The organism is Nocardia sp. NPDC003482 (assembly GCF_053588115.1).
Window position 1 is genome coordinate 1 of the sequence record NZ_JBSFPI010000022.1, and the last position, 113084, is coordinate 113084.

Consider the following 113084-nt stretch of genomic DNA (forward strand, 5'->3'; position numbering starts at 1 on the left):
CAGCCGCAGTCGCAACGCGTCGGCCCCCGACCGGGCCCGCCGCCCCGGCCGTGCTGCGCGCGTGCGCCGCGCTCGAGCTGGTGCAGGCGTGCGCGCTCATCCACGACGACATCATCGACTCCTCCCGCACCCGGCGCGGATTCCCCACCGTGCACGTCGATTTCGAGCGTCGCCACCGCGACCGCGAATGGGGCGGCGACCCGGCGCATTTCGGCATCAGCGTCGGCATCCTCGTCGGTGATCTCGCGCTGGCCTGGGCCGACGACATGATCGCCGCGGCCGGGCTCGATCCGGCGGCCTTCGCCCGCCTCGCCCCGGTGTGGGCGGCCATGCGCACCGAGGTGCTGGGCGGGCAGCTGCTCGACATCCACGGGGAGGCGGGCGCCGACGATTCGGTGGCGGCCGCGCTGCGGATCAACCGCTACAAGACCGCCGCCTACACCATCGAACGGCCGCTGCACCTGGGCGCGGCGCTGGCCGACGCCGACGCCGGGCTGATCGCCGCCTACCGCGAGTTCGGCACCGACATCGGCATCGCCTTCCAGCTGCGCGACGATCTGCTGGGCGTGTTCGGCGATCCCGAGGTCACCGGCAAACCCTCCGGCGACGACCTGCGCGAGGGCAAGCGCACGGTCCTGATCGCCGAGGCGCTGCGCCGCGCCGACGCCACCGACCCGACCGCGGCCAAACTGCTGCGCGACTGCCTCGGCACCGAGCTGACCGCCGAGGAGGTGACGGGCCTGCGCGCGATGATCACCGATCTCGGCGCGGTCGACGAGGTGGAGCGCCGGATCGAGGATCTCACCGATCGCGGCCTGGACGCGCTCGAGCGCAGTTCGGCCACTCCCGAGGCCAAGCGCCGCCTGCACGCCATGGCGGTGTCGGCGACCAAGCGCGTCTCCTGATCCGGGAGTCCGCGAACAGATGAAATCCGTTGCGGGACCGACGGATCGGGTGATCGTCGTCGGGGCCGGACTGTCGGGGCTGTCGGCCGCGCTGTATCTGACCGGCGCGGGCCGGACCGTCACCGTGCTGGAGCGGGCCGATCATCCGGGCGGGCGGGTCGGGTTCTATCGCGGCCCGGACTACGAGATCGATTGCGGCGCGACGATTCTCACGCTGCCGAACCTGGTGGACGAGGCGCTGGCCGCGGTCGGGTCCGGCACGCGTGCCGCGGGGCTGCGCATCCACCGGCTCGCCCCGGCCTACCACGCCCGCTTCGCCGACGGGTCGCATATCGAGGTGTTCGCCGAGGCCGACCGGATGGCCGCGGAGGTGGCCCGCGCGTGCGGGGCGGCCGAGGTGAATCGTCATGCGGCGCTGCGGGATTGGCTCGCGCGCCTCTATTCGGCCGCCTATCCGCACTTCATGGACACCAACTTCGATTCACCCCTGGATCTGGTCCGCCTGCCCGACAAGCGCGCGGCCCTCGCGGAACTGGTGCGGCTGGGCGCGTTCGGCCGCCTCGGCCCGCGCGTGCACCGCGCCCTCGGCGATCCGCGGCTGGCCCGGCTGTACTCGTTCCAGGCGCTGTTCGCCGGGCTCGCCCCGGCCGAGGCGCTGTCGGTGTACGGGTCGATCGCGCACATGGACACCACGCTGGGGGTGTACTTCCCCGAGGGCGGGATGCGGGCCGTCACGGCCGCGCTGGCCCGTGCATTCGTCGCCGCGGGCGGGCGGCTGGAGCTGGGCGTCGAGGCGGCGGGCCTCGACTACGCCGACGGCCGGGCGCGGCGGGTGCGCTGCGCGGACGGGCGGAGCTTCGACTGCGACGCGGTGGTCCTCACCGCCGACCTCGGCTCGCTCGCGCGCTTCGGCCTCGCGCCGCGCCGCCTGCGCGCCTCGCCGTCGGCGGTCGTGGCGCACGGCACGATCCCCGCCGACGTGGCCGCCGTCTGGCCGGGGTCCGCGCACCACACCATCGACTTCGGCGCGGCGTGGGATCGCACGTTCACCGAGATGATCCGGCACGGGCGGCTCATGAGCGATCCGTCGCTGCTGCTCACCCGCCCCGCGCTCACCGATCCCGGCCTGCTGATCGAACGGCCCACCGGCGCGCACGAACCGCTGTCGGTGCTGGCGCCGTGCCCGAATCTCGATGCGGCGCCGCTGGATTGGGATCGGCTCGGCCCGGCCTATCTGCGCGAGCTGCTGGCGACGCTCGAGGCGCGCGGATATCAGGGCATCGCCGACCATTTCGCCGTCGACCACCTCGACACGCCGCACACCTGGCGGGACCGGGGCATGATGGCGGGGACACCGTTCTCGGCGGCGCATCTGTTCCGCCAGACCGGCCCCTTCCGCACCCGCAATCTGCCGCGCACCGCCACCAATGTCGTCCTGGCGGGTTGTGGCACCACGCCGGGAGTCGGTGTACCGACTACGCTGCTGTCGGGAAAGCTGGCCGCCCAGCGCATCACGGGCGACCCGCGGCCCACCGGAACGCTCCCCGGGCGAACCGGCGCGCTGATGTCCTCGGCGGACTACTAAACTGTCCGGCGACCTACCAACCGCGGTCTCGACCGCACCGACTGTCCGGGGGGAAAACGACGACCTATGCCGACCCCCGAGACGGATACCGCCACCGCGGCCCCGATGGTGACCCCCGAGTCGCTCGGCGCCACGCCGATGGCCCACACCCCCACCTGGTGGACGCGCACCGGGGACTTCCTGCGCAGTCCCGAGGGACACGCCGCGCTGCTCGGTTTCTGGGGCGCGCTGGGCATCACCTTCGGCGGGCTCGGCGCGGGCGCGGTCCGGCGTAACGACCCGCTGCTGGAACAGGTGCACCTGTCCTGGCTGCGGTTCGGGCACGGGTACGCGCTGGCGACCATCGTGGTGTGGCTGGGCGTGCTGGCGATGATCGTGGCATGGGTCCGCTTGGGGCGCATCACGATCGGCACCGGCGGGCACGCGGGCACCGTGACGCTCAACGAGTTGCGGGCGATCGTGGGCATCTGGATCTTCCCGCTGTTGTTCGCGGTGCCGATGTTCAGCCAGGACGTCTACTCGTATCTGGCGCAGGGCTCGCTGCTGCGCGACGGCTACGACCCCTATCGGGTCAGTCCGGTGCAGGGGTTGCATTCGGGCGTGCTGCTGGACAACGTGAGCCGGGTCTGGCTCGACACCACCGCGCCCTACGGGCCGATCTTCCTGCTGCTGGGCCGCGCGATCACGATGGTCACCCGCGACAACGTGGTGGCCGGGACGATCGCCATGCGGCTGGTCATGCTGCCGGGCCTGGCGCTGATGATGTGGGCGATCCCGCACCTGACCAAACACCTCGGCGGTAAGCCGACGGTCGCGCTGTGGCTGGCGGTGCTCAACCCGCTGGTGCTGATCCACCTCATCGGCGGCGTGCACAACGAGATGCTGATGGTCGGGCTGATGGCGGCGGGCATCGCGCTGGTGCTCGAGCATCGGCACGTGGCCGGGATCGTGGTGATCGCGATCGGCGTGGCCATCAAGGCGACCGCGGGCGTGGCGCTGCCGTTCCTGGTGTGGATCTGGATGATTCACGAACGCGAGCGGCGGGCCGCCGAGAACGAGGGTCCCCTGCCGCATCCGATCCGGACGTTCGTCAAGATCGGCGGGCTCGGGGTGGCGGTGTTCGCCGTCGTGTTCGCGGTGGCCTCGGCGACCGCGGGGGTGGGCATCGGCTGGCTGACCGCGCTGTCGGGCTCGAAGAAGATCATCAACTGGCTGTCGCTGCCGACCGTGCTGGGGTACGTGGTGACGTGGCTGTCGCCGTTGCGGTTCGAGACCGTGCTGCCGATCACCCGGATGCTGTGCGCGGTCGCGCTGGTGGCGATCCTGGCGTGGACGTGGTGGCGGTTCAAGCACACCGAGCGGCAGGCGGTGCTGGGCATTCTCATCGCGTTCGTGGCGATCGTGATCCTCTCGCCCGCGGCGCTGCCCTGGTACTACTCGTGGCCGCTGGCGCTGGCGGCGGGTTTCGCGCTGTCCACGCCGACGCTCATGGTGCTGGTCGGGTTGTGTACCTGGCTGATGCTGGTGTTCCAGCCGGACGGGTCGATCGGGCTCTACAACTTCTGGCACGTCGCGGCGGCCACGTTCGTCGCGGTGGTGGCGGCGCTGTCGCTGCGCACCGTGGACCCGCTGCGGCTGCGGGCCGAGAAATCCGGGCGGTGACCGAAACCGGTGCGCTCGCGGCCTATCGGCACTGCGAGCGGATCGCGGCCGCGCACGGGCGCACCTACTTCCTGGCGGCCCGGCTGCTGTCCCCCGAGCGGCGGCGGGCCGTGCACGCGCTGTACGCCTTCGCCCGCGAGGTGGACGACATCGTCGACGGCGGCGCGAAAGACGCTGCGGCGCAACTGGATCGGATCGAGCGGCGGTTACTGGACCGGCTCGACGCGGGCGATCCCGGCGATCCGGGTGAGCCCGTGCTGTTCGCGGTGACGGACACGATCCTGCGATACGGCATCGCGCCCGGCCACTTTCGCGTGTTCCTCGACTCGATGCGCATGGACGTCCCCGGTTCCCCACTGTTCCGCAACCGCTACCCCACCATGGCCGACCTCCGCGGGTACATGCGCGGTTCGGCCGCCGCCATCGGCCTGCAACTCCTCCCCGTCCTCGGCACGACCGTCCCCCTCGCCGAGGCCGAACCCCCCGCCGCCGCCCTCGGGGAAGCCTTCCAGCTCACCAACTTCCTCCGCGACATCGCCGAAGACCTCGACCGCGACCGCGTCTACCTCCCCGCCGACGACTGGACCGCCTTCGGCGTCGACCCCGCCCTCCTCACCCACTGCCGCCGCACCGGCCGCACCGACCCCCGAGTCCGCCGCGCCCTGTCCCACTTCATCGCCCTCACCCGCGACCTCTACCGCGCCGCCCTCCCCGGCATCGACCTCCTCCACCCCCGAGTCCGCCCCGCCATCCGCACCGCGTCCGCCCTCTACGCCGAAATCCTCGACGAGATCGAACGCTCCGACTACACCGTCTTCACCCACCGAGCCGTCGTCCCCAACCACCGCCGACTATGGGTCGCCGCAAGGGAATTCGCGGCCGATCCCCGTCGTCCCGGCCTGGGGGCCGTGACGACGGGGAACAGGTAGGGGCTTCCCCGAGCTCCTCTCCTGTCCCCGAGCGAAGCGAGGGGTCAGAACGGGTCCGCGGCCGCGCGGCGGAGGACCTCGCGGGCCAAGGGGCCGTGGATGGCGTCGATCGGGCGGCCGGGGAGGGTGTCGTCAGGGGTGTAGATCCACTCGAGGATTTCCTCGTCGGTGTATTTGGCGTCGCGCATGACGGTGATCAGGCCGGTGAGGTGTTTGGCGACGGCGCCGGTGGGATCGAAGAACTCCGTGGGGATGCCGGGGATGCCCTGGCGGCGGACCGCGAGGATCTGGTGGTCGCGCAGCATCTGATGGACCTTGGTCACCGGGATGCCGAGTTGGTCGGCCACGTCCGGTAGCGGCAGCAGGGTCACCGATTCCGGAAGAACATCGTCGCTGCATGGAAATGCGCTCACCCCGACAACGGTAGTAGGTGGCGCCGGGCCCGTCGTGAGACACCCTGGCCGTATCCGCCTATACCATCGGGTGAGCCGTCACCGGGACGGCGTTCGCTTGTCGCGGCCGAAGCGAGAGGTGAGAGCTTTGTGAAAGTCGGAGGACATCAGTTGATCGGCCAGATGCTCGACGGGCGCTACCGCATCGACGCACCGATCGCGCGTGGCGGCATGTCGATGGTGTTTCGGGGGGTGGACACCCGGCTGGACCGGCCGGTCGCCATCAAGGTGATGGATCCGAAATTCGCGGGAGATCCGCAATTTCTGACCCGATTCGAATTCGAGGCCCGCTCGGTCGCCAAACTCAAACACCCGTCGCTGGTCGCGGTCTACGACCAGGGCATCGACGGCGAATACCCGTTCCTGATCATGGAACTGGTCGAGGGCGGCACCCTGCGCGAGCTGCTGCGCGAACGCGGCCCGATGCCCCCGCACGCCGTGCGCGCGGTCGCCGAACCGGTGCTGAAGGCGATCGGCGTGGCGCACCGCGCCGGGCTGATCCATCGCGACATCAAACCCGAGAACGTGCTCATCTCCGATTCCGGCGAGGTCAAGATCGCCGATTTCGGCCTGGTCCGCGCGGTCGCGGGCTCGAATATGACCTCGGCGAGCGTGATCCTCGGCACCGCCCACTACCTGTCCCCCGAACAGGTCACCGACGGCACCGCCGACGAGCGCAGCGACGTCTACTCCTTCGGCGTCCTGATCTTCGAAATGCTCACCGGCAGAACGCCTTTCACCGGCGACAACTCGCTGTCCATCGCCTATCAGCGGGTCGAGAAGGATGTCCCCGCCCCGAGCCGCTTCATCGCCGGGGTGCCGCCGGAGTTCGACGAGCTGGTCGCCCGCGCCACCGCGCGCGAACCCGCGCACCGCTTCGCCGACGCCGACGAGATGGCCGCCGAACTGCGCCGCATCGCCACCGCCCTGCGGCTGCCCGACTACCGCGTGCCCGCGCCGAAGGAGTCGGCCGAACACCAGTCGGCCCGCCATCGCGTCGTCGCCGCCCCGGCCCCCACCCCGCGCCCGGTGCCCGACGACGCGACCGTGAAGATCCCCGAACAGCGCCCGCCCACACCGCAGCCCACCCGGATGATGACCGCCCACCAGCACCTGCCGGTCACCGGCGGCCACACCGCCCTCGCCGAACCCCCGCCCCCGCCGCCGCGCACCGGCTACGGCGACAGGCGCGGCAATTCCCGTGTGCGCGTGCTCATCTGGACCGGCATCGTGGTCGCGCTGGCCCTGCTGCTCGGCATCGGCGGCTGGTGGCTCGGCGTGGCGCGCTATTCGGCGGTGCCGCCCATCGCGGGCCTGGACACCGCCAAGGCCACCACGGCGTTGCAGGACGCCGGATTCGCCACCACGGTCCGCAACCGCGCCTCCGACATCATTCCCGTCGGGGGCGTGGTCGGCACCGATCCGGCGGCGGGCACCCGCGCGCTGAAGGGTTCGACGGTCGCGATCCTGATCTCCAGCGGCAAACCGCAGGTGCCGCAGTTCCAGCCGGGGCAGGACGTCAAGACCGTCGAACAGGCCATCCGCGACGCCGGACTGCGGCCCGTCGACGGCGGCGAGATCGCCGACACCGCGCCCAAAGGCTCTGTGGCGCAACTGGATCCGGCCCCCGGCACGGTCCTGCCCACCAACGCCTCGGTGAAGGTGGTGCGCAGCAAGGGTTCCCAGCCGATCAAGGTGCCCGACGTGCGCGGCAAGACCGTGGACGAGGCCCGCGCGGCCCTGCAGAAGGTCGGCCTGGTGGTGGGCGACACCCGCGGCGAATTCGATCCGAAGATCAAGTCCGGCCAGGTGATCGGCACCGATCCGGCCGCCAACCAGAGCGCGCTGTCGGGTCAGACCGTCGCGCTGATCGTCTCCGACGCGATCGAGATCCCCGACGTGACCGGGATGACCGCCGCGTCCGCCCGCGCCCAGCTCGAGGGCATGGGTTTGAAGGTGGTGTTGAACAACGTCTTCAGTACCGACCGCGGCACCGTGCGCGTGCAGACCCCGTTCGCCGGGTCGCAGGTCGAACCCGGCGCGACCGTCACGCTGACGGTGCTGCCGTTCTGACTCCCCCGAGGCCCACGTTCGCGCCGGCCAGCAACTCGGCCTCGCTGATCCCCAACCGGGACGTGACGAGGTCGAGCGCCTGCTGTAGCACCGACTGCGAGCTGCCGCCGACGACCTGGGACTGCTCGGTGCGGGCGAGCCCGCGCAACACCCGTATCCGGCAGCGCCAGGCGATTCCGGCGACGTCGACCTGCGGTCGTTCGATGACGACCGAGACGGGCACGCCGTCGCGTTCGAACTCGTAGGACGCCAGCGGCGTCACCTCGCGGTCGGGGGCCACCCGCGCTGCCCCGAGCCTGGTCGTCTTCTTCATCCCGCCTCCTGAACCCGTTCCCGCGTAATCCGTTCGTCCCCGACAAAACGGAACACAGCCGAAACTAGTTCAGCAGGCCATGCTTAGCAACTTTTCAGCAAACAATTAACCGAGGCGTCACGCGACCGCGAGCAGCGGGGCGCCCGTCTCCGGATCGTTGATCGCGACCACCGCGTCCGTGCTGAACACCTCGACGGTCGCACCGCCCACGGCCGGGCTGATATTCGTCGTCACCTGCGCGCAGAACGCGGTGGGGTGATATCCCCAGGAGATGTTGAAGATCAGCAACCGGCTGCCGTCGCGCAACACCACCTCCGACGGCATACCGTCACGGTCGCGATCTCGCAGCAAACGCAGAATCGTGCGATCGGCCGGTTCGACGCGCAACGGTCCGGGGCCACGGAAGACGACGTGCACCTCCGCGTCCGTCACCGCAGCATCTCGGCGACGAGGAAGGCCAGTTCCAGCGACTGCTGGGTGTTCAGGCGCGGATCGCAGGCGGTCTCGTAGCGGTTCTCCAGGTCGAGATCGGAGATGTCCTGCGCGCCGCCGAGGCATTCGGTGACGTTCTCGCCGGTGAGCTCGATGTGCAGGCCGCCCGGGTGGGTGCCCAGCGCGTGATGCACCTCGAAGAAGCCCTGCACCTCGTCGACGATGCGGTCGAAGTGGCGGGTCTTGTAGCCGGTGGAGGATTCGTGGGTGTTGCCGTGCATGGGGTCGCACTGCCAGATGACCTGATGGCCGGTGGCCTGCACCTTCTCCACGATCGGGGGCAGCACGTCGCGAACCTTGTTGTTGCCCATGCGCGCGACGAGGGTCAACCGGCCCGGCTCGTTGTTGGGGTCGAGCCGCTCGACGTACTCGACCGCGAGTTCCGGGGTGGTGGACGGGCCGATCTTGAGGCCGATCGGATTGGCCAGCAGTTCGGCGAGGGCGATGTGCGCGCCGTCGAGCTGGCGGGTGCGCTCGCCGATCCAGAGGAAGTGCGCCGACAGATCGTAGAGCACCGGATCGCCCGCGGCGTTCTCCGACAGCCGCAGCATGGCCCGCTCGTAGTCGAGGACCAGCGCCTCGTGACTGGCGTAGATCTTGGCGGCCTGCAGGCTCGGGTCCTGCACCCGGCAGGCGGTCATGAATCGCAGGCCGCGGTCGATCTCCTCGGCCATCTGCTCGTAGCGGGCCCCGGCCGGGGACTGGGCGACGAAGTCGCGGTTCCAGTCGTGCACCTTGTGCAGATCGGCCATGCCCGCACCGGTCAGCGCGCGCACCAGATTCATCGCCGCGCTGGCGTTGGCGTAGGCGCGGACCAGCCGCGACGGATCGTGTTCGCGCACAGCGGCATCCGCGACGATCGAGTTGATCATGTCACCGCGGTAGGACTTCAGCCCCAGCGCGTCGGTGTCGGCCGAGCGCGGCTTGGCGTACTGGCCCGCGATCCGGGCCACCTTCACCACCGGCAGGCTCGCGCCGTAGGTCAGCACGACCGCCATCTGCAACAGCGTGCGGATGTTGCCGCGGATGTGGGGCTCGGTGTTGTCGGCGAAGGTCTCCGCGCAGTCCCCGCCCTGGATCAGGAACGCCTCCCCCCGCGCCACCTCGGCCAGCCGCTCCCGCAGCTCCTCCACCTCGGCGGGCACACAGATCGGCGGCACGCTCTCCAGCACCGTCCGCATCTTCCCCGCCAGTTCGGCGTCCCACGAGGGCTGCTGCAACGCCGGACGGGACAGGGCGTCGTCCAGACGCCGACGCAGCTCGGCGGGCAACGGAGGCAGTTCCGGCAAGCGATCGATCGGTACGTCGACGGTCCAGTTCACCAGTTCAGAATAATGACCTCGCCGCATGACGCGACACTCGGAGGCGAGGGCGGTGTCTCGGGGGGCTGTCGCGGGTCCGTAGGCTCGCCCTCGACCGCCGCGGTGCCCCGCGCACCGATCCGACCGCGCACGAGGAGTGGACCGATCGCGCTTCGATACTTTTACGACTGCGAATTCGTCGAGGACGGCAAGACGATCGATCTGATCTCGATCGGCGTGGTCTGTGAGGACGGGCGCGAATATTACGCGGTCTCAACGGAATTCGACGCCGGGCGGGCGGGGCCGTGGGTGCGGCGCAACGTGTTGCCGAAGCTGCCCTCGCCCGCGTCGCCGCTGTGGCGCAGCCGCGGCCAAATTCGGGACGAGCTGTATCGGTTTCTCGTGCCGCGGGTGAGTGTGGAACCGGAGTTGTGGGCGTGGGTGGGTGCCTACGATCACGTGGCCCTGTGCCAGCTGTGGGGATCGATGGTGGACCTGCCCGCGGCGATGCCCCGCTACACCAACGAATTGCGGCAGCACTGGGAGATGTCCGGACGACCGCCGCTGCCGCCCGTACCGGCCGACGCCCACGACGCGCTCGCCGACGCCCGCCACAACCTCGCCAAGTTCGAGGCGATCGAGGCGTTCCGGCGGCAGGCGTCCTGAGCCGAGGCAGGCCCCGCATATGAGGGCCGAGACATCCCTGGGCGGTGGCCGACTGGGGCCTAGGCGGCGGCCCAACTGCCCCTAGGCGGTGGCCGACTCCGGGATCCGGTCGGCGTCGGGGCGAGTACCGGCGGGAACGGCCTTCTTCAGGCTGGCGGCGTAGACGTCGACGTACTCCTGGCCCGACATCCGCATGAGCTCGTACATGATCTCGTCGGTGACCGCGCGCTCGACGAAACGGTTGCCGCCCATGCCCTCGTAGCGCGAGAAGTCGATGGGCTTACCGAATTTCACGGTGACGCGGGCCGGACGCCAGCGGAACGGGCCGGGCGGGCAGACGTCGTAGGTGCCGATGAGCGCGACGGGGATGACCGGGACGCCGGTCTCGAGCGCCAGCCGGGCGACGCCCGTCTTGCCCTTGTAGAGGCGGCCGTCGGGCGAACGCGTGCCCTCGGGGTAGAGCCCGACGAGACGGCCCTCGGTCAGCAGCTTGCGCGCGGTCTCGAGTGCGTCCTCGGCCGCCGAGGCGCCGCTGCGGTCGATCGGGTACTGGCCGGTGCCGGAGAAGAAGAACTTCTGTAGCCGACCCTTCAGCCCGGGGGAGGTGAAGTACTCGGCCTTGGCCAGATAGGTGATACGGCGCGGACTCAGCAACGGAGTGAACAGCCAGTCGGTGAACGACAAATGATTGCCGGCGAGTATGGCTGGCCCGTCGCTCGGAATGTTCTCCACCCCTTCGACCTTCGGTCGATTGATCAGATGGATGAATGGTCCGACAAACACGAACTTCAACAGCCAGTAGAACATCGCGTCCTTTCCCCTGTGCGCAAAACCCCGGGACCGGCCTCGTTGCGCGGGCACCACCGTATGTTTCGACTCTACCGCCGGTCTCGGATCGTGACCAATCGCGCATCGGCTTCACATACGAGGTCTCGGCCACATTGTTCACCGTCGCGCGCTCGCCCGCGCCGACCCGCTCCCGGTGCGGCGGCTCGCCGTCCCCTTGCCGCGGCGGCCGTCGGATCGCTCCGGCGCCAACGCCGCTCGGGCCAGTTCCGCCGCGCCGACCATCCCGGCCGCCTCACCCAGCTGGGTGGTCCGGATGCGGGCCAGCGGCCGATGCCGGGCGCCGGTGATCGAGGCCGCGTAGTGCTCGCGCGCCTCGTCGAGGAACAACGCCGCCGAGGAACTCACGCCCCCGGCGATCACGATCAGATCCGGATCGAAGATATCGCTCACGAAGGCCAGGCCCAGCCCGAGCCAGCGGGCGAAGTCGGCCAGCACCCGCAGGGCGACCGGATCGCCGTCCTGCGCCGCGCCCGCCACCCGGCGACCGGTCAGCGAACCCGGATCGCGGAACGCCTCGCGGGCGAGGATGGTCGAGCGCATCGGATCGATGGCCAGCGCCTCGACCGCCGAATCGGCCAGTGCCGTTCCGCTGCAATACCTTTCCCAGCAGCCGCGTTTCCCGCACGGGCAGGCGCGGCCGTTCGGGACGACCTGGAGATGGCCCAATTCCGGTGCCACCCCGTAACTTCCGCGGTACAGCTCGCCGCCCACCAACAGCGCCGCGCCGATCCCGGTGCCGATCGCGACCAGGACGCCGTTGTGCGCCCCGGCGGCCGCACCGAATCGGTACTCGGCCCACATCGCGGCGTTGGCGTCGTGTTCGAGGATCACCGGCAGTCCCAGCCGCTCGCCCAGGCGATGCGCGACGGGCGCGTCCTCCCAGGGCAGATGCGGGGCGAAGCGCACCTTGGTACGGGTCTCGTCGACGAATCCGGCCACGGCCAGTCCGACCGCGTCGATGCGGTGCCGGGTGCGCAGCTCCCGCACCGCCCGCTCGAGTCCGTCCTCGAGCGCCTGCTCGGACTGCGGCGTGGGCGCCTGCACGGTGTCGAGCACCTCGCCCGACCCGTCCACGACCGACGCGCGAATATTGGTGCCGCCCACGTCGATTCCGACCGTCAGCGGCGCCTCCCGGCCGACCCGCGACGTCATCGCTTGATCTGCACGGGAATCGGGACGTACCCCGACCGGCCCTCGGTCCGCGGCTCGGATTCGCCTGTCGGCGAGTCGTTTCCGCGCGCGGCGGCCTGCGCCCGTCCGGCGAAGGCCGCCAACAGGGTCGCGCCGAACGACGGCCTGCGACCCGCCGCGCCCTCGCCCGGCGTCCCGGCGTCGACCGCGGACGCCTCGTCGGCGAATGCCTCGGCGGCCGCCGCACGGCCCGGGGAATCCGAATCGCCACGCGAATCACCCTGCGGCTCAGGCGGTTCCGGCATCATCGGCTCGACCGGCACCCCGGCCAGCGCCTCGCGCAACACGGTGACGACGGCGGTGCCGTGTTCGGCGAGCGCGGCCACGACATCGTGATGCTCCCCGCGCACCAGCGCCGCAACCGCGCACACCGGACACCAACTGCAACTGTCCCATTCGGTGCGGCCCTCGGCGGACGCGGCGCGCAACACCGGTTCGACCCGTTCCAGCACGGCCTCGGCGAGCAGCCGCATCTCCTCGGCGAACTCCGCGAACTGATCCTCGTGCCGGTGCTGATCGGTGGTGGTCATCGGGGCCAGACCTCGGGATCGGGGCGGAAGCGCACGACGAGCTGCTCACCGTCGAGTTCGGCGCCGTCGACCGTGCATCGCCGCAATACCGGCGCCAGCGGCAGCCGCCGCCGAATCCCGTCCGCTCCCACGATCAAATCGTCCTCCACTCGTCCCAGTCGCAGCGTCGCCGGGTCGACCACGGGCAGCCGCATCCGCAGGGCGTACACCGAATGCAGACCCGAACCCGATTCCAGCCGTACGCTCGGCGCATCGCCAAGCATAGGGTCTGCGTCCGGTACTACCCGGTTCCCGCGCGAATCGACCAGCCCGGCGAGGGCGGCCAGCGCGGCGGAGCCCACGGGTTCGGGTCCGGAGTGCGGCACGACCACGATCGGCACGTCGGGCAGGCGGCGGCGCAGATCGGCGAGCACGTCGAGTTGTTCGGCGCGGCGGTCGAGATACCAGCGCACGGCCGGATGTCCGCTGTCCCCGTCGGGCACCGCGGGCAGCACCTTGTTCACCATGACATCGCGCAGCCGCAGCCCGAGCAGCGCCGCGGCCGAACGCACCCGCGCGGATTCGGCGACCGCGACGCGTTCGGCGGCCGTGACCAGATGCGCGGCGGTGCGTTCGGGGTCGGCCAGCAGATCGCGCACCGCGCGGACCGCGCCGACGATCCGCTCGACGGTGGTGGCCAGCACCGCGCGGCGCAGATCCGGTCCGGCGACGCTGAGCGCGCGGGCGTGCGGCGGCCAGACGCGATCGAGATAACCCAGCAGGGTCTCGGGCGCGGTGACGATGCGCAGCATATCGGCCGAGGGCGGGCAGTCCACGACGAGGACGTCCCAGCCGCGCCCGTCGGCGAATCCGGCGATCTCGGTGAGCATCAACAGTTCCTGCACGCCGGGCAGTCCGGTCAGCTCGGCCGGGTCGAGCGCGGCCAGATCGATGCCGTGCTCGTGTCCCGCGCCGCCGAGGACGCGCACGACCTCGCGGAACCGATCCTCCAGCAGCGCCAGCGAATCGATCTCGATGACGTCGAGATTCGTTGCGACCGTGGCGATTCCGGGGACGGTGCCGGGCTCGTGCGGGAAGTGGACACCGAGCGCGTCGCCGAGCGAGTGGGCCTGGTCCACCGACGCGAGCAGCACGCGGCGCCCCGCCCGGGAGTAGGACATCGCCGTCGCACAGGCCAGGGTCGTCTTGCCCACCCCGCCCTTGCCTATGAACAGCTCCAGACGCGTCAGCCTTCGACCCGTTTCTTGAGTTCCTTGAGCGCGGTGTCGGTGATGACCTTCTCCGCCTTGCGCTTGAACATGCCGATCATGGGGATCGTCAGGTCCACGGTGAGTTCGTAGATCACCTGGGTGGTCTCGTCGGGCTGGTCGATCAGTTCGTAGCTGCCGTCCTGCGCCTTCTGCAGATCGCCGCTGACCAGTTGCCAGCTCACCGCCTTACCGTCGGGCCGCCAGGTGTAGGACAGCACATAGGTGTCCTTGACGACGCCCGCGTCCAGCACGAACCGCGCCGTCTTGGCCCGGCCGTCGGGGAATTTGTCGAGCACCTCGACCGACCGCGCGGCCGCGACCCATTCCGGGTACGACTCCAGATCGGCGATGACGGCCATCACCCGATCCGACGGGGCGTCGACGATGATCGACCTCTGGGTCCGATCGGCCATGACTGGGGGCGGTTCCTTTCCGGCTGCGGGACAACGGTTTCCGGCGCGACCTCCGCCGGGGTCAGGGCACGGGCACGGGGGTGACGCCCGCCGGTCGCCCGGCCTCGAGGCGCGCCTTGACCTCGAACGACATCTTCCTCCCGGCGACGCGGCGGGCGCGGTTGGCGGCCGCGAGGGCGCGCGGTGAGAGGTTCGCGGCGGCAAGCGGTTCGGCGTGCAGGAAGTAGTGCATGATCACTCCATCCAGGCACGGTTCCAGCCACACCTCCATCGTGCCGGTCAGCGCTCCGTCGACGGTCCAGCGAATTCCCTTGTCGGCGCGGTCCTCCCGGACCGAGAGCGTGAGATCGGGCCACCAGCGCCGCCAGGCGTCGCGATCGCCCAGCACCGGCGCGACCTCGGCGCCCGGCGCGGCGACGAAGGTCTGATCGGCGACCTGGATCGAAGTCATGATGTGGCCTTCCGCACGCTCATGCCGCAGAGCCTAACTCGAGCGGTGGCCGCCGCTCGATGGCACAGTCCCGTCCAGGAGTTCGCGCATCCGCGCGGCGAGCACGTCCCAGCGCCAGTGCTCGCTCACCCATTCCCGGCCCGTCGCGCCCATACCCGCGGCGGTGTCGGGATCCGACAGCAGGGTGACGAGGGCGTCGGTGATCTGCGGGACCGAGCGGCCGTCCACGACGGTGCCGGTGCGACCCTCCACCACGGTCTCGGGCGCGCCGCCGGAGTTGCCGGCTACCACCGGAACTCCCGTCGCGGACGCCTCGAGGAACACGATGCCCAGGCCCTCGACGTCCAGGCCCGCGCCGCGGGTGCGGCACGGCATGGCGAACACGTCGGCGAGGGTGTGGTGGGCGGCCAGTTCGGCGGCCGGGACGCGGCCGGTGAAGACCACGTCCTTGTCGAGGTCGAGGGCGGTGGCCAGGCCGCGCAGCTTCTCCTCGTAGGGCCCGCCGCCCGCGATGACCAGGACCGCGCCGTCGACCCGCTTGCGGATCGCGAGCATGGCCATGAGCAACATGTCCTGTCCCTTGCGCGGCACCAGCCGCGACAGGCACAGCACGGTCGGGCGCTCGCCCAGCCCGTAGCGGGCCCGCAGTTCCGCGCGCGCCGCCGGATCGGGCCGGAACACGTCGGTGTCGACCCCCGGGGGCAGATACTCGAGTCCCGCGCGCGGCCCGAACGCCGCCGAGAACCGCCGCCGGGTGTACTTGCTGACGTAGGTCACCACATCGGTGTGATTGCCGATGGCGCGCAACGCCTGTCGCGCGACGGGCAGCATCGACCACCCCACCTCGTGCCCGTGCGTGCTCGCGACGATCCGCGCCGCCCCCGCCCGCCGCAGCAGCGGCGACATCAACGCCAGCGGCGCCGCCGCCCCGAACCACACGGTGTCGCACCGCTCGTCGCGCACCAGCTTCGCCGCGCGCCGCGCCACCAGCGGGGTCGGCAGCATCAGTGTCGTGGGATGCCGCACCACCTGGAACTTCTGCTCCGCGTCGAACCGCAGATGGCTGTCCCCCCGCCACCGCGGCGCGTACACCACCAACTCGTCCCCCGGCATCCGCTCCGCCAACGCGTGCAGATACGACTGGATGCCCCCGGGCCGCGGCGGAAAATCATTGGTAACCAGCAGGGTGCGCGCCATGCGCCGAAGTCTATTGCCGCCCTGCCCGTTCCCTCGCCCGCCCTCCCCTCACGAAATGTGGGCCCGCAACCAGTCTCGCCAACGGGCGAGGAATGTGGCGCGGTCGAGGTCGAGGGTGCGGCGGAGGGCGGCGTCGACGGTGGCCGGGGTCTGGGGGCCGGTGGCCAGGTCGTGGTAGAGGGCGACGAGGGTGGGCTCGCCGTACTGGGTGGCGATGAAAGCGTTGGCGGACCAAGCCTGTTCGTAGGCGAGGGCGGCGTTGTTGGTGGCGGTCGGGGTGAAGGCGGGATCGGCCGGGAGGTCGGCGGGCAGGTCGCCGGAGTGGGCACGGGCGGTGAGGGTGGGGGCGAGCTGGTTCAGGGACAGTTGCTCGTCGCGGTGGGCGCAGTATTCGGCGAAGCCCTCGAGCACCCACTGCGGCGAACCGTCCGCGGTCTGGGCGCGGGCGGCGATATGAGTCAGCTCGTGGCGCAACGTGTCTCGCAACCCCTCGGCGCCCAGGCGGCGGCCGGCGTCGGCGGCGAAGACCACCCGCTGCCCGGTCGGGCGGCTGCCGGGCAGGAACGAGTCCGAGACCGACGCCGCCGCGACCTCGGTGGACACCGGCCCGGTCGCATGGGTCAACGCCGCGAATTCGGCGGTCGAGGAGGCGACCGCGACGACCGCGGCCCGGGGCCAGTCCGCGCCCCACAACCGCGTCACCGTGTCGACGGCCGGGCCGATCTCGCGCGCGAGGGTGTCCACGTCCCCGCGCTGATACGGATGCCCGAACACCACCGACAGCTGCCCCTCCTCCCCCGAAACATGTTGGGTGACAACGGGACCGAACGACTCCATGATCCGCCGCACCTCCCCCACCTGCGGATCCAGCGAACTGGCCGGGGCCGAGTACTGCGCGACCGCCGCCTCGGGCCGCGCCTTCGGCAACGCCGACTTCGGAATCAACACCAGTGCTCCGGTGATGGCCGTCAAGGCGATCACCGTGGCGACGGTGGCGACGAATTCGAACCGCCGCCGTGCCGTCAACCAAGTACGGACCCGCTCCAGCGCGTTCATCCTCACCTCGGTCGAGTTACGGCATACCCATCCAATAGCGACGCGCCGAGTGGTACGGAGTCGAGCCCATGGGGGCCACCTGGACCGGGACACCGAAGGTCGAGGCGTGCAGGATCATGCCATTGCCCGCATAGATTCCCACATGCGATGCGTCGGAGTAGAAGAAGACCACATCTCCGGGCTGGAGGTTGTTCTTGTCGACGGGCGTGCCGACTCGCGACTGCGCCTGACTCGTGCGCGGCACGTCGATGCCGACCTGGTGAAACGCCCACTGCACCAGGCCCGAACAGTCGAACTGATCCGGCCCGGTCGCCCCCCACACATACGGATCGCCCACGCGGGTCAGCCCCGCCGCGAGGGCGCTGGTCCCGCTGCCGGGCACCAGCCCGCGCAACAGGGACTCGCGATCGAATCCGGGCGGGAACAACGTCCCCGCCAGCGACGCCTTGTCCCCCGCCGACAGCGTGCCCCACGCCTGGATGACCTGGGCGATGGCCCCTTGCAGATCGGCCCGCTTGCGTTCCAGTTCCGCGCGGATCTGCTCGGCCTTGGCCGAGGCGTCGCGGGCCGCGTCCGCCGCGGTCTTGGCGGTGGTCTGCGCCGCGGTGGCCGCGTCGGTGGCCTTCTTGTACTGCGCGAGCTGGTCCTGGGTCTGGGTGGACAGCACGTCGAGGGTGGAGATCTGATCGAGCAGCTGCTGCGGCGAATCGCTCACCAGCACCGAGAACAGCCGATTGGTCCGCGCCCCTTGATACGCCGCGATCGCGGTGCGGTCGACGGCGGGCTGATACTTGTGCACCTCGGCCTGCGCCGCGTCGACGACCTGGGTGGCGCCCGCGAGTTTCGCGTCCGCGTCGCGGGAGACGGCCTGTTTGGCGTCGAGGTCCTGCTGGGCGGTCAGCGCCTGCTCGTTGAGTTGTTCGGACTGCCGGGACAGGTCGACCAGCCTCTGCACCGCGTCGCTCGCACTGCTCGGGGAGGCCGGATCAGCGGTCGCGCCCCCGTCGGGGATGCCGAACATCAACACGCCCACCGCCAGGGAACCACCCATCAGGCGTCGAGTTCTGTCGTTGCGACGTTGCGCTGCCACTGCCTGCCGTGCCCCGTTCCGAGCCGATATTCCGAGCCGATGCCTCAAGGTCTCGATCAGGTTACGGAACGGCGAGTGTCCGTGTCCAGCAGGGCACGGAATGATCACGACCCGCCGTCCCGTATGCCCGAATCTCAGTAGCGCCGCGCGCCCGCGACCGGCATGGTCGACATGGACGCGATGGCCACCGGCTTACCGGCGGTCGAGGCGTGGATGACATTGCCGTCGCCCACGTAGAGCCCGGAGTGGCTGCCGCCGTAGAACGACACCACGTCACCCGGCTGGAGGTCGTCCAGCGAGACCGGCGTTCCGGCGGCCAACTGGTCGTAGCTGGTGCGCGGCAGTTCCAGGCCGGCCTGCTCGTAGGACCACTTCACCAGGCCCGAGCAGTCGAAGGCGTTGGGGCCGCTGGCGCCGTAGACGTAGGGCGCGCCGAGCTTGGTCATCGCGGCGTCGACCGCGCGCTGACCGACGGTCTGCTCCGGCGCGATCGCGGGCGGGTTGAAGCCCGGGATCTCGAAGCCGGGGGGCAGCGCGATCCCCGGCGGGATCTGGCCCAGAATCTGATCCGGCACGTCGACGGTCCCGACACCCGGAACGGTGACGGGTGCCGCCGAAGCGGGCGCGGCGGGCAGCAGCAAAGCGCTGAGGGTGGCAGCTCCGACGGCCACCGCGGACGCCAGGTGGGCGTTGCGATGCAGCCCCAGCGTCTGTCGCTTGATCGCCATGATGCGGTACTCCTCGTCTGCCCCACGACGCCGCACCCGGTGGTGCGTCGGACTCCGTGAGGTCTCGAAAAGGTTACGAAGACATAACGGGGGGCTGTAAAGCGCCGAGGCCGCGCACAGGGTTTGTTCAGGGATTGTTATGCCCAGGGTTTGCGATAAATGTCACACCAATCACGAACCGATAACAAACCCGTCCTGAGCAGACGCGTCCGCCCACCCCGAGCCCTGTCCAGCAGGCTTGCGCCGCATGGGTTTAGCGGTGTGACAAATGGGAAACCAGCACGTAGCCGAGAGTGTTCAACTGGGGAAGCGACCGATCAGTCTTGATCTGCTCGTGATCTCACCACCCTCTCGGTAGGGCTGCCCCCACCGCACCGCCGCCGCCCGCGACCGGTCCGGTATTGATTCGTAATCCACATCAATGTGACCCTCGCCACACGAGTCCGTTTCGCACCCCTCCGAGCCCGCTGCCGCCACGCCCGCTACTTGTCGGACCCCCGCCCTACGCTGCTCGCCGTGCCCCACACCGCGGCGGCCCAGCTGGCCTTCGACGAGCTCGACACCCCGCTCCACGACATCACTTTCGTCGTGGTCGACCTCGAAACCACAGGTGGCAGCCCCGACGCGGACGCGATAACCGAGATCGGCGCGGTGAAGGTGCGCGGCGGCGAGGTGCTCGGCGAATTCGCCACCCTCGTGGACCCGGGCTGTCCCATTCCGCCGCAGGTCGTGCAGATCACCGGCATCACCACCGCGATGGTCCGCGACGCGCCGCGGATCGAGGCCGTGCTGCCCGGCTTCGTCGAATTCGCCTCCGGCGCGGTGCTCGTCGCGCACAACGCTCGCTTCGATACCGGGTTCCTCAAGGCCGCCGCGGCCCGCTGCGAGATCGCCTGGCCCACATTCCAAGTCGTGTGCACCGTCCAGCTGGCCCGGCGCATCCTCCCCCGCGACGAGACCCCGACCGTGCGGCTCTCGGCGCTGGCCCGGCTGCTCGGCGCCCGGACCATCCCCACCCACCGCGCCCTCGACGACGCCCGCGCGACCGTCGACGTGCTGCACGCGCTCATCGAACGGGTCGGCAATCAGGGCGTGCACAGCCTCACCGAGCTGCTCGACTACCTGCCCGAGGTGACCCGCCGCCAGCGCGCCAAACGCTTCCTCGCCGCCGACCTGCCCACCGGCCCCGGCGTCTACCTGTTCCGCGGACCCGCCGACGAGGTCCTCTACATCGGGACGGCCGTGAATCTCCGCCGCCGCGTGCGTAATTACTTCACCGGCTCCGAAACCCGCCCGCGCATGCGGGAAATGGTGGCCCTGGCGACCCGCGTCGAGCACGTACCCTGCGCGCACGGCCTGGAGGCGGGCGTGCGGGAGCTGCGGCTGCTGGTCGCGCACACCCCGCCCTACAACCGCCGCTCGAAATTCCCCAAGCGCGCGTGGTGGCTGACCCTCACCGACGAGGCGTTCCCCCGCTTCGCCGTCAGCCGCACCCCCACCCCGGACGCGCTGGGCCCCTTCAACTCCCGCGCCGACGCGGCCGAGGTGGGCGCGATCGTGGCCGAATACTGCGGCCTGCGCACCTGCGGCGGCCGCATCCCGCGCACCGGGCGGCACGGCGCGGACTGCCCGCCCGCGGCGGTCGGCGGTTGTCCGGCGGGCGCGTCGGGCACGCTGCTGGACGCCGACGGCTACGCTCCCGCCCCGCACGCCGTGCGCGAGCTGTTCGCGGGCCGCGACGACACGCCCCTGCGCGCCATGCGCGAGCGCGTCGAAACCCTGGCGGCGGCACAGAATTTCGAGGCCGCGGCCCGCCAGCGCGACCGCATGGTGACCGTCGTGCGGGCGCTGCGCCGCACCCAGCGCCTCGCGGCCCTGGCGCGCATCGCCGAATTCGTCGCGGCCCGCTCCGACGGCGCGGGCGGATGGGAGTTCGCGGTCGTCCGCTACGGGCGGCTCGCCGCGGCGGGGACCGCCGTACGCGGCGTCGCCCCGATGGCCGTGGTGGACAAGCTCGTCGCCGCCGCCGAGACCGTCGTCCCGCCGCAACCACCGCCGCCGCTGCGCGGGGCCTCCCCCGAGGAGACCGCCGTCGTCATCCGCTGGCTCGACCAGCCCGGCACCCGCATCGTCCGCACCACCGACGGCTATCACGAACCTCGATTGGGCGCGGGCCCGTGGCTGGCCTGGGTACGCCGCGCCGAAGCCGCGGCCCGTGCGGACACGCCCGCCGCCATAGACTCTCACCCATGATTACCGCGATCGTGTTGATCCACGCCGAGGCCGCCCGCATCCCCGAGACCGCGCAGGCGCTGGCCGATCTCGAGGGCGTGGCCGAGGTGTATTCGTGCGCGGGGGACGTGGATCTGATCGCCGTGGTGCGCGTGCGCGACCACGAGCAGATCGCGGAGGTGGTGACCGGGCGGATCAACAAGACGCCGGGGGTGCTGCGCACCGACACCCACATCGCGTTCAAGTCGTATTCGTCCGCGGAGCTCGAGGCGGGGTTCTCCATCGGGGAGTGACACCGAAAGGCGAAGGCCCCCAGCGAGATTCGCTGGGGGCCTTCGCTTCGCTCAGGCACCGAGAGGGGGAGGCGCGGTTTCTAGTGCCCGTCGCCGTTCTCGTTGCGGCGCTGGACCTCCGCGAGGACCGCGAGCTGCTTGCGCTCCTGCTCGTGCTCGTACTCGACGAGCGCCTCGGCCTGCTGGGGCGGATCGGACCGCAGCAGCGAACCCAGGCCCGGCTTGCCGGCCGCGCCGAGCTTGTTCATCTTCTTCGGCACCGGGGCGCCCTGGTACTCCAACGGGATCGGGTGGCCGTGCGAGTCGACCGGGCCCAGCGGCTGGTGCACCTCGATGTACTCGCCGTGCGGCAGGCGCTTGATCACGCCGGTCTCGATGCCGTGCTCGAGCACCGTGCGGTCGCTGCGCTGCAGGCCCAGGCACATCCGGTAGGCCAGGAAGTAGGCCAGCGGCGGGGCGACCAGCAGCGCGATCCGGAAGAACCAGGTCGTGGCGTTCAGCGAGATGTCGAACTTGTAGGCGACGATGTCGTTGACGCACGCCAGCGTGAGCACCAGATAGAACGCGATGGCCATCGCGCCGATCGCGGTGCGCACCGGCACATCCCGCGGCCGCTGCAACAGGTTGTGGTGCGCGTCGTCACCGGTCAGCCGCTTCTCGATCCACGGGTAGGCGATCAGCACCGTGAACACCAGGCCCATGATCAACGCGACCCAGAACGGCGCGGGCACCGTGTACCGGCCCAGATACAGCTCCCACGGCGGCATCAGGCGCGCCATGCCGTCGGTCCACATCATGTAGAAGTCCGGCTGCGAACCCGCCGACACCTGAGAGGGGTTGTAGGGACCCAGGTTCCAGATCGGGTTGATCTGCAGGATGCCGCCCATGAGCGCGATGATGCCGAGGGTGAACATGAAGAACGCGCCCTGATCCGCGGCGAACACCGGCACGATGCGCGCGCCGATGACGTTGCGCTCGGTGCGACCCGGCCCGGGGAACTGGGTGTGCTTCTGGTACCACACCAGCGCCACGTGCGCGGCGACCAGCGCGAGCATGATGCCCGGGAACAGCAGCACGTGCGCGATGAACAACCGCGGGATGATGATCGTGCCCGGGAAGTCACCGCCGAAGATCAGCCAGTGCATCCAGGTGCCGATCAGCGGGATGCCCATCGTGATACCGCCGAACGCGGCCCGCAAGCCGGTGCCCGAGAGCAGGTCGTCGGGCAGCGAGTAGCCGAAGAAGCCCTCGAACATCGCCAGGATCAGCAGCAGCGAGCCGATCACCCAGTTCGCCTCGCGCGGGCGCCGGAACGCGCCGGTGAAGAAGATGCGGAACAGGTGGATGATGATCGACGCCGCGAACAGCAGTGCGGCCCAATGGTGGACCTGCCGCACGAACAGACCGCCGCGCACCTCGAAGGAGATGTTCAGCGCGGTCTCGTACGCCCGCGACATGGTGACCCCGCGCAGCGGCTGATACGACCCGTTGTAGACGACCTCGGTCATCGACGGATCGAAGTACAGCGTGAGGTACACACCCGACAGGATCAGGATGATGAAGCAGTACAGCGCGATCTCGCCGAGCAGGAACGACCAGTGGGTCGGGAAGACCTTGTTGATCGACCGCTTGACGAACGCCGCCGCCTGATAGCGCTCATCCATTTCGTTGGCCTGTGCGGCCGCTTTACTCGGACTCATGAACGACGCTCCCAGTAGGCCGGGCCGAGGGGCTCGATGAAGTCGTGCTGGGCGACCAGGTAACCCTCGGTGTTGACGGTGATCGGCAGCTGCGGCAGCGCTCGGGCAGCGGGACCGAAGACCGGCTTACCCCACTCTACGGCCGAGAACTGCGACTGGTGGCACGGGCAGAGAATGCGATTGGTCTGCTGCTCGAACAGCGAGGTCGGGCAGCCCAGGTGCGTGCAGATCTTCGAGTAGGCGAAGTAGTCGCCGTAGTTGAAGCTCTCCTGGCCCCGGCGCTTGACCGCCTTCTGCGCGTCCTCGGTGCGCAGGCGAATCAGCATGACCGCGTTGCGGATTCCGCGCAGCGACTGAAGTGTCTCTTCCTCGTTGCCGCGCCACTCCTCCTTCCAGGGGAAGACGGTCTCCATCGCGCCCGCGTCCAGATCCTCCGGCCGGACCAGCACGATGTCCTCCGGGCGGCCGGTGTCCTTGCGCAGGTAGATGGTCTGGCCCGGGTAGTCCGGGGTCCAGCCCGACACCCACAGCGGCGACTTGTCGCCCTTGGCCCACGGGTTCTTGATCATGCCGCCGACGAACACGAACAGCGCGCCGATGCCGAGCACGCCCGCGCCGAGACCCGCGGTGCGGGTGATCAGCTTGCGGCGGCCCAGCGTGGAGGTCTCCAGCGCGTCGGACAGTTCGGCGGCCAGCGTGCGCCGGTTCACCTCGGAGGACTTGCCGTCGTGGCGGTCCTGCACCGACAGCTCGGCGGGGATGAACTTCTTGCGGATGATCACCGCGGCCACGCCGATGGACAGCACCGCGATGCCGAGCAGCAGACCGTAGAGCGGGGTGGTCAGCGAGTAGATGCCCGCGCCCTCCTCGCCCCGGCCCTTGTACTCCCAGGGCCAGAACAGGAACACCGCGATCAGGCCCAGGCCCGACAGCGCGGAGATGGCGAACCACAGCGCGACCTGCCGCTCGGCCCGCTTCTCCGCGCGGGTGCCCGGAATCGGCCAGCGCGGGGCGCGGTAGGCGACATCGACGCCGTCGAGTTCGGTGCCGAGCTTGACCAGCTCGTCCCGCGACATCGCGTCGAGTTCGTCGTCGGTGGGGGTGGCGTTGCCGTGGGGGTCCGCGGGGCGACCCATGTCGTCAGTCTCCTGTCCACTCATGAGCGAGATCCGATCCACATCGCCGTGCCGACCAGAGCCACGATGCCGATCACCCAGACGGCCAGGCCCTCGGTGGCGGGACCGAGTCCGCCCAGGCCCCAACCGCCTTCGGGATGCGATTCGGTGCGGTTCTTGATGTAGGCGACGATGTCGCGCTTCTCCTCCGGCGTCAGCTGGCGGTCGGAGAACTTCGGCATGTTCTGGGGGCCGGTGAGCATCGCGGTGTAGATCTGCTGTTCGCTCGCGGGATCCAGCGAGGGGGCGAACTTGCCCGAGGACAGGGCGCCACCGCGACCGGTGAAGTTGTGACACGACGCGCAGTTCATGCGGAACAGCTCACCACCGCGGGCGGCGTCGGCCCCCGCGATCAGCGACTCCTGGGCGATCTTGCCGTCGGCGTCGCGCACGACCGTCGGGCCGCCGCCGTTGGCCGCGACATACGCGGCCAGGGCGTCGGTCATGTGCTCGTCGAACTTCGGCTCCTTGCGCTGGATCTGCGCGCCGTTGGCGGCCGCGGGCATGCGGCCGGTGGAGACCTGGAAGTAGACGGCCGCCTCGCCGACGCCGATGAGGCTCGGGCCGCGGTCCTGCACACCCTGCAGATTCGCGCCGTGGCAGGTGACACAGGAGGTCTCGTAGAGCTGCTTGCCCTCGCGAATCAGCGCGGACTGGTCCTCGTTCGCCGTGGCGACCTGTGCGTGCGGGGTCAGTGCCGACGCCGCGAGACCGGCTCCCACGAGACCCATCAGCAGCACCAGACCACCCGCGAGCCGGCGTCGCAGCCGCCGCTGCTTGCGGACCTTGGTGGCCTGGTCGTTCTTCGCGCTGCCGACCCCGGGGCTGGTGGGGTCCGGCGCTGACGGGGGAGATGAACTCATCTGTGTCCCTTTTGGAGTAGACGGAACCGACGGTGGCTGCTGTCCTGCTTCAGCGGACGAAGTAGATCGTGGCGAACAACCCGATCCAGACGATGTCGACGAAGTGCCAGTAGTAGGAGACGACGATGGCCGCGGTGGCCTGAGCCGGGGTGAACTTGCTGACCGTCGTCCGGACCAGCAGGAAGATGAAGGCGATCAGACCACCGATGACGTGCAGACCGTGGAAGCCGGTGGTGATGAAGAACACCGAGCCGTAGACGCTGCTCGAGATCGTGGTGCCCTCTTTGTAGAGGTTGTGGTATTCGAACCCCTGGCCGAGCACGAAGAACAGGCCCATCAGGAACGTGATGACGTACCAGCGCCGCAGCCCGAACACGTCGCCCTTCTCCGCCGCGAACACGCCCATCTGGCAGGTGAACGAGGACAGCACGAGCACCGTCGTGACCGGCACGGCGAGATACATGTTCAGCTCGGTCGGCTCCGGCGGCCACGGCCCGCCCGCGTGCGCCTGCGCGCGCGCGACGAAGTACATGGCGAACAGGCCGGCGAAGAACATCAGCTCGCTCGACAGCCAGATGATGGTTCCGACGCTGACCATGTTGGGCCGGTTCAGCGAATGCACACGCTGAGTAATGGCCGATCCTGGGGTCCCTACTGCGGTCGTCACGCCGGTAAGTATGACTCGTCGTAGTACGACAGGCGTAGCCGGGTGCGAAACTCGGCCGTCCGTGTCGGAAACCGCACGGCGAGACGGGGTCTCACCGGCCCATCGGCGTGTCCCCCGAACCCGCCGTTCGTCGCCCCTCCCCGCAGGGCCCGGGGTCGCCACCCGCCGCGAATCCGGCGGGGCGCCCGCCCTTTCCCGCGGGGCCCGCGGTCGCCACCCGCCGCGAATCCGGCGGCAGCGCCCGCCCTCCCCCGCAGGGCCCGCGGTCACCACCCGCCACGAATCCGGCGGCAGCGCGGTCGCATTGGGGCCGCGGCGGATGCGGCCGCTCGCCCCGCCACATTAGGCTGCTAGCCATGAGCGCGCGCAGCTGGCCCGAGATCCTCGGGGCCCTCACCGACGGGGTCGACCTGACGGCGGAGGAGGCCGCGTGGGCCATCGACGAGATCTTCTCCGACAATGCCGGCCCCGCGCAGATCGCCGCGTTCGGCGTGGCCATGAAGATGAAGGGCCCCACCGCGACCGAACTGTCCGGCCTGGCCCAGGGCATGCTCGGCCACGCGCGGCGGGTGACGCTGGACGCGAACGCGGTCGACATCGTCGGCACCGGCGGTGACCGTTCGGGCTCGGTCAACATCTCCACCATGTCCGCGATCGTGGTGGCCTCCGCCGGTGTCCCCGTGGTCAAGCACGGCAACCGCGCGGCCTCCTCCAAGAGCGGCGGCGCCGACGTGCTCGAGGCGCTCGGCGTGCGAATCGCGTTGGGCCCCAAAGCCGTCGAACAGTGCGTCACCGAGGTGGGGATCGGCTTCTGCTTCGCCCCGCTGTTCCATCCGGCGCTGCGTTTCGCCGCCGCCGCCCGCAAGGACATCGGCATCCCGACCGTGTTCAATGTGCTGGGCCCCCTGACCAATCCGGCCCAGCCCCGCGCGGGGCTGATCGGCTGCGCCTTCGCCGACCTGCTCCCCGTCATCGCCGGGGCGTTCGCCGAACGCGGCGTCAACGCCCTCGTCGTCCGCGGCAACGACGGCCTCGACGAGATCACCACCGCCGACACCACCGAGGCATGGGTCGTCACCGGCGGCCACCTCACCCACACCACCATCGACCCCACCCGCCTCGGCCTCGACCGCGTCTCCCCCGAGGCCCTGCGCGGCGGCGAGGCCGAAACCAACGCCGTCATCGCCCGCAACATGCTCGGCGGCGCCCCCGGCCCCGTCCGCGACGCCGTCCTGCTCAACTCCGCCGCCGCCATCACCGCCTGCGAACTCACCCCCGAAACCGCCGACAAGGACCTCCACGACGCCCTCGCCGAAAACCTCGGCCGCGTCGCCCGAGCCGTCGACAGCGGCGCGGCCTCGGCATTGCTGGACCGCTGGGTGCATCTGAGCAATCGGCTCGGGCCGGACTGAGCGACCGCGCGGCCGCTAGACGAGGTACCGCGCCACACTCTCCGACACACAGGCCGGTTTGTCCGCACCCTCGAGTTCGACCGTCACCGTCCGCACGGCCTGCACTCCGCCCGGGATGTCGGTGACCGAATCGAGGACCACCCGCGCCCGAATCCGCCCACCCACCGGAACCGGCGTGATGAACCGAACCTTGTTGAGCCCGTAGTTGATTCCCATCCTCACCCCGCCGACCGACGCCGCCTGCGCGCCCAGAGCGGCGGTCAGCGACAGCGTGAGGAACCCGTGGGCGATGGTCTTCCCGTACGGTCCCTCGGCCGCCCGGTCCGGATCGACGTGGATCCACTGGTGATCCCCTGTCGCCTCGGCGAAGGTGTCGATCCGCTCCTGGTCGATCGTCAGCCAGTCGCTGACCCCGATCTCGGTGCCCACGGCGCCGCGCAGCGCCTCGACGTCCGCGAAATGCGTCATGAGTCCCGAGGTTACGCTCACCCGGTCCGGAATCGCTCCCGTACTTGATCTTCGGTCAGGCCGTAGTCGGCCAGTGCGTAGGTGTGCACGGGTTTGCGGTCGCCGCTGCGGCTCTCCTCGTCGAGGGCGGTCATGGCCACGCGCGCCGCGTCGGTGAACTCGATGCCGAACGCGTTGTAGATGGCGGCGACGGTGCCCAGCGGATCCGCGCGCAGATCGGCGAAGTCGACGTCGAGGAACTGCGCCGGATCGTAACCGCGCCGCGCGGCGGTGAACTCCCGCAACCCGCGCGACCACAGTTCCAGCTGGGTCTCCCCGATCACCTTGCCGGAGAACGTATTCGACCACCCGCGCGTCGCGTGCTCGGACAGGCTGCACGCCGAGGCCAGCACGGTCTCCGGCGCGCGATGGGTCTGGATGACCAGTGCGTCGGGATACACGGCCATGAGCGCGTCGAGCGCGAACAGGTGGCTCGGATTCTTCAGCACCCAGCGCCGCTCGTCCCCGAGCCCGATGAGTTGCAGGTTCTTGCGATGCCGGGCGTAGGCGTCGGTCCAGTCCTGCCGCCGCAGCCACTCCGAATACGTGGGTAGATAGGCCAGCGTCTCATAGGACACCGATTTCACCGTCTGCCGCAGCAGCTGCCAGCACTCCTCCACCTCGGCCGCGTTCATGAAGTGCAACCCCATGAACTCCGGATTCTCGATGTGGTGCTGCGCGAAGCCCGCGTCGATCTGCCGGTAGATCGGATTGTCGGCCCACGTCTCGCGCGGTGGCCGCGGCTGCGGGAACTCGGTCAGCCACATCTCCAGCGCCTGATGCCGCGGATCGGCGGCGAGCAGCCGGTGCAGCGCGGTGGTGCCGGTGCGCGGCAACCCGGTCACGAAGATGGGCCGGGCGATCGCGGTGTCGGCGTAGCCCGGATTCGCCTGCCACGCCGCCTCGCTCAGCGCCCGGGCCACCAGCGCGCCGCGCAGGAAGTAGCGGTTCATCTTCGAGCCCAGTTCGGTGAGGTCGGCGTCGCGGCGATACGACTCGAGCAGCACCTCGAGCGCCTCGAGATAGTCGTCGGCCCCGAAATCGGTGAGCCCGCAGACTTTGGTCGCCGAGGCGTGCAGATCCTCGACGGTCCCCACATCGGTACGTACGGTCATGTCCCTGATTCCTATGCGTGGTATTCGCCGCAGTTCACATCGAGCGTCTGCCCGGAGATGGCGCTGGACCAGTCCGAGGCGAGAAACACCACGGCGCGGGCGATTTCGTCGGGTTCGGGCAGGCGTTTGAGATCCGACCGGGCCGCGGTCTGCTCGTAGACCTGCTCCACGGTGATCCCGTACTTCTCCGCCACCTGGCCGAAGTACCACTTCAGCTGATCGCTCCAGATGTAGCCCGGCGCGACCGTATTCACCCGAATCCCCTTGGGCCCCAGCTCTTTCGCGAGCGTCTGCGACATGGCGAGCAGCGCCGCCTTGGACAGTTTGTAACTGCCGTAGCGCGGCTCGGAGTGCCGGATGGCGGCCGAATTGATCATCACCACAGCACCTCCGGCCTTGGCGAGCTCATCGGTGAACGCCTTGGTCATCCGCAGCCCACCCAACACCGTCAGCTCCAGACTGTCTCGGATCTGCTGAAAGTCGGTGCGCTCCAACGACTTCATCGACGGCACCGCGAACGCGTTGTTCACCAGCGCGTCCACCCGCCCGAACGTCTCGACCGCGCGCGCCACCAGATTCGCCACCGCCGCGTCGTCGGTGATATCGGTCGGCACGCACAGCGCCTGCCCCCCGGCCCCCTCGATCTCGCCCGCGACCTCCCGCAGTCGCGATTCGGTCCGCGCGGCCAGCACCACCTTGGCCCCCGCCGCCGCGGCCTCGGTGCAGATCGAGCGCCCCAACCCCGGCCCCACACCGCTCACGACGACCACTTTGTCGGCGAGGAGACTCATGCCGTGTCCCTTCTCGGCACGAGCTCCGGGCCCTCCGTGGTCACGCTCCGCTGCCGCCTCTGGGCCCTGACCGCTCATGCCAACATCCTTTCCGCGAAACCCCGCTGACGCTCGGCAATCCTTGCCCGCCAGCCGTTCTCATCGATCCGATTGCTCTCGTGGTACGGCAGGTGCGCCGCCACCTCGTCGACCGGCACCACGGTCACCGTCGGCCCCTCGGCCGCCGTGACCGGCCGCGCGACCCGCTGCCAACGGAACTGGAGAATCCCGCGCCGCCGCCCCGTCGTCTCGATCCAATTGGTGATCCCCGGATTTCGCGCCGACACCACCATCCGAATGACCCCGTCCGGATCCACCTGCGCCTGCGCGCTGTTGAGGCTGGTCTGATGATTGACGTAGTCCAGCGAGATGTACCAGCGGCTGCCCAGCTGGAAACCCTGATAGGGCGCATCGGATTTCGGCACCGCGATCACCAGCGCCTGATCTGGCTCCAGCTCGAAATGCCCCACCGACGAGTACTGCGTGCTCAGCCCGCCCGGCGTGAGCCGCGGCTCGGTCAGCGTATTGACCGGCAGATCCAGATAGAACCACTTCGGGAAGTTGAACCAGGTGTGGATGCGCTGCACCAGCATTCGCCCCGCCGCCCGGTACCGCTTGCGCAGCTGCTCGACGCCGGGCTCGGCGGGCGCGGTGCCGATCGTATCGGTCCGCTCGATCCGGATCGTGCCCTTGCGCTCGGTGTTCCAGTCCCCGTACACCTCCCGTACCGCGAGCATCGACGCGCCCTCGCCGAGCACGAAGTAGTCCGGCTCCGGATTCGCCTTCGGCGGCCCGAACCGCAGCCGGTAGTTCCCCTCGGCGTCGACGCGCAACCGCCGATCGTCGAAGGCGTCGTCGCCGTTGGGCACGTCGGTGGCGGTGTAATCGCCCTTCAACACCTGGAAACTCAGATCCACCGTGCTGCCCCGCGTCCCGGTGACCACGTACTCCGCGGTCGGCTCGACATTCGCGTGGTAGTAGAGCGTGTCCGGATTGTCCAGCCCCATCTTCGCGTACGGCCCGGTCGAGCTGACGAAGTACGGGTGGCCGGCGCCGTGCGCGCGGGACAGGTTCAGTACGGCCGCGATACTGCCCGACAGATAGTCGTACCCCTCGGCCAGATCGTGCTCGTCGTGAATGAAATCCGCTGCGGCGATGAGCTTTTCGGCCTCGGCGACGGCGGCCAGGAACGGTTCGGTCAGCGGCTGTTCCGATATCTCCATTGATCTCCCACTTCGTTGTGCGCGAGCTACAGTCCCAGATCCCGGCGCAGGCGCGCGGCGATCTCGGCGGGCGTCCCGTCGGCGGTGCCGATCACCACATCCGGATGTTCGGGCCGCTCGTAGGGCGAGTCGATGCCGGTGAACTGCGGCAGTCGCCCCGCCCGGGCGCGGGCGTAGAGCCCCTTCGGGTCGCGGCGCTCGCACACCTCGAGCGGGGTGTCCACGAACACCTCGTGGAACGGCAGCCCGCGCCCGTCGTGCACCGTGCGCGCCTGCTCCCGCTGCGCGGCGAACGGGCTGATGAGCGACACGATCGCCACCACCCCGGCGTCGGCGAACAGCGCGGCCACCTCGGCCACCCGGCGAATGTTCTCGCGCCGGTCGTCGTCGCCGAAGCCCAGATCCGCGTTCAGCCCGTGCCGCAGATTGTCCCCGTCCAGCAGATACGCCGGCCGCCCCGCGGCCACCAGCTGACGCTCCAATTCGACTGCGACCGTGGACTTTCCGGATCCGGACAACCCCGTCAGCCACACCGTCGCACCCCGATGCGGCCGCCCGGTCCGCTCCACCGACGAGCTGTGCCAGACGACCTCGCTCGCCCCGGTCCGCGCACCGGTGTCGCGGGCCAGGATCATGCCCGCGGCCACTGTCTGATGGGTGGCGTCGTCGACGAGAATGAAGCTCCCGGTGCGGCGATTGTCCCGGTACGGGTCGAACATCAGCGGGGTACGGGAACGCAACGACAACCGCGCGATGTCGTTGAGCGCCAGGCTCTCCGCGCCGACCTCGCGATGCAGCGTGTTCACGTCGAGGCGGTAGTCCAGCTCGGTGACGCGCACGGCGCTGGTCTGCGCGGCGGTGCGGATGGTGTACTCCGCCCCGGGCCGCAGCACGGCGTCGTCGGCGAACCAGCACACCATCGCGTCCAGATCGCGATCCAGATGCGGCCGATTCCCCGGGCGCGCCAACATGTCTCCGCGCCCGACGTCGAGCTCCTCGTCGAGGGTCAGCGAGACCGACATCCCGGTGAACGCCTCGTCCACCTTCGTCCCGCCCGGCCCCCACACCCGGCGCACCCGCGTCGAGCGCCCGGACGGCAGCACCACCACCTCGTCGCCCGGTTTGAAGATGCCGCCCGCCACGGTCCCCGCGTAGGCGCGGTGCCCGTCGGCGCGTATCACGTACTGCACGGGCAGCCGGGCGTCGATGAGATTGCGGTCCGACGCGATGTGCACGTCCTCGAGATGACGCAGCAGCGGCGGCCCCGCGAACCACGTCATCCGCTCCGACGGCTCGACGACATTGTCGCCCAGCAGCGCCGACACCGGCACGAAGCTCAGATCGCCGACCGTCAGTTTGGCCGCGAAATCCGCGAATTCCGTGCGGATCTCGTCGAAGCGTTCGCGCGACCACCCGACCAGATCCATCTTGTTCACGCACACCACCATGTGCGGCACCCCCAGCAGCGCGGCCAGGAAGGCGTGCCGCCGGGTCTGCTCGATCACGCCCTTGCGCGCGTCGACCAGGATCAGCGCGAGATCCGCGGTGGACGCGCCGGTGACCATGTTGCGGGTGTACTGCACGTGCCCGGGAGTGTCGGCGATGACGAACTTGCGCCGCGGCGTGCTGAAGTATCGGTAGGCCACGTCGATGGTGATGCCCTGTTCGCGCTCGGCCCGCAGCCCGTCGGTCACCAGCGCGAGATCCGTTGCGGCGTCGCCCCTTTGGGTGCTGAACCGCTCGATGGCGGCGAGCTGATCGGTGAACAGGTTCTTCGAGTCGTAGAGCAGCCGCCCGATGAGGGTGGACTTGCCGTCGTCCACGCTCCCGGCGGTCGCGAGTCGAAGTAGGTTGCGGCTCATCAGAAGTAGCCCTCCCGCTTGCGGTCCTCCATGCCGGACTCGGAGATCCGGTCGTCGGCGCGGGTCGCCCCGCGTTCGGTCAGCCGGGTGACCGCGGTCTCGGCGATCACCGCCACCGGATCGGCGGCCTCGCTCTCCACGCAGCCGGTGCAGGTGGCGTCGCCGACGGTGCGGAAGCGCACGGTCGTCTCGAACACCTCCTCGTCCGGGCGGGGCGTCACGAAACGGTTGGCGGCCAACAACATTCCGTCGCGACGCACCACCTCGCGACGATGCGCGTAGTACAGCGACGGCAGCTCCACGGCCTCGCGATCGATGTACTCCCAGATGTCGAGTTCGGTCCAGTTCGACAGCGGGAAGACCCGGATGTGCTCGCCCGCGCGGTGCCGCCCGTTGTAGAGATTCCAGATCTCCGGCCGCTGCGCCCGCGGCTCCCACGCTCCGAACTCGTCGCGGAAGCTGAACACCCGTTCCTTGGCGCGGGCCTTCTCCTCGTCCCGGCGCGCCCCGCCGAAGACCGCGTCGAACCTGTTCTCGTTGATCGCCCGCAACAGCGTGGTCGTCTGCAACCGATTGCGGGTCTCGCCCGGCCGCTCGACCACCCGGCCCGCATCGATGTCGTCCTGCACCGAGCCCACCAGCAGCCGCGCGTTCAGCCGCGCCGCGGTCCGATCCCGGAACTCGATCACCTCGTCGAAGTTGTGCCCGGTGTCGATGTGCAGCAAGGGAAACGGCAACGGCGCGGGCCAGAAGGCCTTGCGCGCCAACTCCAGCATCACCGCCGAATCCTTGCCCCCGGAGAACAGCAGCACCGGCCGCTCGAACGTCGCCGCCACCTCTCGGAAGATGTGGACCGACTCGGCCTCCAACGCCCCCAGATGCGAGAGCTCATATCCCGTCCGCACAGCCCTCTCCCACTTGCACTGTCGAATATTCGACGATATCGTTCGATATTGTGACACCGACGATAGGCCGCGCCAGCCACGCCGGTCAAGAACCTGTTCCAGAAAAGGACCCCGCGGCGGCGTCCCCGCCCACCCATCGCGTCGTCCGGGTGATCGAACTACTGGCCCGTCGCCCCACCGAGCACCTGTCGCTGGCCCGTATCGTCCGCGACACCGGCATGTCCCGCGCCACCGCCCACGCCGTGCTCACCCAGCTCACCGCCGACGGCTGGACCGCCCGCGACCCCGCCGGCAACTACACCCTCAGCCTCGGCCTGGTCACCCTCGCCCGCCGCGCCGAATCCGCCTTCCCCCTCCGCCGCCTCGCCCAGGACCCCCTGCGCGAACTCGTTGCGCGCCTTGATGTTCCGGTCTTCCTCGCCGAACGAGACAACGACACCATCCTCATCACCGAGGTCCTCGGCACCCCCTCGGTCCCCTGGATCCGCCCCGGCCGCCGCCTCCCCCTCGCCCCACCCGTGGCCCGCGAATTCGCCGCCTGGGCCCCCGCCGCCACCCGCGAATCCTGGCTCGCCTCATCCGACCCCGCCCACCGCGACCGCCTCCGCGCGGTCCTCACCGCCGTCCGCACCCGCGGCTACTCCGTGGAACGCCTCGCCGACGAATCCGCCCCCATGCTCGAAGCCCTAGCGACCCTCCGCACTTCCCCCGTAACCGACCCCCTCCGCAACCGCCTCAACGCCATGATCGCGGACCTCATCTCGATCGATTACCTCCCCGACGAACTGGGCCCGCAAAACGCGGTAGTCACAGTAGCCGCCCCCATCTTCCTCACCCCGGAAACAGTCTCGGCCACGGTAGTAGCCTGCCCGGACCGCCTCCTGTCGGCCGAGGAGTTACAGAAAATGGGCGAGGCCGTCCGAGAAACAGCCGCCCACATCACGAAATCCGCACTCCCCCAATAGTTCCCTACTCCAGCCACCCACTCCGATTCCGCCACCGAAAGTACTCGTCATCGGCGGCTTGAATCTCCTCCTCGGTCAGCGCGCGCCGGGGTCGACCGCCCTTTGCCGGTTCCCGCCGCCCGATCAGTTCCCGCAACGGCCCGCGCAGACGGGGATCAGCACGCTCCACGACCTGCTCCACCCGGCTCTTCGCATCGGCACGCGCCCGACGATGGCAGTCGCGAATCACGTCCGCGAGTTGCGCACTGTGCCAGCGCATCACCCCGGGCGGGAGCCGCATGTCGGTGATGTCCCCGGTGGCGTCGACCTCGACGAGAACTCCGCGAACCTCGGCGCGGCCCCGCACGGCGCCGAGCACTTCCCGAAAGCCCTCACCACGCTGTTCGATCTCGGCGAGTTCCCGCCGCAGAATCCGCTCCCATTCGCGAAAGTCGACAGTCACGACATGCCCTGATCCGGATCAGTGGAGTAGATGACGTCACCCGGCTCCACCCAGGCGGAGACTTCGCCGGAGAACACCAACGAGAACTTCCCCGCCGCGGGACGATGAAGGTCGAGCGCCTCCAAAGTTCCCCGATGGACCGTCCCGTCCTTCTTGCGCAGCTCCACGTGCTCACCGACCGCGAAGTCACCGACCGCCCGTCCCACGACGAACGGCGTCGGCCGGAAACTCACTGGAAAGATCTCTTCGACATGGAATTCACTCACGGCCTATTCACCCTTCCCGGAAACGAAACGCTGCCAGAATTCCTCGTCGGCCCGATAGGCCTCGCTCTCCAACTCATCGGCCACAGCCGAGCCGATCCGCCCCTGGGCGTACTGTTCGATATGCACCCGTTCGTGGACGAGATTCCGCAACAGCGCCTCTTCGTCGGCAAATGCACTGGGAGCCAAGGCGATATGGCCGGGCCCGGTGCTCGCGCTGGCACCCATCATATCGTAGTACCGAATATCCTCCGCTGAATTCGCCACATCCACCCGCACACCCCGTAGATCGATCCCGGCCCGGCGCGCATATTCCTGAATGGTCTCCTGAGTCATGGGTAGATGATCTCCGCTCTCCATGATCTCTCGGTTGCTGCGTGCCCCCATTCGAGAGAACAGTCGCCCATCTGCCGAAACGGCCTCGCGCCGCGCAAACGGAGTCAGCCTTATCCTGGCAGCCTCGACCCAGTTGCGAACCTTGTCGAACAGCGGTCCGAGCCGTTCCACGAGCGGCTTGACGGCAGTGGCGACGAGGCGCGCCACTCGCGCGGCGAGTTCCCCGATAATCGTCGCGACCCGCCGCGCGCGTATCGCGATTCGCCCCGCCATGGCGGCGTTTCCCACCCATTCCGACAAGGTCACCGTGAATGGCGTGAGAACAGCAAAAGCTACCTCCCCCGCAGCTGTTTCGAGGACGAGCCCCTTCAGCTCTTCGAGTATCTTGTGGTGCGCCTCGTCCAGGTAGTGCGCGTACTCACCGCACGCGTCACCGAGCACCTGACAGACATCGGCCAGTGCCAGCAGATCGGCCTGCCGGTCCGTGCACGTCCGCACGCTGACGTCGATCTCGGGAGACTGCTGGTTTCGAAGCAGTTCCACCGCTTGGGGAGCTTGCATGGCGACGGTCCGGAAATCCCGAGACGCGGTCTGCCAAGCCACTTTCGCGGCTTCGAGTTTGTCCTGATGCCCGTTGGGCCAGGCCCACCCGACCGCGTTCTCGATGATCGACCATCCGAACGGCTCGGGAATACCGTTCCCGGCTGCCGAGGCCGCCGTGTCCGGTAGACACGGATCCGGCGACAGCGCCGGAGGCGGCGGTAGTTCCGTTCCTCGAGGATTGGAGGCCGCCTCGGCGACCTGATGATTATGGGCTCCGACCACGATCAGATCCCGCACCTGCCCACACGCCGTAGCCAGCTTCGACGACGCCGAGACCGCCAACTGCGCCGCCTGATCGTAGGAACTCGCCCACTCCCGCCCCACGCTGTCACTCCCCGCCATCCCCGCGTTCGCCGCCAGAACCGCCACCAACGGAGAATGCGTCGCGATGGCATCGCTCGCCATCTGCCCGAAAACCTCACCGGCGGAGTGGTATTCGCCCGCACGGCAGACGATCAACGGCACCGTCGGCGAGGTCATTGGGGCCACATCCGCGTGTTGGTGTCGACGGCGGCGGAGTAGTTGGCGTGCGCCCGGCGCGCCACCTCGCGCAGTTCGTCGAGGTTCTGCCGCATTTCGGCCGCTCCCGCCAACCACTTGGCGTGCGCCTCGCGCTGCACGTCGGCGGCCCGACTCGACCACGAGAGATGGAGATCGGCGATGTGCTGATCGACCTCCCGAAGCCAGCCGTCGACCTCCGTACCGAATTTGCCCATGGCCGCGATCGCGTCATCGAGCTGTTGCAGGTCCACACGAAAGCTGAAGTCGTCCAACATGTTTCATCCCCGGCCTTGGGTTCCGGTGATCGAATCACGTCCGGCATTGTCCTGCATCTCGTACCGGTTGGCGGCATCGGCCAAACCGGACGCCGACGACTCCAGGGCGGCGACGATCTCGTCCGCCCCGCGCTTCCATTCGATCCACGATTCGTCGTAGACCGAGGCGGCCTTGCCCTGCCATCCGTCGGCCAGCAGTTCCCGACCCACCGTGCGATCGAGCTCTTGCACCCGAGTCTTGATGGTCTGCGCCTTCTCGGCGATGAATCGGGCCGCCGCACGTAGTCGCGCGGGGTCCACCTGAAGTCCGTCGACCATCCACCCCTCCTCACGTCGAGCCCCTCTACGCACTATAAGACGCGCCGGCCCTCCTCTCGGCTCCCCGAAGTCTTGCCTTTACATACGCCCGTACGTATTCTTCCCTCCATGCCCTCCCCCCGCTTCGCCCTCGCCCAAGCCCTCGCCGAAGCCAAGAGCCGCCAAGACATCCCCGCCGCCCTCACCCTCCTCCACCCCGAATTCACCTTGCACACACCACCTTTCGGCACCACCACCCACGGCCGCGCCGCCACCGAGAAGACCCTGGCATCCTTCTTCACCACTTTCCCCGACTATGAGGTCACCCTCGACTCCCACGCCGACAACGGCCACACCCTCGTCTGCTGGGGAACCGCCCGAATGACCATGAGCACAACACGTTTCGGCGTCACTCCCAACGGCCGCCGCGCCGAACTCCCCGTCTTCATCCGGTTCACCTTCGCCGACGACCTGATTGCCGAGGAAGTGTTCTTCTTCGATCTCTCTACCCTCTGCGCCCAGTCGGGCGTCTCGACAAATGCCGTGCGGCACAAGCTGTTCGGCGAACCCGCCCTCGTCTGAGAAGGATCGATGACCCCCGACACCCGCGTCCGCGCCGTCCCCCCGATCACCACCACCCCCTTGTTCGACATCACCGTCGACCTCGAACCCCCCTTGAAATTCGGCCCCGGCCCCCTCGGCCGCCGCACCCTCTACCCCGCCTCGCGCGGCACCTTCCACGGCCCCCGCCTGCGCGGCGAGGTCCTCCCCGGCGGCGGCGACTGGGCCCTCTACCGCGCCGACGGCACCATGTCGCTCGACGTCCGCCTGACCCTCCGCACCGACGACGACCACCTCATCCACATGACCTACGGCGGCCGCTGGGTGATCCCCCCGGACGTCCGCGCCGACCTCGCCGACACCGCAACCCGCCACCACATCGACCCGGCCCGCTACTACTTCCGCACCACGCCCCTCTTCGAGACCGGATCACCGAAGTACGGCTGGCTCAACGACATCGTCTGCGTCGGCTCGGGTTATCTGATCGAGAACGGCATCGCCTACCACGTGGCGCAGTTGACCTGAACCGCACTCGAGGTTCTACCGTCGGACGCGACGAACGGAGGACCCATGCACATTCGCGAAGTGACCATCACCGCAACGGATCTCGACGAGAATCTCACCTTCTACCGCGACGTCCTGAACCTACCCGTCGACACCACCCCCTCCGGGCTCCGCATCACCATCGGCACGAGCCGTCTGGTGATCACCCAGGGCCCGGAGTTCGACGGTGTACACCACCTCGCCTTCGACATCCCCCCGCAAGGTCTCGACCTCGCCTACACCTGGCTCCGCGACCGCCTCGACCCCATTCGGGTCAACGGCGAGGAGATCGTCGACGGCCCGCCCGGCTGGTCCTCCCGCTCGATCTACTTCCGCGGCCCCGACGACATCGTCCTGGAATACATTGCCCGCCAAGCACACTCGCACGAACGCGGCGCGGACGGCCGCACCCCCCGCCTCCTGTCCATCAGCGAGATCGGCATCGGCGTCGCCGACCTCCCCGCGGCGGTGGCGACCCTGGACGAAACCTTCGCCCTCCCCCATTTCCCGCCCCAACTACCGACGTTCGCACCCCTGGGCGACCACGACGGCCTCCTCATCCTGGCCGACACCGACCGCATCTGGTTCGCCACCGAATCCGACCACCCCGCCCGGGGCCCGATCAACGCGATCCTGGATATCGACGGCCGCCACACCAGACTCGCTCTCGACCCCCGAACCGAACTCGTAGCCGCGTAGCGCGAAGGACTCCCTCCACCCACACGGGGTGAACGGACTCGAGGTCGTCCCCCGGGGACGACCTCGATCACTACCTCCGCCCGTACGGCACCCCCGCGTCGGACGCCACAAACTCCTCCCACGTCCGCACCCCGTCCCGCTGCTCCGGACACAAGTCGTACCCCGCCCGTAGTCCGCGAGCCACCCGCCCCCACAACGGAATTCGCACCACTCGCCGCGGCTTGCCCCGACGCGCGCGCCACACCTCGGTCATCTCACCGAACGTCAGCACCTCCGGTCCGCCCATGTCCGGCGCCCGTCCCAGCGGGTCACCGGCGACCAGATCCGCGATCCGCAGTGCCACGTCCTCGGTGGCGACGGGCTGGAAGCGGAAGTCCAGGGGCAGCGGCGCTATCGGCAGCCGTTCCGCCGCGCGCAGCCCGGCGGCGATCAGGTCGTGGAACTGCGTTGCGCGCAGGATCGTATGCGGCACAAGACTTCCCGTGATCAGGTTCTCACAGGCGAGCTTGTTGCGGTAGTAGCGCATGGGGATGCGGTCGATGCCGACGATCGAGACGTACAGCAGGTGCCGGACCGTACCGGAGGCCGCCAGGAGGTTGCGGGTCTGGGCCACATCGGGTTTGCCGACCCGGCGGGTGTCGGAGGCGGCGTGCACGATCAGCTCCGCGCCGTCGACGGCCGCCCGCACCCCCTCGCCGGTGGTCAGGTCCCCCACATGGGTTCCGGCCCCCTCGCGCCGCGACAGCACCCGCACCTCGTGCCCCTGTACCCGCAGCCGCTCGACAATCCGCTTACCGAGGGCGCCGGTGCCCCCGGTCACGAGAACCGTGCTCATACCGTGAGCTAACCGCCCACCGCCCGCGATCACAAGCGACTGATCCGCATGTCACAGTTCGTGCCCGGGACACGACCCGAATCGCCCTGGTAGAAAGGGAGCTTTCGACCGAGGGGGAATCGATGACCATTTCGCGCCGCGACTTCGCGGTCTTCGCAGCGGTGGCCTACGGGACGGCGTGGATCGTCGCCGCGGGCCCGTGGCTCGACGGGCAGGGCCTGACCTCGCCTTGGCTGCCCCCGGGCGCCGCCGTCATGATGCTCGCCCCCACTATCGCCACCCTGGTCGTCTGGCGACTACGCCGAATTCCGCTGCGGGACTTCGTCTCCGGCGTCGGACTCGACCTCGGCCACCGCCCGCGGCGCACCCTGCTGACCGTCCTCGTCGTCTGGCTGACGATGCCCCTGTTCCCCCTCGTCCGCTTCCTCGTCGATACCGGATTCGGCTGGCTCGACCTGGGCGCCCGCTACAGCGCCGAGACCACCTGCGCGATGCTCGTCATGGGCGTGTTCGTGAGCGTGCTGCAAATGGTCCCGCTCGCCCTGGGCGAGGAGATCGGTTGGCGCGGTTGGCTACTGCCGCGCCTGACCGACCGCCTCGGCGTCCCGATCGCGCTGATCACCACCGGAGTGGTCTGGGGGCTGTGGCACGCCCCCCTGACCCTGCTCGGCTACGGCTTCACCGACCTCGGCGCCTGGGCGGCCCTCGCCTACATCCCCTTCTGCGCCATCTTCGGCACGCTACTGGGCTGGTTACGTCTGTGGACCGGCAGTGTCTGGCCATCCACGGTCGCCCACGCGGCCAACAACACCATCGCGTCCGTCCTGGCAACCCTTTTCGTCGCCGACATCCACCAAACCCGCACCCTCCTACTCATCCTCCCGGACCTCACCCTCACCACCATCCTCGGCACAACCCTGTTCCTCACAACCCCCATCCCCCGCCCCATCACCACCAAGCCCCACCCCACCGAACAACCCACCCCCGCCTGACCCGACCGTCGCCCTTTCCCGCCACCCGCACTCCCTCACCGCGGCCGCCGGGCTTCGCCCCTTCACGGCACCCGTACCCACCCACCACAGCCGTCGGATTCACGCCTTCATGTCACCCGTACCCACTCACCGGCCCCGCCGGATTCGCGCTTTCACGACACCCGTTTCCACTCACCACCCCGCCGGGCTCGCCCTTTCACGCCACGCGTACCCACTCACCACGCCACCGGGCTCGCCCTTTCACCTCACCCGAACCCCCTCACCACGGCCGCCGGATTCGCGCTTTCACGCCACCCACACCCTCTCACCACGGTCGCCGCCGGACCGCTGGGTTCGGGGCAGACGAAGGTAACCCGGGTGTGGTTAGCTGTGGGGCCATGAGCACGACGTTGGCCGCCCTGCCGGAGGAATATCTACCCCGCGATACCGCGGATGTCGTTCGCACAGTTCGCGATTCGCGGCCCCAGCCGCTGACCGTGTACGGCGGGGAGCCCACCGCGGAGGACGAGCTCGGTCCACCGGACCGCCGCGTGGTGCTGTCGCTGCGCCGGATGAACCGGGTGCAGGCCGTCGACGCCGACGCTCGCCTGGTCCGCGTGCAGGCCGGGGCGCGGCTGTCCGATATCGACCGCACGCTGGGCGCGCACGGGCTGGGCCTGCCGATCGTCGGTGACCACCGCGAGATCACCGCGGGCGGATTCGCGGCCGTCGGCGGGCTCAGCGGCGCCTCCCACCGCTACGGCATGTTCAGCGACAACGTCGTCTCCCTCGAATACGTCGATCCCGAGGGCAGATTCGGCACCTGCGGGCGCAACCACCACACCGACCGGTTCCGCCGCATCCTCGGCAGCGGCGGCCGCGCCGGGATCATCACCGCGCTCACCCTCGAGGCGGTCGAGGTCGACAAGGACCGCACCTGGCTGACCTCCGACGCGCACCGCTTCCTGGACTTCGACACCTTCGTCGAGCACTCCCTCGCCGAGATCGTCAAGCCCGGCGACGCCATGCTCCAGGTCGGCCGCTGGGTCGATACGGCCCCGCTACGGGTTTCGCGTCCCGTCGGTACGGGTCACGTCCAGCTCGGCACCGTGCGCTTCGGCCAGTGGTCGAGCCTGCACCCGACCACCGCCACCCCGTCGCTGCGGGCGCGCCGCGAACTCGGCGCCCGGGCCCGGAAGTCGTTGGGCGCCATCGCCTCCGCCGCGCGGGGCCCGGCCGGGATGCCGGTCCGCAACGCCGCCGCGGGCGCGCTGATGTTCTCGCCGAAGGTGCTGACCCTGCGCGACGCCGAATACCTCGCCGACACGGTCGTGACATCCTCCGAACGCGGACCGGCCTATCGCGTCGCGGTGTTCGCGCCGCTGTCGACCTACACCTCGGTGTTCCATCAGCTGCACGATCTGCTCACCGACCACCGCGAGCGCAACGGCGCGTTCACCGTGATCTCGGCCCTCACCTACGGCGTACGTTCCCCGTACCTGCACGAATTGTCCGGTGAGGACCACGGATTCATCTCGTTCACCTGCCGCCTGCGCCCCACCGGCACCACCTACTCGGCCCGGTCCGGCATGCCGGAGGTGCTGCGCGAGATCGACGCGGGCATCGACGAGATCTGCCTCGTAGAGCGCGCCCGCCGCTACCACGCCGCCGACTGACCGCCCCGAAAACGCCGAACGCCCGGTCGATTTCGACCGGGCGTTCCTCGTGTACGGGAAGGGCGTCAGTGCGGCTCGGAACCCAGGGTGCTAGAACCAGGGCGTCAGTGCTTCTCCGGACCCGAGCAGTACTCGAACACCAACGTCAGTGCTTCTCCGGACCCAAGTGGTACTCGAACACCAACCCACCCACCGAGGTCAGCACGCAGATCACACCGAGCCCGATCAGCCACGGCTGGAAGAACGCGAAGCCGATCGCGGTGATCGAACCCGAGGCGGCCATCAGGATGGGCCAGAAGCTGCCGGGCGAGAAGAAGCCCAGATCGCCCGCGCCGTCGACGATCTCGGCGTCCTCGTAGTCCTCGGGACGCAGATCCAACCGGCGCGCCACGAACCGGAAGTAGGTGCCGACGATCAGGGTCAGCCCCGCGGTCAGCACGATCGCGGTGGTTCCGGCCCACTCGACGCCGGTACGCGACTGGCCGGTGAAGAAGGCGTAGACGACCGCCACGATGATGAAGAACACCGTGAGCAGCTCGAAGATGCGTGCTTCGACCTTCATGTCAGATCAGTCCTCGCTTGCTCTAGGAGGAGCTTCCGCCGCGGGCGGTGCGCTCGGTCTCGAACGGGTGGGTCGTGGTCGCCACCGGCGATTCGCCGATCGCGGCCAGCGCGTCCGCATTGGTCTTACCCGCCTCGCGCGCCTTCAGGTACTGCTCGAACTTCTCCGGCGACACCGCGCGGACCTCGAAGTTCATCATCGAGTGGAAGGTACCGCACATCTCCGCGCAGCGACCGACGAAGGCGCCCTCCCGCTCGATCTTGGTGATCTGGAAGGTGTTGTCGGAGTGGTTCTCCTTGGGGTTGGGCATGACGTCCCGCTTGAACAGGAACTCCGGCACCCAGAAGGAGTGGATCACGTCGGCGGAGGCGAGCTGGAACTCGACGATCTTGTTGGTCGGCAGCACCAGCACGGGGATCTCGGTGCTCGAACCGACCGTCTCGACCTTGTCGTAGTGCAGGTAGGTGATGTCGTTGGCGGGCTTGCCGTGCACCGGGCCGGGCTGCGGGTGGCCGTCCGCGGTGCGCTCCTTGTACTCCTCGATGATCTTGTCGTCGAGGCCCTGGCGGGTCTGGTCGACACCGTCATACACCTGACCACCGGCGAGCACGGCCTTCTGGTAGCCGAACTTCCAGTTCCACTGGAAGGCGGTCACGTCGACGACCACGTCCGGATTGCCGACCTTCTCGTGCACGTAGTTCTGCACGACCACGGTGAAGTAGAACAGCACCGCGATGATGACGAACGGGATCGCGGTGTAGGTCAGCTCCAACGGCACGTTGTAGCCGGTCTGCCGCGGGAACTCCGGCGAATTCGGCTTCTTGCGATGGAAGGCGACCGTCCAGAAGGTCAACCCCCACACCAGCACACCCACCAGCAGGGCGGCGACGACCGACCAGGTCCACAGTTCCCGCATCTTGGTGGCCTGCGGGGTCACGCCCGTCGGCCAGCCGAACCGAAGCACGGGGTTGTCGATCGAGCAGCCCGAGACGAGCAGCACGGTGATCCCCATGGACACCGCCAGCCCGGCCCGCCGAAGGATGCGGCCCCGGCCGGAGGTAGCGCCTCCGCCGGGTCGTGCCCCTATCGCTTCGCTCGCCTTGTGCGCCACGCTCAACGCCTTCCTGGTCGTCTATCCGACTCGACGCCGCCCGACCTGCGGGCGACGCGGTTTCAGCTCGTTCGGGGCACTCGCGGGCGAACCGGCGCAACGCACGGCGCATCCCCGGAGTTCCCGAGTACTACGCAGCGTAGACCAAACCGGGTGCTGTGTTGTGACCGGGTCGATTTCGACACACCGGGCCCAGCGCGAATCCCGTACCTACGGCATACTCGAAGACCACCGGCCACCGTCCGTCCCCCGATCCCGAAACGAGGTTCCCCCCGCAGTGTGTGGACTGCTCGGATTTCTGACCGCCGACGGCGCGACCGACGATGTCGTCCAGCGGGTCTACGACGCCCTCCACTGCGGTCGGCACCGCGGCCCGGACGAGCGGGGCACGTGGCACGACGGGGACCTGATCCTCGGGTTCAACCGGCTGTCGATCATCGATATCGAGCATTCGCATCAGCCGCTGTTCTGGGGGCCGCCGGACAATCCGCGCCGCTACGTGCTGGCGTTCAACGGGGAGATCTACAACTATCTCGAGCTGCGCGAGCAGTTGCGCGCCGAGCACGACGCGGTGTTCCACACCGAGGGCGACGGTGAGGCCATCGTCGCGGCCTATCACCATTGGGGCACAGCGGCTTTCGCGCGACTGCGCGGGATGTTCGCGTTCGCGTTGTGGGACAGCGAGACTCGGCGGCTGGTGCTCGCGCGCGATCCGTTCGGGATCAAACCGCTGTTCCTGGCGACCGGGCCGCGCGGCACCGCGTGGGCGAGCGAGAAGAAGTCGCTGCTGGAACTGCTTGCGCCGCTGGGCCTTTCGGACGAGCTGGATGTGCGGGCGCTGGAGCACTACACGGTGTTGCAGTACGTGCCGGAGCCGGAATCGCTGCACGCGGACATCCGCCGCCTCGAGTCGGGCTGCTACGCCACGTTGTCGCCGGGTGAGAAGCCTTCCAGCGAACGGTATTTCGAGCCGAAGTTCCGGGTGCGGCCGTTCGCGGCCGGATCCGAGGAGGCGCGCTACCGCGAGATCGCGGCGGTGCTCGAGGATTCCGTCGCCAAGCACATGCGCGCGGACGTGACCGTCGGCTCGTTCCTGTCCGGCGGCATCGACTCGACGGCCATTGCGGCGCTGGCGATTCGGCACAATCCGAATCTGCTGACGTTCACCTCGGCGTTCGAGCGGGAGGGGTATTCGGAGGCCGACGTCGCCGCTGAGACCGCCGAGGCGATCGGGGCCAAGCATTACATTCGCGTGGTCAGTCCCGAGGACTTCGCCAACGCGATTCCCGAAATCGTCTGGTACCTCGACGATCCCGTGGCCGATCCGGCGCTCGTGCCGCTGTACTTCGTGGCCAAGGAGGCGCGCAAGCACGTCAAGGTGGTGCTGTCGGGCGAGGGATCCGACGAGCTGTTCGGCGGGTACACGATCTATCGGGAACCGTTGTCGCTCAAGCCCTTCGAGTATCTGCCGCGCGGCGTGCGCCGGTTGGCGGGCAGGCTGTCGGAGCGGATTCCCGAGGGCACGCGCGGCAAGAGCCTGCTGCATCGCGGATCGCTGCCGCTCGAGGAGCGCTACTACGGCAACGCGCGCAGCTTCTCCGATCAGCAGCTGCGGGCCGTGCTGCGCGACTTCCGCCCCGAGTGGACCCATCAGGACGTCACCGCGCCCATCTACGACCGCTCCCGCGGCTGGGATCCGGTGGCGCGCATGCAACATCTGGACCTGTTCACCTGGCTGCGCGGCGACATCCTGGTCAAGGCCGACAAGATGACCATGGCCAACTCCCTCGAACTGCGGGTCCCCTTCCTCGACCCCGAGGTGTTCCGCGTCGCCGAACAGATCCCGTTCGACCAGAAGATCACCAAGGACACCACCAAGTACGCCCTGCGCCGGGCCCTCGAGACGATCGTCCCCCCGCACGTCCTGCACCGCCCCAAACTCGGCTTCCCCGTCCCCCTCCGCCACTGGCTGCGCGGCCCCGAACTCCACGACTGGGCCGCCACCCAGATAGCCGACTCCCAAACCGACCACCTCCTCGACAAACCGGCGATCAAATCCATGCTCGCCCAACACCGTTCCGGCACCACCGACCACAGCCGCCGCCTCTGGACCCTCCTGGTCTTCATGATCTGGCACGGCATCTTCGTGGAAAACCGCATCAAGCCGGACATCCAGGAACCGACTTACCCGGTCCGGCTGTAGAGGTTCGCCCGGGCACACACCCCCTGCCCGGGCCCCCACCTCCCACGGCTCCGGCACCCCCACCTCCCGTCCCCCGGCGCCCTCACCTCGTGCCCCAGCGCCTTGGCCTCTTGCGCCCAGCACTCTCCTTCTGTGCCCGGCACCCCCACCTCCTGCACCCGGCACCCCCACCTTCTGCACCCGGCACCCCCACCTCCTGCACCCGGCATGGCCTCTCCTCTGCCCCGGCAGGCGCTCACAGCCCCTGCACCCGGCATGGCTTCTGCTCTGCCCCGGCAGGCGCTCACACCCCTCTGCCCCGGCAGGCGCTCCCACCCCCTCTGCCCCGGCAGGAGCTCCACCCCCTGTGCCCCGGCGCGCTTTTCGCCGGGGCCTACGTTCACCTGCAATTCGCCGGGTTGTGACGGACCCTGAACCGGGGGCGGCTTAGCTGAAGGGCATGACCGAGCGGGAATCCGAGGGTGCGGGCAGTTCCGAGCAGACCGTGAGTCGGCGGTGGTTGTTCGGGGCTTCGGGGGTGGCGGCGATCGCGGGGCTGGCGGCGGGGGCCGGGGCCACGGCGTCGCAGCGGAGCGAGCCGAGCGGGCAGGACCATTGGCCTCGGTCGGCGGAGATGCTGATCGGGCCGGATCGGGCTGCGGCGCCGCGGGTTTCGGGGCTGCATCTGCAATTCGGGGCCGACGCGGCACGGGAGGCGGTGGTGTCCTGGCACACGGTCGGATCGGTGACCGATCCGAAGGTTCGGTACGGGACGGCTACGGACGGGTTCGGCACGGTGGTACGCGCCCGGACCCGCACCTATCGCGACGCCAAATCGGGTACGGAGGTCCAGGCCCACCACGCGCGGCTCACCGGACTCACCCCGGGCACCGACTACGTCTACGCCGCCGGACACGACGGCGCGCCCCCGGAACTCGGCACCCTGCGCACCGCCCCCGCGGGACGAGCGGCCTTCCGCTTCACCAGCTTCGGCGACCAGGGCACCCCCACCCTCGGCAAGCTCGACAACGGCAAATTCGTCAACGACAACCTCGGTTCCCCCTTCGCGGGCGACGTCACCGCGGGCATCGAACGACTGGCCCCGCTGTTCAATCTCGTCAACGGCGACCTCTGCTACGCCAATCTCGCTACGGATCGGGTACGGACCTGGGACGACTGGTGGGCCAACAACTCCCGCTCGGCCCGCTACCGCCCCTGGATGCCCGCCGCGGGCAACCACGAGAACGAACTCGGCAACGGGCCCATCGGCTACGCCGCCTACCAGACCTACTTCACCGTCCCCGAGAACCGCGGCGACGACCTGACCCGCGGCCTCTGGTACTCCTTCACCGTCGGCGGCATGCGCGTGATCGCCCTCGCCAACGACGACATCTGTCACCAGGACGCCGGGAACACTTATGTACGGGGATACTCCGGGGGCGCCCAAAAGCGTTGGCTGGAGGGCGAATTGGCGGCCGCCCGCGCCGACCGCGACATCGACTGGGTGGTCGTCTTCATGCACCAGACCGCCATCTCCTCGGCCGACAAGTTCAACGGCGCCGACCGCGGCATCCGCGAGGAATGGCTGCCCCTGTTCGACAAGTACCAGGTCGACCTGGTCCTGTGCGGCCACGAACACCACTACGAACGCTCCCACCCCGTCCGGGGCGTCCTCGGCACCGACACCCTCACCCCCAAACCGGCCGACACCCGCACCGACCGCATCGATACCTCGAAGGGCACGGTTCACCTGGTGATCGGCGGCGGCGGCACCTCGGTTCCCTCCAACGCCCTCTTCTTCCCCGGGGAGCAGTGCCGCGTCATCACCGAGGTCGGCAATGTCGACTCCGCCACCGGTAAGAAGTCCCCCACCTACGTCGTGGAACAGGCCCCGTGGTCGGCCTTCAAGGACGCCGACCACCCCTACGGCTTCTGCGCCTTCGACGTCGACCCCGGCCGCCCCGGCGGCGAAACCACCATCAAGGCAACGTATTACGCGCTGGTCGGACCGACAAGCGAACTGAAGGCGATCGACACCTTCACCCTCGCCCGCCCCCGCTCGGATCGCTGAGACCGACCACCCGGCGCGCTGTGCCATAATCGCTCCCGAGGTTGGCGCACCTGCCGCTCGCAACCCTCCTCGGGTTCGGTGAACACGCCGTCATGTCCGTCGCGTATCGGAATCCTGACACCGAGGCTCCCGAGAACCGCTGGCAACGCGAGCTCCCGGTGGTGTTTCTCCGCCTCGCCGAAGGAGATCCGTGATGTTCCCGCTCACCGTCGACGCCGCCAAGCGCGCCGCACGCGCCCTGCGCGAATCCCTCTCATCGGCCGACCTGGCCACCCTGACCCACGCCCAAGCACTGGAAACCCTCGCCCACACCCTCGGCTACCGGGACTGGAACACCTACAGCGCCGCACTGAGAACGCCCCGCCCCCTCACTACGGTTCCGGTACTGCGCAGCTACGATTCCCGCATCGCGCGGCGATTCTATTGCGACTACCTGGGTTTCGAGGTGATCTTCGAGCACCGCTTCGCACCGGACCTCCCGCTCTATTTCCGCATAACCCGCGGCGAGGTCCACCTCGACCTGAGCGAACACCACGGCGACGGCACCCCCGGCAGCGTCGTCTGGATCGCCACCGCAGGCCTCGACCCCTGGTACCGCGAACTCCGCTCCAAGGACCACCTGACCACCCTCCGCCCCGCCATAGACCGATCCGCCCCCGGCGGCCCCACCCTCCAACTCACCGACCCATTCCAAAACATCCTGCGCCTCTGCGAGCCCAGCGACTAACGAGCAATCCAGCCAGTGCCCGCCAGGGCACACCAGTCGGGTCGATCACCTCGTCGCGCCCTTCGGCACCGCCGACGGGGCCAGGCAGGCCCTGCGGCACAGACACACCCGCAGGATCAGACCCGACCCAAGCCCACCCGCTCCCTGCACACCTCGAGGAATTTCACCATCTCCCCACTCCCCAGGCCCACGCCCTCCCCCCATACCTGAACGAACACCCCCATCACCCACCGGCTCCCCTGCCCCACCCACTCCCGCGCAGGGCCGCCCCTGTCGGCAGGCGCGATGCGCCCGCCGACGGGGCGGCCCTTCCCGGGAGCCGATCAATCTGGCGGGTCCTCGAAATCGCTCAAGCCGAATGCAGCGACAGCGACACAGCGGCAACCGAAACCGCGATCTCCACGGCCGCGCCGAGCACATCGCCGTTCACCCCCTCGAACCGCCGAACGCAATGCCGGACCACAAACAACGCCACGGCGAGACCCGCGACCACGGCAACCACACCCAGCCACCACCGCCGCGGGACAACGAAAACACTTGCCGCCGAAGCGATTACGATCCACCCAACCACCATCACCCACCCTTGGGTATCGGCGACCAACGCCCCGAACCCGGCCCCCGGCGCGGCCGCGTACCCCCGGCAGGCGAGCACCACGGCCACCCGCCCCACAACCACCGCCACGGCCACCCCCCACCACCGCCCGGCCTCGGCCATCCCCGCGAACGCGAAGCTCTGCAACCCCACCGCGAACACCATCGCCACGGCCCCGAACGGCCCCACACCCCCACTCTTCATCACCTCGCGCGCCCGCTCCGGCGGCCCGTAGCACCCCAGCCCATCCGCCGTATCGGCCAACCCGTCCAGATGCATCCCCCGCGTCACCAGAGCCAGCATCCCGACGGTGATCAACCCAGCCGATGCGAAACCCGTACCCGCCCAGCACAAAACCCACAGCACACCCGTAGCCAAGGCCCCGAGCACAATCCCCACCACCGGAGCCAGCGCGATGGCCCGCCCCGCCACATCCCGATCGACCGATTCCGGTCCCCGTACCGGAAGCACACTTAACCAGGAGAATGCGAGCCGCACGGCGTTCATCGCCGCTCCGCCCAGCGTCGGAACCCTTCGGCTCGCCCGCTCAGGAGCCCACCTCGCTCGGCGCCTCCGCCGTGCTCACCCCGGCCTCGTCGAACGTGACCATCTCCCCGAGCGTCGCGACCGCCGCCCGCAGGACGGGCAACGCGGTCAGCGCGCCGGAGCCTTCGCCGAGGCGCATGTCCATATCGAGGAGCGGTGACAGGCCCAGTTTGGTGAGAGCCATCTGGTGGGCGGGCTCGGTGGAGCGGTGCCCCGCCACCCACCACTCGCGCGCCCCGGGCGCGAGCATCTCCGCGACCAGCGCGGCCGCGGTGATCACCACGCCATCGAGGATCACGGGCGTGCGGCGGGCGGCGGCACGCACCAAATAGCCTGCGGCAGCGGCGAAGTCGGCACCGGCGGCGACGCGCAGCAGCGTCACCGGATCGTTGCGATGCGGACGCGCGCGCCACATGGCGTCGCGGACGGCCGCGGCCTTGCGCATCCAGCCCGCGTCGTCGACGCCCGTGCCACGACCCACCGCGAGCACCGGCTCGGTATCGGTCAGCGTGGCGATGAGAACCGTTGCGGGCGTGGTGTTTCCGATGCCCATATCGCCCGCGATCAGCAGATCCGCACCCCCGTCGATCTCCTCGTCCGCGATCCCCCGCCCCGCCGCCAGCGCCGCGCGCACCTGCTTCTCGTTGAGCGCGTCCTCCCGATCGATGCTCCCGCTGGCGCGCATCACCTTGTACGCCGACACCGACGGATCGGTATCCCCGCCGACCGCGATATCGACCACCCGCACACTCGCCCCCGCCAGCCGGGCCAGTGCGTTGACCGCCGCCCCACCCGCCAGGAAGTTGGCGACCATCTGCGCGGTCACCTCGCTCGGATACGCCGAAACCCCATGTCGCGCAACACCATGATCGCCCGCGAAGACCACCACCCGCGCCCGCTCGAACTGCCGCGGCGGACACACCCCCTGACACGCCGAAACCCAGTTCCCCAACACCTCCAACCGCCCCAGCGCACCCCCAGGCTTGGTCAACCGCAACTGCCGAGCCTCGGCCTCCGCCCGCACCCCGGCGTCCGGCGCCACCACCGGCCCGAACTGCGGCACCTCATCCCCACCGGTGAACCATTGCCCACCCGCATCCCGACTCGAATCCGCGAGATCCGTTGCGTCCGAAGAAGTTTCGCGGTTCAGCCCGCCTCCCGCAGCACCGCCGTCATCCTCACCGGTAGCCGCTACACCACGCGCCAGCGACCCAGGTCCCGACGTCGATCCGAAACCGGTTGCATCAGAATGCTTTTCAGCAACCGAGGCCGATTCGGACGCGCCCTCCACCGACGTCTCACGCCCGCTCGGCACTCCCGAGGCACGCGGAATCACCGCGGCGGAATGACCTTCACCCGGAGCTGATTCACCGCTCGCTACCCCCGCCTCGCCCAAACCAGCTGCGGCCGAACCACTCTCGCTCGGCACCGACTCACCACCCGATCCCCTGAGCTCGCCAGAACCCGCCGCGGCCGAACCACCTGCACCCGAAGCCGATACCACTGACCCGCGAGAACCCGCCCCAACTCCCCCCGCCGCAGCACCGGAAACGACTGCCGCCGAACCGGTTTCACCCTCGCGTGAACCAGGAACACCGGAACCCTCGAACGCCCCCGGCTTGATCCGCGTGGCCACCCCCGCCACCACCAGATAGACCTCATCGCACACCCGCCCCAACCGCTGATTCAACTCCCCGATCTCATCGGCGAACAACCGCCCTGACCGGGTAGCGGGCACCACTCCCAGCCCCACCTCGGGACTCACCAGCACCAGATCCCCCGAGTAATCCGAAACGGCCGCCACCAACGCGTCCAGGTCCGCCGCCACCGTCCCCCGCGGCGCCTCCCAAGCCCCCCGGGCGTCGATCCGCCCGGTCAGCCACGTCCCCAGATCATCGATCAATGTCATCCGCGCGGGCTCCCCGAGCACCGCCACCGGATCCCCCTCCACCACGGCCCACTGCCCCGGCCGCCGAACACGATGCGCCGCAACCCGTTCGGCGAAGTCGGCATCGCCCGGATCGACGGACGCCGTAGCCACATACCGCACGGCCCCCGCCCGCCCGGCCAGTTGCTCGGCGAACGCCGACTTCCCCGACCGAATCCCGCCGAGTACCAGCGTCCGCAATCCCCGCCCGCCCGCAGCATCGTTCAACACGCGAGCACGGTACCAACCCCCCACCCCCTCCGGGCACACCTGTACCAGCCCCCACCACCTCCCGGCCCACCTGTACCAGCCCCCACTCCCTTCCCCACCCACCCGAAAACAGGAACCCCCAACCCACCAAGGCTCACTTCCCCAGGTACACCACCCCAGCCGCACCCCTTATTCGGATCCGCACCCCTTACATGGCCCTACAAAGGGTGCGGATCCGAATAAAGGGTGCGGCTGTGTTGCCGTGCCTTCTGAAGGCCGCACTTGCCGAAGCGCCGAAAGACCGGTGGTGCCGAGCCTCTGCGGTCGGCAGAACCCTAAGACGACCCCACCGAAGACGGCTGCCCGAACCTCCGCCGATACTCCGTCGGCGCGATCCCCACCACCCGCTGGAAGTGATGCCGCAGCAACGCCCCCGACCCGAATCCACACCGCCCGGCGATCGTCTCCAGATCCAGCGTCGTGTCCTCCAGCAGATGCTTGGCCAGCAGAACGCGTTGATTCGTCAGCCATTTGACGGGTGTCGTTCCGGTTTCGGCGACGAAGCGGCGGGCGAAGGTTCGGGTGGACATGGCGGAGCGGGCGGCGAGGTCCTCGACGGTGTGGGTGAGGTCGAGGTGTTCGGTCATCCAGGCGAGGGTGTCGCGCAGGCTGTCGGCGCGGCATTCGGGGACGGGCTGCTCGATGAACTGGCGTTGGCCGCCGTCGCGCTGCGGGGGGACGACCATGCGGCGGGCGATCTTGTTGGCGATCGCGCTGCCGAGTTCGCGCCGGACCAGATGCAGGCAGGCGTCGATCCCGGCGGCTGTGCCCGCGCTGGTGATGAGCGGGCCCTCGTCGACGAACAGCACGTCCGGGTCGACGGTCGCCGACGGGTAGGCCTCGGCGAGCTGGTCTACGTAGCGCCAGTGCGTCGTGCACCGCCGCCCGTCGAGCAGCCCGGCCGCCCCGGCGAGGAACGCCCCGGAACACACCGTGAGCACCGTCGCCCCGCCCGCCGCGGCCTCCCGCACCGCATGCACGACGCGCGGGTCGATGGCCATTCGGTCCCCGGCCGGAAACGCGGGCACCGCAACCAGATCCGCGTCGAGCAGTGCCTCGAGGCCGTATTCGGGCGTGACGGAGATTCCGGGAGACGACGAGGTCAGCGGCTTGCCGGGGTCGGCGCCGCACACTCGGAAGTCGAAGACGGGCAGGCCGTCGTCGCTGCGGTCCAGGCCGAAAACCTCGCAGATGACGCCGAATTCGAACATGGCCAGGCGCTCGTTGAGCACGACCGCAACCTTCGACAGCATGGGTCGAGTCTACGTGGCTGAATCTTTACGAACAATGTCACAACTGCCACTGGTGGCGGTAAGTGCAGGAGCGAAAAATTACTGCCATGATTGCTTCGCTGCTTCTCCTCGCCGCCGCGGTCGCCATGATCCTCGCCCTCGCCGCGCCGTCCCTGTTCCTGCGGCACAACCTGACCCTGCCGCTGCTCGGCTCGACCGATCACACCGACCGCGACGCCGAACGCCACGAGGCCGACCTCCGCGCCATCGTGTCCCTGCTCGGCCAGGGCTCGATGCGCGAACACGGCTGAGCCCCAAGCCGATCCGCGCCCGGCCGCCCCGCGAACCGCGAGCCCGGCCGGGCCTCGGCCCACTCCGCACTCATCCCGTACGCAACCAGGACCCCCCGAAAGCGCTGCACCAACCCGTACTCGCCCCGCACACAATCGACGCACGCGCCCCGAGCCTCGAACAACCCGTACTCGCCCCGCACAGAACTGACGCACCCGAGCCCGGACTCAAACCCTTACCGGCCCCGTAGACAACCCACCAGCACACCGAAAGCGCCCGACCCTCAGCTCAATCCGCGCCCGACCCCAAGCCTCCGACTGAACCCGTACCCACCCCGCACGCAACCAATACGACCAAGCCTCCCGCGCAGACGCGCCGCGTCGACTACGAACGCCCCCCAAGCCGACTCACCCCACCCTCAAACCGATTCCCCCGGATTAACCCGCGGCTTAGGCGCCCGCATCCGCCGAATCTGCGACGCCCGTACGAACGCGTACCACCCCAACGACAACGACGAATCCGTCCGATCCGGGAACCGCTCCGACACCCGCCGATTCACGATCCGTCCGAGCAGGAACCCCTCCCCGGCCATGAACACCATCATCACGAGCATGGCCAAGGTCACATACGCCTGCACCGCGGGCGTCAGGAACATCGTGAGAATCAGCACCAGCGCCAGCGGCATGAACAGCCCGACCAGGTTGCGCCGGGCGTCGACCAGATCGCGGACGTAGGCGCGCACGGGCCCGCGGTCGCGCGGCGGGAGGTACTTGTCCTCCCCGGCGAGCATCCGCTGCCGACGGTCGGCGGCGTCGCGGCGACGTTCGGCGGAGGCGGCCTTGCGGTCCTGCCGGGAGCCGCGGGCGGCCTTGCGCCGGGCGCGCGCCTCCTTGGCCGTCATCGGGGCGGGCGCGACGGGACCACGGCGGCGGTTCTCCGCGTCGCGGCGCTTGGGGGTGGGCCTGCCCTTACCGGCGGTCGCGGTGGCGGCCGATCGTTCGGGGGTGGACGCGCCGCCGTCGGAACCGCCGCTCGTGGCGGCCGAGGTATCGTCGGCGAGGTCGTCGGTGGTGCTGGCATCGCCACGGCGGAGGAACTTCACGCCGACCAGGCTATTCGATCGGTTCGCGGGGCCATGCCCCCACCCGGTCCATCCTGGTGGCAAGATTGGAAATAGCCACCCGCGAAGTGGCGTTGACATCTTGGAGCCGTTTCACGGGTATCACAGGTCCCTAGGAGAGTTCATGACTGTGCAGAACGAGACCGCCACCACCCACGGCGTGACTCTGACCGAGGCCGCCGCGTCGAAGGCGAAGGCGCTGCTCGATCAGGAGGGCCGCGACGATCTGGCGCTGCGGATCGCCGTGCAGCCCGGCGGCTGCGCCGGTCTGCGTTACCAGCTCTTCTTCGACGATCGCGCCCTCGACGGCGACCTCACCGCCGAGTTCGGCGGCGTCACGCTGACCGTCGACCGGATGAGCGCCCCCTACGTGCAGGGCGCGTCCATCGACTTCGTCGACACCATCGAGAAGCAGGGGTTCACCATCGACAACCCCAACGCCACCGGCTCCTGCGCCTGCGGCGACAGCTTCAACTGATCGAACCAGTTCGGCGCGGGACCCGTACGGGTTCCGCGCTGTCCTCTGCCCGGGGTGAGATGCCCTGCGCCACAACGTAAAACGTAGGGAACACCCGGCACGTCGGTCTGGTGGGATCGCCGTTGGACGGTGTACGTTACGGACGAACCGCCCAGCTCACGAACCCCGAAGGAATTCCCCGTGACGATCGCCGTGTCCGGATCCATCGCGACCGACAACCTCATGCACTTCCCGGGCCGCTTCTCCGAGGCCCTGCTGCCGGATCAGCTCGAGCACGTGTCGGTGAGCTTCCTGGTCGACGATCTGGCGATCCGGCGCGGCGGCGTCGCGGGCAACATCAGCTACGCCATGGGCCTGCTCGGCCGGTCCCCGCTGCTGCTGGGCGCGGTCGGCCCCGACTTCACCGAGTACCGCGAGTGGCTCGAGAAGCACGGCGTGGACTGCTCGGCGGTGCACGTCTCGCAGAAGGCGCACACCGCGCGCTTCATCTGCACCACCGACGAGGACATGGCCCAGATCGCGGCCTTCTATCCGGGCGCGATGAGCGAGGCCCGCGACATCTCCATCGAGCGGGTGGCCGACGGCCGCGACCTCGAGCTGGTGCTGATCGGCGCCGACGATCCCGAGGCCATGCTGCGGCACACCGTCGAATGCCGGGAACTGGGCATCCCGTTCGCGGCCGACCCGTCCCAGCAGCTGGCCCGCCTCGACGGCGACCAGTCGCTGCAACTCATCGACGGCGCGACCTACCTGTTCACCAACGAATACGAGCTGGGCCTGCTGCGGCAGAAGACCGGGCTCACCCTCGAGGAGATCGACCGCCGCGTCGGCATCCGGATCACCACCCTCGGCGCGAAGGGCGTGCAGATCACCGACCGCGACGGCACCGAGATCAACGTCGAGGTGGTTCCCGAGTCGGCCAAGGTCGATCCGACCGGCATCGGCGACGCGTTCCGGGCGGGCTTCCTCACCGGGCACACCGCGGGGCTGAGCCTCGAGCGGGCGGCCCAATTGGGTTCGCTGGTAGCGGTTCTCGTGCTCGAGACCGACGGGCCGCAGGAGTGGACGCTCGATCGCGAGGCGGCGCTGGCGCGCATTCGCGGCGCGTACGGACCCGAGGCCGCCGACGAAATCAGCACAGTGCTGAATTGAAATCGGCTCGAGCGCTGGTGGATTGGCGCGGTTTCGGGTTCAAACTGGGCAATTCACAAAAAAATCGCACACCTCCGAAAGTGGGTACTCGTGCGCGGTGAGGGTTCACAGTCCACCGGATGCGTGAAATTCGCCGACGGGCAATAGGGTGGTGGGCATGGCAACCGACCGCGTGTACTTCCGTCAACTTCTGTCCGGCAGGGATTGGGCCGTCGGCGACCCGATCGCCACAAAGATGCGCAATTTCGCGTATTTGATCGGGGATCGGGAGACCGGGGAGTGCGTCGTGGTCGATCCCGCCTATGCGGCAGGGGATCTGGTGGATATCGCCGAGGCCGACGGACTGCGCCTGACCGGCGTCCTGGCCACTCATCACCACCCCGATCACGTCGGCGGGACCATGCTCGGATTCACCCTGCGCGGGTTGCGGGAACTGCTGGAACAGGTCGCCGTCCCGGTGCATGTGCAGCAGTTGGAATTACCGTGGGTGGCCAATGTCACGGGAATCGCGCCGAGCGAGCTGACCGGCCACGAACACGGCGACAAGGTCGCCGTCGGCGGCCTCGAGATCGAATTGCTGCACACGCCCGGACACACTCCGGGTAGTCAGTGCTTCCTGTTCGACGATCGGCTCGTGGCGGGCGACACATTGTTCGTCGACGGCTGCGGCCGAACCGATTTCCCGGGCGGGGATTCCGACGATATGTTCCGCAGTCTGCGTTACCTGGCCGGGCTGTCGGGCGACCCGGTCGTCTACCCGGGTCACTGGTACTCGCAGGAGCCCAATGCCGCGCTGTCCTCGGTGCGCGACAACAACTACGTCATGCGGCCGCAGACGCTGGAGCAGTGGCATACGCTGATGCCGGGCTGAGTCCCGCTGCGCGCCAAGGCGTTTCGAATCGAACCGTGCCCGGCACCGAGGGGTGGGACCGGGCCGAGTCACGCCGAACCCCTACATTCCGGGACCTACGAACATCGCCGCCGAATCGCGTTAGCCCCCTTGACCTTTCGCGGCGGGTACGGGTCAGGCGAGGGTCTGCATCCAGTTGTGGATATCGGCGAAGGTGCCGCGCTGGATGCCGGTCAGGGTGTCGCGCAGGGCCATGGTCACCTCGCCGGGCTGGCCGGTGCCGATGGTGAATTCGCCGTCGGCCGAGCGGACCGAGCCGACCGGGATGACCACCGCGGCGGTTCCGCAGCCGAACACCTCAGTGATCTCGCCCGACTCGACGCCCTTGCGCCACTCCTCGACGGAGATCCGGCGCTCCTCGACCTGGTAGCCGGAGTCGGCGGCGAGGGTGATCAGCGAGTCGCGGGTGATGCCGGGCAGCAGCGAGCCGGACAGTTCGGGGGTGACCAGGCGGGCCTGGGAGCCGGAGCCGAACACGAAGAACAGGTTGTTGGTGCCCATCTCCTCGACGTAGCGGTGCTCGCAGGCGTCCAGCCACACCACCTGATCGCAGCCCTGCTCGACGGCTTGGCGCTGCGCGAGCAGCGAGGCCGCGTAGTTGCCCGCAACCTTCGCCTCTCCCGTACCGCCGGGGGCGGCCCGCACATACTCCGTCGACAGCCACACCCGCACCGGCTCGAGGCCGCGCGGGAAGTACGCGCCCGCGGGCGAGCCCAGCAGCAGGTACTTGTACTGTTCGGCGGGCTTGACGCCCAGCCCCGCCTCGGTCGCGAACATGAACGGCCGCAGATACAGCGACTCCTCGCCGCCCGCGGCGGGCACCCAGTCGCCGTCGACCTCGAGCAGTTGCCGGATCGACTCGATGAACAGCTCCTCCGGAAGCTCGGCCATCGCCATCCGCCGCGCCGAGTTCCGGAACCGCCGCGCGTTGGCATCGATCCGGAACGTCGCGATGCTCCCGTCGGCCTGCCGATACGCCTTGAGGCCCTCGAAGATCGCCTGCCCGTAGTGGAACACCATCGTGGCCGGATCCAACGGCAGCGGCGCGTACGGCTCCACCCGCCCGTTCACCCACTGCCCGTCGACGTAGTCGAGCGTCACCATGTGATCGGTGAACCACCGCCCGAACCCCGGCGCCGCGTGGATCTCCTGTCGCCGCTGCGCCAGCGTCGGACTCGGATGTGGAACACGGGTGAACTGCGCGGCAACGGTCATGCAGCTGATCCTAGAACGCCACGTCCAAAGCCTGATGCCCGGTTCGGCATGTCGAATAGATGACACCTCGACTGCTGTGCAGATTGCTCAGCCCGGTCGCTCTCGAGCCTCGGCCACCACCCGATCTGCCGGCTCCGGCTCAATGACGTTTCACCGACTTGGCTCCCCCGCCCGCCGCATGCAAACCCGCTCGGCGTGGGACGCGGCCTCGGCAATGCACGACCACCCGCGCCCGCCGCAAGCCAGCCCGGCACGGGACACGGCCTCGGCGGTGCACGGCCACCCTCGCATGCCGCACCTCAGCCCACTCGGCGCGAAACCTGGTCTCAGCGGTGCACGGCTACCTCGCCCGACGCACATCGGCCCGCCCGGCAAGGGACGCGGCCTCTGCGGTGCACGGCCACCCTCGCAGGCTGCACCTCAGCCCACTCGGCACGAAAGCTGGCCTCCGCGATGCACGGCCGCGCCAGCCCGCTCACGACGTGTGCGAGGGCACGAACGGTGGCCGGACGACCTCCGCGCGGAGGCGGCGGCCGCGGACATCGACCTCCACCTGATCGCCGGGCTCGAGGCCCGCGGTCGTGCTCAACAGGGCCAGGGCGATGCCGAATTTCAGAGTGGGCGAGAAGGTTCCGGAGGTGGTCTCGCCGACCGGCTCGTCGCCGCGCAGCACCGTCTGGCCCTGGCGGAGCACGCCTCGATCGATGGCCTTGAGGCCCAACAGGATTCGCCGGGGGCCCGTCGCCTTCTCCTGTTCCAGCGCGGTCTTGCCCCAGAACTCGGGCTTCTTCCAGCCGATCGCCCAGCCACACCGCGCCTGCACCGGCGAGATGTCGAGGGAGAGTTCGTGGCCGTGCAGCGGATAGCCCATCTCGGTGCGCAGGGTGTCCCGGGCGCCGAGGCCCGCGGGCTCCCCCCCGGCCGCGCGCACCCGCTCGACGAGAGCACGGAACAGCGGCTCGGCATCGTCCCACCGCGGCAGCAACTCGTACCCGTGCTCGCCCGTATATCCGGTGCGGCAAACCCGTACCGGCCGCCCGTCCCACTCGGCGTCGGCGAAGGCCATGTACTCCATATCGGTCGGAAGCCCCAGCGCCGCAAGCACTTCCGCGGACTTCGGGCCCTGCACCGCGAACACCGCGTACTCCCGGTGCTGCTCGGTGACGGTGACTCCCGCGGGCGCGGCCGCGCGCAACGCGGCGACCACCGCGGCGGTGTTGGCGGCATTGGGCACCAGGAAGACCTCGTCGTCGCTCACGTAGTAGGCGATCAGATCGTCGATCACCCCGCCCTCGGCCGTGCAGCACAACGTGTACTGCGCCTTCCCGGCCCGAATCCGCCCCAGATCGTTGGTCAACGCCGAATTCACGAACTCCGCCGCCCCCGCCCCGGCCACGGTCGCCTTCCCGAGATGACTCACATCGAACACCCCGACCGTCGTCCGCACGGCCGTGTGCTCGGCCACGGTCCCCCCGTACTGCACCGGCATCTCCCACCCCCCGAACGGCGCGAAACTCGCCCCCAGCTCGACATGCACACCGTGGATCGGGCCCTGCAACAGGTTCGTGTCGGTCACACGGGGAGCTTAACGGGGCCCGACAGTAGCCTGGTGCGCATGACTGGTGTTGCAGATCGTTCCCTCGGACCGGAGTTGGCTCGCGTCGTCGGCATCGGGGATGCCGACGTGCTCGTGGTGGGATTGTTCAGCACCGACGACGGACCCGTGATCGCGCCGACCGACGCCTTCGAGGACGTGCTCGGCGGCGACGTGCGGGCGGCGCTGGTCGAGCAGTTGCGGGCGGTCGGGGCGAAGGGGAAGGGCGAGGAGTTGACCCGGGTGCCCGCGCCGGAGGGGCTCGGGGTGACCAGCGTGCTCGCGGTCGGGCTGGGCTCGCCGGAGAAGGCCGACGCCGAACAGGTGCGCAAGTCGGCGGGCGTGGCGGGCCGGGCGCTGGGCGGCGTCGCGACGGCGGTGACCACGCTGTCCGGGCTGGATCTGGGTGCGGCGGCGGAGGGGTTCTATCTGGGGGCCTACACCTTCACCGCGTTCAAATCCGGCAAGTCGGCGCCGAAGCCGGACGAGCAGCCGGTGCGGCGCGTCGAATTCCTCGTTCCCACACCAGAATCCGGTGAGGAGGAACTGTTCCGCTCGCAGGCGATCGCCGAATCCGTTGCCACCGCACGGGATTTCGTCAACACCCCGCCGAGTCACCTGTTCCCGGCCGAATTCGCCTCGCGCGCGGCGCAATTGGCCGAGGCGGCGGGGCTCGAGGTCGATGTGCTCGACGAGAAGGCTTTGGAGGCGGGCGGTTACGGCGGTGTGCTCGGCGTCGGCAAGGGCTCCTCGCGGCCCCCGCGGCTGGTCCGGATCACCTACCGCGGCGGCGAGCGCAAGGTCGCTCTGATCGGCAAGGGCATCACCTTCGACACCGGCGGCATCTCCATCAAGCCCGCCGCCAATATGGAGAACATGACCTCCGATATGGGCGGCGCGGCGGCGGTCATCGCGACCACGCTGCTCGCGGCCCGGCTGAGTCTGCCGGTCACCGTCACCGCGACCGTGCCCATGGCCGAGAACATGCCCTCGGCCACCGCGCAGCGGCCCGGCGATGTACTGACCCAATACGGTGGAACCACGGTGGAGGTCATCAACACCGACGCCGAGGGCCGCCTCATCCTGGCCGACGCCATCGTGCGTGCGAGCGAGGACGACCCCGAGTTCATCATCGACGTCGCCACCCTCACCGGCGCCCAGATGGTCGCCCTCGGCACCCGCACCCCCGGCGTCATGGGCACCGACGAATTCCGCGACCGCGTCGCCCGCATCTCCCAGCGCGTCGGCGAGAACGCCTGGGCCATGCCCCTTCCCCCCGAACTCCGGGCCGACCTCAACTCCAAGGTCGCCGACCTCGCCAACGTCTCGCCGCATCGGTGGGGCGGGATGCTCACGGCCGGGCTGTTCCTCAAGGAGTTCGTCCCGGAGGACGTGCAGTGGGCGCACCTCGATGTCGCGGGTCCGGCCTACAACACGGGCGGCCCGTTCGGGTATATCCCGAAGGGGGGCACGGGTGTTCCGGTGCGGACGCTGATCGCGGTGTTGGAGGATATTGCGGCGGAATGAGTTTCGGGTCCTTGTGCTCGGCCCCGGGGGCCGAGCACAAGGAACAGGGGGTCAGCACCACGGCCTGGGCGGAAGGGGCAGGAGTGCCACGGGCCGCGCACGAGGACCAAGCCTCAGTCCGGCCCCTCCCGCAACTCCTCCTCCAACGCCCGCTTCCGCTCGACCCGCCGCCGCGCGTCGTAATCCCGCATCCGCTGCGGATACCCCGTCCGCGCCACGTCGTACACCGGGATCCCCAGCCACCCCGCCAACCGCCGCGCGCCCTGCTCGCCGACCACACGGCGGGTCCATTCGCCGTCGGCGGCCACCAGGACCGCTGTGACATCGGTCACAGTGGTCTTCGGTTCGACGTAGGCTTCCACCCCCGTGTGGGTGCGAACCCAGTCCGCCAGATACCGGGCGTCGCCCGCGTCGGCCACGCCGCGCGAGCCGCCGCGGCGGAAACGATCCAGCAAACCCATCCCCGCCTACCTCTCTTCCTGCACCGGAGACGTTCACACCCGGTGCATCGATAGTGCCAGGAAATTGGACAATCCCGGCCGGTGTGCGGGGCGGCGTTCTCGCCCAACACGGCCGCCCTGTGGTACGTACCGACACGGCGAGTGCAAGGATGGGAAGCCGGAACAAGAACCCACGGATCTCCGGTGCCACACAAGAGTGTTCGGGTGGCGTTCGGACAATCGCCGCGACCCGCGGCGGGCGTCCGCCGAGAGACGAACTGTTGTAGACCCGTCGAGCAGTTAGAGGAGTCAACGGACATGGCCTTCTCCGTCCAGATGCCAGCTCTTGGTGAGAGCGTCACCGAGGGCACTGTGACCAGGTGGCTGAAGCAGGAAGGAGACACGGTCGAGGTCGACGAGCCCCTGCTCGAGGTGTCCACCGACAAGGTCGACACCGAGATCCCGTCGCCCGCGGCGGGCGTGCTGACCAAGATCGTGGCCCAGGAGGACGACGTCGTCGAGGTCGGCGGCGAACTGGGCGTGATCGGCGACGCGAACGAGGCCCCGGCCCAGCAGTCCGCCCCCGCTCCCCAGGCCGAGCAGGCCCCCGCGCAGGAGCCTGAGCCGCAGCCCGAGGCGCAGCCGGAACCCGCGCAGCAACCGGCCCAGCAGCAGCCCGCCGCCTCCGGCTCCGCCGACGGCACGCCGGTGAAGATGCCCGAATTGGGCGAGTCGGTCACCGAGGGCACGGTCACCCGGTGGCTCAAGCAGGTCGGCGATCAGGTCGAGGTCGACGAGCCGCTGCTCGAGGTCTCCACCGACAAGGTCGACACCGAGATCCCCTCGCCGGTCGCGGGCACGCTGCTCGAGATCAGCGCGCAGGAGGACGACGTGGTGTCCGTGGGCGGTCAACTCGGTGTGATCGGCTCCGGTCAGCCCGCCCAGCAGCAGGCGCCCGCGCCGCAGCCGGAGGCGCCGAAGGCCGAGTCCGCGCCGCAGCAGGCCGCTCCGCAACAGGCACCCCAGCAGCAGGCCGCGCCTCAACAGGCTCAGCAGCAGGCACCCCAGCAGGCCGCACCGCAGCAGGCCCAGCAGCCGCAGGCCCAGCAGCAGCCGCAGCAGGCCGCACCCCAACAGCCGAAAGCCGAAGCGCCGCAACCGAAGACGCAGCCGTCCTCGACCGACTCCGGTAACGCGGACTCCCCCTACGTCACCCCGCTGGTGCGCAAGCTCGCCGCCGAGCACAATGTCGACCTCGCGAACGTGAAGGGCTCCGGCGTCGGCGGCCGCATCCGCAAGCAGGACGTTCTCGCCGCCGCCGAACAGCAGCAGGCCCCCGCCGCTCCCGAGCCTCAGGCCCCGGCCGCCGCGCCGAAGGCCCCCGCCGCCGCGTCCTCCGCGCCCGCGGCCACCGCCGGTGTCCGCCCGCAACTGCAGGCCCTGCGCGGCACCACCCAGAAGGCCAGCCGCATCCGGCAGATCACCGCGACCAAGACCCGCGAGTCGCTGCAAACCACCGCGCAGCTCACCCAGACCCACGAGGTCGATGTCACCAAGATCGCCGCGCTGCGCGCCAAGGCTAAGGACGCCTTCGCCAAGCGCGAGGGCGTGAACCTGACGTTCCTGCCGTTCTTCGCCAAGGCCGCGGTCGAGGCGCTGGGCGTGCACCCGAACGTCAACGCGTCCTACAACGAGGACACCAAGGAGATCACCTACCACTCGGCCGTCCACCTCGGCATCGCCGTGGACACCGAGCAGGGCCTGCTCTCCCCGATCATCCACAACGCCAGCGACCTCTCGCTGGCCGGGCTGGCCCGCGCGATCGCCGACATCGCCAACCGCGCCCGCACCGGCGGCCTGAAGCCGGACGAGCTGGCCGGTGGCACGTTCACGATCACCAATATCGGCAGCCAGGGCGCGCTGTTCGACACCCCGATCCTGGTTCCGCCGCAGTCGGCGATGCTCGGCACGGGCGCGATCGTCAAGCGGCCCATCGTGATCGCCGAACACGGTGACGAGTTCATCGGCATCCGCTCGATGTGCTACCTGCCGCTGACCTACGATCACCGCCTCATCGACGGCGCCGACGCCGGTCGCTTCCTCACCACGATCAAGCATCGGCTCGAGGAAGCGGCGTTCGAGGCGGATCTGGGCCTGTAGGTCGCCCTCGGATGAGGGTGGTGATCGCCGGCTCGTCCGGCGCGATCGGGACGGCGCTCGTGGCCGCGCTTCGGCGCGACGGGTACGAGGTGCTGCGGCTGGTGCGCCGTCCCGCCGCCGCCCGCGACGAATTCGAATGGGATCCGTCGCGGGCGCAGATCCCCGAACGGGCCCTGCGGGGTGCGGACGCGGTGGTGAATCTGTGCGGGGCGAGCGTGGGCGCGCGCCGCTGGGACGGCCGCTACAAGCAGGTGCTGCGCGACAGCCGCATCGTCCCGACCGACGTGCTGGCCACCGCGGTCGCCGCCGCGGGCGTGCCGACGCTGATCAACGCGAGCGGCGTGCACTACTACGGGGGCGGTACGGGAGATCGGATAGTTACCGAAACCCATTGCGCCGGAACGGGTTTCCTGGCCCGGCTCTGCGCCGACTGGGAGGCGGCCACCACCCCCGCCGCCGAGGCCGGGGCCCGCGTGGTCCTGCTCCGCAGCGCCCTGGTCCTGTCCCGCCACGGCGGCCTGCTGGACATGTTGCGCCCGCTGTACTCCCTGGGCCTCGGTGGCCGCCTCGGCAACGGCCGCCAGTACGTCCCCTGGATCTCCCTCGACGACGAGATCGGCGCCCTCCGATACCTGTTGGCGGACACCACGATCCACGGTCCCGTCAACATGACCGGCCCCGCTCCCGTGACCAACGCCGAATTCACCCGAGCCCTCGCCCGAGCCCTCCACCGCCCCGCCCCCTTGGTCTTCCCCTCCCCCGCCCTCCGCCTCCTCCTCGGCGAATTCGCCCAGGAGGCGATCCTCCACGGCCCCCGAGCCATCCCCACGGTCCTCGAGGAAGCGGGCTACCCCTTCCACCACCACACCATCGGCCAGGCCCTGTCGACCATCCTCCCCTGACCCCCCTCCACCTCGTCTCCAGCAAGCCCACGTCCCCAGGTCCCCCAACCCTCAACAAGCCCACGTCCCCCGGTCCCCCAACCCAACCGCACCAGTCTTCAGAAGCCCACTTCCCCCAGGTTCGGCAGCCCCAGCCGCACCCTTTATTCGAATCCGCACCCGTTACAGGGCCCAGAAAGGGGTGCGGATTCGAATAAAGGGTGCGGCTGGGTTGCCGGGCCTGGGGTGGTTAGCGTGGGGGTGTGATCATCAGGGATGCGCGGGAGGGGGATCTCGGGGGGATCGTGGCGATTCATAATGCGGCCGTTGCGGATACGACGGCTATCTGGGATGAGGAGCCGGTGGATGTGGGTGAGCGGGGGGAGTGGTGGCGGGGGCGGGTTGGTGCGGGGTATCCGGTGTTGGTGGCCGAGGTGGAGGGGGTGGTGGCGGGGTATGCCAGTTACTCGCAGTGGCGGCCGAAGGTGGGGTTTCGGTTCAGTGTGGAGAATTCGGTGTATGTGGGGGCGGATTTTCAGGGGCGTGGGGTGGGGTCCGCGTTGCTCGGGGGGTTGATCGAGCGGGCTCGGGGGTCGGGGAGCGTGCATGCGATCGTCGCGGCCATCGAGTCGGGTAATGCGACCTCGATCCGGTTGCACGAGCGGTTCGGGTTTCGGCTCGTCGGTGAGTTGCCGGAGGTGGGGTGGAAGTTCGGGCGGTATCTGGACCTCACGTTCATGCAGCTCACGTTGGCCGGGCCGTTGGGTGAGGAGAGCAGGGCCCGGCTGTAGGGCGCTTCCGGGGCCACGAGCAAGGGACGCGCGCCTCCCACCGGCCGTTTCGGAACCACGAGCGAGCGGCGCGCGGCCTCCGGCCGAACCCATCGAGACCGCCAACGAGCCTTACACAACGTTCCACCAGACCGCCCCGAGATCGGACAGGAGCAACTCCCATCCCCCGCCCTATCGCCCACGTCACACCCACCCCAACGCACCCCCCACCCCCAAATCCCACCGGCGTAGCATCAATCCAGTGACCTCAGTCGACACCCCGACATCGAAGGACGGCGGCCAGAACCCGGCCCAGCCGAACGGACGCAAGCTGCTTCGTATCGAGGCACGCAATGCCGAGACGCCGATCGAACGCAAACCCAAGTGGATTCGCACCCGCGCGACCATGGGTCCGGAGTACTCCGAACTCAAGGGCCTGGTGAAACGCGAAGGGCTGCATACGGTTTGCGAGGAGGCGGGCTGTCCGAACATCTTCGAATGCTGGGAGGACCGCGAGGCGACCTTCCTCATCGGCGGCGAACAGTGCACGCGCCGTTGTGATTTCTGCCAGATCGACACCGGCAAGCCCGCCGCGCTGGACCGCGACGAGCCCCGCCGCGTCGCCGAGAGCGTGCAGGCGATGGGTCTGCGCTACTCGACCATCACCGGCGTCGCCCGCGACGATCTCGACGACGGCGGCGCCTGGCTCTACGCCGAGACCGTCCGCGCGATCAAGCGGCTCAACCCGCACACCGGCGTCGAACTGCTGATCCCCGACTTCAACGCCGACCCGGATCAGCTCGCCGAGGTCTTCTCCGCGCGCCCGGAAGTGTTGGCGCACAACCTCGAAACGGTCCCCCGGATCTTCAAGCGCATCCGCCCGGCCTTCCGCTACGAACGCTCCCTGGCCGTGCTCACCGCCGCCCGCGAGGCCGGTCTGGTCACCAAGTCCAACCTCATCCTCGGCATGGGCGAAACCCCCGAGGAGGTCACCCAGGCCATGCGCGACCTGCACGAGGCGGGCTGCGACATCCTCACCATCACCCAATACCTCCGCCCCTCCCCCCGCCATCACCCCGTCGACCGCTGGGTGAAGCCGGAGGAGTTCGTCGAACACTCCCGCGTCGCCACCGAACTCGGCTTCGCGGGCGTCATGGCCGGACCGCTGGTCCGCTCCTCCTACCGCGCCGGCCGCCTCTACGCCCAGGCCCTCGCCCACCACGGCCGTACCCTTCCCGTAGAGATGGCGCACCTGGCCGAGGAGGGCAGCGCGGCCCAGGAGGCGACGTCGGTGCTGGCCCGTTTCGGGTCGTAACCTTCACCCCGCCCGACCGTAGGCGTGCCTCCCCCGGATCTCCCGATTCCCCGACACACCGCCCTCCCCAGTGGGAAGCTCGGATGAACCGCACATGTCGTACTCCGGGAGCGAGGGCCACATGGTCGACAAGGCGAGCGCGGTCGAACATCCCGCGGACATTCGGAACGTGGTGCTGGTCGGGCACAGTGGGTCCGGGAAGACGACGGTGGTGGAGGCGCTCGCCGTGGCCGCCGGGGCGGTGCCGCGGGCGGGGCGGGTCGAGGACGGGACCTGTGTGTCCGACTACGACGACATCGAGCAGCGGCAGCATCGGTCGGTGCAGTTGTCGGTGGTGCCGGTGTCCTGGGACGGGATCAAGATCAATCTGGTGGATACGCCGGGGTACGCCGACTTCGTCGGGGAGTTGCGGGCCGGGTTGCGGGCCGCGGACGCGGCGCTGTTCGTGATCTCGGCCGCGGCGGGGGCCGAGGGGGTCGGCGGGCAGACCCTCGCCCTGTGGGAGGAGTGCGCCGCGGTCGGCATGCCGCGCGCGCTGGTGATCACCCATCTCGACGCCGCGCGCGCCGATTTCGACGAGATGGCCCGCACCTGTCGCGAGATCCTCGGCGGCGGCGCGTCGGAAAGTATGCTGCCGCTTCATCTTCCGGTGTACGGGCCCGCGTCCGCCGACGGTCATCGTCCCGTCACCGGTCTGGTCGATCTGCTCACCGAGCGCGTGTTCGACTACTCCGCGGGCGAGCACACCCGTACCGAACCCACACCCGAGCAGCGGTCCGAACTCGACGCCGCGCGCGGCCGGCTCATCGAGGGCATCATCGCCGAGAGCGAGGACGAGACCCTCATGGACCGCTACCTCGAGGGCGCCGACATCGACCTGCCGACCCTGGTCACCGACCTCGAACGCGCCGTGGCCCGCGGCAGTTTCCACCCCGTCCTCATCGCCGCGCCGCCCCCCGAGGGCGCGAAACAGGGCCTGGGCACGGTCGAGATACTGGATCTGATCACGCGCGGATTCCCCACGCCCGCAGAGCATTTCGTCGCCGCGAGCCACCCCGCCGACGGTTCGCCGCCCGCTCGGCTGGCCTGCGATCCGCACGCCCCGCTCGCGGCGGAGGTGATCCGCACCGCCTCCGATCCCTACGTCGGGCGGCTGTCGCTGGTGCGGGTGTTCTCCGGCACGCTGCGCCCGGACGAGACGGTGCACATCTGCGGTCACGGCCCCGACGTCGAGCGCGATCACGACCTGGACGAGCGGGTGGGAGCGGTCTCGGCCCCGTTCGGCAAACAGCAACGCCCGCTCGCCCAGGCCATCGCCGGGGACATCGCCTGTGTCACCAAACTCGGTCACGCCGAGACCGGAGACACGTTGTCCGCCAAGGATTCTCCGCTGCTCATCGAGCCCTGGCAGCTGCCCGAACCGCTGCTGCCGGTGGCGGTGCGGGCGCATTCGAAGGCCGACGAGGACAAGCTGTCCCAGGGCCTCGGCCGCCTGGTCGCCGAGGATCCGACCGTCCGGCTCGAACAGAACGGCCAGACCCATCAGCTGGTGCTGTGGTGCCTGGGCGAGGCGCATCGCGACGTCGCCCTGGAACGGCTGCGGTCGCGCTTCGGCGTGCGGGTCGACACCATCGAGCACCGGGTGGCGCTGCGGGAGACGTTCGCGGGCACCGCGACCGGGCGCGGCCGCCACGTCAAACAGTCCGGCGGCCACGGCCAGTACGCCGTCTGCGAGATCGAGGTGTCCCCGCTGCCGGAGGGGTCGGGCATCGAATTCGTCGACAAGGTCGTCGGCGGAGTCGTTCCGCGCCAATTCATTCCGTCGGTGGAGAAGGGCGTGCGCACCCAGGCCGCCCGGGGACTGATCGCGGGCTACCCCCTCGTCGACGTCCGCGTCACCCTCTACGACGGCAAGGCCCATTCGGTCGACTCCTCGGATTCGGCCTTCCAGACCGCGGGCGCCCTCGCCCTGCGCGAGGCCGCCGCGGCCGCCCGCCTCGACCTGCTCGAACCCCTCGCCGAGGTCCGGGTCACCGTCGCCGACGACTATCTGGGCGCGGTCCTGTCGGACCTGTCCGGCCGCCGCGGGCGCGTCCTGGGCACCGAACCGGTCGCCCCCGGCCGCAGCGCCGTCCGCGCCGAGGTCCCCGAACTCGAGTTGAGCCGCTACGCCATCGACCTGCGCTCGCTCTCGCACGGCACGGGCCGGTTCACCCGCTCCTACATCCGCCACGAGCCCATGCCGAGCCAACTCGCCGACGGCATCAGAACGCGGGCGACGGCCTCGGCCTGATCGTCGCGCCCGAACCGGACGGTCCGGCTGCGGAACCCGGCCCGCGTTCCCACTATCCTGAGAACCATGGCAGCAGGTAAGGGCGGTAAGCCGTCGAAGGAAGCGAAGGCCGCGGCGAAGGCGGCGCGCCGGCAGGCGTCGAAGGAGCGGCGTCAGCAGCTCTGGCAGGCGTTCCAGATGCAGCGCAAGGAAGACAAGCTGCTGCTGCCGATGATGATCGGCGCGCTGGTCGGCATCACGCTGGTGCTGTTCGTGATCGGCCTGTTCTTCGACCTGCAATGGTTCCTGCTGCCGATCGGCCTGATCCTGGGCGCGCTGGTGGCGTTCATCATCTTCGGCCGCCGGGTGCAGCGCAACGTCTACGCCAAGGCCGAGGGCCAGGCGGGCGCGGCCGCGTGGGTGCTGGACAACCTCCAGGGCAAGTGGCGCGTCACCCAGGGCATCGCGGCCACCACCCAGCTCGACGCCGTGCACCGCGCGATCGGCCTGCCCGGTGTCGTCCTGGTCGGCGAGGGCTCCCCGCAGCGCGTGAAATCACTGCTGGCCCAGGAGAAGAAGCGCACCGCGCGCCTGGTCGGCGACACCCCGATCTACGAGATCGTCATCGGCAACGAGGAGGGCCAGGTCCCGCTGAAGAGTCTGCAGCGCTACCTGACCAAACTCCCCCGCAACATCGACACCAAGCGCATGGACCTCATCGAGGGCCGCCTCAGCGCGCTGGCCACCCGCGGCGGTCCCGCGCTGCCCAAGGGTCCGCTGCCCGCGGGCGCGAAGATGCGCGGCGTGCAGCGCACGATCCGCCGCCGCTGATCACCGCGACCGGATCAGTGCCGTTCCCGTAGCCCGGTCGTGCATGCCCCGCCCGTCGGAATCGGTGAACAGGGCGGGGACCACGAACACGAGCAGCACCTGCCGGGCCAGCGCCCGCACAATCCCCACGGGCGCCTCGGCGTCGACGCGGACCACCCGCATCCGCAGGAAGAACTGCCCCGGGGTGAACCCGAACAACGTCACCGTGACGAGTCCGATCACGAACCACACCAGCAAGGTGACGGTGTTGAGCGACCCGCTGCCGTGCACGAACAGCGCCGCGATTCCCATGGCGATGAACCAGTCGACGAACAACGCCACGATCCGCTTGCCCATCGGCGCCAGCGACCCGGCACCGGCCTCCGGCAGGCCCAGCAACTTGCCCGGATACTCGTCGGGCCCGGGCTCCCCCGGATCGGCCGCGCTCGGCCCGGACAGCCAGGAACCCGTAATTCGTGCCATGCTTCCCAGCTTAGGCAGCCCGTGACCGTCGTCCGCGTCACACCGGTCCGGGCGGTACACTTCGGCGGCACGCGGAACGACTCGCCGATGTTGACCGAACCTTTGCCAGCGCACCCGGGCCCCCGCGCTCGAGCCGATGGCAGGATATGCCTGCCAGGCAGCACGTGTAACACTGGCGAAACACAGGCTTGACTGTCGGGAAACACCGCATCCATAGCGTTCTGCGACGAACCCAGCACGCGGCACTGGCTGGGAACCGATCCGGTAAGGAGTACTAAGTGGCGTTCAGCACGGCCGACGAGGTCATCAAGTACATCAAGGAGGAGGAGGTCGAGTACGTCGACGTCCGGTTCACCGACCTCCCCGGTGTGCAGCAGCACTTCTCGATCCCGGCGAAGACCTTCACGGCCGATCTGGCCGAAGAGGGCCTGGCGTTCGACGGATCCTCCGTGCGCGGTTTCCAGTCGATCGACGAGTCGGACATGTTGCTGCTACCCGACTTCAGCACCGCGCGTATCGATCCCTTCCGTGCGGCGAAGACGCTGAACCTGAACTTCTTCGTGCACGACCCGTTCACCCGTGAGGCCTACAGCCGCGACCCGCGCAACATCGCCCGCAAGGCCGAGGAGTACCTGCGCTCGACCGGTATCGCCGACACCGCGTACTTCGGTCCCGAGGCGGAGTTCTACATCTTCGACTCGATCCGCTACGACTCGGCGATGAACGGCGCGTTCTACGAGATCGAGTCCATCTCGGGTTCGTGGAACACCGGTGCGGAGTTCAACCCGGACGGCACCCTCAACCGCGGCTACAAGGTCCGCAACAAGGGCGGCTACTTCCCCGTCGCGCCCTACGACCACTACGTCGACCTGCGCGACAAGATCTCGACCAACCTGCAGAACGCGGGCTTCGAGCTCGAGCGCGGCCACCACGAGGTCGGCACCGCCGGTCAGGCCGAGATCAACTACCGCTTCAACACCCTGCTGGCCGCGGCCGACGACCTGATGCTGTTCAAGTACGTCGTCAAGAACACCGCCTGGGCCGAGGGCAAGACGGTCACCTTCATGCCGAAGCCCCTGTTCGGCGACAACGGCTCGGGCATGCACGTGCACCAGTCGCTGTGGAAGGACGGCAAGCCGCTGTTCCACGACGAGGCCGGTTACGGTGGCCTGTCGGATCTGGCCCGCTGGTACATCGGCGGCATCCTGCACCACGCCCCCTCGCTGCTGGCCTTCACCAACCCGACGGTGAACTCCTACCACCGCCTGGTCCCCGGCTTCGAGGCCCCCATCAACCTGGTGTACTCGCAGCGCAACCGCTCCGCCGCCGTCCGCATCCCGGTCACCGGCAACAACCCGAAGGCCAAGCGCCTCGAGTTCCGCGCCCCCGACTCCTCGGGCAACCCGTACCTGGCCTTCGCCGCCATGCTGATGGCCGGCCTGGACGGCATCAAGAAGAAGATCGAGCCCGCGGCCCCCGTCGACAAGGACCTCTACGAGCTCCCCCCCGAGGAGGCCAAGAACATCCCCCAGGCCCCCACCAGCCTCGCCTCGGTCATCGACCGCCTCGAACAGGACCACGAGTACCTGACCGAGGGCAACGTCTTCACCGACGACCTGATCGAGACCTGGATCCAGCTGAAGCGGGACAACGAGATCGCGCCGGTGAATTTGCGGCCGCATCCGTACGAGTTCGAGCTGTACTTCGACGTGTAAGTCGTTGCGCGACAGCTAGTTCCGAGGCCCCAGCCGAATCCGGCTGGGGCCTCGCCCTTTTCACTACTTCGCCCCCCGACGCGACAAGGCCTGCGTCGCAATCGATGTCGCCGCCCGGCAAGCCTCCCCCGCCTCACCCTGAACCGGAAGAAGCACCTGCGTATACAGCAATTCGCTGAACGCCACCCCGTTATCGGACCGATGCTCCCCGGGCCACGGATCCCAACTCTTCGTCGGCGTGGTGACCACGCATCGTCCCGCCCCGTTCGTCGCGCTGATATCCCACACCCGCGACGGAAAACCGTTGATGGTGGCCCGTTTACCCATGAACAGCTTCGGATCGTCGAGCATCACCGAAATCATCGCCCCCGGCGGCATGTCCGAGCCGTCGTCGGCCCGCCACTGACAGTCCTGTTCGGCGGGGGCGGATTTGTCGGCGAGGCCGGTGAGATGCACCGTGCTTTCGACCTCCGGCAACGGAATCGAGCCGCACAGGTCGTATCCGTGCAGCGAATCGCTCGGGTAGGTGAGGTGCTTGTAGGCCCCGTGTCGCATGGCCGCGACAATGGCGTCGACGGCGTGATCCCGCGCCGGGCACGGGTCGACCTCCGGGAGCGGCCGCCCGTTGCGGTCGGCGGTCGCGTGCACCTGGACTCCCTGCCCACCGGACAGCCGAACCGTCGCATCACACCACGCACCGTCGTGTGACGTGCCCTTGGTAACGCGTACCGGCCCGCGATCGCTCGACACCGCGTCCGGTGCGACAAGGTCGGCCGTGTGCGCGCCGAGGATCGTCCACAGCGCGATTCGACTCCCCTCCTCCTTGCCCACGGGCCGCAGATTCAGATTGCACCGGACGAAGTTCGACGGTTCGATCGTCATTCTCGTCTCGACACTCTTCAGATCCGCGAAGGCATCCGGCGTGACGAATCCACACGGATCCAATGTCGTCACGTCGCCGATGGACGGGACCGCCACCGGGGTATCGGGATCACAACCCGCCCCCAGGCAGACAACGAAAAGCACTGCGACGAAACACCTTACGGCCCCGCCGATCCGGCGACGATGAATCAAGACCCCTCCGAAACTTCCATGAGAACCAAGCGGTTGAAAAACGCCGTCACCCCGCAATGCGCGGCGGACCGAAATTGCCCAGATCGAGATCGGCGAGCCGAATCTCGGATTCCGGCCCCCGGAAAGCGACCCGCAGCACACCCGACTCGACCACACATCGGCCTGCCGCCCGCGCCCTCATCGAGCGGCCACCGAGTACGAGTGGCGATGGCCACGTCGTCCCGAAACTCGCTGAGCCCGTGCTCGACCCCATCACAACCCGCGTCGAGCCGTTCGAGGGCCGCGCCCAGATTCCTCGAGGCGACCAGCCGCGCGCGGCCGTCGACAACCTCCAACAACAACAGAGACCCATCGAACGACTCGATGCTGAACGGCGCCGCGATCAGCGCGTCGAGTTCCCGCGCGAGATGAGCGATCACCACGTGCGGTACCACATCCGCCTCGTGCACGCGGGCATCACCGACCGCCTGCTTCCCGCACACCTCAGCAGTCCAGGCAGTACGTGACCGACCGCGCGTCGAACCCCAGATCCGCCACCGAACTGTGCGGCGCCACATCCGCGTGCGGCCCGCCACCGCCGCCGCACCCGCCCGCGCTCAGCGTCACCGTCACATTCAGATTGCTGACCACCGACCGCACCGGCCCGGGGCTTTCCGCGCAGTAGTTCTTCTGGTGCCCCACCAGCCGATACCCGGTCCCCGAGAAGTTCGCCCCCGACCACAGGCACAGCTCGTCGGCGCACCCCGCCGCGGACGCCTCGGGCGCCGCCGCCACCAGCGACATCAACCCGAGAAACGCCGCCGCCGAAAAGGCCGTCAGGATACGCATATTCCCCTCCGTCTTCGCATCGCGCGCTCCTCGGTGGAGCGCGTCGACTACTTGGACGCGCCGGGGGCGCCCCCGGTTCCCTCCCTGTTGTCCACGCCGGATCTCACTGAACACATCGCCCAGTCCCGATCAGTGAGCCGTTGCCTCCCAACGCCTTCGGAGCCGCGGCGAGCGCACCTACTGTCCCCCGGCATGAAGATTTCGTTGATTCCCTGGGCGGGAGCCGTTTTCGCCGTTCTCGCGCTGACCGCGACCGGCGTCTCCGCCCAGCCCTCGACCCAGGCCGCCCCGACCAAAATCGATCTCCAGGGCGCCGTGAACACCCGAGACATCGGCGGCTACCGCACCTACGACGGCAAAACCGTCAAGTCCGGCAAGGCCATTCGCTCCGATGCCCTCAACGCCCTCACCGACGCCGACCTCCGGACACTCGGCGGACTGCACCTGAAGCAGGTGATCGATCTGCGCACCCCGGCCGAGGTCGGCGCGCAGGGCGCGGACAAGGCGCCGCCGGGAGTCCCCGTCGTCGCCCGTCCGATCAGTGACACCGGGATGTACCTCCGGATGCTCCAGCTCATCCAGTCCCGCGACCCCCAGCAGCAGGAGGCCGCGCTCGGCAACGGCGGCGCGGAGCGGATCATGCGCACCATGTACACCAGCTTCGCGACCGACCAGGCGACGAAAGACGCACTGGGACAGACGATCCGGGACCTCGCCAACACCGACGCGCCCACCCTCTACCACTGCACCGCCGGGAAGGACCGCACCGGCTGGCTGACCTACGTGACCCTGCGGGCGATCGGCGTGCCGGAGGGGACGGCGCGCCAGGACTATCTGTTGTCGAACCAGTACCGCGCCGCCACCGACGCCAAGCTACGGGAACAGGTGAAACAGGCGGGGCTGATGACGAATCCGGATCTGCTGATCCCGTTGCAGGAGGTGCGGGCGGACTATCTCGACACCGCGGTCGAGCAGATCGGCGACTTCGGCCACTATCTCACCGACGAGCTGGGCCTGGATCCGGGCACGATCCTGCGCTTACGCAAGAACCTGGTCGGCTAGGACACGACGAAGCCCCGGCGCCGCGCCGGGGCTTCGCTCGCTCAGAAGTGCGGGTGGCAGCCCAGGGAGGCGCTGTACACGGCGGGCGGTCGCTGGGCGGCCGCCAGGTTCCGGCGCTCCTCGCCGGTGAGGCGGTGCCGGGTCAGCGAACGCACGGCGTAGTCGCGGAGGGCGGGGAGCCAGGGCCGGTGTTCACCGGTGCGAAAGTGTGGACGGATCATCGAGATTCACTCCCCTCGGACTGCTGACGCGTGATGCTGGACTGCCCAGGGTAAACCCAAATAAACCGGAACTCCAGAGAAAATTCAGGGAAACAGGAGATGAACTTTCAGAACACTCGTCGCCGGGCCATCGGCCCCAGCGCGGTGAGGTCCAACTCCCCCGACACCTCGGTCCACCCCATGGCCCGCAGATCCGCGGGCGCCTCCACGCCGAGCGCGTCGTGCAGGCCGTAGGCGACCGCACCCGCCAACTGCAACAGGCCCTTTCGGGAGATCGGCCAGAACAGCGTACGGTGCCAGTTCTCGATCTCGTGCGCCGGGACCGGTGCGCTCCAACCCAACTCGCGTAATCGGCGCTCGGCGGTGGCCGGGATGGGTTCGGCCAGATAGTGATTGCCGGTCAGCTCGACGGTGAGCCGGATGTCGTACTGCAGGAACTGCACATAGCGGTTGCCGGGGGCCGCGATGACCAGGGTGGCTCGGGACGGCAGGTCGGCGAGACAGCGAGCCAGCGCACGCGCGAATTCGTCCCAGTCCGTTGCCACAGCTTCGCTCATTCGTCCCCCGGCGCGCCCATTCACCGTTGGGCCGATCATACGCCGTCCAGACGATGGCGTCGCCGAATTATTTTGCCTTGTAGCGCTTTCCGGAACCGATCTCGCGGGCCGTTTGCCGGATTCGAACGATTTCTTGCGGTCGGACCCGCGCGCGGACCGGAGCGACCTTGCGACAGCCGCGAGAGAGTGAGAAGATCAGATACAAATCCTCTCAAGTAGTCGAGTGGTCGAAGGAGATCACCATGACCGCGTCCGTCGCACCCATCGAACGAGACACCCGGCCGCAGCGGCGGCCCTTCGGCCCCGGCTCCCGCATGTGGGAGGAGACCGGGCTGATCACGTTCTCGCTGACCGCGGGTTCGGCGTTCCTGTTGCAGACCATGGAACCGTCGATCGCGGCCGTGGTGGACGAGCACTCCTCCTTCCGTACCGATCCGATGGGCCGGGCCATGCGCAGTGTCGCGTCGGTCATGATGTGGATCTACGGCGGCGAGGAGGCGTTCGCCGAGACCGAGCGCCTGCGCGCGCTGCACGCCTCGCTCAACAGCACCGATTCGAACGGGGTGCGGCACAAGGCGTTGTCGTCGGGTCCGTGGGCCTGGGTGCTGCACACCGGGATCTACGCCTACGTCGAGGGCAATCGCTACTTCACCCGCGCGCCGCTGAGCCAGGCGGACAAGGAGGAGTACTACCGGGAGAGCGTGCAGCTCATGCGCAATCTCATGGTGGCGCCCAAGGAGATTCCCGCGACCTACGCCGAGTGGGAGAGGCTCTTCTTCGAGAAGGTCGAGGGCCTCGAACCCACCCCTGTCGCCTACGACTACCTGCGCGTCATCCGCACGATCGCCCCGCCGAAGGGCCTGCCGCGACCGCTGCGTCCGCTGTGGCGGGTCGCCGCGTCGCCCGTGGGCCGATTGCAGTACTTCTTCACCGTCGGCACGACCCCCGATGTCATCCGCCGCAAGCTCGGCCTGAGCTGGTCGCCCGCCGACGAACTCACCCTGCGCGCGCTGGGCTGGTTCATCGGCCGCGGGGTCCCGCTGCTGCCGGAACGCCTGCGGTACTTCCCGATCGCCTTCGAGGCCCGCCGGTTGGAGCGTGACCGGGAACGGCTGCGCAAGGTGATCGACTTCCGGCCGCTCTGAGCCGCCGGGCTTTCGGAGGTTTCCCGAGGACCGCACGGTTCGTCGTGAGGGGTTGGCACCGACGGCGCCGTGCTCGCGGCGCAGCGCCGCGACACCCCGGTTCCGGGGGCTGGACCTGCGGGCGGACAGGTCCGATAGTCCTAGGGTGAGCCGGACTTCGATCTTGTGGGCCTTGGTGGGGCTGGTGTTGGTGGCGGGTTCGGCCGCACCGGTGACCGCGACGGCCGCGCCGAGTGTGCCGTATCAGTGGCGGCAGGAGTTCCTCGACGCGGCCGACGGCACTCGGCTGCACGCGGATGTGTTGCGGCCCAGCGGAATTCCGGACGACGTGCGGACGCCGGTGGTGATGACCGTGAGCCCGTATCGGGCCCATCTCGCGTATCTGACCAATCCGCGACCGCAGGGCGGTCCCTCGACGGAGAACCTGCTGACCGAGATGTTCCTGCAAGCCGGGTACACCTACGTGATCGTCGATCTGCGCGGCTACGGCGGATCGAGCGGCTGTCCGGACTTCGGCGGTCCCGGGGAGCGGTCGGATGTGGCGACGGCGGTGGAATGGGCCGCGCGGCAGCCCTGGTCGACGGGGCGGGTCGGGTTGTACGGGACCTCCTACGAGGGGTGGACGGGTTTGATGGGCCTGGCCGCGAAACCGCAGGGGTTGGCGGCGGTGGCCGCCTTCGAACCCGTAGTCGATCCGTACTCCTACCTGTACATGCAGGGCGTCTCCTGGAAGTTCTCCGGAAAGCCGGTGACCGAGAGCGGGGTTCGCCCGGCCGATATGGCGGGGCTCGAACATCTGCTGATCTCGGCGACACCCGCTCATCCCGGCGATCCCGCCGAGTACCAGGCGCACGCCGACCGCAATCCGCTCGAATGCGCCCAGCCGTTCCTGTCGGAGACCGCCGATCACGACGGGACCTCGGCGTTCTGGCGGGATCGCGATCTCGTGGAACGCCTGCGCGGCGACACGATTCCGCTCTTCCTGGGTCAGGGGTTCGTCGACTACAACACGCGCGCGTATCGGGTCTTCGATCTGTGGAACGGGCTCGGTTCCGGCGAGCACAAGGCGTGGTTCGGGCAGTGGGGGCACCGGACCTGTCATATCGACTGCGGCACACCGCAATTCGACACCGAGCTGTTGGCGTTCTTCGACCGGCACGTCGCCGGGAAGGCGGTGGACGTTCCCGGACCGCGGATCACCGTGGGCCGGTTCGACGGGTCGTGGCGCGGCGAGAACGCCTGGCCGCCCGCCGATTCCGCGCGGGTCGCGGTGGCGCTGCGCCCGGGCTCCTACACCGACCGCGGGCTGCTGCCCGGACCGGATCGGGAGTTCTGGTCGGTGTCGCAGCCGCTGCCCACCGATCAGCATCTGGCCGGGATCCCGACGGCCACCCTCACCCTGCACGGGCCGCCCGACGCCACGGTCGCGGTCGAACTCTACGACATCGATCCGAGCGGGCGGGCCACCGTCATCACGCGCGGCATCGCGCCCGTGCGGGATACGGCCGAGGTACGGCTGCTGGGTCAGGATTGGCTGGTGTCCGCGGGGCATCGGATCGGATTCCGCGTCACCGATGTCGTGGACGACGTGTGGTCGCACGCCCCGGCCGACGCGCGGGTGACGGTGGACGCCGCGCGGGTCGAGCTGCCGCTGGTGCTCGGCGAGCGGCGCGGGGACGTCGAGGGCATCGTCACCGACGGCATCGTGAAGTGGCGCGCGGAGAAGACCGTGACCGTTTCGCCGGATGTGCTGAAGAATGCAACGGTGGACGTCTCCTTCCCCGATCGCCTTCCGAACCGATGAGCGCGCACCTACCGGCCGCCGACGACGACACCGCCGAACGGCTCGCCGCCGCCCTGCGCTGCGCGACCGTGTCGACCGAGGACGGCGCGCCCGCCGACGCCGAGTTCGAGAAGCTGTCCGACCTGCTGGAACGGTCGTATCCGCTGGTGCACGAGCGGCTCGAGCTCGAGCTGTTCGGGCACAGCCGCCTGTACCGTTGGGCCGGAACCGAATCGGGCACGGCCGCCATCCTGCTCGGGCACATGGACGTGGTCCCGGTCGACGACGAGGCGCGCTGGACCCATCCGCCGTTCGCGGGGGTGATCGACGGCGAATTCGTCTGGGGGCGGGGCGCGATCGACGACAAGAGCCGGGTGCTGGCGATCCTCGAGGCCGTCGAGGCGGCGCTCGCGGCCGGGCGGCGACCGCGGCGCACGGTGTATCTGGCGTTCGGGCACGACGAGGAGGTCTTCGGCCTCGGCGGCGCGTCCCGCATCGCCGCGGTACTGCGCGAGCGCGGGATACGTGCGGATCTGCTCCTGGACGAGGGCGGGGTGATCCTGTCCGGCACGACCGGGGTGCGGCGGCCGGTCGCCTCGATCATGGTCGGTGAGAAGGGCTGGGCGACGGTGCGACTCGCGGTGAGCGATCCGGGCGGGCATTCGTCGATGCCCGGCAAACGGACCGCCGTCGGACGGATCGCGCGGGCGGTCACCCGGGTTCAGGAGCATCCGATGCCGCTGCGGATGACGCCCACGGTCCTCGACATGCTCGAGCGCATCCGGCCCGGCCTGCCGCTACCGCTGCGCGCCGCCCTCGGGGCACTCCCGCACGGCGGTCGCGCGGTCGCCCGCGTCCTCGCGCTGCGCCCGCAGACCGAGGCGCTGGTCCGCACCACGACCGCACCCACGGTCATCCACGGCGGCGTCAAGGCCAACGTCCTGCCGCAGCACGCCGAGGCGCTCGTGAATTTCCGCATCCTGCAAGGGGATTCGGTCTCCGACGTACTCACCCACTGCCGCCGAACGATCCGCGACCGCGAGGTAACCATCGACCTCCACGGCCTCTCCTCCGAACCCTCCCCCCTGAGCCCCCCGGGCCCCGCCTTCACCCTCATCGCCGACCTGACCCGCTCCCTGGTCCCCGAAGCGATCATCACCACCGGAATAGTCCCCGGCGCCACCGACTCCCGCCACTACGAGGGCCTGGCCACCGCCCGCTACAACTTCGCCCCCATCATCCTGACCAACACCGACCTGTCCCGAATCCACGGCACAGACGAACGCCTGTCCCGCCTGAACTACGCCCGCCTGATCGAATTCAACAAGCGATTACTGGACGAACTCACGGAGATCCCCGCCGCTCGCTGACGCTCGCGGCGGGGAACAGGGTGCCGCCTTCGCGGGAAACGGGGGACCTTCAGCCGGGATGCCTGGCCGGGGACGGGGGTGACCCCTTACCGAGGAACCCAGGTGCCCCCGGCCGAAACCGCCTCCTACCACTCGTTCCAATGCGTAAGTTGTTCAGCCGGAAGGCGTTTGGCGGGGCGGAAGTCGGTGCCCTTGGTGTAGGCGATGGGGAACAGGCCGCCCTGGCTGAACTTGTCGTAGGGGATGCCGAGGAGGTCGGCGGCCTGTTTCTCGCCGTCGCCGACGAGGTGCAGGGTGGTCCAGGCGGAGCCGAGGCCGCGGGAGCGCAGGGCCAGCACGAAGCTCCAGACGGCGGGGAGGAGCGAACCCCAGAAGCCGGCGCTGGAGGCGCCCGGTTTGGTGTCCGCCCGGCCGGCGAGGCAGGGGATCAGCAGGACCGGGACCTCGTGCAGGTGGTCGTTGAGGTAGCGGGCCGATTCGGTGACCAGCGGCTGCCGCTGGTCGCGCTCGTCTCCGTAGGCGGGCTTCGGCGCGTCGAGGTAGGGCGTGGCGTTGGTCCGGTAGATGTCGGCCAGCGCCTTCTTCCGCTCGGCGTCCTCCACGAAGACCCATTGCCAGCCTTGGGCATTCGAGCCCGTCGGCGCCTGCAACGCCAATTCCAGACACTCCAGCAGCACCTCGCGCGGCACCGGACGCTCGAGGTCGAGCCGCTTCCGCACCGAACGCGTAGTGGACAACACCTCGTCGACCGACAGATCCAGTACGTTTCCGACTGTCATTCCGTACCCCTCTCAGGCAGCCGCCCTCGGCGAACTCCCACGATTCCGAAACCGCAAACGCTTCGGACAACATCGAACAAGCGCGGAATATTCGGCCCGCGAGCCCCGCCGAACCCACGAGCCGCCGTCACTCCCCCTCGCTGGCGGGCTCCGCCGACGGAAAATGAATGGGGCTCAACAAGTATCGAGCACGCCCAGGACCCGGCCGGTTCCCCAGGCGTGGCAGGATCGCCCGCCGCAGATCCGCGACCAACCCGTCCAGTTCGTCGCGGCTGAGCCACAGCGCGTGCTGCCGATACCCGACGAGATCCCGCGCCGGATCGGCGTCGTCGCGGTCCAGATAGGCGTTGAACTCGGCGATGAGCACCGCCATGGCCGTACCGAAGACGCGCCGATGGTCCTCGATCGTTGCCGCCGTGGCGGTTTCGGCGTCCACCATCGCCCGCTCCGGCCGCAACCGGTAGTGCCGCTCGACCGCGCCGCGCACCCGCCGCTCCCGCGTGACCTCGAGGATTCCGGCGCTCGCCAACGCGTCGACATGCCGGTACACCGTCGCCTTCGACATATCCGGCAGGACCGCACACAGATCGGCGGTGGTCAGCGACCGCTCCCCCCGCAGGGCGTGCACGATCCGCAGTCGCGCCGGGTGAGCCAGCAATTCGGTGACGTCCACTCCCCAATGTTCTCATATACTGCTACCGTTCTCATTACTTGAGAACATTCGCGAGGAGCCTGGGGAACCGAGATGACGACACACACCGATCCGGCGACCGTCGCGGCCGACGTCCTGCACCTGCTGCGGGCCGAACGCTTCGACGAACTCGCGACGCGGTTCGCGCCCCGGCTCGCCGCGGCGGTCTCCCCCGACACGACGCGCCTGGCCTGGACCACCGAGATCGCCAAGATCGGCGGCATCGACACCGTCGGCCCGGCGGCGACCGAACGGCTCGACACCGAGTTGACACGGGTGCGGGTTCCGGTGACGGGCACGCGCGGCGGCCTCGAGGTCCGGATGTCGGTCGACGCGGCGGGCCTGCTGCACGGGCTCCAGCTCGCCCCACCGCGCGACTCGCTCTGGGCGCCACCCGATTACGCGCGCCCCCGCCGATTCACCGAGCGCGAGGTCACCCTCGAGGCCGAATCGTGTTCCGTGCCAGGCACTCTCACCATGCCCAAGGGCCACGGTCCGCGGGCGGCGGTGGTGCTCGTCTCCTCGGGCCCCATGGACTGCGACCTCACCTCCGGACCGAACAAGCCCTTCAAGGATCTCGCGTGGGGCCTGGCCAGTCGCGGCATCGCGGTATTGCGTTTCGACAAGGTCACTTTCGTGCACCCCGAACTGAACAGCCGCGACGGCTTCACCATGCTCGAGGAGTATCTGCCGACCACGATCGCCGCCGTGCGAATGCTGCGCGAGGAGCCCGGCGTCGACCCCGCCCGGGTGTACGTCGCCGGTCACAGCGGCGGCGGCAAGGCCGCTCCGCGGATCGCGGCGGCCGAACCGTCGATCGCGGGCGTGGTGATCCTCGCCGGTGACACCGTGCCGATGCCCCGGGCCGCTCTGCGCGTGTACGACTACCTCGCGCGCCTGCGTCCCGAACAGGACGCCGCCGAGGTCCGCGCCGCCGTCGCCCGCGCGGCGGCGTCGACCGAGAGCCCCGATCTGTCCCCGACGACCCCGGCCGCGGACCTGCTGTTCGGTCTGCCCGCCTCCTACTGGCTGGATCTGCGCGCCTACGACCCGGTCGCCACCGCGAGCACACTGAACGGACCGATCCTGATCCTGCAAGGCGGCCGCGACTACCAGGTCACCGTCGCCGACGACCTCCCGGCCTGGCGAGCCGGGCTGGCCGCACGCCCCGACGTCACCATCCGCGTCCACGACCGCGACGACCACCTGTTCTTCCCCGGCGACGGCCTGTCCACCCCCGCCGACTACGAGAAACCGGCTCACGTCGACGCGGCGGTGATCGACGACATTGCCGACTGGCTCGCCCCGACCCGCGAACGCGGCCCGATCGCGCGGAGGTGGCGACTCGTCCAACACTCGGCCTGATATCCACTCCCGGACACCCCTCCGGATGGACGCGACCACCACGCATAACCGACGATGGCTGACATGTCGCTTACGTCCTAAATCGATCTGTTCGAGAGCTTCCGGGGTCGCCTGTCGGCGATCGCCTACCGCTTGCTGGGGTCGGCGAGCGACGCCGAGGACGCGGTGCAGGAGACGTACCTGCGCTGGCAACTCGCCGACCGGGACGCCGTCGAGACACCCGAGGCGTGGCTGACCAAGGTGCTCACCAATCTCTGCCTCAACCAGCTCACCTCGGCCCGCGCCCGCCGGGAAACCTATGTGGGCCAATGGCTTCCGGAGCCGGTGCTGGCCGGGTCCCCGATGCTGAGCCCGGCCGACACCGTCGAACAGCGGGAGTCGGTATCGATCGCGATGCTCACGCTCATGGAGCGGCTCACCGCCAAGGAGCGCGTCGTGTACGTGCTGCGCGCGGCGTTCGGCTACGCGCATCACGAGATCGCCGAGTTGCTCGATATCAGCGAGGCCAACTGCCAGCAGATCCATCGGCGCGCCAAACAGCATCTGGCCGGCGCCCGGGCGCGGATCGAGGTGGACGAGGCCGCCGCCCGCCGGATCGTCGAGGAGTTCCTGGCCGCGGCGGTCAGCGGGCGGACCGATGAGCTGGTGCGGTTGCTCACCGACGACGCCAGCATCATCGGCGACGGCGGCGCCTTCTACCCCACCCTGAACCGGCCGCTCGTCGGCGCCGAGCGCGTCGCGACGTTCGTGCGGCTCGCCGTCAAACCGTCGGATGCCAAGCGGGACACGTTCGGTCGCGCGCTCACCCCCTTCGCCGCCATCGTCAACGGCAGGCCCGCGCTGGTCGTGACGGCCGCCGATCGCGTCGTCGGCATCGTGGTGCTGGAGGTGACCGCCGACGGCATCGCCGCGGTCCACGCGCACGCCAACCCCGACAAACTGGCGTACGCCAACCGGCAATGGACCATCCACGAGCCGGGAGACCCGCTGGCCACATTGTGGTGACGCACGTCACATCATGTGGCTGTCAGTATTCGTGCGGCCGCTCGGTTCAGGTATCGAACCCTCCCCGAGACAGGAGCACACCATGAAGCACCGCATCGTCGTCCTCGGAGCCGGGTACGCCGGAGCCACCGCCGCCGGCCGCCTGGCCAAGCGACTGCACCGCGACGACGTCGAGATCACCCTGGTCAACGGCGATCCCGACTTCGTCGAGCGGGTGCGCCTGCACCAGCTCGCCACCGGGCAGGACCTGCCGGTCCGGCCGTTGCGAAAGATGTTCGCGGGCACCGGCGTTCGGGTGCGCATCGCCCGCGTCGACGCCGTCGACGCCGACCGCGGGACCGTTCACCTGCTCGACGAGCACGGCGCGGAAACCCTCGCCTACGACACGCTCGTCTACGCCCTGGGCAGCACCGTCGCCGACTTCGGCGTGCCCGGCGTTGTCGAACACGCCCATCACGTCGCGAGCAAACAGGCGGCGCTGCGGCTGCGGGACCGGCTGAACGAAATGCCCTCGGGCGCAACGGTAGTCCTCGTGGGCGGCGGCCTCACCAGTATCGAGATCGCCACCGAGATCGCCGAGGCGCGCCCGGATCTGCGGGTCGCCGTCGCCGCGCGCGGCGGCGTCGGGGACTGGCTGGACGAGAAGGCGCGCCGCCATCTGCGCGACGCGTTCGAGCGTCTCAGCATCACCGTCCACGAGCACACCGACGTCGTCCGGGTCACCGACACGAGCGTGATCACCCGTTCGGGAGCGGAGATCCCGGCCGAAACCACCGTCTGGACAGCGGGTTTCGCGGTCCATCCCATCGCGGCCGCCAGCACGCTCACCGTCTCCGACACCGGCCGGATCATCGTCGACGCCACCCAGCGTTCGATCTCGCACCCGAACGTCTACGCCCTGGGCGACGCCGCGCACGCCATCGGAATCGGCGGCAAGCCCCTGCGCATGGGCTGCGCCACCGCCACCCCGATGGCCTGGCTCGGCGCCGACGCCCTCGCCGCCCGCCTCACCGGACGCCCCGTCCCCGACGCCCCCATCGGCTACAACAGCCAATGCATCAGCCTCGGCCGCCGCGACGCCATCGTCCAGAAGGTGACCAAGGAGGACGAGCCGACCCCCAAGGTGGACGTCGGCCGCAAAGCGGCTCGCATCAAGGAACTCATCTGCACGGGCGCGGCGTGGTCCGTCCGGCACCCGACGTTCCTGATCCCGAGTCGGCGGCGTCGGATCGTCGAAACCGATGCGGCCGTTGCGGTTACGACGGTTTGACGCGAGAGCCCGCCCCGGCCGAATCCAGGTGGGGCGGGCCTTGCGCCAGCAGGCGACGCATCTCCCGCTCCGGATAGGGGGTGCGCCGACTCTCCTGCTGGAACGCCCGCGTGAACGCGCCCATCGCCGCGGCGACGGGCGCGTGCCGGAGGAGAACCGAGGCGGCCCCGGCGGGCGGGCCCTCCGGCGACTCACCCGCGGCGAAGGCGCGCACCATCGTCTCCCGGTCCTCCCCCCGGCGCCCGTACAGCGCGGTAACGAGCCAGTTCGCCAGGTAACTGACGGCGAAACCACGGTCGTAACTCTGGTTCCGGTCGAAGAACGCGGCCTCCTCAGCCGTGAGATCGAATCCCCGAAAGAGCGCGAGACCGTAATCACCGAAGTACAGCCGCCGACCATCGGTGAGGATGTTCCCGAAGTGCGCGTCGAGGTGCAGCAGCCCCCGGCCGTTCATGAACCCGACGCCCGCGGCCAGCTCCCGCTCCACCATGAGGCAGGCCCGATCGGCGGCCTCGTCACCCGCCTCGAGCTGGCCGTTCAGCCACTCGTGCAAGGTATTCGGAATGTACTCCAGAAACAGCGCGATACTCGCCGAGGAATCCCGGAGCGCCTCGATCCGGCGACGCATCTGCGGGCTGTCGTCCCAATAGGCAACCGCGCGATCGATACCGGCGAGTTCCTCCGGCAACGGCGTCGTATCCGGAAGCACGCGCCAGTGGTACAGCAGCGGAAACCCTTGGTATTCGGCCGCGAGCACCCAGTTCGTCGTCATGATGTGCACAGCGAGTTCGCGCCACGCCCCGAACCCCGGCGACCCGATGAGGCCGACGCCGTAATGGCTGAACAGCGGCATCTCGAACAGATTCGCCGTGGACCGAAGATGCTCCGCCCGCCGTTCCAGATCGGTGAGGGGAACTCGCTTCACGAACACCGGAATCCCCGCGACCTCCACCAGCGCCGCCTTCCCGCCGATACCGACCCCGATCGGCGCGGCCGCGTCCACGAGCGCACACAAGGCGTGATCGCTGTGCAGCGCGAGGGCCGTGGAGACGGCGCTGTAGGCGGGTCGGCGTGCCCTGCCGGGTGATGAGTCCTTCACTGCGGCGAGTTCTCCGATCGATGGCATCAGAGCAATCTACGCCCTCGTAGGCAACTTTCACCTATTCCGTACAATAGTCAATTGACATTGAAATTTCGACAACGTCTGCGCCTCCCTGCAATGACGAGATGGCCCCCTCCTTCGGATTAGGGTTAGTTACCCGAAGACAGAGCGCCGAAGCCTGCTCCATTTACCGAGCACTGAGCCGGAGCGAAGTTCCAGCCGTAGTGGACATCCTCCATCGAGTGCAGTTATGAAATAACGGAGCCTTCAAAATATCCGCTTACTCCCGGATTTGGAAGTCCTTTCCAGAAATTGAAATCAGCAGCCAAGATTGAGTTACGCCAGACATCACCTGCCAGATACACGCTGCGGCCAGCATATACAGCCCATGCTTCACGTCGGATTGCATAGTGCTCAACAAGATCATCGTATAGACGAGGGAAAGAAAAATCGTACCTATGATACCTCGCATATGATCGTACCAACGGACCTCCGGCCGAGCAGTTATACAGCAGTAGTAATAGAGAATAAAATACCCCAAGATGGACAGGTAGCCAAGAATTGCCACCACTACCGGGCCAATCTGCCAGACGTGTGCCGGCATGAGAGCGATCAAACTGATGAAGAGTGGCCCGGCCAACTCAAGCAATGTCATAGCTGCGCTGAATTGCCGTAGAGGTTTCTTGGACCAGCCGGAAGAAGCAACCTGCAATGCAACGAAAAGGAGAGCGAAAATCGTTCCCGCCGAAGCAGCCACAGCCGTATAGAACGTGGTCCAATCAGAATTCCAGCCGTGATCCATCCATCCTCTTTACCGGGACAACGCCGCTTGATAACCACGCTTTCAGTCCCCGCCTGCTCCAAGTCGGAATTACTCGGCGCTTTAGAGAAGCGCTACTCAACACCAGACGAAACAGCGAGACAATGCGCCCGTCTCCCCATAGGGTCACGGCCGATGCGGTGGTAAGCCTTGCACGGAGAGTAGGTGCTCTACAAGCATCATTAGCACAACACACAATCTGCACAGTTGATTACACTTGCTGAGATGTGCCGCTACTCTCATCTCTCGAGACGTATCTGCACTTCCTACCGTTGCCGAGTCTCCACAGTTCCGATCTCCACCGACAACGGGGCTTGACGTTCCTACACGACCAATTGCAGCTGGCGCTTAGCCTTCACCCTCAGGCCCGTGAGACTGCTGTGGTGCAATATGAACCCATCCTGAAAGCGTCCAATGTTTGCCGCAGGAAGCCGACCTCAAATCGGAAAGGCAGCATTATGAGGTACCGTCGGCAGTTCGGAGTGTCCACGTGCCGATCGACCTCTGACCGAGGTTTCGATCCTCACTATAGTAGATCTAAGTCAGCAACGTTCGCGCAGCAACCGATCAGGTCGGTTTCCGTAGGCGCCGAGCGGACAATCCCTGCCCCACCGATGAACTTAGCCCTCTCCCACCGTCCATAACTCTGACCCTCGGGATACCAAAGGAAGGCACTGGGATGCGTAGCTTGATTCCGGACGGACACGTCCGGCTCAACAACCGAATCAGTCTGAACGACAACGTAATTCACACCACCGAGCATGTGACCCGATGAGCGCCAAGGTCCTGATCGCGGGCGCGAGTATCGCGGGTCCCGCGCTGGCGCACTGGCTGCACCGCTTCGGAGCCGAGGTGACGATCGTCGAGCGTGCCCCCGAACTGCGTCCCGGTGGCCAGGCCGTCGACGCGCGCGGGATCACCAAGGAGGTCATCCAGCGGATGGGTCTGGACGAGGCGGTTCGCGCCGCCCGTACCCTCACCGCGGGGGCGCATACGGTCGACGCCGCGGGCAATGTCCTGCAAACCTTCAGTGCCGAGGACGGCGGCGGCGACGGATACATCGCGGAGATCGAGATCCTGCGCGGCGACCTCGCCCGCGTCCTCCACGACGCCACCAGCGACCACGTCGAATACCTCTTCGACAACCGCATCACCGAACTCACCCAGGACGCGGACGGCGTCGACGTGATCCTCGCGAGCGGCGAGCGGCGGCGCTTCGATCTGGTGATCGGCGCGGACGGCCTGCATTCCGCGCTGCGCGCGATGGTCTTCGGCCCGCGCGAGGAGTACCTGCGTCACCTCGGGCTGGTGCTCGCCTTCTACAGCGTGCCCAACGAATTCGGCCTGGACCGCTGGCTGCTCGACTATCAGGAGTCCGGCCGCTCGGTCGCCCTGCGGCCCATCCAGGACGCCACCCGGGCGATGGCCATGTTCACCTTCCCCGCGGTCGAATTCGACGTCGACTACCGCGACATCGAGGGCCAGAAGCGCCTGCTACGCGAGCGGATGGCCGACCTCGGCTGGCTGACGCCGAAAATCCTTGCGCACCTGGACGATACGCCGGACTTCTACCTCGACCAGGTCGCTCAGGTCGTGATGGACCGCTGGTCCGAGGGCCGGGTCGCCCTGCTCGGGGACGCGGCCTACAGCGCGTCGCCGATGTCCGGGCAGGGTACGGGATTGGCACTGGTCGGCGCCTACGTCCTGGCCGGGGAACTGGCCGCGGCCGGATGGGACCCGCGCGCCGGGTTCGCCGCGTACGAGACACGGATGCGCTCGTTCGTCGAGGCCAATCAGGAGATCGGTCGCCTGCACGTCCAGAGCCTCGAGGGCGCCGAGTCGACCGCGGACTTCGAGAGCGAGTGGTTCCACGACCTGATCGACCGCGCGCTCAACGGAGTCGAGCTGATCGACTATGTCGGCGCGCCGGGCGTACGGGGCTGACGCGCGACCCGGAACGAAAACCGGACACAACCCTCCCCCGAAGCGCACAATGGCCCTGACAACAGGCAGACGGAGGCGATATGAGCCGTAGCGAGACCGGTGAGTTCGAGGGCCGGGGCGGGCGAATCTTCTGGCAGTCGTGGGTGCCGGAGGGCGACGTCAAGGGCGTCATCGCGTTGGTGCACGGCGTGGCCGAGCATTCGGGGCGCTATGTCCATGTCGGGGAACGGCTGGCCGACGCGGGGTACGCGGTCTACGCGCTGGATCACGTGGGGCACGGGCGGTCGGTCGGCGACAAGGCCAACATCGATTCCATCGACGGCGCCGCCGACAATGTGACCGCGCTGCTCGACCTCGCGGCGGGCAGGCATCCGGGCGTGCCGCGCTTCGTCGTCGCGCACAGCATGGGCAGCCTGGTCACGCTGCATCTCGCGACGCGCGCGCCGCTGGACGTGGCCGGGATCGCGCTGTCGGCGCCGCCGTTGGTCGTGGACTCCAATCCGGTACAACGGGTCGTCGCGCCGCTGGTGAGCCGGATCGCGCCGAATCTCGGTGCGGTGCGGGTGGATTCGACGTGGATCAGCCGCGATCCGGAGGTGGTCCGGGCCTACGACGAGGATCCGCTGGTCTATCGCGGACGGCTGCCCGCCCGGACCGCCGCCGAGATCCTGGAGACCGGCGACGCGGTCGGCAAACGGCTGGACCGGCTCACCGTGCCCACCCTGGCCATGCACGGCACCGCCGACCGGATCGCGAATCCGGTCAGCACCGATCTCATCGAACGGAACGCCGCCGCAAGCGATCTCACCGTGCGCCGCTACCCGGGCCTCTATCACGAACTGTTCAACGAACCCGAACGCGGCACCGTGCTCGACGATCTGGTCGCCTGGCTCGACGAACATTGCCTCGCCACGCCCCGATCGTTCAACTGATGGCAACCGGGCGCTGCTAGCGTGCGCGCGTGTCCGCACGTCTGGTGGTGAGTATCCACGATGTCGCTCCGGCCAGCGAGGCCGAGACCGCGCGCTGGTGCGCCGACGCCGACGCGTTCGGAATCCCGGTGTCGCTGCTGGTGATACCCGGTCCGTGGCGCGGGGCCCGGCTGTCGGAGGCGCCCGATTACGGGATGTTCCTACGCGAGCGCCGCGCCCACGGCGACGAGATCATGTTGCACGGCTGGGACCATCGCGCCCCCGCCGGCGGTTCGCTGTTACGCCGCGCCGTGGCCGCGCTGGTGGCGCGGGGCGCGGCCGAATTCGCCGCGCTCGACTACGCGGCGGCCGACGCCCGGCTGCGCCCGGCGATCGCGGTGATGGACCGGATGGGTTTGGCCACAACGGGTTTCACGCCGCCGGGGTGGCTGGCCTCGCCCGCCGCGCTGCGGCTGCTGTGCCGCGCCGGGTTCTCGCACACCACCGATCACTTCGGGGTGCTCGATCTGCGCACCGGCCGTCGCCATCGCGGATTCGCGCTGTCCCAGCGTCCCGGCGGTTTCGGCGAACAGACCGCGGCCTGGCTGATGCGCACGCTGGCCCGCCGCACCGCGCTGCGCCGCGGCTTCGTCCGCATCGCGCTGCATCCCGACGATCTGCGCCGACCCGGGCTGCGCGACGCGGCGCTGCGCGCGATCGACGCCGCCCTCACCGCGGGTGCCCGCCCCATGACCTACGCGGAGGTGATCGGGTGCGCGGGCACGCGAGTCGTCGCACCGCGCGAGGTGATCGGCTGATGCGCATCGTGCAGCTCGCCAACTTCTACACCCCCGCCTCCGGTGGGCTGCGCACCTGCGTCGACGAGATCGGCCGCGGCTACGTCGCCGCCGGGCACGATCGGGTGCTGGTGGTGCCCGGCCTCGCCGACGCCGACGAGCGCACCGCGGCCGGGCGTCGAATCACGCTGCGGGGACCGCGTTTCGGCAGCGCGGGCTATCACGTGCTCACCGCCCGGCGCACCCGGACGCTGCTCGAGGAGCTGCGGCCCGACGTGCTCGAGTGCAGCGACAAGCTCAGCGTCCGCTGGCTCGCGCCCTGGGCCCGCCGCGCCGGAGTGCCGTTGGTGTTGTTCTCCCACGAACGCATCGATGCCATCCTGCGCTCCCGGGTCCCGCCGGGCTTCCCGCTGGCCACCGCCGCCGACCTGGCCAACCGCCGCCTGTCGGCCCGCGCCCACCGCATCATCGTCACCTCGGGTTTCGCCCGCGACGAGTTCACCCGCATCGGCGCCCGCAACGTCCACCGAATCCCGTTGGGCGTGGACCTGGAAACCTTCCGGCCCCTCGACCCTCGGTTTGCTACGGGAGTCGACACCACCCGTCCCCCGTACGCCATGCGCGAGCGGTGGCGTGACGCGGGACCGGACATCCGGCGCGACAAGCGCCGCGACGCGGACATCGACCGGCCGCCCTACGGCCCGCGCGACACGCGACGCGAAGCCGGATCGGACCCCGACCGGGCGCCCTACGACCCGCGCGACACGCAACGCGAAGCCGGGTCGGACCTCGACCGATCGCCCAAGGCGGCGCGCAGGAAGCGAGGCGAAGGGGGAACGGACCCCGACCACTCGCCGTACGACACGCGCGACACGGGAACGGACCTCGACCGCCCGCTCTACGCGCGCGTCAAGCGGAAGGACGCGGGAACGAACGGCCGACCGTCCCGCTTCGCGCTCGGCCGGGGTGCGGGCGATCCCCGCGACGCGGAAAGGGCTCACCCGCTACGGGTCTCGCACGGTCTCGGTACCGGAGACGCGGCGTCCGGGGGCGCGGTGCTCCGACTCGTGGACGCCCAGCACGATTTCGCCCTGTCCCGCATCGAAACTCGCGGCGTGGTGGGTCTGGTCCTGGTCAGCCGCCTCTCCCGGGAGAAGCGACCCGGCCGGGCGATCGAGGCACTACGGCTGCTGCGCGAGGCGGGCATCGATGCCGAGCTGACCGTGATCGGCGACGGCCCGCTGCGAGATCGCTTGCGGGAGCGGGCATCCGGGCTGCCGGTGACCTTCATGGGCCACGTCTCCGAACGCGGCACCGTCGCCCGCATGGTCGCCGCGGCCGACATCGCCGTCTGCCCGTCCCCCGCCGAGACCTTCGGCCTGGCCGTGCTCGAGGCCCTGGCCTGCGGCACCCCGGTCGTGGTCCCCCGCGCGGGCGCGGCCCGGGAACTACTGGGCGCCCCCGGTTCCGGCGTCGAATGCGACGGCACCGCAACAGGTCTCGCCGCAGGAGTCACCACCCTGCTGGCCATCCCCGAATACGCCCGCCGCACCGCCGCCCGCCGCACCGCCGAACGCTTCCCCTGGTCCGCCACCGTGGCCGAATTACTCTCCCTCTACGCCATTTTCGAACCAGCCGCCCGCTCGGCCTGACCAGGAACCCACACCGCCAATCCGGCCTACACCCGCACCAACCTCCCCCGCGCTCGAAACTCAACCTGACGCACACCCGGCAGACACCCACGCCGCCAACCTGACCCACGCCCGCCCCAATCGAACCCCACCCGGACCTACACCGGTGCCGACCTAATCCGCACCCGCGCCGCCAACCTGGCCCACACCAACGCCGACCGAACCCACGGCCTCGCCGCCAACCTGGCCCACACCCGCGCGGACCGAACCCACGCTCCCGCCACCAACCTGATCCACGCCCGAATCGACCTGGCCCACGCCCACACCCGCACCGACCTCCACCGGCACCAATGTCGCCGGTAACTCCCGCTCGTCGTGCAGGGTAGGCGAATTCGCCAGCAGCGCGATGCCGCCGATGATGAGCGCGCCCGCTGCCGCCAGGGGCAGCGGGTAGATGTGCGCCGGGGTGTCGAACAGTGTCAGACCGGCGACATAGCTCAGGATCGGGTCGGTGATGGTCATGGTGGTGAGGGCGGTGGGCAGCGAACCTCGGGCGAACGCCTCCTGGGTGAGGACCGCCCCGACCGTGGTCGAGATCGGCACCCCGACCAGCGCCCAGCTCAAATTCGGTAGTGCCGCAGCGGAAATCGAGACCAGCACCGCGGTCGAGGACACACAGCAGCCGGAGGCGACCGCGAGCAGGGCCGAGCGGGACTGCGGGGATCGGATGGTCTGGGCGACCGTCACCAGCGACAGCACCGCCACCGGGATGGCGATCGCCGCGATGGGCAGGCGGTCGGTCAGTACCGGACCGTGCGGAACCCCGTGCGCGATCAGTACCACCAGCCCGCAGCAGACCGCGACCGTGCCCGCCCAGTCCCGGCGCAACAAGCGCCGCCGACGCCGCCCGGCCGCCAGCGGCAGCGCGAACAGCAACTGCACCACCAACAGCGCCTGCACCATCGACAGGGCCGCGTAGCGTAAAGCGGCCGCGTGCAACAGGAATCCGGTCGCGCTCGCGCCCTGCCCGAGCAGCCAGCGCCGATTCGTCAGCAACACCCGCGCGATGCCGATCACCGCGATCGCGCGCCCGTCCCGGGGGTCCGCCAGCGCCGCCCGCCGGGCACTGTTCTGCTGAAACGCCGCCGCCACCGCGAACAGCAGCGCGGACAGCAAGGCGAGCGCGCCCCCGACCACCTCGCCGTCGACCCAACCCATCATGGGTCCATCCTGCGCAGCCCCGGTGAACCACGGTTTTCGATCACATGGACGGTGGTCATCGCCTCATGCCCCAGGTCATCACGCACGCATCGACCGCGCGGCGAATGCGGCGCTCACGCACCCACGTACGCGGCGAGATGCTCTCCCGTGAGCGTCGACCGCGCGGCTACCAGATCCGCCGGTGTCCCCTCGAACACGATCCGCCCGCCGTCGTGCCCCGCGCCGGGACCGAGGTCGATGATCCAGTCCGCGTGCGCCATGACCGCCTGGTGATGCTCGATCACGATGACCGACTTGCCCGAATCCACGAGCCGGTCCAGCAGACCGAGCAGCTGTTCGACGTCGGCGAGGTGCAGACCGGTGGTCGGCTCGTCGAGCACGTAGACCCCGCCCTTGTCGCCCATGTGCGTGGCCAGCTTCAGCCGCTGCCGCTCGCCGCCGGACAGCGTGGTCAGCGGCTGCCCGAGGGTGAGATAGCCGAGCCCGACGTCGGCGAGGCGGTCGAGGATCTTCTGCGCGGCCGGCGTGCGGGCCTCGCCCTCGGCGAAGAACGTCCGCGCCTCGCCCACCGGCATCGCGAGCACCTCGCTGATATCGCGCCCGCCGAGGTGGTATTCGAGCACCGACGCCTGGAACCGCTTGCCCTCGCACTCCTCGCACGTCGTCGCGACCCCGGCCATGACGGCCAGATCGGTGTAGATCACGCCCGCGCCGTTGCAATTCGGGCACGCGCCTTCGGAATTCGGGCTGAACAGCGCGGGCTTGACGCCGTTGGCCTTGGCGAACGCCTTGCGGATCGGCTCGAACAACCCGGTGTAGGTGGCGGGATTGCTGCGCCGCGACCCGCGGATCGGCGTCTGGTCCACCGACACCACCCCCTCGGCGTCGCCGAGCGACCCGTGGATGAGCGAACTCTTGCCCGACCCCGCGACACCGGTGACCACGCACAGCACACCCAGCGGGACGTCGACGTCCACGTTCTGCAGGTTGTTGTCCGAGGCCCCGCGAATCTCCAACGCGCCGTTGGACTTTCGCACCGAGGTCTTCAGCGCCGCCCGGTCGTCGATATGCCGACCGGTGACGGTGTCGCTGGCGCGCAACTGCTCGAAGCCGCCCTCGAAACACACGCTGCCGCCCGCGGTGCCCGCGCCCGGTCCCAGGTCCACGACGTGATCGGCGATCGCGATGACCTCCGGCTTGTGCTCGACCACCAGCACGGTATTGCCCTTGTCGCGCAGGCGCAGCAGCAGGTCGTTCATGCGCTGGATGTCGTGCGGATGCAGGCCCGCGGTGGGCTCGTCGAACACGTAGGTGACGTCGGTGAGCGACGAGCCGAGATGGCGAATCATCTTGACGCGCTGCGCCTCACCGCCCGACAGCGTGCCCGCCGGGCGCGCCAGCGACAGATAGCCCAGCCCGATCTCGACGAACGAGTCGAGGGTGTGCCGCAGCGAGGCCAGCAGCGGCGCGACCGACGGTTCGCGCAGCTTGCCCACCCATTCGGCCAGATCGCTGATCTGCATATCGCACGCGTCGGCGATGCTGACGCCCGCGATCTTCGACGAGCGCGCGAGCTCGCTCAGCCGGGTGCCGTCGCAGTCGGGGCAGATCTGGAAGGTGACCGCCCGCTCGACGAACGCGCGGATGTGCGGCTGCAAGGCGTCGATGTCCTTGGACAGCATGGACTTTCGGATGCGCGGGATCAGGCCCTCGTAGGTGAGGTTGATGCCCTCGACCTTGATCTTGGTCGGTTCCTTGTAGAGCAGGTCGTTCAGTTCGCGCTTGGTGAACTTGCGGATCGGCTTGTCCGGGTCGAAGAAGCCGCAGCCGCTGAAGATCCGGCCGTACCAGCCGTCCATGCTGTAGCCCGGAATGGTGAGCGCGCCCTCGTTGAGCGATTTGCTGTCGTCGTAGAGCTGGGTGAGGTCGATGTCGTTGACCGAACCGCGACCCTCGCAGCGCGGGCACATGCCGCCGGTGATGCTGAAGCTGCGACGTTCCTTGACGGCCTGACCGTTGCGTTCGACCGTGACCGCGCCCGCGCCGCTGATCGAGGCGACGTTGAACGAGAACGCCTTCGGCGAGCCGATGTGCGGGGTGCCGAGGCGGCTGAACAGGATGCGCAGCATGGCGTTCGCGTCGGTGGCGGTGCCGACCGTGGAGCGCGGGTCGGCGCCCATGCGCTGCTGATCGACGATGATCGCGGTGGTCAGGCCCTCGAGCACGTCGACCTCGGGCCGCGCGAGGGTCGGCATGAAGCCCTGCACGAACGCGCTGTAGGTCTCGTTGATCAGCCGCTGGGATTCGGCGGCGATGGTGTCGAACACGAGTGAGCTCTTGCCCGAACCGGATACGCCGGTGAAGACGGTAAGGCGGCGCTTGGGGATCTCGATGCTGACGTCTTTGAGGTTGTTCTCCCGCGCGCCGAGGACGCGAATCAGGCCGTGGCTGTCCGCGACATGGATATCCGGCTCGGTCATGCTCATCTCTCAGTTCAGTTCCTGCATGCGGACCATATTTCCCGCGGGGTCGCGGAAGGCGCAGTCGCGCACGCCGTAGGGCTGGTCGGTCGGTTCCTGGACCACCTCGGCGTCCCCGGCCTGCACCCGCTCGAAGGTGGCGTCGATGTCCTTGGTTGCCAGCAGGATGCTCCCGAAGGTGCCCTTGGCCATCATCTCGGTGATCGTGCGGCGTTCGTCGTCGGTGAGTCCCGGATTGGCCTCCGGCGGGTACAGCACGACGTTGGTGTCGGGTTGTGCGGGCGGGCCGAGGGTCAGCCAGCGCATGCCGTTGTAGCCGACGTCCTTGCGGAGTTCGAAGCCGAGCGTGTCGCGGTAGAAGGCCAGGGCGGCCTCGGCGTCGTTGTGCGGGAGAAAGCTCGCGTTGATGGTGATGTCCATGGCGTTCAACCTAATTGCGTTCCGGTAGCCGACGCTTCTCGATTCCTGACCGGTCTGGTGACCTGTTTGGCCACGCACGAGGGCATCCCCTCGGTCTCCCCCGCCGCCTCCCGCCGATACACACTCGGCGGCACCCCCACCAATTCGGTGAACCGTGTACTGAACGTCCCCAACGACGAGCACCCCACCGCGAAACACACCTCGGTCACCGTCAAATCCCCCCGCCGCAACAACGCCATCGCCCGCTCGATCCGCCGAGTCATCAGATACGAATACGGCGACTCCCCATACGCCGCCCGAAACTGCCGACTCAAATGCCCCGCCGACATGTGCGCATCCCGAGCCAACGCCTCCACATCCAACGGCTGCGCATACTCCCGATCGATCCGATCCCGAACCCGCCGCAGCCGCGCCAAATCCCGCAACCGCTGCCGCTCCCCATCCGGACCACTACCCATAACCGCATCCTGCCAGCCCCACCCCGGAAAGCCCAGCTACCCCACCCCTCGCTCCGCTCGGGGTGGGGACATGAAAGCGGGCCACTCGAGGTGGGAACAAGAGAGCGACCGCTACCGACGGGGACAACAGGAGGCCGCTCGAGGCGGAGACAACGGGCCACTGCTCGGGGACATGAGAGCGCCGCTCCGGGCGGGGATACGAGGGCAACACTCGAGGCGGGCGCAAGAGGCTACCTCTCGGGCCGGGGGTTTAAGGGACTCCACGGACGAGTCCCCGCCCCTCGCTGACGCTCGGGGCGGGGAACAAGGTAAGGGATACTCGCGGCCCGTGAAGAAAAGCCTTCCGAGCCAAGCACTCCCTGGAGCTCCTCCCTATCCCCTGCCCCTCCTTCCTATCCCCGGGCACTCCCCCTCTCCTCGGGCGCTCCCTCTGCCCCGGGGCGCTCCCTCTGCCCGGGAGGCATTCCTTCTGTCCCGGGGCGCTTCTTTCCGGGCACTCCCTTTGCCCCGAGCGCTCCCTGTCCCCGGGCGCTCTCCTGTCCCCGAGCACTCCCTTGTCCCCAGGCACTCCCCAGCGCCAGGCGCTCCTCCCCTGCCCTGGGCGCTCCTCCCCCTGTCCCCGAGCGAAGCGAGGGGTTACTCCAACCGGTCCGCCTGGGCGTTGAGGTAGCGCTGTTGGGGGAGGCTGCGGGCCTTTTGGGCGGCGGTGCGGTAGGTGGTTCGGGCTTGGGGGAGGTTGCCTAGCATTTCCAACAGGTGGGCTCGGGTGGCGTCTACTCGGTGGTCGTCGGGGAGGCGGGGGGAGATGTGGTCGAGTAGGTGGAGGGCCGGGTCGGGGCCGTGGGACATGGCGACGGATGCGGCGTGGTTGAGGGCTACGACCGGGTTGTCGGAGAAGGTGAGGAGGCGTTCGTAGAGGGCGGTGATCTGGGGCCAGTCGGTGCTGGCGTAGTCGGGGGCCTCGTCGTGGAGGGCGGCGATGGCGGCCTGGAGTTGGTAGGGGCCGAGGGGGCCGCGCGGGAGGGTGGCGGTGATCAGGGCGATGCCCTCGGCGATATCCGTTGCGCGCCAGAGACTTCGGTCCTGATGGCGCATGGGGATCAGATCGCCGGTGGGTGTGGTGCGGGCGGGGCGGCGGGCGTCGGTGAGGAGCATGAGCGCCAGCAGGCCCGCGGTCTCGGCGTCGTCGGGCAACAGGCGATGCAGCAACCTGGTGAGACGGATTGCGGCCGTGGACAATTCGGCCCGATGCAGCTCCGCTCCGGAGGTGGCGGCGTAGCCCTCGGTGAAGATCAGATAGAGCACGTGCCGCACCGCGGCCAGCCGGGCGGCCCGCTCCTTGGGTGCGGGAACGGCGAAGGGAATGCCGCTGTCGCGAATCGTGGCCTTGGCCCGGCTGATCCGCCGGGTCATGGTCGCCTCCGAGGTCAGGAACGCCCGCGCGACCTCCGCGGTCGTGAGCCCCCCGACCGCCCGCAGCGTCAGCGCGATCTGCGCGGTCGCCGACAGCGCCGGATGGCAGCACAGAAACAGCAGGATCACCGTATCGTCCCCGTCCGGCGGCCGATCGGCGGGCGCCGCCAGCCGATCGCGCGGCAACGCCCAGCGCGCGACGACCTCCTCCCGCTGCCGCCGGGCCTGCTCGTTGCGCAACAGGTCGGTCAGCCGCCGCGCGGCGACGGTGATCAACCAGTTCCGCGGCTCGTCCGGCACCCCCTGCGCAGGCCACCGCGTCGCGGCCGCGAGCAGCGCCTCCTGCACCGCGTCCTCGGCCGTATCGAAATGCCCGTACCTCCGTACCAGCGCGCCGAGGACCCGCGGCGCGAGGTCGCGCAGCAGGTCCTCGAGCTCACCGCGCCCGGTCACATCTCGTCCGCGGACTCCGCGATCGGCCGGATGTCGGCATAGGCGTTGGCGTACACCGCGTCCGGAGCCGGACAGTTCTGCAACCGCCCCGCGATCTCGACGGCCCGATCGAAGCTCGCGCACTCCACGATCCAGTACCCGGCCAGTACCTCCTCGGTCTCGGCATAGGGCCCGTCGGTCACGAACGCCTGCCCGTCCCGATTGCCGACCCGCCGCGTGTGCACCGGCGCGGCCAGCCCCCGCGTCTCCACGAGTTCGCCGGACTCCTCCAACTCCTTGTTGAACGCCGTCATGAACTCCGCCAACCGCGCGAAATCCTCGGGCGTCCAAGGCGATTCGCCCGCCCCGCCCATCCCGTCGTAGTCCCGCTGCGAACCGTAACTCAGGATCATGTACTTCACGTCCACTCCTCTCGCCCGGCGCCCCGTCGGCGCCGTTCACGGATACGTCGAAGCAACGACCGCTTTCCGGACAACCCTGATCGGACGCTATTCCCGCGCACCGAACACGCGCAACCCCGCCAGCACCACCCGCAGCCCGTCGTCGAATCCGGCGTCGGTATCCGGATCGAACAGATCCCCCAGCGCCGCCGCCGTCAGCGGAAACCGCTCGGGGTCGACCACCTCCCCCATCCGCCGATACGGATTGTCCGCGTCGTACGCCAGCCCCGACCGCGCCTGCTCCTCGATGGTGAAGCCGACCGTGTAGTGCAACACCGCCGGAAATCCGCGCGCCGCGTCCCGCAGCGAGAACCCGGCGTCGCACAGGGTCCGCAGCGTCAGCTCCACGGTCCGGAACACCACCGGATCGCTCGCCGCCGTCCCCGCGAACACCCGCGCCCCGTCCCGATACCGCAACAGCGTGCGCCGCAGCCGCCGCGCCCACCCCGCCGCCCACTCCTGCCAGCTCTCCCCCCGCCGGGGCGCCTCGATATCCGCGACGGTGTCGACGTACATGATCGTGGCCATCGCGTCGAGCAGCTCCTGCTTGTTCTTGACGTGCCAATACAGCGCGGGCGCTTGCACATTCAGCCGCGCGGCCAACTGCCGCATGGTCAGCCCGTCCAGCCCCACCTCGTTGAGCAACTCCAACGCGGTGCGCGCGATGAGGTCCACGGTGAGCTTGACGGGCGGGGCGTTCTTCGACTTCGGCACGCTTGACAGCTTAACAGCGTTCAATGCATCCTTAACAGCGTTCTATTTAACGTTGTTAAGGAGGTGGTCGCCATGGCGACCGTGCTCATCGCCGGTGCGGGTCCGACGGGTCTCCTGCTGGCCTGCGAATTGCAAACGGCCGGAATCGAAGTCGTGCTCGTGGACCGGCTGGAGCGGCGCTCCGGCGAGTCCCGCGCGGGCGGCCTGCACCCGCGCACCATGGAGGTGCTCGACCAACGCGGCCTGCTCGACCGCTTCCTGGCCGCGGGGCAGATCCGGCAGATCGGCCACTTCTCCGGTCTCGCACTGGATTTCGCCGAGCTGCCGACCCGGTACCCGTATTCGCTGGTCCTGCTGCAACACCGGGTGGAGCGGCTGCTCGAGGAGCGCGCGGCCGAACTCGGCACGCGGGTGCGCTGGTCGACGGAGGTGACCGGCATCGAGCAGCACCCCGGCGAGGTCACCGTGACACTGCGCGGCCCGGACGGAATCCACAGCCGCACAGTCGATTACATCGTCGGCTGTGACGGCGGCCGCAGCGCGGTCCGCAAGCTGGCGGGTATCGGCTTCCCCGGCACCGACGCCACCCTGACCTGCATCCTCGGCGATGTCGAACTCGCCTGTCCCCCAGCCGAATCCGTCTTCCAGGAGCGCCGCGAGCACGGCAATTTCTCCGTCATCGGCTTCGAACCAGGCTGGTATCGGCTCATCACGACCGAATACGACCGGCCGATGGACCGCGACGCGCCCGTCGGCGTCGAGGATCTGCGCCGGGCCATGATCCGCATCGCCGGAACGGATTTCGGCCTGCACCGCCCGCGCTGGGTCTCCCGCTTCGGCGACGCGGCCCGCCAGGCCGACCGCTATCGCGCGGGCCGCGTGCTGCTCGCGGGCGACGCCGCGCACATCCACTTCCCGGCGGGCGGCCAGGGCCTGAACCTCGGCGCGCAGGACGCGGTGAACCTCGGCTGGAAACTCGCCGCCGTCGCCACCGGCCGCGCCCCCGAGGCCCTGCTCGACACCTATCACGACGAACGCCATCCCGTCGCCGCCCGCGTCCTGCACAACACCCGCGCCCAGTCCGCGCTCGGCCGCCCGGACACCCACACCGACGCGCTGCGCGAAACCCTCACCGACCTGCTGACTCTCACCGACGTCAATGCCCGCCTCGCGGGCATGATCGCCGCCCTCGACATCCGCTACGACCTCGGCGACACCCACCCCCTGCTCGGCCGCCGCGTCCCCGACCTCGATCTGAGCACCGCCGCGGGCGACACCCGCCTGTTCACCCTGCTGCACCCCGCCCGCCCACTGCTGCTCGACCTCGGCCACCCCGCCGATCTCGCCGCGGCCACCCGCGGCTGGCACGACCGCGTCGACATCGTGTCCGCCCGCTACGACGGCGACCGCCCGACCCTCCCCGGCACCGGCCCGATCGACCTCCCGCCCGCGATCCTCGTCCGCCCCGACGGCCATGTCGCCTGGGCCGACACCACCGACCTCATCGCGGCCCTCACCACCTGGTTCGGCCCCGCCGACCCTCAGGCTCCCAACGCCCCCGCCAACGCCCCGATGCAGCTGTCCCGCAACTGATCTCGGCTCAACGTCCCGCGCTCGAGCCACTCCAGCGACAGCGTGTGCACGAATCGCAACCAGGCCATCAGAACGCTCCCCACCGCCTCCCGCCCGGGCCCGTCCAGCCCGGTGGTGTCGAGCATCCGCTCCCGCAACGAGGCGAGTTCCCCGGTGATGATCGCCTGCACCACCGGATCGCCCGCCAGCTCACGATTGGCCGCGAGCACCGTATTGCGATGGGCGGCGAAGTAGTCGAAGTGCGCGTCGAGACCGGCCGCGACCTGTTCGGTGAGCGGGCGGCCGGTGTCGAGATCGACCAGGGCCACCAGGGCGTCGGCCGCGCGCTGGTAGATGGCCGCGAAAAGCGCTCTCTTGGTGGGGAAATGCCGATACAGCAGGGCCCGCGACACACCCGCCCGGTCGGCGACGCCGTCCATCTGGACCTCGTCGTAGGGCCGCTCGGCGAACATGCGCGCGCCCACGTCGAGCAGTTCGGCGCGGCGCTGCTCCGGCGAAAGACGGCGACGGGTCGGCATACCGGGAAGCATAGTTGACGCGTGTCTACTACCGGCCGTACGCTCGTCCGCGTAGTAGACACGCGTCAACTAGTAGTCGCCCGAAGGGAGCCCGCCATGCGCCAGGTCCTGCACTGGACCCTGATCGTCTTCGGAATCGGTTGTGCCGCAATAGCCTTGGCGCACATCTTCATCGGCCCCAGCACGATCCCCGGCGCGAACACCCCGAATCCGAGCCTCGACGGCGATATCCGGATGACGATGGTGGTGTTCCTCGCCTACGGGATCGCCTGCGTGTGGGCCGCGCGCGACCTCGACCGGCACGCCGGGGCGATCCACCTGCTCATGCTGATCTTCTTCGCCGGTGGCCTGGTCCGCCTGCTGACCGTGGCCTACGTCGGCATGCCCAATGCCTTCTTCACGGCCATGATCGTGTTCGAGATCGGCCTGCCGCTGGTCGTCTCGCCCCTGCTGTGGCGGCTCACCGGCCGCCCGTCGCGCCTCAGACCTGTTTGCGGTGCGGCACGAACTCGAGGGTGAGCAGGGCCGCCGCCGTGAACACCAGCTCCCGCCAGCGGATCAGCACGAACCGCTGATCGCCGAAGGAGTTGAACTTGCGCAGGAACCGATACAGCGACTCCAGCCGGATCATCGGATCGAGCGTGCGGGCCAGCACGTACAGGCCCTGCCGGGTGCGCGAGCGGTCCTTCTCGGCGTACAGCTCGGGAAACGCCGCGAACGCCAACGAGATTCGCTCCACACCCTTGTCGCGGCCGTAGTCGACCAGATCCACGATCATCCGCTCGTCCAGCCCATTGGGGGCGTCCTTGCGCCGCCACGGCACGTCCAGGCTCAGCTCGGCCCCGTGATTGGACGACCCGTAACGCTGGAAACCCACCACCCGCCCCTCGGCGTCGCGGGCGAGCACCACCAGCATCCCCGGATTACGGCCGTCCAGAAGATGATCCAGGATCATCGAGAACCCGCGGGTCTGCCGCCCCGAGCCCCACTCGTCGACGATGTCGAACAGCGTGTCGCGCAACGCCGGTTCCAGCTCGCGCTCGTAGCGGATCTCGGTGCTGACCCCGAAGTTGCGGGTGCGGCTCACCGCCTGGCGCAGATTGCGGAACTTGCGCCCGACCATGTCGAACTCGCCGACCCGGACCACCACGTCGCGCCCGATCGGAATGGCGTGCAGCCCATGGTGATCGGTGGCACGCGTGCGCCACAGCTCGCTCAGCTCGGGGCTCGCGCCGAGGATCGCGATGCGCCAGCCCTGCGTGCCCGCGAACTCGGAGAACTCCCGGATCAGCCCCGCGAACTCGGCCCGATCGCCCACCGGATCGCCCGCGACGACCGCGATGCCGAACCGGGTACGGTAGCCGATGGCCGCGGTCGCGGCGGCGTTGAAGAAGTAGGACTTGGCCGAGTGCAGCGCGAACGGCGCCAGCGGATCGGCCACCGTGCGGTCGACCAGGGCCGCGATCCGGCACCGCTGATCGGGCTGCGGGCGCGAGGCCTGCGGCAGCATGAGCACGAAACCGGTGGAGGCCAGGCACACGAATCCGACGACGTGATGGTCGCCGCGATAGGCGATATTGGAGACCCCGAGGATGATGACGGCACTGGTGAAGTGCGGCAACGTGATCGGCCGCCGCAGATGCAGCCCGCGCGCGACGCCCAGCCCGGAGATCGACACCGCCACGAACCAGCCGCGGTTCACCCCGTCCTGCGCGGCCCGGTCGGCGGCGTACAGCAGCACCACGCCCACGAGCAACAACACCGTGATCAACGGCACCCGCACCGCACGCGTCGGCGTGAGCGCCGCGTCCCTGTAGGTGCGGTAACCCGTCAGGGCAGAGTTGGTGTCCGCCATGGTCGTCCTCCCGATGGTCCTACCAACGACACACTATGCGGAACGCAGGCCCCGGGTGAGGACCACCCCTCGGCGGCGCGGTGCGCGCTCCCAATTCACTTCCAACCGATATCGTCTCGCGGCTGTTCCCCGCAACCGGATTATCCGCCGAAAACGCGCTCGACGACCGTTTTCGCCCGTCGTGTGACCCGCATGTAGTGATCCAGGAACTCGCTGCCGTCGTCGCGCGGCCACCCTGCCACCCGCGCGACGGCCGTCAGCAGCCGCCCCGGGCCGGGCAGCTGATCGGTCGGTTTGCCCCGGACCAGCACCAGCGCGTTGCGGGCGCGGGTCGCGGTGAGCCAGGCGTCGCGCAGCAGCGCCACATCGGCCGGGTCGAGCAGGTCGGCGCGCTCGATGGCGTCGAGGGTTTCCAGCGTGGAGGTGTTGTGCAGGGCGCGCACCTCGTGCGCGTGCCGCAGCTGCATGAGCTGCACGGTCCACTCGATATCGGCCAGGCCGCCGCGCCCGAGTTTGGTATGGGTGGCCGGATTGGCCCCGCGCGGCAGCCGTTCGGAGTCCACCCGCGCCTTGATGCGCCGGATCTCGCGCACCGCGTCGGCCGACACGCCGCCCTCGGGGTAGCGCACGGCGTCGATCATGCGCAGGAACCGCACGCCCAGTTCCTGATCGCCCGCGACCTGATGGGCGCGCAGCAGCGCCTGCACCTCCCACGGCTGCGCCCATTGCCGGTAATAGGCGTCGTAGGCGGCCAGCGTGCGGACCAGCGCCCCGTTGCGGCCCTCCGGGCGCAGGCCCGCGTCGACCTGCAACGGCGGATCGGTGCTCGGCGCGCCGAGCAGCCGCTGCACCTGTTCGGCGACGCCGATGGCCCACTTCACCGCGATGGTCTCGTCCTCGCCGGGCCGCGGATCGCACACGAACAGCACGTCGGCGTCGGAGCCGTAGCCGAGTTCCATGCCGCCGAGCCGACCCATCCCGATCACCGCGAGCGAAGCCGGTGCGGGACCGCCCAATTCGGCCTCGCTCGCCCGGATGACGGCCTGGAGCGCGGACTCGAGCACCGCCACCCACACCGACGACAGCGCCTTGCAGACCTGCGGCACCTCGAGCATCCCGAGCACGTCGGCCGAGGCGACCCGGGCCAGTTCGTGGCGACGCAGCGAGCGCGCGGTCGCGATCGCCCGGCGCGGTTCGTTGTAGCGGGCGGTCCCGGCGAGGATGCCCTCGCTCACCTGATCGGGGCGGGTCGACAGCAGCAGCGGACCGTCCGGCCCGTCGGCGAACATGCGAATGGTCTCGGGCGCGTTGATCAGCAGATCGGGCAGATAGGCCGAGCAGCCCAGCACGATCATCAGCCGCTGCGCGATAGCGCCCTCGTCGCGCAGTTCGCGCAGGAACCAGATCTGGTCGTCGAGCCCCTCGGAGACCCGCCGGTACGCGAGCAGCCCGGCGTCGGGATTCGGTGTGTCGCCGAGCCATTCGAGCAGCGTGGGCAGCAGCAGCGCCTGGATGCGGCCCTTGCGGCCGACCTCGTTGGTGAGCGCCTTGAGGTGGCCGAGCGCGTTCTCCGGCGCGGCGTACCCGAGCGCGGCCAGCTGCCGCACGGCGGCCTGCGGACTCAGCCGCAGCGCGTCGGCGTCGAGCCGGGCCACCGATTCCAGCAGCGGCCGGTAGAACAGCTTGGCGTGCAGGCGGCGCACCCGCATGGTGTTGCGCTTGATCTCGCTGCGCAGCACGCCCACCGCGTCCTGCCGCCCGTCGGGCCGCATGTGCGCGGCGCGGGCCAGCCAGCGCATCCCCTCCTCGTCGTCGGGGGCGGGCAGGGTGTGGGTGCGCTTGAGCCGCTGCAACTGCAGGCGGTGTTCGAGCAGCCGCAGGAATTCGTAGGAGGCGGTGAGGTTGGCGGCGTCGTCGCGACCGACATAGCCGCGGTCGGCCAGCGCGGTCAGCGCCTCCACCGTGCCCTGGACGTGCAGCGACTCGTCGGCCTTGCCGTGCACCAATTGCAGCAGCTGAACGGCGAATTCGACGTCGCGCAGGCTCCCGTGCCCGAGCTTGAGCTCGCGCTCGCGCAGATCGGCGGGCACCAGATCCTCCACCCGCCGCCGCATGGCCTGCACATCGGTGACGAAGTCGGGTCGCTCCGAGGCGCTCCACACCATCGGCATGAGCGCGTCGCGGTACTGCTCGCCCAGCTCGAGATCGCCGGTGGCCGGGCGCATCTTCAACAGCGCCTGGAACTCCCACGTGCGCGCCCACCGCTTGTAGTACGTCACATGCGAATCCAGCGTGCGCACCAGCGCGCCGGCCCGCCCCTCCGGGCGCAGCGCGGCGTCGACCTCGAAGAAGGCGTTGCCCGCCACCGACATCAGCTCCGCCGCGAGCCGGGTGGCGACGGTGTCGGCCGGTTCGGCGACGAAGACCACGTCCACGTCGGAGACGTAATTCAGTTCGCACGCACCGCATTTGCCCATCGCGATCACCGCCAGCCGCACCGGCGCCGGGCGGTCCGGGCAGATCCGCGCGATCGCCACGGCCAGCGCGGCGGTCAGGGCGGCGTCGGCCATATCGGTGAGCTGCCGACCCACCTGCTGATGCCGCAGCACCGGTTCGTTCTCCACGGTGGCGGCCAGATCGTGCGCGGCCAGCAGCATGAGATGATCGCGATATCGCTTGCGCAGCAACGAGATCGAGTCCGGCCCGGAGATGCGGGCACGGTGCACCATGGGCCCGGCGGCCGGACCCTCCTCGGGCGCCGCCTCCACCGCGGCGAGCAGATCGGCGATCAGTTCGTCGCGGTCCGGCAGCTCGTCGCGGCGCAGCAGCTGCCAGCAGGTGGGATCGGCGACCAGATGGTCGGCGAACGCGGTCGAGGAGCCGATCAGGGCGAACAGCCGCCCACGCAGCGAGACCTCGGTCCGCAACGCGGAATCCAGTGCGGGCCAATCGCTTTTGAGCCGTTCCTTCAGCCGGACCAGCGTGAGCAGCGCCAGATCGGCGTCCGGCGCACGCGACAACGCCCACAGCAGCGGAACACTCTCGACGTTGTCCCACGCCAGTTCTCGCAACGAAGCGCCTGCCGTCGGCTCGAGCAACCCGAGCCGACCGGCACCGGGCACCGCGGAACGGGCAGTCGGTGGCCGTACCATGCCTTCAAACTACAGGGTGCGACCCGCCGTCGGGACCACGCCCGAAGCTATCGGAGATATTGTTCTCAGTTCGTGCCTCCGACTAGAGATCCAGGTACTCCTGGAGCTCCCAGGGCGTGATTTGTGCACGATAGCCCGCCCACTCGCGGCGCTTGTTGCGCAGGAAGAAGTCGAAGACGTGCTCGCCCAGCGTCTCCGCGACCAGCTCCGAGCGTTCCATCGCCTTGAGCGCCTCGTCGAGGCTGCCGGGCAGTTCGCGGAAGCCCATGGCCCGCCGCTCGGCCGAGGTCAGCGACCACACGTCGTCCTCGGCCTCGGGTGGGAGCGTGTAGCCCTTCTCGATGCCGCGCAGCCCCGCGGCCAGCAGCACCGCGAAGGTCAGGTAGGGGTTGCACGCGGAGTCGGGGCTGCGGATCTCGACCCGGCGCGAGGACTGCTTGTTCGGGGTGTACATCGGAACCCGCACCAGCGCAGAGCGATTCGACCGTCCCCAGGACGCCGCGGTCGGCGCCTCGCCGCCGTGCACCAGCCGCTTGTAGGAGTTGACCCACTGGTTGGTGACCGCGCTGATCTCGTTGGCGTGCTCCAGGATTCCGGCGATGAACGCGCGCGCGGTCTCGGAGAGGTTGAGCGGGTCGTCGAGGTCGGCGAACGCGTTCTGCTCGCCCTCGAACAGGCTCATGTGCGTGTGCATGGCCGAACCCGGATGCGGGGCGAACGGCTTGGGCATGAACGTCGCCCGCACGCCCTCGTCGATCGCCACCTCCTTGATGAGGTAGCGGAAGGTCATCACGTTGTCGGCCATCGACAGCGCGTCGGCGTAGCGCAGGTCGATCTCCTGCTGACCGGGCGCGCCCTCGTGATGGCTGAACTCCACCGAGATGCCCATCGACTCGAGCGCGTCGATGGCGTGGCGGCGGAAGTTGGGCGCCTCGTCGTGGACGGCCTGATCGAAGAAGCCGCCCTTGTCCACCGGGAGCGGATTGCCGTTGTCCAGCACCGACTTCACCAGGAAGAACTCGATCTCCGGGTGCACGTAGCAGCTGAAGCCCAGATCACCGGCCTTGTTCAGCTGCCGCCGCAGCACGTGCCGGGGGTCGGCCCACGACGGCGACCCGTCGGGCATCGCGATATCGCAGAACATGCGCGCCGAATGCTGGTGACCCTTGCTGGTCGACCACGGCAGCACCTGGAATGTCGAGGGATCGGGCTTGGCCACCATGTCGGCCTCCGACACGCGGGCGAAACCCTCGATGGCCGAGCCGTCGAAGCCGATGCCCTCCTCGAAGGCGCCCTCGAGTTCGGCGGGAGCGATCGCGACCGACTTGAGATACCCCAAGACATCCGTGAACCACAGCCGTACGAAGCGAATATCCCGCTCCTCGAGCGTCCGCAGCACGAATTCCTTCTGGCGATCCATAGCCGCGAGCGTAGGCATGTGGCGTTAAATCCGTGTTACATGGCCGGTTCCCCGCCATTCCGGCGTGTTTCGCCGGACCCGAGACTCCCCAAACCGTCGTTCACCAGCCTGCGAACCGCCGCCACATCGACCTGCTCCGGGAGGGCTTCCAGCACCGGCTCGTCGGTCAGCACCTCCTCCACGCCGAGCAACGTGCGCATCAGCCGGGGCAGCACGGTCCGCGCGAGCAGGTCCTCGGCCAGCGCGGCGGCGGCCGCGGAGTCCAGAGTGTAGCGATCGGCGAGATACGCGGCGAGCCGCTCGGCGCCGCTGCCGAAGATGGCCTGGAAATACGCCGTCGAGCTCTCCGGCAACCGCTCGGCCACCGCGATGGTCAACCGGCAGGTGCGCACCTGCGGCGACCACACGACCGTCTGGAGGAACCGGGCGCAGAACAGCGTCACCGCCTCGGCCGGATCCTCGGCGTAGTCGGCGGGGGTCTGCAAGCGGGTGAGATACAGCTCCCGGATAAAATCCAGCACCGCGCCGAACAATTGGTCCTTGTTGGCGAAGTGGGCGTAGAGCGAGCGCTTGGACGTGCCCGCCCGCGCGGCCACGGTGTCCATCGAGGCCCGCTCGTAGCCCGCCTCGAGGAAGACGTCCTTGGCCGCGAACAGGATGTGGCGGCGCAGTTCGGCGCCGCGGCGCTGCGGTTCGGCGGCGGGACTCATCGCGGGACTCCCCAAAAAGTAAACGGTACGGTAGAGTTTACTTTGTTGGACATTCCGACTCACTCCCTCGGAGACATCCCTTGATCGTCATCACCGCTCCCACCGGAAATATCGGCCGCCAGGTCCTCGCCAATGTACTGGCCAGTGACCAGCCCGTTCGCGTCATCGTCCGCGATCCGGCGCGGCTGCCCGCCGACGTGCGCGATCGCGTCGAGATCGTGCGGGGCTCGCACGGCGACGCCGAGGTCGTCGCCCGCGCCTTCGACGGCGCCGACACCCTGTTCTGGCTGCTGCCGCCCGACTTCCGCGCCCCGGATCTGCACGAGGCGTTCGTCGGCTTCACCCGCCCCGCGGCCGAGGCGCTGCGCGAGGCGAAAATCCAACGCGTGGTGAGTATTTCGGCCCTCGGCCGCGGCACCGCGCACGCCGGCCGGGCCGGGCACGTCACCGCGTCGCTCGCCATGGACGATCTGCTGATGAGCACCGGCGTCGCGTACCGGGCGCTGGCCCTGCCCTCGTTCATGGACAACCTGCTGCGGCAGGTCCCGGCCATCGCCGAACAGGGCATGTTCTTCGACATCGTCGACCCGGAGCGCAAGGCCCCCACGATCGCCGTGCGCGATATCGCCGCGATCGCCGCCCGCCTGCTGCTCGACGCCACCTGGACCGGGCAGCGGGAGTTCCCCGCCCTCGGCCCCGAGGACCTCTCCCCCGACGATATGGCCGCCATCGCCTCGGACGTTCTCGGAATCCCGGTGCGCTACCAGCGAATTCCCGTCGCGGCTCTCGAGGAGCGGATGCGGGCGAACGGCGCGTCGGAGGCGGTGATCCGCGGCATGGTCGAGATGATGACCGCCAAGGACGCCCGCATGGACGGCGATATCGTCCGCACGCCGCAACACGCGATCGACGCGCCGACCACCTTCCGGGAGTGGTGCGCCGACACCCTCGCCCCGGCGGTGCGCGCGGCTAGCCGCAGGTGAGCCCGGCGGGCGGCTCCGTCAACTCGATCAGGTAGTCGAAGACCGCGTTGTCCACACACGGCACCCCGCCGGACAGGAAGGCGGTGTGCCGGGTGCCGCGGTTGGTGATCAACGCAGCGTTGAGATCCGCGGCCAGATTCACCCCCGCCTGGTACGGGGTCGCCGGGTCCTGGGTCGTGGAGACGACCACCGTCTTGGGCAGGCCGGGGGCCGAAACCTTGTGCGGCGCACGGGTTGTCGGCACCGGCCAGAACGCGCACAGTTCCAGCGGCGCGTGCCCGCTGGCGTGGCCGTCGTCGAGGAAGGGCGCGACCTTGCGCAGGTCGGCGTCCTCCTGATCGGCGACCGCGCGGTCCTTGATCGCGGGATCGTCGACGCAGTGGATGGCCAGGAACGCGTCCTGGGAGTTGGTGTAGGTGCCGTCGGGGCGGCGGCTGTCGTAGTCGTCGGCCAGCGCCAGCAGCACATCGCCCTTGCCCTGGGTGATCTCGGTGAGTCCGGCGCTGAGCAGCTGCCAGCGGTCCTCGGAGTAGAGGCTGTCCTGCACGCCGATGACGGCGTCGCCGTAGGTCAGCGGGCGGCCGTCCTTGGTCGGCAGCGCGTGGTCCCACAGCGGCGCCACCAGCGCCCGGAACCGCGAAACCGCTTGCGCCGGATCGGTTCCCAGCGGGCAGTCGGCGTTCTTCGCGCAATCGGCGGCGAAGGCGTCGAACGCCTTCTGGAAGCCCGCGGCCTGTTCGAGCGACTCGCGCACCGGCTGCTCCTCGGGATCGATCGCGCCGTCGAGCACCAGCGCGCGCACCCGGTCGGGGAACTTCTCGGCGTAGACCGAACCCAGCCGGGTGCCGTAGGAGTAGCCGACGTAGGTCAGCTTCGGATCCCCGAGCACCGCCCGGATGACGTCCATGTCCTGCACCACGTCCCGCGTGCCGACGTGGGCGAGGAACTCGTTGCCCGTCCGCTCGCTGCAATGCGCGGCGAACTCCTTGTTCTCCTGCTCGCTGGCCGCGATGCCCGCGGGCGAGTAGTCCTTGGGCGGTTCGGCGCGCTGGTCGTCCCACTCCTTGGCCGTCAGGCAGGTGATGGCCGGGGTGGACGCGCCCACGCCGCGCGGATCGAAACCGACCCGGTCGAACCGCTCGGCCAGCGGGGTGCCGCCGCCCTGGGTCGCCATCGGCAGCCCGCTCACGCCCGGCCCGCCCGGATTGAACAGCACCGAGCCGATCCGGTCGCCGCTGGCCTTGATTCGGGACAGCGCGATCTGGGCGGTGCTGCCGTCGGGTTTGTCGTAGTCGACCGGGACCGTGACGCGGGTGCATTCGATGCCGCGCGGCAGCCGGATCTGCGGATCGTCGACGTAGCTCTCGCAGCCCTCCCACCGCGGCGTCTGGTGGTAGTAGCGGTCCAGCGCGGCGGGCGTCGGCGCGCCGGGCGACGCGGGCGCGGGCTCCTCCTTACCGGACACGGTGCAGGCCGCGGCCAGGCACGTCAGGAACACCAGGACGGCCACCCGGCCGGAGCGCAACAACGGCATGCCAGCGATCCTGCCATCCCGGTTCCTGTGACCAATTGCATGGTCGGCACGCCTTCGATCGGCCCGCGGCCCGGTGGCAAACTGGATGGGTCACATCAACCCGGGGACCCGTATCGGGCCTCGAGGAG

At 69.2% G+C, this 113084-nt stretch carries 106 protein-coding genes and 1 pseudogene; 45 read left to right on the forward strand and 62 right to left on the reverse strand.

What is annotated here, in order from left to right:
- The 4 genes from ACWDSJ_RS29260 to ACWDSJ_RS29275 form a co-directional block, all read left to right on the forward strand.
- The coding region (locus tag ACWDSJ_RS29260; RefSeq protein WP_450035714.1) for a polyprenyl synthetase family protein at positions 1–905 on the forward strand (905 nt) is incomplete at its 5' end.
- Positions 906–924: 19 nt separating this feature from the next.
- Entirely contained in the window at positions 925–2490 is a 1566-nt protein-coding gene (gene crtI / locus ACWDSJ_RS29265) for a phytoene desaturase family protein (protein WP_450035716.1), read from the forward strand.
- A gap of 66 nt (positions 2491–2556) precedes the next feature.
- Positions 2557–4152 (forward strand): alpha-(1->6)-mannopyranosyltransferase A, encoded by a 1596-nt coding sequence (locus ACWDSJ_RS29270; RefSeq protein ID WP_387361614.1) that lies wholly within the window; start codon positions 2557–2559, stop codon positions 4150–4152.
- On the forward strand, positions 4149–5081 hold the full coding sequence (locus ACWDSJ_RS29275; protein ID WP_450035717.1) for a phytoene/squalene synthase family protein: 933 nt from the start codon (positions 4149–4151) through the stop codon (positions 5079–5081). Before ACWDSJ_RS29270 ends, ACWDSJ_RS29275 begins: the two co-directional genes overlap by 4 nt.
- 44 nt (positions 5082–5125) lie before the next feature.
- Here the strand turns inward: ACWDSJ_RS29275 and ACWDSJ_RS29280 are convergent, their stop codons facing one another.
- Positions 5126–5494, reverse strand: coding sequence for an Rv2175c family DNA-binding protein (locus ACWDSJ_RS29280; RefSeq protein WP_387361610.1), 369 nt, complete (start codon positions 5492–5494; stop codon positions 5126–5128).
- 162 nt (positions 5495–5656) lie between these two features.
- On the opposite strand from ACWDSJ_RS29280, the gene pknB reads away from it, so the two are divergent.
- The gene (gene pknB, locus ACWDSJ_RS29285; RefSeq protein WP_450035846.1) at positions 5657–7606 is read left to right on the forward strand and encodes a Stk1 family PASTA domain-containing Ser/Thr kinase; all 1950 of its coding nucleotides are present in this window, start codon (positions 5657–5659) and stop codon (positions 7604–7606) included.
- Here pknB and ACWDSJ_RS29290 read toward each other — a convergent pair.
- From ACWDSJ_RS29290 to ACWDSJ_RS29300, 3 genes are all read right to left on the reverse strand, one after another.
- On the reverse strand, positions 7581–7919 hold the full coding sequence (locus ACWDSJ_RS29290; RefSeq protein WP_450035718.1) for a hypothetical protein: 339 nt from the start codon (positions 7917–7919) through the stop codon (positions 7581–7583). The genes pknB and ACWDSJ_RS29290 overlap by 26 nt on opposite strands.
- A 117-nt stretch (positions 7920–8036) precedes the next feature.
- Positions 8037–8351 (reverse strand): hypothetical protein, encoded by a 315-nt coding sequence (locus ACWDSJ_RS29295; RefSeq protein ID WP_387361606.1) that lies wholly within the window; start codon positions 8349–8351, stop codon positions 8037–8039.
- Positions 8348–9733 carry a class II 3-deoxy-7-phosphoheptulonate synthase gene (locus ACWDSJ_RS29300; protein WP_387361605.1) on the reverse strand — a complete coding sequence of 462 codons (1386 nt, stop codon included), beginning with the start codon at positions 9731–9733 and terminating at the stop codon, positions 8348–8350. The genes ACWDSJ_RS29295 and ACWDSJ_RS29300 overlap by 4 nt, the downstream gene beginning before the upstream one ends.
- Before the next feature lie 102 nt (positions 9734–9835).
- On the opposite strand from ACWDSJ_RS29300, the gene ACWDSJ_RS29305 reads away from it, so the two are divergent.
- Positions 9836–10378: a polyadenylate-specific 3'-exoribonuclease AS gene (locus ACWDSJ_RS29305; protein ID WP_450035719.1), complete on the forward strand. Its 543-nt coding sequence runs from the start codon at positions 9836–9838 to the stop codon at positions 10376–10378.
- Positions 10379–10459: 81 nt separating this feature from the next.
- On the opposite strand, the gene ACWDSJ_RS29310 is transcribed toward ACWDSJ_RS29305, so the two are convergent.
- The 10 genes from ACWDSJ_RS29310 to ACWDSJ_RS29355 all read right to left on the reverse strand — a co-directional run bounded on the left by ACWDSJ_RS29310 (position 10460) and on the right by ACWDSJ_RS29355 (position 19133).
- Positions 10460–11185, reverse strand: coding sequence for a lysophospholipid acyltransferase family protein (locus ACWDSJ_RS29310; RefSeq protein ID WP_387362278.1), 726 nt, complete (start codon positions 11183–11185; stop codon positions 10460–10462).
- A gap of 138 nt (positions 11186–11323) precedes the next feature.
- Positions 11324–12379, reverse strand: a complete 1056-nt coding sequence (locus ACWDSJ_RS29315) for an ROK family protein (protein ID WP_450035721.1) — start codon at positions 12377–12379, stop codon at positions 11324–11326.
- Positions 12376–12948: a hypothetical protein gene (locus ACWDSJ_RS29320; protein ID WP_450035722.1), complete on the reverse strand. Its 573-nt coding sequence runs from the start codon at positions 12946–12948 to the stop codon at positions 12376–12378. Before ACWDSJ_RS29320 ends, ACWDSJ_RS29315 begins: the two co-directional genes overlap by 4 nt.
- A complete protein-coding gene (locus ACWDSJ_RS29325; RefSeq protein ID WP_450035848.1) occupies positions 12945–14177 on the reverse strand; it encodes an ArsA family ATPase in 1233 nt (410 codons plus the stop codon). The genes ACWDSJ_RS29320 and ACWDSJ_RS29325 overlap by 4 nt, the downstream gene beginning before the upstream one ends.
- Complete coding sequence (locus ACWDSJ_RS29330; protein ID WP_450035723.1) at positions 14174–14611, reverse strand: SRPBCC family protein; 438 nt, start codon at positions 14609–14611, stop codon at positions 14174–14176. Before ACWDSJ_RS29330 ends, ACWDSJ_RS29325 begins: the two co-directional genes overlap by 4 nt.
- A 61-nt stretch (positions 14612–14672) precedes the next feature.
- The gene (locus ACWDSJ_RS29335) at positions 14673–15062 is read right to left on the reverse strand and encodes a polyketide cyclase / dehydrase and lipid transport (protein ID WP_450035724.1); all 390 of its coding nucleotides are present in this window, start codon (positions 15060–15062) and stop codon (positions 14673–14675) included.
- Positions 15063–15095: 33 nt separating this feature from the next.
- A complete protein-coding gene (locus ACWDSJ_RS29340) occupies positions 15096–16259 on the reverse strand; it encodes a glycosyltransferase family 4 protein (RefSeq protein WP_450035726.1) in 1164 nt (387 codons plus the stop codon).
- A 48-nt stretch (positions 16260–16307) separates the two neighbouring features.
- Entirely contained in the window at positions 16308–17315 is a 1008-nt protein-coding gene (locus ACWDSJ_RS29345; protein WP_450035727.1) for a hypothetical protein, read from the reverse strand.
- A gap of 16 nt (positions 17316–17331) precedes the next feature.
- Positions 17332–18366, reverse strand: coding sequence for an NlpC/P60 family protein (locus ACWDSJ_RS29350; RefSeq protein ID WP_450035729.1), 1035 nt, complete (start codon positions 18364–18366; stop codon positions 17332–17334).
- Positions 18367–18539: 173 nt separating this feature from the next.
- Positions 18540–19133 (reverse strand): C40 family peptidase, encoded by a 594-nt coding sequence (locus ACWDSJ_RS29355; protein ID WP_450035731.1) that lies wholly within the window; start codon positions 19131–19133, stop codon positions 18540–18542.
- A 516-nt stretch (positions 19134–19649) separates the two neighbouring features.
- Here ACWDSJ_RS29355 and ACWDSJ_RS29360 point away from each other — a divergent pair.
- The gene (locus tag ACWDSJ_RS29360; RefSeq protein ID WP_450035733.1) at positions 19650–21386 is read left to right on the forward strand and encodes a DEDD exonuclease domain-containing protein; all 1737 of its coding nucleotides are present in this window, start codon (positions 19650–19652) and stop codon (positions 21384–21386) included.
- On the forward strand, positions 21383–21658 hold the full coding sequence (locus ACWDSJ_RS29365) for an Lrp/AsnC family transcriptional regulator (protein WP_387361585.1): 276 nt from the start codon (positions 21383–21385) through the stop codon (positions 21656–21658). The genes ACWDSJ_RS29360 and ACWDSJ_RS29365 overlap by 4 nt, the downstream gene beginning before the upstream one ends.
- 80 nt (positions 21659–21738) lie before the next feature.
- Here the strand turns inward: ACWDSJ_RS29365 and qcrB are convergent, their stop codons facing one another.
- From qcrB to ctaE, 4 genes are read right to left on the reverse strand one after another with little or no spacing between them, the layout of a single operon-like run.
- Positions 21739–23358 carry a cytochrome bc1 complex cytochrome b subunit gene (gene qcrB, locus ACWDSJ_RS29370; RefSeq protein ID WP_450035734.1) on the reverse strand — a complete coding sequence of 540 codons (1620 nt, stop codon included), beginning with the start codon at positions 23356–23358 and terminating at the stop codon, positions 21739–21741.
- Complete coding sequence (gene qcrA, locus ACWDSJ_RS29375; protein WP_387361581.1) at positions 23355–24494, reverse strand: cytochrome bc1 complex Rieske iron-sulfur subunit; 1140 nt, start codon at positions 24492–24494, stop codon at positions 23355–23357. Before qcrA ends, qcrB begins: the two co-directional genes overlap by 4 nt.
- 20 nt (positions 24495–24514) lie before the next feature.
- The gene (gene qcrC / locus ACWDSJ_RS29380) at positions 24515–25396 is read right to left on the reverse strand and encodes a cytochrome bc1 complex diheme cytochrome c subunit (protein ID WP_450035735.1); all 882 of its coding nucleotides are present in this window, start codon (positions 25394–25396) and stop codon (positions 24515–24517) included.
- 49 nt (positions 25397–25445) lie between these two features.
- On the reverse strand, positions 25446–26063 hold the full coding sequence (gene ctaE, locus ACWDSJ_RS29385; protein ID WP_387361577.1) for an aa3-type cytochrome oxidase subunit III: 618 nt from the start codon (positions 26061–26063) through the stop codon (positions 25446–25448).
- Positions 26064–26419: 356 nt separating this feature from the next.
- Between ctaE and trpD the strand changes: the two genes are divergently transcribed.
- Positions 26420–27475: an anthranilate phosphoribosyltransferase gene (gene trpD, locus ACWDSJ_RS29390; RefSeq protein ID WP_450035737.1), complete on the forward strand. Its 1056-nt coding sequence runs from the start codon at positions 26420–26422 to the stop codon at positions 27473–27475.
- A 15-nt stretch (positions 27476–27490) separates the two neighbouring features.
- Here trpD and ACWDSJ_RS29395 read toward each other — a convergent pair whose 3' ends face one another.
- The 6 genes from ACWDSJ_RS29395 to cysD all read right to left on the reverse strand — a co-directional run bounded on the left by ACWDSJ_RS29395 (position 27491) and on the right by cysD (position 33917).
- The gene (locus ACWDSJ_RS29395; RefSeq protein ID WP_450035739.1) at positions 27491–27943 is read right to left on the reverse strand and encodes a MaoC family dehydratase; all 453 of its coding nucleotides are present in this window, start codon (positions 27941–27943) and stop codon (positions 27491–27493) included.
- 17 nt (positions 27944–27960) lie between these two features.
- Positions 27961–29097 carry a sulfotransferase family protein gene (locus tag ACWDSJ_RS29400; RefSeq protein ID WP_450035740.1) on the reverse strand — a complete coding sequence of 379 codons (1137 nt, stop codon included), beginning with the start codon at positions 29095–29097 and terminating at the stop codon, positions 27961–27963.
- A gap of 11 nt (positions 29098–29108) precedes the next feature.
- A complete protein-coding gene (locus tag ACWDSJ_RS29405; RefSeq protein WP_450035742.1) occupies positions 29109–29888 on the reverse strand; it encodes an SDR family oxidoreductase in 780 nt (259 codons plus the stop codon).
- Between the two features lie 74 nt (positions 29889–29962).
- Positions 29963–31150 (reverse strand): hypothetical protein, encoded by a 1188-nt coding sequence (locus tag ACWDSJ_RS29410; protein WP_450035743.1) that lies wholly within the window; start codon positions 31148–31150, stop codon positions 29963–29965.
- Between the two features lie 26 nt (positions 31151–31176).
- The gene (gene cysC / locus ACWDSJ_RS29415) at positions 31177–33012 is read right to left on the reverse strand and encodes an adenylyl-sulfate kinase (protein ID WP_450035744.1); all 1836 of its coding nucleotides are present in this window, start codon (positions 33010–33012) and stop codon (positions 31177–31179) included.
- On the reverse strand, positions 33012–33917 hold the full coding sequence (gene cysD, locus ACWDSJ_RS29420; RefSeq protein WP_450035745.1) for a sulfate adenylyltransferase subunit CysD: 906 nt from the start codon (positions 33915–33917) through the stop codon (positions 33012–33014). Before cysD ends, cysC begins: the two co-directional genes overlap by 1 nt.
- A 50-nt stretch (positions 33918–33967) precedes the next feature.
- On the opposite strand from cysD, the gene ACWDSJ_RS29425 reads away from it, so the two are divergent.
- Positions 33968–34882 carry an IclR family transcriptional regulator gene (locus ACWDSJ_RS29425; protein ID WP_450035747.1) on the forward strand — a complete coding sequence of 305 codons (915 nt, stop codon included), beginning with the start codon at positions 33968–33970 and terminating at the stop codon, positions 34880–34882.
- A 4-nt stretch (positions 34883–34886) separates the two neighbouring features.
- On the opposite strand, the gene ACWDSJ_RS29430 is transcribed toward ACWDSJ_RS29425, so the two are convergent.
- From ACWDSJ_RS29430 to ACWDSJ_RS29450, 5 genes are read right to left on the reverse strand one after another with little or no spacing between them, the layout of a single operon-like run.
- Positions 34887–35324: a hypothetical protein gene (locus ACWDSJ_RS29430; RefSeq protein ID WP_450035748.1), complete on the reverse strand. Its 438-nt coding sequence runs from the start codon at positions 35322–35324 to the stop codon at positions 34887–34889.
- Positions 35321–35590: a hypothetical protein gene (locus ACWDSJ_RS29435; protein ID WP_450035749.1), complete on the reverse strand. Its 270-nt coding sequence runs from the start codon at positions 35588–35590 to the stop codon at positions 35321–35323. Before ACWDSJ_RS29435 ends, ACWDSJ_RS29430 begins: the two co-directional genes overlap by 4 nt.
- Before the next feature lie 3 nt (positions 35591–35593).
- The gene (locus ACWDSJ_RS29440; RefSeq protein WP_450035750.1) at positions 35594–37006 is read right to left on the reverse strand and encodes a WXG100-like domain-containing protein; all 1413 of its coding nucleotides are present in this window, start codon (positions 37004–37006) and stop codon (positions 35594–35596) included.
- Positions 37003–37302, reverse strand: a complete 300-nt coding sequence (locus ACWDSJ_RS29445) for a WXG100 family type VII secretion target (protein WP_450035751.1) — start codon at positions 37300–37302, stop codon at positions 37003–37005. The genes ACWDSJ_RS29440 and ACWDSJ_RS29445 overlap by 4 nt, the downstream gene beginning before the upstream one ends.
- A 3-nt stretch (positions 37303–37305) precedes the next feature.
- Positions 37306–37620 (reverse strand): WXG100 family type VII secretion target, encoded by a 315-nt coding sequence (locus tag ACWDSJ_RS29450; protein WP_450035752.1) that lies wholly within the window; start codon positions 37618–37620, stop codon positions 37306–37308.
- Between the two features lie 108 nt (positions 37621–37728).
- On the opposite strand from ACWDSJ_RS29450, the gene ACWDSJ_RS29455 reads away from it, so the two are divergent.
- The 3 genes from ACWDSJ_RS29455 to ACWDSJ_RS29465 are packed head-to-tail and all read left to right on the forward strand — an operon-like array spanning position 37729 to position 39402.
- On the forward strand, positions 37729–38181 hold the full coding sequence (locus ACWDSJ_RS29455) for an ester cyclase (RefSeq protein WP_450035753.1): 453 nt from the start codon (positions 37729–37731) through the stop codon (positions 38179–38181).
- 9 nt (positions 38182–38190) lie between these two features.
- Positions 38191–38685, forward strand: coding sequence for a DUF3237 domain-containing protein (locus tag ACWDSJ_RS29460; RefSeq protein ID WP_450035754.1), 495 nt, complete (start codon positions 38191–38193; stop codon positions 38683–38685).
- A 45-nt stretch (positions 38686–38730) separates the two neighbouring features.
- Positions 38731–39402: a VOC family protein gene (locus tag ACWDSJ_RS29465; protein ID WP_450035755.1), complete on the forward strand. Its 672-nt coding sequence runs from the start codon at positions 38731–38733 to the stop codon at positions 39400–39402.
- 70 nt (positions 39403–39472) lie between these two features.
- Here the strand turns inward: ACWDSJ_RS29465 and ACWDSJ_RS29470 are convergent, their stop codons facing one another.
- Complete coding sequence (locus tag ACWDSJ_RS29470; protein WP_450035756.1) at positions 39473–40237, reverse strand: SDR family oxidoreductase; 765 nt, start codon at positions 40235–40237, stop codon at positions 39473–39475.
- A 122-nt stretch (positions 40238–40359) separates the two neighbouring features.
- Between ACWDSJ_RS29470 and ACWDSJ_RS29475 the strand changes: the two genes are divergently transcribed.
- Entirely contained in the window at positions 40360–41229 is an 870-nt protein-coding gene (locus tag ACWDSJ_RS29475; RefSeq protein WP_450035757.1) for a CPBP family glutamic-type intramembrane protease, read from the forward strand.
- A gap of 377 nt (positions 41230–41606) precedes the next feature.
- On the forward strand, positions 41607–42884 hold the full coding sequence (locus tag ACWDSJ_RS29480; RefSeq protein WP_450035759.1) for an FAD-binding oxidoreductase: 1278 nt from the start codon (positions 41607–41609) through the stop codon (positions 42882–42884).
- A 145-nt stretch (positions 42885–43029) separates the two neighbouring features.
- Here ACWDSJ_RS29480 and ACWDSJ_RS29485 read toward each other — a convergent pair whose 3' ends face one another.
- Both ACWDSJ_RS29485 and ctaC read right to left on the reverse strand, forming a co-directional pair.
- Positions 43030–43446, reverse strand: coding sequence for a cytochrome c oxidase subunit 4 (locus tag ACWDSJ_RS29485; RefSeq protein ID WP_387361540.1), 417 nt, complete (start codon positions 43444–43446; stop codon positions 43030–43032).
- 22 nt (positions 43447–43468) lie between these two features.
- On the reverse strand, positions 43469–44458 hold the full coding sequence (gene ctaC, locus ACWDSJ_RS29490) for an aa3-type cytochrome oxidase subunit II (RefSeq protein WP_387361538.1): 990 nt from the start codon (positions 44456–44458) through the stop codon (positions 43469–43471).
- Positions 44459–44834: 376 nt separating this feature from the next.
- On the opposite strand from ctaC, the gene asnB reads away from it, so the two are divergent.
- From asnB to ACWDSJ_RS29505, 3 genes are all read left to right on the forward strand, one after another.
- A complete protein-coding gene (gene asnB, locus ACWDSJ_RS29495) occupies positions 44835–46760 on the forward strand; it encodes an asparagine synthase (glutamine-hydrolyzing) (RefSeq protein ID WP_450035761.1) in 1926 nt (641 codons plus the stop codon).
- Between the two features lie 439 nt (positions 46761–47199).
- Positions 47200–48810: a purple acid phosphatase family protein gene (locus ACWDSJ_RS29500; protein WP_450035762.1), complete on the forward strand. Its 1611-nt coding sequence runs from the start codon at positions 47200–47202 to the stop codon at positions 48808–48810.
- Between the two features lie 193 nt (positions 48811–49003).
- Positions 49004–49537 carry a glyoxalase superfamily protein gene (locus tag ACWDSJ_RS29505; RefSeq protein WP_450035764.1) on the forward strand — a complete coding sequence of 178 codons (534 nt, stop codon included), beginning with the start codon at positions 49004–49006 and terminating at the stop codon, positions 49535–49537.
- Positions 49538–49886: 349 nt separating this feature from the next.
- Here the strand turns inward: ACWDSJ_RS29505 and ACWDSJ_RS29510 are convergent, their stop codons facing one another.
- From ACWDSJ_RS29510 to ACWDSJ_RS29525, 4 genes and pseudogenes are all read right to left on the reverse strand, one after another.
- Positions 49887–50636, reverse strand: coding sequence for an adenosylcobinamide-GDP ribazoletransferase (locus ACWDSJ_RS29510; protein WP_450035765.1), 750 nt, complete (start codon positions 50634–50636; stop codon positions 49887–49889).
- 40 nt (positions 50637–50676) lie between these two features.
- On the reverse strand, positions 50677–51738 hold the full coding sequence (gene cobT / locus ACWDSJ_RS29515; RefSeq protein ID WP_450035850.1) for a nicotinate-nucleotide--dimethylbenzimidazole phosphoribosyltransferase: 1062 nt from the start codon (positions 51736–51738) through the stop codon (positions 50677–50679).
- A gap of 570 nt (positions 51739–52308) precedes the next feature.
- Positions 52309–52998 (reverse strand): annotated as a pseudogene (locus ACWDSJ_RS29520) (bifunctional adenosylcobinamide kinase/adenosylcobinamide-phosphate guanylyltransferase); the annotation flags it as partial.
- Between the two features lie 149 nt (positions 52999–53147).
- Complete coding sequence (locus ACWDSJ_RS29525; RefSeq protein ID WP_450035766.1) at positions 53148–54125, reverse strand: GlxA family transcriptional regulator; 978 nt, start codon at positions 54123–54125, stop codon at positions 53148–53150.
- 86 nt (positions 54126–54211) lie between these two features.
- Between ACWDSJ_RS29525 and ACWDSJ_RS29530 the strand changes: the two genes are divergently transcribed.
- Positions 54212–54415, forward strand: a complete 204-nt coding sequence (locus ACWDSJ_RS29530; protein WP_450035767.1) for a hypothetical protein — start codon at positions 54212–54214, stop codon at positions 54413–54415.
- Between the two features lie 398 nt (positions 54416–54813).
- On the opposite strand, the gene ACWDSJ_RS29535 is transcribed toward ACWDSJ_RS29530, so the two are convergent.
- Positions 54814–55497, reverse strand: coding sequence for a DUF3043 domain-containing protein (locus tag ACWDSJ_RS29535; protein ID WP_387361524.1), 684 nt, complete (start codon positions 55495–55497; stop codon positions 54814–54816).
- Positions 55498–55639: 142 nt separating this feature from the next.
- On the opposite strand from ACWDSJ_RS29535, the gene ACWDSJ_RS29540 reads away from it, so the two are divergent.
- From ACWDSJ_RS29540 to ACWDSJ_RS29550, 3 genes are all read left to right on the forward strand, one after another.
- Positions 55640–55993 carry an iron-sulfur cluster assembly accessory protein gene (locus ACWDSJ_RS29540; RefSeq protein ID WP_387361523.1) on the forward strand — a complete coding sequence of 118 codons (354 nt, stop codon included), beginning with the start codon at positions 55640–55642 and terminating at the stop codon, positions 55991–55993.
- 180 nt (positions 55994–56173) lie between these two features.
- A complete protein-coding gene (locus tag ACWDSJ_RS29545; RefSeq protein WP_387361521.1) occupies positions 56174–57145 on the forward strand; it encodes a carbohydrate kinase family protein in 972 nt (323 codons plus the stop codon).
- Positions 57146–57302: 157 nt separating this feature from the next.
- Positions 57303–58016, forward strand: a complete 714-nt coding sequence (locus tag ACWDSJ_RS29550; protein WP_450035768.1) for an MBL fold metallo-hydrolase — start codon at positions 57303–57305, stop codon at positions 58014–58016.
- A gap of 153 nt (positions 58017–58169) precedes the next feature.
- Here ACWDSJ_RS29550 and ACWDSJ_RS29555 read toward each other — a convergent pair whose 3' ends face one another.
- Positions 58170–59270 (reverse strand): branched-chain amino acid aminotransferase, encoded by a 1101-nt coding sequence (locus ACWDSJ_RS29555; RefSeq protein ID WP_450035770.1) that lies wholly within the window; start codon positions 59268–59270, stop codon positions 58170–58172.
- Between the two features lie 475 nt (positions 59271–59745).
- Positions 59746–60846, reverse strand: coding sequence for a glycine cleavage system aminomethyltransferase GcvT (gene gcvT, locus ACWDSJ_RS29560; RefSeq protein ID WP_450035771.1), 1101 nt, complete (start codon positions 60844–60846; stop codon positions 59746–59748).
- 39 nt (positions 60847–60885) lie between these two features.
- Here gcvT and ACWDSJ_RS29565 point away from each other — a divergent pair, with 39 nt between their 5' ends.
- On the forward strand, positions 60886–62391 hold the full coding sequence (locus ACWDSJ_RS29565) for a leucyl aminopeptidase (RefSeq protein WP_450035773.1): 1506 nt from the start codon (positions 60886–60888) through the stop codon (positions 62389–62391).
- A gap of 113 nt (positions 62392–62504) precedes the next feature.
- Here the strand turns inward: ACWDSJ_RS29565 and ACWDSJ_RS29570 are convergent, their stop codons facing one another.
- A complete protein-coding gene (locus ACWDSJ_RS29570; RefSeq protein ID WP_450035774.1) occupies positions 62505–62852 on the reverse strand; it encodes an oxidoreductase in 348 nt (115 codons plus the stop codon).
- A 297-nt stretch (positions 62853–63149) separates the two neighbouring features.
- On the opposite strand from ACWDSJ_RS29570, the gene sucB reads away from it, so the two are divergent.
- The 6 genes from sucB (at position 63150) to ACWDSJ_RS29600 (ending at position 71060) form a co-directional block, all read left to right on the forward strand.
- Entirely contained in the window at positions 63150–64991 is a 1842-nt protein-coding gene (gene sucB / locus ACWDSJ_RS29575; RefSeq protein WP_450035776.1) for a 2-oxoglutarate dehydrogenase, E2 component, dihydrolipoamide succinyltransferase, read from the forward strand.
- A gap of 11 nt (positions 64992–65002) precedes the next feature.
- A complete protein-coding gene (locus ACWDSJ_RS29580) occupies positions 65003–65893 on the forward strand; it encodes a TIGR01777 family oxidoreductase (RefSeq protein ID WP_450035777.1) in 891 nt (296 codons plus the stop codon).
- Positions 65894–66135: 242 nt separating this feature from the next.
- Positions 66136–66663, forward strand: a complete 528-nt coding sequence (locus ACWDSJ_RS29585) for an N-acetyltransferase family protein (protein ID WP_450035778.1) — start codon at positions 66136–66138, stop codon at positions 66661–66663.
- A gap of 241 nt (positions 66664–66904) precedes the next feature.
- Complete coding sequence (gene lipA, locus ACWDSJ_RS29590; protein WP_450035779.1) at positions 66905–67957, forward strand: lipoyl synthase; 1053 nt, start codon at positions 66905–66907, stop codon at positions 67955–67957.
- 94 nt (positions 67958–68051) lie between these two features.
- Positions 68052–70250: an elongation factor G-like protein EF-G2 gene (locus ACWDSJ_RS29595; RefSeq protein ID WP_450035781.1), complete on the forward strand. Its 2199-nt coding sequence runs from the start codon at positions 68052–68054 to the stop codon at positions 70248–70250.
- A gap of 66 nt (positions 70251–70316) precedes the next feature.
- Positions 70317–71060: a DUF4191 domain-containing protein gene (locus tag ACWDSJ_RS29600; protein ID WP_450035783.1), complete on the forward strand. Its 744-nt coding sequence runs from the start codon at positions 70317–70319 to the stop codon at positions 71058–71060.
- On the opposite strand, the gene ACWDSJ_RS29605 is transcribed toward ACWDSJ_RS29600, so the two are convergent.
- Complete coding sequence (locus ACWDSJ_RS29605; RefSeq protein ID WP_450035784.1) at positions 71061–71522, reverse strand: RDD family protein; 462 nt, start codon at positions 71520–71522, stop codon at positions 71061–71063. It abuts the gene before it with no gap.
- A gap of 278 nt (positions 71523–71800) precedes the next feature.
- Between ACWDSJ_RS29605 and glnA (ACWDSJ_RS29610) the strand changes: the two genes are divergently transcribed.
- Complete coding sequence (glnA, locus tag ACWDSJ_RS29610) at positions 71801–73237, forward strand: type I glutamate--ammonia ligase (protein ID WP_387361495.1); 1437 nt, start codon at positions 71801–71803, stop codon at positions 73235–73237.
- Between the two features lie 63 nt (positions 73238–73300).
- Here the strand turns inward: glnA (ACWDSJ_RS29610) and ACWDSJ_RS29615 are convergent, their stop codons facing one another.
- A complete protein-coding gene (locus tag ACWDSJ_RS29615) occupies positions 73301–74263 on the reverse strand; it encodes a hypothetical protein (RefSeq protein WP_450035786.1) in 963 nt (320 codons plus the stop codon).
- A 287-nt stretch (positions 74264–74550) separates the two neighbouring features.
- Between ACWDSJ_RS29615 and ACWDSJ_RS29620 the strand changes: the two genes are divergently transcribed.
- Positions 74551–74817: a hypothetical protein gene (locus tag ACWDSJ_RS29620; RefSeq protein ID WP_450035787.1), complete on the forward strand. Its 267-nt coding sequence runs from the start codon at positions 74551–74553 to the stop codon at positions 74815–74817.
- Here the strand turns inward: ACWDSJ_RS29620 and ACWDSJ_RS29625 are convergent.
- Positions 74795–75139: a peptidase inhibitor family I36 protein gene (locus ACWDSJ_RS29625; protein WP_450035788.1), complete on the reverse strand. Its 345-nt coding sequence runs from the start codon at positions 75137–75139 to the stop codon at positions 74795–74797. The two genes, ACWDSJ_RS29620 and ACWDSJ_RS29625, sit on opposite strands and share 23 nt — an antisense overlap.
- Positions 75140–75331: 192 nt before the next feature.
- Between ACWDSJ_RS29625 and ACWDSJ_RS29630 the strand changes: the two genes are divergently transcribed.
- Entirely contained in the window at positions 75332–76201 is an 870-nt protein-coding gene (locus ACWDSJ_RS29630; protein ID WP_450035789.1) for a tyrosine-protein phosphatase, read from the forward strand.
- Between the two features lie 41 nt (positions 76202–76242).
- Here the strand turns inward: ACWDSJ_RS29630 and ACWDSJ_RS29635 are convergent, their stop codons facing one another.
- On the reverse strand, positions 76243–76422 hold the full coding sequence (locus ACWDSJ_RS29635) for a hypothetical protein (protein ID WP_387361487.1): 180 nt from the start codon (positions 76420–76422) through the stop codon (positions 76243–76245).
- Between the two features lie 107 nt (positions 76423–76529).
- Entirely contained in the window at positions 76530–76979 is a 450-nt protein-coding gene (locus tag ACWDSJ_RS29640; RefSeq protein ID WP_387361485.1) for a TY-Chap domain-containing protein, read from the reverse strand.
- Positions 76980–77221: 242 nt separating this feature from the next.
- Here ACWDSJ_RS29640 and ACWDSJ_RS29645 point away from each other — a divergent pair, with 242 nt between their 5' ends.
- From ACWDSJ_RS29645 to ACWDSJ_RS29655, 3 genes are all read left to right on the forward strand, one after another.
- Entirely contained in the window at positions 77222–78124 is a 903-nt protein-coding gene (locus tag ACWDSJ_RS29645) for an oxygenase MpaB family protein (protein ID WP_450035790.1), read from the forward strand.
- 145 nt (positions 78125–78269) lie between these two features.
- Positions 78270–79928, forward strand: coding sequence for a CocE/NonD family hydrolase (locus tag ACWDSJ_RS29650; RefSeq protein ID WP_450035791.1), 1659 nt, complete (start codon positions 78270–78272; stop codon positions 79926–79928).
- Entirely contained in the window at positions 79925–81277 is a 1353-nt protein-coding gene (locus ACWDSJ_RS29655; protein ID WP_450035793.1) for a M20/M25/M40 family metallo-hydrolase, read from the forward strand. The genes ACWDSJ_RS29650 and ACWDSJ_RS29655 overlap by 4 nt, the downstream gene beginning before the upstream one ends.
- A 125-nt stretch (positions 81278–81402) precedes the next feature.
- Here ACWDSJ_RS29655 and ACWDSJ_RS29660 read toward each other — a convergent pair whose 3' ends face one another.
- Together ACWDSJ_RS29660 and ACWDSJ_RS29665 are read right to left on the reverse strand one after the other, a co-directional pair.
- Entirely contained in the window at positions 81403–82056 is a 654-nt protein-coding gene (locus ACWDSJ_RS29660; RefSeq protein ID WP_450035795.1) for a nitroreductase family protein, read from the reverse strand.
- Positions 82057–82183: 127 nt separating this feature from the next.
- Positions 82184–82729, reverse strand: coding sequence for a helix-turn-helix domain-containing protein (locus ACWDSJ_RS29665; RefSeq protein WP_450035797.1), 546 nt, complete (start codon positions 82727–82729; stop codon positions 82184–82186).
- A 72-nt stretch (positions 82730–82801) separates the two neighbouring features.
- Between ACWDSJ_RS29665 and ACWDSJ_RS29670 the strand changes: the two genes are divergently transcribed.
- From ACWDSJ_RS29670 to ACWDSJ_RS29680, 3 genes are all read left to right on the forward strand, one after another.
- Positions 82802–84112 (forward strand): hypothetical protein, encoded by a 1311-nt coding sequence (locus ACWDSJ_RS29670; protein WP_450035799.1) that lies wholly within the window; start codon positions 82802–82804, stop codon positions 84110–84112.
- 87 nt (positions 84113–84199) lie between these two features.
- Positions 84200–85117 carry an RNA polymerase sigma factor SigJ gene (gene sigJ, locus ACWDSJ_RS29675; protein ID WP_450035852.1) on the forward strand — a complete coding sequence of 306 codons (918 nt, stop codon included), beginning with the start codon at positions 84200–84202 and terminating at the stop codon, positions 85115–85117.
- Positions 85118–85199: 82 nt separating this feature from the next.
- Positions 85200–86387: an NAD(P)/FAD-dependent oxidoreductase gene (locus ACWDSJ_RS29680; RefSeq protein ID WP_450035801.1), complete on the forward strand. Its 1188-nt coding sequence runs from the start codon at positions 85200–85202 to the stop codon at positions 86385–86387.
- Here ACWDSJ_RS29680 and ACWDSJ_RS29685 read toward each other — a convergent pair.
- Together ACWDSJ_RS29685 and ACWDSJ_RS29690 are read right to left on the reverse strand one after the other, a co-directional pair.
- Complete coding sequence (locus ACWDSJ_RS29685) at positions 86374–87513, reverse strand: protein kinase family protein (protein WP_450035802.1); 1140 nt, start codon at positions 87511–87513, stop codon at positions 86374–86376. The genes ACWDSJ_RS29680 and ACWDSJ_RS29685 overlap by 14 nt on opposite strands.
- Positions 87514–87769: 256 nt before the next feature.
- Complete coding sequence (locus ACWDSJ_RS29690) at positions 87770–88291, reverse strand: hypothetical protein (RefSeq protein WP_450035803.1); 522 nt, start codon at positions 88289–88291, stop codon at positions 87770–87772.
- Positions 88292–89080: 789 nt separating this feature from the next.
- Between ACWDSJ_RS29690 and ACWDSJ_RS29695 the strand changes: the two genes are divergently transcribed.
- The 4 genes from ACWDSJ_RS29695 to ACWDSJ_RS29710 all read left to right on the forward strand — a co-directional run bounded on the left by ACWDSJ_RS29695 (position 89081) and on the right by ACWDSJ_RS29710 (position 93613).
- Entirely contained in the window at positions 89081–90253 is a 1173-nt protein-coding gene (locus ACWDSJ_RS29695; protein WP_450035804.1) for an FAD-dependent monooxygenase, read from the forward strand.
- 80 nt (positions 90254–90333) lie between these two features.
- Positions 90334–91185, forward strand: a complete 852-nt coding sequence (locus ACWDSJ_RS29700; RefSeq protein WP_450035805.1) for an alpha/beta hydrolase — start codon at positions 90334–90336, stop codon at positions 91183–91185.
- Positions 91186–91214: 29 nt separating this feature from the next.
- The gene (locus tag ACWDSJ_RS29705; protein ID WP_450035806.1) at positions 91215–91982 is read left to right on the forward strand and encodes a DUF2334 domain-containing protein; all 768 of its coding nucleotides are present in this window, start codon (positions 91215–91217) and stop codon (positions 91980–91982) included.
- A complete protein-coding gene (locus ACWDSJ_RS29710; RefSeq protein ID WP_450035807.1) occupies positions 91982–93613 on the forward strand; it encodes a glycosyltransferase in 1632 nt (543 codons plus the stop codon). Before ACWDSJ_RS29705 ends, ACWDSJ_RS29710 begins: the two co-directional genes overlap by 1 nt.
- Positions 93614–93766: 153 nt before the next feature.
- Here the strand turns inward: ACWDSJ_RS29710 and ACWDSJ_RS29715 are convergent, their stop codons facing one another.
- The 7 genes from ACWDSJ_RS29715 to ACWDSJ_RS29745 form a co-directional block, all read right to left on the reverse strand.
- Entirely contained in the window at positions 93767–94813 is a 1047-nt protein-coding gene (locus ACWDSJ_RS29715) for a DMT family transporter (protein ID WP_450035808.1), read from the reverse strand.
- Between the two features lie 113 nt (positions 94814–94926).
- Positions 94927–97293 carry an ATP-binding cassette domain-containing protein gene (locus ACWDSJ_RS29720; protein ID WP_450035810.1) on the reverse strand — a complete coding sequence of 789 codons (2367 nt, stop codon included), beginning with the start codon at positions 97291–97293 and terminating at the stop codon, positions 94927–94929.
- Positions 97294–97302: 9 nt separating this feature from the next.
- Positions 97303–97713 (reverse strand): VOC family protein, encoded by a 411-nt coding sequence (locus ACWDSJ_RS29725; RefSeq protein WP_387361458.1) that lies wholly within the window; start codon positions 97711–97713, stop codon positions 97303–97305.
- 5 nt (positions 97714–97718) lie between these two features.
- On the reverse strand, positions 97719–98171 hold the full coding sequence (locus ACWDSJ_RS29730) for a helix-turn-helix transcriptional regulator (RefSeq protein ID WP_450035811.1): 453 nt from the start codon (positions 98169–98171) through the stop codon (positions 97719–97721).
- A gap of 636 nt (positions 98172–98807) precedes the next feature.
- Positions 98808–100037 carry an RNA polymerase sigma factor gene (locus tag ACWDSJ_RS29735; protein WP_450035813.1) on the reverse strand — a complete coding sequence of 410 codons (1230 nt, stop codon included), beginning with the start codon at positions 100035–100037 and terminating at the stop codon, positions 98808–98810.
- Positions 100034–100429, reverse strand: a complete 396-nt coding sequence (locus ACWDSJ_RS29740) for a YciI family protein (protein WP_387362272.1) — start codon at positions 100427–100429, stop codon at positions 100034–100036. The genes ACWDSJ_RS29735 and ACWDSJ_RS29740 overlap by 4 nt, the downstream gene beginning before the upstream one ends.
- Before the next feature lie 96 nt (positions 100430–100525).
- Positions 100526–101191, reverse strand: a complete 666-nt coding sequence (locus tag ACWDSJ_RS29745; RefSeq protein ID WP_387361452.1) for a TetR/AcrR family transcriptional regulator C-terminal domain-containing protein — start codon at positions 101189–101191, stop codon at positions 100526–100528.
- A gap of 72 nt (positions 101192–101263) precedes the next feature.
- On the opposite strand from ACWDSJ_RS29745, the gene ACWDSJ_RS29750 reads away from it, so the two are divergent.
- Positions 101264–102784 (forward strand): FAD-dependent monooxygenase, encoded by a 1521-nt coding sequence (locus ACWDSJ_RS29750; RefSeq protein ID WP_450035814.1) that lies wholly within the window; start codon positions 101264–101266, stop codon positions 102782–102784.
- Here ACWDSJ_RS29750 and ACWDSJ_RS29755 read toward each other — a convergent pair.
- Entirely contained in the window at positions 102733–103302 is a 570-nt protein-coding gene (locus ACWDSJ_RS29755; protein ID WP_450035815.1) for a TetR/AcrR family transcriptional regulator, read from the reverse strand. The genes ACWDSJ_RS29750 and ACWDSJ_RS29755 overlap by 52 nt on opposite strands.
- 96 nt (positions 103303–103398) lie before the next feature.
- Here ACWDSJ_RS29755 and ACWDSJ_RS29760 point away from each other — a divergent pair, with 96 nt between their 5' ends.
- Positions 103399–103821, forward strand: a complete 423-nt coding sequence (locus ACWDSJ_RS29760) for a DUF4345 domain-containing protein (RefSeq protein WP_450035816.1) — start codon at positions 103399–103401, stop codon at positions 103819–103821.
- Here ACWDSJ_RS29760 and ACWDSJ_RS29765 read toward each other — a convergent pair.
- The 4 genes from ACWDSJ_RS29765 to ACWDSJ_RS29780 form a co-directional block, all read right to left on the reverse strand.
- A complete protein-coding gene (locus ACWDSJ_RS29765; protein WP_450035818.1) occupies positions 103784–105157 on the reverse strand; it encodes a bifunctional lysylphosphatidylglycerol flippase/synthetase MprF in 1374 nt (457 codons plus the stop codon). The two genes, ACWDSJ_RS29760 and ACWDSJ_RS29765, sit on opposite strands and share 38 nt — an antisense overlap.
- A 140-nt stretch (positions 105158–105297) precedes the next feature.
- Positions 105298–108309 carry a bifunctional [glutamine synthetase] adenylyltransferase/[glutamine synthetase]-adenylyl-L-tyrosine phosphorylase gene (locus ACWDSJ_RS29770; RefSeq protein WP_450035819.1) on the reverse strand — a complete coding sequence of 1004 codons (3012 nt, stop codon included), beginning with the start codon at positions 108307–108309 and terminating at the stop codon, positions 105298–105300.
- A gap of 82 nt (positions 108310–108391) precedes the next feature.
- Positions 108392–109729, reverse strand: coding sequence for a type I glutamate--ammonia ligase (gene glnA, locus ACWDSJ_RS29775; RefSeq protein ID WP_387361440.1), 1338 nt, complete (start codon positions 109727–109729; stop codon positions 108392–108394).
- 35 nt (positions 109730–109764) lie between these two features.
- Positions 109765–110439 carry a TetR/AcrR family transcriptional regulator gene (locus ACWDSJ_RS29780; RefSeq protein WP_450035821.1) on the reverse strand — a complete coding sequence of 225 codons (675 nt, stop codon included), beginning with the start codon at positions 110437–110439 and terminating at the stop codon, positions 109765–109767.
- A gap of 80 nt (positions 110440–110519) precedes the next feature.
- Here ACWDSJ_RS29780 and ACWDSJ_RS29785 point away from each other — a divergent pair, with 80 nt between their 5' ends.
- Positions 110520–111422: an NAD(P)H-binding protein gene (locus ACWDSJ_RS29785; RefSeq protein ID WP_450035823.1), complete on the forward strand. Its 903-nt coding sequence runs from the start codon at positions 110520–110522 to the stop codon at positions 111420–111422.
- Here the strand turns inward: ACWDSJ_RS29785 and ACWDSJ_RS29790 are convergent.
- Complete coding sequence (locus ACWDSJ_RS29790) at positions 111409–112956, reverse strand: alpha/beta hydrolase (protein WP_450035824.1); 1548 nt, start codon at positions 112954–112956, stop codon at positions 111409–111411. The genes ACWDSJ_RS29785 and ACWDSJ_RS29790 overlap by 14 nt on opposite strands.
- Positions 112957–113084 lie beyond the last annotated feature (128 nt).

Coding starts and splice junctions, on each gene's coding strand:
- ACWDSJ_RS29715 (WP_450035808.1), bottom strand. CDS start 94,813: ATGATGGGTTGGGTCGACGGCGAGGTGGTCGGGGGCGCGCTCGCCTTG.
- ACWDSJ_RS29320 (WP_450035722.1), bottom strand. CDS start 12,948: ATGACCACCACCGATCAGCACCGGCACGAGGATCAGTTCGCGGAGTTC.
- qcrA (WP_387361581.1), bottom strand. CDS start 24,494: ATGGGTCGCCCCGCGGACCCCCACGGCAACGCCACCCCCACCGACGAC.
- ACWDSJ_RS29455 (WP_450035753.1), top strand. CDS start 37,729: ATGCCCTCCCCCCGCTTCGCCCTCGCCCAAGCCCTCGCCGAAGCCAAG.
- ACWDSJ_RS29790 (WP_450035824.1), bottom strand. CDS start 112,956: ATGCCGTTGTTGCGCTCCGGCCGGGTGGCCGTCCTGGTGTTCCTGACG.
- ACWDSJ_RS29765 (WP_450035818.1), bottom strand. CDS start 105,157: ATGGCGGACACCAACTCTGCCCTGACGGGTTACCGCACCTACAGGGAC.
- qcrC (WP_450035735.1), bottom strand. CDS start 25,396: ATGAGTTCATCTCCCCCGTCAGCGCCGGACCCCACCAGCCCCGGGGTC.
- ACWDSJ_RS29600 (WP_450035783.1), top strand. CDS start 70,317: ATGGCAGCAGGTAAGGGCGGTAAGCCGTCGAAGGAAGCGAAGGCCGCG.
- ACWDSJ_RS29770 (WP_450035819.1), bottom strand. CDS start 108,309: ATGGTACGGCCACCGACTGCCCGTTCCGCGGTGCCCGGTGCCGGTCGG.
- ACWDSJ_RS29660 (WP_450035795.1), bottom strand. CDS start 82,056: ATGACAGTCGGAAACGTACTGGATCTGTCGGTCGACGAGGTGTTGTCC.
- ACWDSJ_RS29505 (WP_450035764.1), top strand. CDS start 49,004: ATGTTCCCGCTCACCGTCGACGCCGCCAAGCGCGCCGCACGCGCCCTG.
- ACWDSJ_RS29350 (WP_450035729.1), bottom strand. CDS start 18,366: ATGGGTGGTTCCCTGGCGGTGGGCGTGTTGATGTTCGGCATCCCCGAC.
- crtI (WP_450035716.1), top strand. CDS start 925: ATGAAATCCGTTGCGGGACCGACGGATCGGGTGATCGTCGTCGGGGCC.
- ACWDSJ_RS29570 (WP_450035774.1), bottom strand. CDS start 62,852: ATGGGTTTGCTGGATCGTTTCCGCCGCGGCGGCTCGCGCGGCGTGGCC.
- ACWDSJ_RS29475 (WP_450035757.1), top strand. CDS start 40,360: ATGACCATTTCGCGCCGCGACTTCGCGGTCTTCGCAGCGGTGGCCTAC.
- ACWDSJ_RS29310 (WP_387362278.1), bottom strand. CDS start 11,185: ATGTTCTACTGGCTGTTGAAGTTCGTGTTTGTCGGACCATTCATCCAT.
- ACWDSJ_RS29670 (WP_450035799.1), top strand. CDS start 82,802: ATGACGACACACACCGATCCGGCGACCGTCGCGGCCGACGTCCTGCAC.
- ACWDSJ_RS29460 (WP_450035754.1), top strand. CDS start 38,191: ATGACCCCCGACACCCGCGTCCGCGCCGTCCCCCCGATCACCACCACC.
- ACWDSJ_RS29355 (WP_450035731.1), bottom strand. CDS start 19,133: ATGGCGATCAAGCGACAGACGCTGGGGCTGCATCGCAACGCCCACCTG.
- ACWDSJ_RS29410 (WP_450035743.1), bottom strand. CDS start 31,150: ATGGAGATATCGGAACAGCCGCTGACCGAACCGTTCCTGGCCGCCGTC.
- ACWDSJ_RS29730 (WP_450035811.1), bottom strand. CDS start 98,171: ATGGGTAGTGGTCCGGATGGGGAGCGGCAGCGGTTGCGGGATTTGGCG.
- ACWDSJ_RS29445 (WP_450035751.1), bottom strand. CDS start 37,302: ATGTTGGACGACTTCAGCTTTCGTGTGGACCTGCAACAGCTCGATGAC.
- ACWDSJ_RS29335 (WP_450035724.1), bottom strand. CDS start 15,062: ATGACTTCGATCCAGGTCGCCGATCAGACCTTCGTCGCCGCGCCGGGC.
- ACWDSJ_RS29500 (WP_450035762.1), top strand. CDS start 47,200: ATGACCGAGCGGGAATCCGAGGGTGCGGGCAGTTCCGAGCAGACCGTG.
- glnA (WP_387361440.1), bottom strand. CDS start 109,729: ATGGATCGCCAGAAGGAATTCGTGCTGCGGACGCTCGAGGAGCGGGAT.
- ACWDSJ_RS29710 (WP_450035807.1), top strand. CDS start 91,982: ATGCGCATCGTGCAGCTCGCCAACTTCTACACCCCCGCCTCCGGTGGG.
- ACWDSJ_RS29485 (WP_387361540.1), bottom strand. CDS start 43,446: ATGAAGGTCGAAGCACGCATCTTCGAGCTGCTCACGGTGTTCTTCATC.
- ACWDSJ_RS29690 (WP_450035803.1), bottom strand. CDS start 88,291: ATGGATCACGGCTGGAATTCTGATTGGACCACGTTCTATACGGCTGTG.
- ACWDSJ_RS29725 (WP_387361458.1), bottom strand. CDS start 97,713: ATGGACATCACCATCAACGCGAGCTTTCTCCCGCACAACGACGCCGAG.
- ACWDSJ_RS29270 (WP_387361614.1), top strand. CDS start 2,557: ATGCCGACCCCCGAGACGGATACCGCCACCGCGGCCCCGATGGTGACC.
- ACWDSJ_RS29510 (WP_450035765.1), bottom strand. CDS start 50,636: ATGAACGCCGTGCGGCTCGCATTCTCCTGGTTAAGTGTGCTTCCGGTA.
- ACWDSJ_RS29625 (WP_450035788.1), bottom strand. CDS start 75,139: ATGCGTATCCTGACGGCCTTTTCGGCGGCGGCGTTTCTCGGGTTGATG.
- ACWDSJ_RS29645 (WP_450035790.1), top strand. CDS start 77,222: ATGACCGCGTCCGTCGCACCCATCGAACGAGACACCCGGCCGCAGCGG.
- trpD (WP_450035737.1), top strand. CDS start 26,420: ATGAGCGCGCGCAGCTGGCCCGAGATCCTCGGGGCCCTCACCGACGGG.
- ACWDSJ_RS29720 (WP_450035810.1), bottom strand. CDS start 97,293: ATGACCGAGCCGGATATCCATGTCGCGGACAGCCACGGCCTGATTCGC.
- ACWDSJ_RS29695 (WP_450035804.1), top strand. CDS start 89,081: ATGAGCGCCAAGGTCCTGATCGCGGGCGCGAGTATCGCGGGTCCCGCG.
- ACWDSJ_RS29365 (WP_387361585.1), top strand. CDS start 21,383: ATGATTACCGCGATCGTGTTGATCCACGCCGAGGCCGCCCGCATCCCC.
- ACWDSJ_RS29630 (WP_450035789.1), top strand. CDS start 75,332: ATGAAGATTTCGTTGATTCCCTGGGCGGGAGCCGTTTTCGCCGTTCTC.
- ACWDSJ_RS29700 (WP_450035805.1), top strand. CDS start 90,334: ATGAGCCGTAGCGAGACCGGTGAGTTCGAGGGCCGGGGCGGGCGAATC.
- ACWDSJ_RS29465 (WP_450035755.1), top strand. CDS start 38,731: ATGCACATTCGCGAAGTGACCATCACCGCAACGGATCTCGACGAGAAT.
- cysC (WP_450035744.1), bottom strand. CDS start 33,012: ATGAGCCGCAACCTACTTCGACTCGCGACCGCCGGGAGCGTGGACGAC.
- ACWDSJ_RS29680 (WP_450035801.1), top strand. CDS start 85,200: ATGAAGCACCGCATCGTCGTCCTCGGAGCCGGGTACGCCGGAGCCACC.
- ACWDSJ_RS29550 (WP_450035768.1), top strand. CDS start 57,303: ATGGCAACCGACCGCGTGTACTTCCGTCAACTTCTGTCCGGCAGGGAT.
- ACWDSJ_RS29540 (WP_387361523.1), top strand. CDS start 55,640: ATGACTGTGCAGAACGAGACCGCCACCACCCACGGCGTGACTCTGACC.
- ACWDSJ_RS29580 (WP_450035777.1), top strand. CDS start 65,003: ATGAGGGTGGTGATCGCCGGCTCGTCCGGCGCGATCGGGACGGCGCTC.
- ACWDSJ_RS29340 (WP_450035726.1), bottom strand. CDS start 16,259: ATGGCGCGCACCCTGCTGGTTACCAATGATTTTCCGCCGCGGCCCGGG.
- ACWDSJ_RS29330 (WP_450035723.1), bottom strand. CDS start 14,611: ATGGCCGATCGGACCCAGAGGTCGATCATCGTCGACGCCCCGTCGGAT.
- ACWDSJ_RS29750 (WP_450035814.1), top strand. CDS start 101,264: ATGGCGACCGTGCTCATCGCCGGTGCGGGTCCGACGGGTCTCCTGCTG.
- ACWDSJ_RS29595 (WP_450035781.1), top strand. CDS start 68,052: ATGTCGTACTCCGGGAGCGAGGGCCACATGGTCGACAAGGCGAGCGCG.
- ACWDSJ_RS29395 (WP_450035739.1), bottom strand. CDS start 27,943: ATGACGCATTTCGCGGACGTCGAGGCGCTGCGCGGCGCCGTGGGCACC.
- sucB (WP_450035776.1), top strand. CDS start 63,150: ATGGCCTTCTCCGTCCAGATGCCAGCTCTTGGTGAGAGCGTCACCGAG.
- ACWDSJ_RS29760 (WP_450035816.1), top strand. CDS start 103,399: ATGCGCCAGGTCCTGCACTGGACCCTGATCGTCTTCGGAATCGGTTGT.
- ACWDSJ_RS29780 (WP_450035821.1), bottom strand. CDS start 110,439: ATGAGTCCCGCCGCCGAACCGCAGCGCCGCGGCGCCGAACTGCGCCGC.
- qcrB (WP_450035734.1), bottom strand. CDS start 23,358: ATGAGTCCGAGTAAAGCGGCCGCACAGGCCAACGAAATGGATGAGCGC.
- ACWDSJ_RS29640 (WP_387361485.1), bottom strand. CDS start 76,979: ATGAGCGAAGCTGTGGCAACGGACTGGGACGAATTCGCGCGTGCGCTG.
- ctaC (WP_387361538.1), bottom strand. CDS start 44,458: ATGGGGATCACCGTGCTGCTCGTCTCGGGCTGCTCGATCGACAACCCC.
- ACWDSJ_RS29400 (WP_450035740.1), bottom strand. CDS start 29,097: ATGACCGTACGTACCGATGTGGGGACCGTCGAGGATCTGCACGCCTCG.
- ACWDSJ_RS29655 (WP_450035793.1), top strand. CDS start 79,925: ATGAGCGCGCACCTACCGGCCGCCGACGACGACACCGCCGAACGGCTC.
- ACWDSJ_RS29450 (WP_450035752.1), bottom strand. CDS start 37,620: ATGGTCGACGGACTTCAGGTGGACCCCGCGCGACTACGTGCGGCGGCC.
- ACWDSJ_RS29525 (WP_450035766.1), bottom strand. CDS start 54,125: ATGCTGTCGAAGGTTGCGGTCGTGCTCAACGAGCGCCTGGCCATGTTC.
- ACWDSJ_RS29440 (WP_450035750.1), bottom strand. CDS start 37,006: ATGACCTCGCCGACGGTGCCGTTGATCGTCTGCCGTGCGGGCGAATAC.
- ACWDSJ_RS29480 (WP_450035759.1), top strand. CDS start 41,607: ATGAGCACGACGTTGGCCGCCCTGCCGGAGGAATATCTACCCCGCGAT.
- ACWDSJ_RS29555 (WP_450035770.1), bottom strand. CDS start 59,270: ATGACCGTTGCCGCGCAGTTCACCCGTGTTCCACATCCGAGTCCGACG.
- ACWDSJ_RS29405 (WP_450035742.1), bottom strand. CDS start 29,888: ATGAGTCTCCTCGCCGACAAAGTGGTCGTCGTGAGCGGTGTGGGGCCG.
- ACWDSJ_RS29345 (WP_450035727.1), bottom strand. CDS start 17,315: ATGAACGCGCTGGAGCGGGTCCGTACTTGGTTGACGGCACGGCGGCGG.
- ACWDSJ_RS29290 (WP_450035718.1), bottom strand. CDS start 7,919: ATGAAGAAGACGACCAGGCTCGGGGCAGCGCGGGTGGCCCCCGACCGC.
- ACWDSJ_RS29685 (WP_450035802.1), bottom strand. CDS start 87,513: ATGCCATCGATCGGAGAACTCGCCGCAGTGAAGGACTCATCACCCGGC.
- ACWDSJ_RS29605 (WP_450035784.1), bottom strand. CDS start 71,522: ATGGCACGAATTACGGGTTCCTGGCTGTCCGGGCCGAGCGCGGCCGAT.
- ACWDSJ_RS29635 (WP_387361487.1), bottom strand. CDS start 76,422: ATGATCCGTCCACACTTTCGCACCGGTGAACACCGGCCCTGGCTCCCC.
- ACWDSJ_RS29740 (WP_387362272.1), bottom strand. CDS start 100,429: ATGATCCTGAGTTACGGTTCGCAGCGGGACTACGACGGGATGGGCGGG.
- ACWDSJ_RS29755 (WP_450035815.1), bottom strand. CDS start 103,302: ATGCCGACCCGTCGCCGTCTTTCGCCGGAGCAGCGCCGCGCCGAACTG.
- ACWDSJ_RS29315 (WP_450035721.1), bottom strand. CDS start 12,379: ATGACGTCGCGGGTCGGCCGGGAGGCGCCGCTGACGGTCGGAATCGAC.
- pknB (WP_450035846.1), top strand. CDS start 5,657: ATGCTCGACGGGCGCTACCGCATCGACGCACCGATCGCGCGTGGCGGC.
- ACWDSJ_RS29530 (WP_450035767.1), top strand. CDS start 54,212: ATGATTGCTTCGCTGCTTCTCCTCGCCGCCGCGGTCGCCATGATCCTC.
- ACWDSJ_RS29470 (WP_450035756.1), bottom strand. CDS start 40,237: ATGAGCACGGTTCTCGTGACCGGGGGCACCGGCGCCCTCGGTAAGCGG.
- ACWDSJ_RS29565 (WP_450035773.1), top strand. CDS start 60,886: ATGACTGGTGTTGCAGATCGTTCCCTCGGACCGGAGTTGGCTCGCGTC.